We start from the raw sequence: 115,343 nt of genomic DNA, 5'->3' as shown, positions 1-115,343 counted from the left end.
TGGCTCAGCGGACAGCTAGTTGCCCTGGGAGTAGTGAAGCTCGCTGTTGGCCTACCCCCGTTTATTTTGTGCGCGTGGGCCACGTGGGCGTTCTTGAGGGCGTGGAAAACCCCGGCGCAACAGCTCGCCGCCAGCAATGCTGACTCCCCGAGACAGTAACCGCCCCCAGGCCGCTAGCTTTCTTCCGCGGTACTGCTAGCCCTCTTCCGAGGGGATCGCACCGAGCGCTACCTCCACCTCACGCTGCAGGTCGGGCACGGGGGAGTACAGCAAGAGCACAAGTTCATCCCCGGGTTTGAGTTTAATATCAGCGGGTAGATCAACCGGAATATCATCGCGCAGCAACGTCAGCACCCGCGCGTCCCCCGGAAGGTTAAGTTCGTCAACGCGGCGCCCACTTGCCGCACTGTCACTCGGCAGCGTGTACGCAAACAGGGCCGCTCCCGCCTCATTAAATTTAAATAAGCGAACCAACGCACCCACAGACACCGCTTCTTCTACCAGCGCAGTCATCACCCGGGGAGTTGACACGGGCACGTCCACACCCCACGTGTCGTTAAACATCCACTCGTTCTTCGGATTATTCACCCGCGCCACCACGCGCGGAACCCCGAACTCAGATTTTGCGAGCAAAGAAATCACGAGGTTCGACTTGTCATCGCCCGTTGCAGCCACCATCACGTCGCACGAATCCGCATGCGCTTCCGTCAGTGCCTCAGGCGAACACGCGTCCGCCAAAATCCAATCTGCCTGCGCAACACTAGCCACCCGCATCTGGTCTGGAAGGCGGTCAATTAGCGTGACCTCATGATCCTTCGCTAACAGCTCCCGGGCGATGGAACGGCCAACTGAACCCGCGCCAGCAATCACAATCTGCATGTCTACGTCAGCTCCTGAGGGTCGCGGGTAAGCACTTCACGCACCGGAACCGAATCGGTACCCGCCATCGCAAAAACTAGTTCGTCGTGCTCCTGGAGGATGTCTCTCGGATCCGCAACCCGCATACTGCCAAGCCTAGAGAGAAACGCTAACCGGTGGCCAACGAGCTTCTCAATCTGCGCAAAATCCAACCCGTACCACGCCGCTGTGGGCCGGGCCCGCACCAACGACACCTGCCCGTCCGCATTCACCCACTCAACCCACGCGTCCGGCGGCATCATCCACCGCAACACAGCCTCCGTGGTACGCCGCACCGTCGGCACCGTGGGGATCCCCATGCGTTCGTACACCGCAGCCCGCGACGGATCATAAATCCGGGCTACCACCCGGTCGATCCCAAATGTTTCCCGCACCACGCGAGCGGCAATAATATTCGAATTATCCCCATTAGAAACCGCTGCGAACGCGTACGCATCGTCGATCCCCGCCTGGCGTAGCGTGTCGCGGTCAAACCCAACGCCGGTCACCCGCCGGCCGTTGAACGTGGGATCCAGGCGGCGGAACGCATCCGGATTCTGGTCAATAATAGCCACGGAGTGCCCGCGCTCATCCAACAGCGTCGCAAGCGTGGTGCCCACGCGTCCGGCTCCCATAACTACAAAATGCACACCTCTAAAATACCAACTTTGAATCCACACGGGTAAGGGACGCGTGTCTTCCCCCTTCTGAGCGGCTAAACTAGTGGCATCATGGCGAAATCCTCGAGCATCAACACGCTGGCCCGCACGCGCTCCTCCCACACTCGGCCACTGGCAAACGTGGCGCGAGCAAGCGCAACCACCAGCATGCTCCTAATAATTCCGCTCTGGCACGCGAACGCCACCTTGAACGTCCTGCAGCCCCTCGGGTACTTAGCGATCCCCGGGGCGTTGTGGATGACGATTTTTGCAATGCCGTTCGTGATCATCATGGCGTATTCGGCAACCGGAATTTACCGCGCGCGTTCACGCCACACCGGTGACTTCGCATTCACCTCCGACACTCTCGGACACCGGTGGGCAGTGCTGAATGCCGGTGCCCTCCTAGTTGAACACGCAGCCGCGTTCGCTCTAGTCGCGGCCACCGGTGCGCTCGCGGTCGTCACCGCCGTCCCCGCGGCCGCTCCAATGCGAGTGCCCATCGCCCTGTTCATAGCTATCGCGGTAGCTATTACCGCCTCTTTGCGCACCACTCGCAACTACCGGTTAGCCGCCGCGATCGCGATAATCGCGTTCGCCCTCATGGTGTTCTACGGCATGATCGCAATGAACGTGGCTCCCGTGTTCGCCGGGGCGCCGTCCGAATCCCTCGAACGGGTGCGCGCAGCCGTGTCCGCGCAAGACACGGCAACGATCCCACTCGCACTCCTGTCATGCTTCGCTATCTGCCTCTCACCCGCGGTTTTCCTGCGCCACCTAACCAGCGACCTGCGCAGCTTCACCCGCCCCAGAGCCTACAACGCGGGCGTGTTCATCAGCGTGTGCGCAATCGCAATCAGCCTGCTATTAATCGGCGTGGCATTTGGCATCGCAGACGTAGACTCGCACTACCTAGTGCCAGACTCCGGCGCACTCATCGGCGCTCTGCGAGCCATCAGCGTACCCGAATGGCAAATAAGCATATTCGCCTTCGCACTCGCCCTCGCAGCACTCACCGCCGCTCGCAGCCTCGTGGACGGTGCCACTGACCTGGTGGACGAACTCTCCCACGCCCACCTGCTTCCAGAAAACGCTTCGCGCGACATGCGAGACACCGGCCTGATCCCACTGGTATACACCGCCGTCGCCGCAATCATCCTCATTGGTTTTAGCGGACAGGTACACGCCATTGTCCCGCTGGTCGTACTCCCCGGATTCGTCTCATATGCCCTCACGCGGTGGGCATCGGTGAAGCACTGGAAAACAAACCTGCGTCTAGAAGGCCACCCTCACGAGAGGAGAGTTATGAAACGAGCCCGCATAGGAGCGTTCGCCGGGCTACTGACCTCACTGGTAGCACTCGTAGCCACCGTGGTCGCGGACGCGGTCAACGGCGCGTGGATTGCCGTGGGGCTACTCGCAATCGCATACGTGATCCTGTACCTCTTTCGACGCTACGACGTGAACGAACGGGTGCACGCAAGCGAATCCCCAGTGCCGCTGGGGGAACACGCGGGCCGCATCCACGCCCTAATCGCCGCCCCCGACTTCGGACCAGCCACCATCCACGCCGCAAAACTCACCGCCGCAATGCGCCCATACCGCGTGGAATACGTACACGTAGACGAAGGAGGAAGCGACCTGGAAGATACGTACCAAGCGTGGAAACAAGGCCGCAGCGACATCGACCTCACGCTTCTAGCGGCTTCCGGTACCCGCTCCGCACACGCCTTCATCGACCACGTCCGCCGCATCCGCGCGGGCCACCCCGGGCAACTCGTTAACGTCGTCGTCCCCCACGCGCAGCTGCGCACCCGGCTGCGCACCCGCACCTACAACCGACAAAACCGGTACCTCAGGCGAATACTAATGCGCGAACCCGGAGTGGTCGTCAGTACCATCACGTGGAAAACAAACGGTAAGGAATCGTAACCATGACACTACTAACCAACCTAGAAATCCTCCGCCCCGCACACGGCGGCACCTGCATAACGCACACGCCAGACGGGCGAACCGTGTTCGTAAGCGACACGCTCCCAGGCGAAGTAGTAGACGCGGAAGTGACCCAAGAACGCTCAAAAATAGCATTCGCAAGGGCCGTGAACATTCACAAAACGAGCCCGGACCGGCGCCCGCACATCTGGCCCGAAGCCCACGCCGAACACGTCGGTGGCGCCGACCTGGGACACGTCACCGAACCGGCCCAACGGCAATGGAAATCCGCGGTAATCACCGACCAGCTGCAACGCATCGGGGGACCAAAAACCCTCAAGCACATTCAAAACATCCTGCCGAATGGAAAACTCGCCGTGCAAGCGGCAACCGGCGACGAAACCGGGCTCGCACTACACCGCCGAACCCGCGTAGATTTCGACGTGACGCGCGACAAACAACTGGCGATGAGCCGCGAAGGAACCAACGAACTCATCCCAATAGAAACCATGCCGCTCGCGGACGAAGCGCTGCTCGACCTGGGGCTCTTTACGGATCCGAAGTGGCGGGAACGCTACCGCATCAGTAAACGCGTGCGCGCGGTGGCGCCAAACGCGGGTGGTAGACGCGTTGCCATTGGAAAACAGGTGTTCAACGCCCAGGGGCGGCGCGTCCAGCCGGTGGCGACCTGGAAGGTTCAGTACCACGACCACGAAACCTTCTTTGACGTGCACGTGAACGGCTTCTGGCAAGCACACCGAGCAGCGCCCCACGACCTCGTGCACGCCGTAATGGAGGCGGCGAAACCCCAGCCCGGAGAGGTCGTCCTGGAACTGTATTCGGGCGCGGGGCTGCTGAGCTATTTCCTGGCCAACGCCGTGGGGCAATACGGACGGTTCGCCTCTTTGGAAGGTGGGAAGCAAGCGGTCTTGGATGCGCGCTACAACCTGCGGGGGATGGACACGCCCATGGACCTGCGAAGCGGACGGGTAGATGGCCGCAGCGTGCTGCGCGCCTGGTCTGAGTTGGAGCAGCGCCCCGACTTAGTAGTGCTGGATCCGCCGCGCACAGGTGCGGGACGCGAGGTCACCGCCGCACTGGCAAGCATTGCTCCGGCGCGCGTCGTGTTGGTGTCGTGTGATCCAGCGGCGGGTGCGCGCGATATTCACAATCTCATTTCGCGCGGCTACGCGGTGGACCACTTTGAGGCATTGGACCTATTTCCGCAAACGCATCATGTTGAAATTGTTACGAGTTTACGCAAAATCTGACGCATTCTCCCGAGACGCGACTGTTGAGTTAGGGCCGTAAACCGCACGGTTTTGCGGATACTTAGACGCGTGTGTGCTTTTCTGATACGTTAAAAGTATCTTGATGTCGAGATAGTTCGTGTTTGTGAACACATGTGAGGAGAGACTGTGAGCACGCTCGATTCGTTTCATGCCCGCGACAGCATTGAAGTGGGGGATAAGACCTATGGAATCTACCGCCTGGGCGCTGTAGACGGGTTCGATCACCTGCCGTATTCACTGAAGATTTTGGCGGAAAACCTCTTGCGCAACGAGGATGGGAAGAACGTGACGAAAGAGCACGTTCAGGCGTTGTCGCAGTGGGATCCGCAGGCGGAACCGGCCACGGAAATCCAGTTCACGCCCGCCCGCGTAGTGATGCAGGATTTCACGGGGGTTCCCTGTGTTGTCGATTTAGCTACTATGCGTGAGGCTGTGGCTGAGCTCGGTGGGGATCCAGATAAGATCAACCCGTTGAACCCGGCGGAGATGGTGATTGACCACTCGGTTGTGGTAGACGTGTTCGGGCGCGAGGACGCGCTGGAGCGGAACATGGAAATTGAGTACGAACGCAACCGGGAACGCTACCAGTTCTTGCGTTGGGGCCAGGGGGCGTTTGAGAACTTCCGGGTGGTTCCCCCGGGCACCGGGATTGTGCATCAGGTTAATATTGAGCACTTGGCGCGCACCGTATTCGCCACCAAGGATGCCGAGGGAAACCCGATCGCGTACCCGGATACGTGCGTGGGCACGGATTCGCACACCACCATGGTGAACGGTTTAGGCGTGCTCGGCTGGGGCGTGGGCGGGATTGAAGCGGAGGCCGCGATGCTCGGCCAGCCCATTTCCATGCTCATCCCGAAGGTCGTTGGGTTTAAACTATCCGGCCAGATCCCGGCGGGGGCAACCGCTACGGACGTGGTGTTAACGATCACCCAGATGCTGCGTGAACACGGCGTGGTCGGCAAGTTCGTGGAATTTTACGGTGAGGGCGTGGGAGCCGTTCCGCTGGCTAACCGCGCCACGATTGGGAACATGTCGCCGGAGTTCGGCTCTACCGCCTCAATTTTCCCGATCGACGACGTGACGCTGGACTACTTACGACTGACCGGTCGGGATGAAGAATCCATCGCGCTGGTGGAGGCGTACGCCAAAGCGCAGGGGCTGTGGCACGACCCTGCCCACGAGGTGAAGTACTCCGAGTACCTGGAGCTTGACCTATCCACCGTGGTACCTTCAATCGCCGGGCCGAAACGGCCTCAGGATAGAATTAAACTGTCGGAAGCGAAACAGTCTTTTGCGGGTACGTTGCCGGATTACATTTCCGGTAAAGGATTGGAAGAAACGGAACTGGACCGCAACCTGGAGGCATCCATGGAGGCGTCCGACCCGGTTGCACCTGCCGGTTCTGAGGACGAAGTGAAACCCGTGGAGGCAAAGCAGTCGACGAAGCGGCCCCACCACCGGGTAGATGTGACGCTCGACAACGGGACTAAAACACAGTTGGACCACGGGCATGTGGTGATCGCGTCGATTACGTCGTGCACGAACACTTCGAACCCGTCGGTCATGATGGCAGCTGGCCTATTGGCGAAGAACGCGAACGAAAAAGGGTTGAAGTCGAAGCCGTGGGTGAAGACTTCGATGGCTCCCGGCTCCAAGGTAGTTACCGAATACTACGATAAGACGGGCCTGTGGGAGCACTTGGATGCGCTCGGATTCAACCTCGCGGGCTACGGTTGCACCACGTGTATTGGGAACTCCGGTCCGCTGCCAGAAGCGATTTCAAAGGTCGTTAACAGTGAGGACCTGACGGTCGTGTCCGTGCTATCTGGGAACCGTAACTTCGAGGGGCGGATCAACCCGGATGTGAAAATGAACTACTTGGCATCGCCACCACTGGTGATCGCCTATGCTCTGGCCGGGACCATGGATTTCGACTTCGAAACCCAGCCATTGGGGCAAGACCAGCAGGGCAACGACGTGTACTTGAAGGACATTTGGCCCGATCCGGATTTGGTGCAAGAAACCATTGACGCAACACTGAGCGCGGACATGTACAAAGAGAAGTACGCGGACGTGTTCAAGGGTGACGAGCGGTGGCGGTCCCTGCAAACCCCGAAGGGCGCAACCTTCGCGTGGGATGAGGACTCCACTTACATTCGCAAGGCCCCGTTCTTTGAGGGCATGCAGCGCGAACCCGAACCGGTCAAAGATATTGAGGGCGCGCGAGTACTGTTGAAGCTCGGTGACTCCGTTACTACCGACCACATTTCGCCAGCGGGCTCGTTCAAACCGGACACGCCCGCCGGGCAGTACTTGGTGGAAAACGGGGTGAAACGTAAGGACTTCAACTCGTATGGTTCCCGCCGCGGTAACCACGAAGTGATGGTGCGCGGCACGTTTGCGAACATTAGGATCCGCAACGAACTTCTAGACGGGGTAGAAGGCGGTTTCACTCGCGATTTCACGTCTGAGGGAGCGCCCCAAGTGTCGGTTTACGAAGCTGCGCAGCGTTACGCTAAAGCGGGCATTCCCCTCGTGGTACTGGGAGGGAAGGAGTACGGTTCCGGATCCTCACGCGACTGGGCAGCGAAAGGTACTTCTCTGCTCGGGGTCAAAGCGGTGATCACGGAGTCGTTCGAACGCATCCACCGGTCCAACCTGATCGGCATGGGCGTACTGCCACTGCAGTTCCCCGAAGGGGAAGACCGCAACACGCTGGGGCTCGACGGCACGGAAACGTTCGATATCCACGGGATAGAAGCGCTCAACTGCGAAATCCCCGACACGGTGGCGGTAACTGCGCACCGCGAAGATGGTACGGATGTGCAGTTCGACGCCCGCGTGCGGATCGACACGCCCGGTGAGGCGGAGTACTACCGCCACGGTGGGATTTTGCAGTACGTGCTGCGACACCTACTGTAAACCGTTGTCGCGTTGACGCTGGCGCTGGCGGGCCAAACGCCTGCTGCGCCAGCGCGACCCCCAAGACGACGGTTCGTTACGCGCTGCAACGGCGCGGCGCTGCTCCCGATACAGCCGGTCAACCAAGTCTCGGCCACCTATCCACCCCACCAGGTGCCCTTCCGGATGATCTGGCTCACCCGTTGCCACGGGCTGCACCTGCCCTGTGGAATCATCTACTTCGAGCGCGTGGCCGGCCGCAGAAATAACTGCTACGGCACTGACTCCAGACTGCGTAATGGCCTGCAATATTGAGGAAGGCAACGCGGTCGTGGGCACGCTCGAGGGGTGTAGCTCGAGCGCATCTACCCGTGCTTCGGGGGAGTGTCCACTTTGCCGCCAACTCGTCGCATCCAACGCGGTTACTACCCCAAGAAAACGCCCCTCCCCATCGGTCACGGGCAGCGCCTGGACGTGCTCCTCGCGCATCAAAGAAACTGCCCGGGTAATCGTGTCATCGCACTTCAGGACAGCTGGGGGAGCGGTCATAATCTTCGCCGCCGGTTGGACTCCCAGCAGGGTGTGACTCGCTGGGTCGTCCAAAATATCGCCGCGCCGACGCAACTTCTCGGTGTAAATTGTGGCGCGCGTGAAGAACCGCGACGCCCCAGTCGCTATCACAACTGCGAGCATCATGGGCAAAATCAGAGAAAACTGCGAGGTCATCTCCACAATAATCAGCACCGCGGTGAGCGGTGCGCGGGCAGCACCCGCGAACGCCGCGCCCATGCCAATGACCCCAAACATCGCTGGGGAAGTATCGGTATAGGGCGAAACCACCTGTCCGAATGCGGTACCTACCATCGCCCCGATGAACAGCGTGGGGGCGAACACGCCACCGGAACCACCCATTCCGATGGTGTGTGCCGTAAACAGGATCCGCGCGAGGGCGAGCACGAGCAGGAACCAAATCGAATACTGCCCCATTAAACCGCTGAGCTGAATGGGGTAGCCGGAACCGTACATGTACGGGAAAAACACGAGGCCCACACCCAGAGGGAGCGCGAACACGGCGGCGCGCGACCAGCCTGGAAGTGGGACGTAGCGCGTGATGTGGGCCCAGACCCAGTCCAGACCGTCTTCGACCGCGTAGAGGATTTTTGAAAAACTCATGCCCACCAGCCCGGCCACCAACCCGACGACAGCCACGAGCACGAGGTTGATTTGAGACCCCAGGTCCAAGGTGGTCGATAGGTCAATCAGGGGAACCGTGCCGTACACGGAACGCGCCACAATCGAAGCAACCACCGCGGAAATCACGACGTACCCGAAGGTTTCGGCTGTGAACTGCACGAGGATCACCTCGAGTGCAAAAATCGCCCCCGCCAGTGGAGCGTGGAACGTTGCCGCAATCCCAGCAGCAGACCCGCAGGCGGTGAGGATAATGATTCGGTTCGTGGGCAGCTGAGCGAGCCGACCGATGCGTGAGCCCAATGAGGCGCCTACTTGAACGATCGGCCCTTCCCGCCCAGCAGAGCCACCCCCACCTATCGTGAGGGCAGATGAGAGTATCTTGACTATCGCGACGGTGCCGGGGATCCGTCCGCCACGCCGGCGCACTGCCAGCATAACCTCGGGAATCCCATGGCCTTTCGCGGTAGGAGCCCACTTGGCGATCATCGGCCCGTAAATGAGCGCGGAAATCACGGGGACGAAAATGAGGAACCAGCGTCCAATGTGCAGCTGGGCGTGCGGCGCCCACGGGTGCACCGTGTAGTCGAACGCCCCGGTCATGAGGAATGACCAGCCTTCGATACTTAAGTTGAACGCGACAGCCGCCAACCCTACTACGAGGCCTACGAACGCGGTGGCTAACGCAAACGCGCTGCGGTGGCCCGCCACCAGGCCGCGCACCGCACGCGCGAATGCCTTCAAGTTTTCTCTGATGCTCGTTCTCAACTCTGGTGCGGACGTGGGATCCCCCAGGTGCGACGGTAGAAGTCCAGTTCTTTCAGCACCGCGTCGCGCATCGAATCAGCGTACCGGAACCCATGTCCCTCATGCGGATACACGTGCACTTCCACATCCGGATGCGCCTGCGCCATAGCTTCGGCCTGTGAGGCGGGCACGATCGGGTCCTGCGCGCCCTGGATTAGCAGTAGCGGCACTTTGATGGCATCGACGTGGTTCACGGGGGAACGCTCTTCCCACACGGGGTCCGAGAAGTCCGCTGACCCAACGAGCCGCTGGAGGTAGTGGGATTCGAACTTGTGGTTCTCTTCCGCCATCCGTTTCAGATCCGCGATTCCGTACAGGGACACCCCGGCGGAGAACACATCCGTGTTAATCAACGCGCACATCGCGGTGAATCCACCGGTGGCGCTGCCGCGGATCGCCACCCGCTTCGGATCGACGTCACCGCGTTCAATCAGGAACCGCGCCCCATCTGCCGCATCGGACGCGTCCATCACGCCCCAGTGCCCATTCAGGGCGCCGCGGTATTCGCGTCCCAACCCTGTGGAACCGCGGTAGTTCACTTCTAGGAGGGCAAACCCGCGGGAGGTGTAGTACTGCTCGTCTAAACGCAACCCCGGACGTGCCGCAGACGTGGGGCCAGCGTGAACCCACACAAGCAGTGGTGGTTTCTCAAGGTCCTCGCCGGTAAAGTCTCGGTTGCGCGGCGGGTAGTAGTAGCCGTACGCCGTCTGCCCATCCTGGGTGGGGAAGCTCACGGGTTCGGCATTCGACACGATTTGCGGATCCAAGTCGTCGTACATGCAGCTGCGCAGTACCGTAACTTCGGTGCCATTTACCTCAATGATCGTGTCTGGCTGCGTGGGGGAGTCAGCGAGCAGCGCCACCCGCCCGTTCGCAGCGGCCACGTTTCCGATTGGCCACCAGCCGATGTCCCAGCGTTCCAACTGGCCGTTGTCAAGCCGCATGGATCCCAGGTGCCAGTAGCCTTCTTCGCACCAGGAAACCACCAGGTGGTCTTCATCAAGGTTGTCGAAGGTGTGCAACCCAAGCTCCCAGTGAGGGCGTGAAAAAACTTTGTCTGACGGATGCAGGTGCCGGGTGCGCAGCCGGTGCATCCACGCGTCAGATGCTTCGTCCTTGTGCCACTCGAACCCTTCTGTGCGGTATAGGTTTGCCCACCCAGAAGAATCGTCCACGTGAACCAAATCGCCGGTAAGCGTCCACCGGGGTTCGTACACGCACACGTCGGGCTCATCTACGATCGCGACGTAGCCAGATACGTGCCCGTCAAAGTCTAAGGCTCCAACCAGGAGCTGCGACGTGGTCCATGGCATATTCGGATGGTTCCACGTCATCCACGCGAGCTTGGTCCCATCGGGGGACAAAGTGGGGTCCGCAACAAAATCCGTGCCTTCAAAAACCGTGTGGATCTGCTTTGGATCGCGCGCACCACTGCCGTCCAGTGGGATCGACACGAGGTAGTTACGCACCGGACCTTCCCCCGTGTGATCTTCACAAACCGCGTACACGATGTCGCGCACGGGAGCGATCTCAAAATCTCCGTAGCGGTGCTGCGACAAGTCTGTTAGCGGCACAATTCCATCTTGCGACCGCGCGGTGTCGTACAGATACACGCGGTCGTCCTTACCGTGTGAGAACACAATCCGCGTGCCATTGATCGCGTACGCTTTGCCTCCGAACTCGTGAACGCGCGTGCGCACATCAGGGAGGAATTCCCCTTCAATCATGGGCAGGACTTCTTCTACCATCCCAAGCGGGTTGCGTTTAAGCAGAACGTTACGGCCTTCCGCGGGGCGTCCTTCGACCCAAATAGTAGATTGGTCTTCCACGCGTAGTTGGGATAGTTTAACGGTCCGTTCCGTCAGATCCACCACCGTGAGGGGCGAATCCCAGCTACCGTAAGGACGCACCTTTGTCATCACTCAGTCCTCCTGCAAATCATTCCTGGCACTACATATAATTTAGCGTTTTTACTCATAAAATGTAGGGACCTTCGGATTCGCGCCGGCGGGCACACACATTAGGATAGGAGCATGTCGACAAAACCGTTTCCACGCCCAAAATCTTTGTTGCGTTCCATTGAGGGACCAGCTGACCTCAAGAAACTCACATCGGATCAGGTGGAGGAGCTGGCTGAACAGATTCGCGAATACCTCGTGCAAGCAGTGTCTGCTACCGGGGGGCACCTGGGTCCCAACCTGGGGGTCGTGGAACTAACCTTGGCGATGCACCGGGTGTTCGACTCCGGGCGCGATGCATTCGTGTTCGACACCGGCCACCAGGCGTACGTTCACAAGCTGCTGACGGGACGGCAAGATTTTTCTTCTCTGCGGCAAGAAAACGGGCTTTCCGGCTACCCATCCAGGGAGGAGTCGGAACACGATATTGTCGAAAACTCACACGCTTCCACCTCTCTTTCGTGGGCCGATGGGATCGCCCAGGCATTTGAACGCACCCACCGCGACGACCACGTGGTAGCGGTGATTGGCGACGGGGCCCTAACCGGGGGGATGCCGTGGGAAGCGTTGAACAATATTGCCGACCATTACGAAGGCAACATGGTGATAATCGTCAACGACAACGGGCGTTCTTACCAACCCACCATCGGGGGCCTCGCGCATCATCTGGATGCGCTGCGCACCTCCCAGCCTTACGAAAAGGCACTCGCGTGGGGCAAGCGGGCTTTACTTGCCGGAGGGAAACCGGGTGAAGCCGCGTTTGAAGCGTTGCACGGCATTAAGGCGGGCATGAAGGACGTGCTGTTGCCGCAAGCGCTTTTTTCAGATTTGGGGCTTAAGTACATTGGTCCGGTAGATGGCCACGACGAGGTAGCGGTCGAGTTCGCACTCACCCGGGCGAAAGCTGTGAACGAACCGATCCTCGTGCACGTCATAACCGATAAAGGGCACGGGTACGAACCGGCGATAAACGATGTGAACGACAGGTTCCATGCCGTGGGGAAAATCCATCCGGAAACCGGACTGCCAATTGCGCCCTCCAGGTTTGGGTGGACGAAAGTGTTCGCTCGCGAAATTGTGAAACTGGCGGAGCAGGACGCTTCGATAGTTGGGGTAACGGCCGCGATGATGGTGCCCGTGGGCCTCAAGTTACTGCACGACAAATATCCCAAACGCGTGATTGACGTGGGGATTGCCGAACAGCACGCAGTGACCATGTGCGCGGGCATGGCGTACGCGGGGCTGCACCCGGTGTTCGCCGTATACGCCACGTTTTTGAACCGTGCGTTCGACCAAGTGCTCATGGACGTCGCACTGCACCGCGCGGGCGTTACTTTCGTGCTGGATCGGTCTGGGATTACCGGTGACGACGGCCCGTCCCACAACGGCATGTGGGATATAGCTATGCTGTCGATCGTGCCCGGGCTGAAGCTAGCGGCTCCGCGCGATGAACAAACCCTGCAGCGGGCCCTCAAAGAAGCGGTTGCGGTAAAGGATGCGCCCACGGTTGTGCGCTACCCGAAGGGCGCACTACCCGAACCGGTTGAGTCGCGCGGCACGTTCGCGGGCGCGGACGTGCTCCTGCCCTCAGATGGGCGGGTGACCATACTCGCCACGGGCGCGTTCGCAAACCTGGGGATACAAACCGGTGAAAAACTGGGCAATGCTCGAGTTTTGGACCCGCGCTGGCTCCTGCCCGTGGAAGACGAGCTGGTGGACGCCCTAGCGGAATCGAGTGACCTGATTGTCACGCTCGAAGATGGGGTGGAAGACAACGGGTACGGCAGTGCCGTGCGCGCCGCCCTGGCCCGCAGGGGCCACTACACCCCGGTGCTGGCCCGCGGCCTGCCAAAAGAGTTCCTTCAGCACGCGAAACGCCCAGCAATCATGGAGCACCTGGGTTTGACCCCAGACGCACTGCGTGCGCAAATCCTGGAGCACCTACAGGGCCTCAAACAGCGTTAACGATAGCTGCGTGAATCTGCGCTCCCACCTGCTCTACCTGCCACGGGCGGGCCTGCAGCCGCAGCATATACTGCTCGAACTCGGGTTCCGAAAAAGCCACTTCATCCCACGCTAAAGCCCGCTGCACGCGCGGCTCCAGTAGGCGAATGGGATCCACCTGCAGCTGCTTCGCATGCGTATTCACGATTGCCCGCACGCGCTGCAAACGCGCGAACGCTTCGGGGCGGGAACCGCGCCAAGACCCGGCTTTAGGAACGAAGCCGTGCGGGTGCTTCAACCTGCGTGGGGGAAGGTCCGTATCCGACAGGGAACGGGCCCTCATGAGTGCTGACAGCCACTGCGCCGTGTACTTGCGGGTGCGGGGACGGCGCATAGCCTGTATCGAAAGCAATGCCCGCTTGTTGCGCGGCGGCTTCAGCGCGAGCCGCACCAGGGTCGCATTAGAAATCAGCCGAGTGGGGGCAATATCGTGCTCGCGCGCCACGCTTTCGCGCGTATTCCAAAGTTCACGTAAAACCGCTAGGTGGCGCCGCCCCTCCACTTTTCCGGCGCCTTTAAAGGTCCGCCACCGGTTCGGGTCACTCGGTTTAGGGGGCTGGTTCAAAATGTAGTCAAACTCCTGTTCCGCCCATTCCCAACGCCCCTGCTCGTACAGGGCGTTACCCAAGTGGTTTTGCAGTGCGGTGAGCAGCTCCACATCCAGTGCCGCGTACCGCAACCACGCGTGCGGCAAAGGGCGCCTCGACCAGTCTGACCGCTGGTGGTCCTTGTCGAGAGTGACGCCCAACGCGCGTTCACACACCGCCGCTAATCCGATTTGCTCATACCCCAGTAGTTGCGCCGCCACTTCCGTGTCAAACACCGCGGGTACCTGGAGTTTCGCCATCCGCAGGCTCTCCAAATCTTGGTCGGCCGCGTGCAGTACCCACACGGCGTTACCTAGCGCAGGGTTCAGACCGGACAGGTCCGCCAGTGCGTGGCTGTCAATCAAAAACGTGCCAACATCTTCGCGCCGGATTTGCACCAGGTACGCGGTTTCGAAATACCGGTAGCCACTGGCGCGTTCCACATCAACCGCCACCGGCATGTGTGAACGCGCGAGCCGTATGGCTGCTTGCTGCAACTGCTGCGGGGTGTCGGTTATATCCGGGGTGCCTTCGCGCGGGTGAATGATGAGCGTGGGGGTATCAGACATGCGGGACGGGCCTCGGTATATTCAACGTACTTATTGTTTGAGGAGGTTGGGCGGCGGTCGTGAAATCCGTGGGGTCAGCCGGATCAGTGGTGGCAGACATGTGTCCCAGCAAGGTGAGCCACGCGTTCACGTGCGGGGCTAAGTCGATCGCCGCGGGCGTCCACGAGCCCCGCAAATCCACGTGCGCTCGCGAACTGCGCAACTGCAACCCCCCGAACGCGTCCGCGAGCTCTCGTGTGACCGTGCCGTTCATCCTCCGCACGTTGGCTCCACACACGTCTAACGCTTCATGCGTCCAGCTCCACAGGACCTCAGACATCAAAGGATCTTGCGCTAAATCAACGTCGAACTGGGAACGCGCATGGACCACTAGCCGGGTCTTCCCACCCCACCCAGGCTGCGTATCCGGATCGTGTAAAACTACAAAACTGCCACTAGCGAGGGGAACTTCAGATATTTCCTGAGGGACAGACGCATGCAGGGCCGCGCAAAACGGGGCGATTCCTCGCGGGGCTGGCACTTCCTCCAACTGAATCTGCGGTGGGCAAACGGCGTCACGGATAGACAGCAGTGCCGAAAGGAAATCCGGTGGCACCTCGCCTGTGTTCCGCGCGCTCTTATCCACGTATCTAGGCTAGGGGCAAAACCGGGCTGGGCCGCTACGGCGCGCGGATGAAACCGGACTTAGGCTGCTAAAGTAGTCCATTGTGGACGGCGGGCCCAGCACGTGAAAGCTGCGGACACCCCGCGTGCCTGCGAACAGTATTGCCGATAAGCAACAGCAAAGTCGAAGTCACATATGGAACAAGGTACTCAAATCCAGGATAAGTTAGGAACCCGCGGGTTCGTGCCCGTCATTTTGGGTGGGGGAGTGGAAGCATACGCCATGGCCCGCCAGTTCAACGACTTGGGGTGCGAGCGGGTTATCTGCATTTCCTCGGCGCCATCGCAGTTGGTTAAACTAAGCCGGTTTATTGAACTGGAACCTATTGAAAACGGTCTAGACCCCAGCTGCGTGGTTGAAACACTGACGAATCTGAGTGCCCGGTACGCGCCCGCGAAGCTAGCGGTGATCACTAACGGTGACGAGCAGGTGGAGAACCTGATTGGGATCCGCGCCGAGCTACCAAAAACCTGTGAGCTCGCGATTCCCTCCCGGGAAGTATTGGAAGAAGTGTCGAATAAGGCGCGTTTTAAACGCGTGTGTGAGCGCGCGGGGATCGCCACGATTGCTTTTGAGGCGGTGGAACCAGCCGCTTTTTCGGCCACCCAGTTGACGTTCCCGATTGTTGCTAAACCCGCGGTTTCCGCCGAGTTTTCCGCCATCCAGGTACCAGATAAGAAGAAGGTGTACTACCTGCAGACCCCGGCGGAACTTGCGGACCTGATGAAACAGTTGGCGGACGCGGGGTACCCCGGTGAGTTCGTGTTGGAAGAGTACATTCCCGGGGACGACGCGCAGCTGCATTCGATCACCGCTTATATTTCGCGCGGTGGAGCGGTGACGATGCTGGCGCACGCGCAGGTGGCGCTGCAAGACCACCGGCCGTCCCTGGTTGGTAACCCCGTAACCATGGTCACCTCCCCGCAGTACGACCTGTTTGACGCTGCGGAACGGTTCTTCCAGCAGATTGATTACGAGGGGTTCGCAAACTTTGACGTAAAAGTTGATCCGCGCACCGGCACCCCGTATTTTTTGGAACTTAACCCACGGATTGGTCGCAACAGTGGTTACGTCCAAGGTGGGGGCGTGAACGCGATGGGTGTGTTCGTGGACGACGTGATTCACGGGCGCCGCGGCGGCAGGAAAGTGGCGCAGCGGGAGCTGATCTACTCGCTGGTCCCCCTGTCGATTGCGCAAAAGCATCTGCACAACCCACAGTTGCGGGCGCGGTTCAAGCAGCTTCGTCAGCAGCGGAAGGTGTTTAACCCACTGCGTAATCCGCGCGAGAAACTACTTGCGCGCGACGCTTTCTTATTGGCGCGTGACCTGCACCTGCAGAAAGTGTTCCACGACTATCCGCCGGCCGAACTTTAGCTGTCAAACGGGTGGCCGGCGAAGGATTCCGAGCGGTAAACGATGGCGCTCCCGGGGGTGAAGGCGCCGTCCCACTGCGCTAGAACCTCAACTGCATCACTTGGGGTTGGCTGCTTGGTTTGCCCAAAGTTAACGCTCACGCACAGGCCGTTGTCGTGGCTCATGGTCAATACGTCACCGTCCCACTGCACCTGCACGGGCAGGCCGGAGTGAACGTGGGTGGAGCGCAGGGCAATCAGCTTCCGGTACCATTCGAGCATGCGTTTTGCCCGCTCATCGGTGGGAGCGGGCCAGTCCAGTTTGGACTCCAGGAATGTTTGCCGACTCGTCGGGTCCGGCACCTGCACGTCCTTCCCGTATAGTTCCGCCCACCCGTGGGCAGAGAACTCTTTTTGCCGCCCCTGCCGCATCGCCTGCTTCATCTGCTCGTCATCTTCTTGGTCAGAAAAGAACAGGAACGGCCCCTTCGAACCCCATTCTTCGCCTTGGAACAGCATTGGGGTGTAGGAGCTTAGTATCACCAGTGCCGCCTGGGCGGCTAACTGGGCGTCCGACAGGACGCGTGAGGGCCGATCGCCCAACGCCCGGTTCCCCACCTGATCGTGGTTTTGACTAAATGCCACAAACCGGGTGCGGTCCAGGGAATCGTCAACGGGATGGCCCCACACTTGCCCGCGGAAAGACGAGTACGTTCCCGCGTGGAAAAACACGTTCTCAAACGCGCGTTTAACCGCCCCGCGCTGCGCAAAGTCAGAGTAGTACCCCTGCGACTCTCCAGTGAACAAACTGTGCAGGCTGTGGTGCAAGTCGTCGTCCCACTGCCCGTCCATTCCCAAACCACCCCTGTCGGTTGGGGTCACCATCTTCACGTTGTTGAGGTCCGATTCAGCAATCAGCGTGAGCGGGGCGCCTAACTGCTGCTCCAACTGCTTCACCCGGTCGGAAAGCTCCGCGAGGAAGTGCTTTTCCGAATCGTCAACGAGGGCGTGCACCGCGTCAAGACGCAGGCCGTCCACGCCCATTTCCTCAAGCCAATAAACCGCAGTATCCATCAAAAACTGCCGCACGTGAGTGCGATTGCGGCCATCGAGGTCAAACGCGGGTCCCCACGGGGTCTCATGCTTTTGCGAATAGTAATCCGCCAGCTGCGCAATGTAGTTACCGACGTTGCCGAAGTGGTTTAAAACCAAATCCAAACACACCGCCAAGCCGAGTTCGTGGGCGGCGTCAATAAAGCGGCGCATGCCATCCGGGCCTCCGTAGGGCTCGTGCACCGCCATCAGTGACACTCCGTCGTACCCCCACCCGAACTCGCCGGGGAAGGGGGCGACCGGCATCAGTTCCACCACCTGTACGCCCAGTTCGGCCAGGGCGGGCAGTTTCTCAATCGCCGCGTCAAACGTGCCCTCAGGGGTAAACGTCCCCACGTGCAGTTCGTAAAACACTTTTCCCAACAGGGTGAATCCAGCTGGCTTTGGCCGCTGCCCCGGATCCCACTGCTGAGCGGGCCCGTGCACCCCATCGGGCCGGCGCAGTGCCCGCGGATCTGCAACCGGATCCGCCCCATCCACACTGTAGGCGTAGCGCGCGCCCGCGGGCACCGCCCGGTCAGAGAACCACCAGCCGTGCTTGTCCGCATACATGTCGTAGCGGTACCCATCCAGCACTAACTCCACCGTCTTCGCTTTCGGGCAGTAGACGGGGACGCGGCTGCGTTCCAACTTATTGCTCATCGTTAAGATCCTCTCGCACTAGTATGGCAACTGGTTCCCCACCGAGCACATCGCGGATCAGGGTCTGCCCACCTTCGAGCACGGAACCACCCCCGAGCGGCTCCCACCGGCCCGGTGGCAGCAACACGGTGGCGTCCTGCCAGCCGCCCAGCCGTGTGAGGGAAACCTCTAGCCGCTGCGCTAGCAGCAGCACCGCGGGCTCGTCATCCAAACACCGGGCGAACGCGATGCAGTGGCCCGAAGAAGCGGGGAGGGGTTCGTAACCCGCCCGGTCGGACACGAATACTTCCGGCATGCGCGCCCGCAGCCGCACCAGCTGCGTGGTCAGCGCTAACTTACGCGCATCTATCGTGTCGGCGTGCGTATCTAGCGTGCGCAGGGCCTCAAAATCTACTGGCCGCCGGTTGTCGGGGTCCACCAGGGACGTACTCGTGATTTCACTGCCCTGATAAATATCCGCCACCCCAGGTGCCATCAGCTGCACCGCCTTGTTGACGAGAATCAGGTTGTTCACCACGTCGCGCGTCGACTCGAGCCATTCATCCAGCAGGGCTACGGTCTGCTCGTTTTCAATGATTTGCGTGGCAAAGTCCAGGAACTCCTGCTCCCGCTCCTTATTCGCGTTTGTCCAGTCGGTCCATTCTTTTTGCTCTCGAATTGCTTTAATGAGGTACTGGCGCAGTCTCTGCGGGGTGATCCGGTCGGTGTCCGCCCAGGTGCCGACGATGGTTTGCCACATGAGGTTCTCTGCGCGCCCATCCACGCGGGCGGGCCGGAAGTGTGCGGACACGTGCCGCAGCTGGGTCAGCACCGCCACCCACTCGTCTGCTTTTTGCGACAGGACACTGATGCGCGCCCGCACGTCTTCGCTCCGTTTCGTGTCGTGCGTGGAGCCGCACGTCATGGTCGCCGGCCAGTTCGAGGCCACGTGCTGGCAGAACGCGTGGAAGTGGTCTAGGTCCAAGCCGAATACGTCTGGGGCGCCACCTACTTCGTTTAGGCTCAGCAGGTGTGTCCACCGGTAGAACGTGGTGTCTTCCACGCCCTTGGCTTGCACGGCTCCGCACACTTGTTGGAACCGGATAATCACCTCTTTGCGCCGCGGATCCGTGGGGATCAACCCTGCGGATCCCACTTCGTCCCCGAGCACGAGTGCGACGATCACGTCCATCGTGTCACTGAGGTCGTCGTCGAGTTTCTTGCGCGCCACCGCCGCGGTATGCTCCACGACCTCACGGGAAATCTGCGGGGGATTCTGACCGGGCACCACGTACGCGCGGTAGCGGTCCATGTCGATCACCAGTTGCCGCAGGCAGTCCACGAGCCCGCGGAACGTGTGGTCACGCAACCGCACGTCTTCTTGACAGATCCCCCAAATGACCGAGCCGAGGCGGCGGATTTCTGCCGACAGTGACGTGTCGACGATCTGGGATTTCGCGGCCGCCGTCATGGCTTTCAAATCGGATGGGGAATCACCGGCGATCTCACTCATCACCGCCCCCATCGGCATGAGGCCGCGCGGTTCCACGTTCAAAGCGTGAATCCGCCATGCCGTGTCGTAACCGGTGGTTCCGGCCACCGCCCAATCAGCCGGTAGAGTCTCGTCGCCCTCCAAGATTTTTTCCGCAACGACCCACGCGCCCCCGGTCGCGTCCCACAGGCGGTTGAAATATTCCCGAGGGTCCGCGAGCCCATCCGGGTGGTCCACGCGGAACGCGTCTATGAACCCGCGGTTGAACAGGTCGATCAGCAGTGCGTGCGTGGCGTTGAACACTTCTTCGCGTTCCACGCGCAGACCCGCGAGGGTACCCACGTCAAAGAAACGCCGGTAATTCAGCTCTTCGGAACTGACTTTCCAGTGCGCCAACCGGTAGTGCTGGCGTTCCACCAGGACGGCGAGGGGCAGGGACTCCGTGCCTTTCGCGACGGGGAACACGTGGTCGTAGTACTTCAATACCCACTGGGGGCCGTACTGCGGCTCACTGGGAATCACCATTTGGGTGAGTTCCAGTTCTTGATCCGACAGCACCTGGCCGATGCGTTTACCTAGGATCGGCATGAGGATGGGGGAGTCTAACTCCACGTCAAACCAGTGTTTGAACGCGGAATCAGGCCCGTGTTTAAGCACCGACCACATGGGTTTGTTATGCCAAACCGGGGTGGGCACTGCCATGTGGTTGGGCACCACGTCGACCACCAGGTACATGCCGAGTTCGTGCACGCGGTTCGCGAATGCCTCGAACCCTTCACGCCCACCCAACGGAGTAGAAACGTGCGTGTGGTCCACCACGTCGTAGCCGTGAGTGGAACCTGGGGCGGCTTGCAAAATGGGGGAGACGTACACGTCCGTTATCCCCAGTTCAGCCAGGTAGTCTAAGGTCTTAGTGGCGGCGGCGAAATCGAACTCGGGCGTCAGCTGCAGCCGGTAGGTTGTTACCGGGGTGCGCCGCTCAGCGCGGGGTAAATGCGGGTGTTTAGTACTCACTTCTTGTCTCCTTCGCGGCAGCTGCGCAGCACAATCATCGACCGGGCGGTCACATCCACCGACCCTTCAGCCTCGTAGGTCGCCTCGTCAGCGTCGTTTGCGGTGTTTATACACGTGTGCCACTCGTGCCCATACGTCTGGTCTGGGAGCTTGAACTCAATCTCTTCAGGGGCGGCGTTAATGAGCAGGAGGAAATCGTCGTCCACAATGCTCCGACCCTTCTCGTCTGGCTCGTGGATCCCTAAACCGTTGAGGAAAATCATGGTTGAACGCGCCCACGCTTGTTCCCATTCCTCATCCGTCATGTGCTGCGCCCCCGGGGTGAACCATTCGATTTCCCCCAGGTCAGATTCCCCACCGCGCCGGGGAGCACCAGCGAAGAAACGGCGTCTTCGGAACACGGGGTGGTGGGCACGCAACTGCACCACGCGGTCTGCGAACTCCAGGAGTTGTTCCTGTTCCTCAGACAAATTCCAATCTACCCACGCGAGCTCATTATCCTGACAATACGTGTTGTTATTGCCCTGCTGGGTGCGCCCCATTTCGTCCCCATGCGAAATCATTGGCACTCCTTGGGAAACCATGAGGGTAGTTAGGAAGTTCCGGTGCTGACGCAAACGCAGTGCCCGCACCTGCTCGTCATCCGTTGGCCCTTCTACCCCGCAGTTCCAAGACCGGTTATTGTCGTTACCGTCGCGGTTGTCTTCCCCGTTGGCTTCATTGTGCTTCTCGTTGTAAGAAACCAGGTCCCGCATTGTGAACCCGTCGTGAGCGGTGACGAAGTTAATCGACGCGATCGGGGTGCGTCCAGAGTGGGCATACAGGTCCGCGGACCCCGCGATTCTGGAGGCGAACTTAGGCAGGGAAGAGAACTCGCCGCGCCAAAAATCGCGGACCGTATCGCGGTACTCCCCGTTCCACTCGGTCCACAGCGGGGGAAAGCCCCCCACCTGGTAGCCGCCCTCACCAATATCCCACGGTTCCGCAATGAGCTTCACCTGCGAAATAATCGGATCCTGATGGATCAACTCGAAAAACGCGGATAGGCGATCGACCTCATGGAACTGCCGGGCCAAAGTGGAGGCCAAGTCGAAACGGAACCCATCCACGTGCATTTGACTCACCCAGTAGCGCAGCGAATCCATAATTAGCTGCAAAACCGCCGGTGAGCTCATCAGCAAGGAATTCCCCGTGCCAGTCGTGTCAAAATAGTGGGCCTTGTCGTCGTCCACAAGCCGGTAGTACGCGCTGTTATCAATGCCGCGCATCGACAGGGTAGGGCCCATGTGGTTACCTTCCGCGGTGTGGTTGTACACCACGTCCAAGATCACCTCTATGTCCGCGTCGTGCAGGGTCTTAACCATTTGTTTGAACTCCTGCACTTGCTGCCCGTCGTTGCCGTACGCTGCGTACGCGTTGTGGGGTGCAAAGAACCCAATCGTGTTGTACCCCCAGTAGTTCGCCAACCCTTTTTCTTGCAGGTGCGAGTCATTCACAAACTGGTGGCACGGCATCAACTCCACCGCGGTGATCCCTAGTTTCTTCAAGTGTTCAACCACCGCGGGGTGGGCCATTCCAGCGTAGGTGCCACGCAGTTCCTCAGGCACATCCGGATGGTTAATCGTCATGCCTTTCACGTGCGTTTCGTAAATAACGGTGTTGTGGTATTCGTGGGCGGGCGCGCGGTCGCGCCCCCAGTCGAAAAATGGGTTGATAACCACGGACAGCATCGTGTCGGGCGCGGAATCTGCGTCGTTGCGTTCATCCGGGTTGTCGAAGTGGTAAGAATACAGGGATTCGGCGGGTTTAACTTCGCCGTCGATCGCTTTTGCGTACGGGTCGAGTAACAGTTTCGACGGGTCACAGCGGTGCCCGTTTTGCGGGTCGTACGGCCCGTACACGCGGTACCCGTAGCGTTGTCCGGGTTGGATTCCCGGGATGTAGGTGTGCCACACGTCGGCATCTACTTCGGTGAGGGCAATGCGTTGCTCAACGCGGTTTTCATCCAGCAGGCACAGTTCAACTTTTTCTGCTACGGATGAGAATAAAGCGAAGTTCGTACCGGATCCGTCGAAGGTAGCTCCGAGTGGGTAAGGTTCTCCAGGCCATATCTGCATATTTCTACACTGCCAGATTTATTTGGGTTTTACCTGATTATCAGCTTGCGTTTCGGGGAGGCCCCACAGGTGGGTTTCGCACAGTTCCACTTCCACCAGGTCACCGGGCAGCACCCCCTCGTCCCGACCGGTCGCGGCGTACACCACTCCCGCTTCAGTTTCTATGCTCGTGAGGAAGTGGTTGCCTCGATAAGTATTTTTCAGCACTTGCCCCACGTTTCTGTGAAGTCCGTGGCGTGCGCTCGCGTTCGTGCGGTGGATCCTTACTGCGTTCTCGTAGCCGCACACGAGCACGTGATGCGTACCGGTTGGAGCCGCGGCCGTGGGGATCGTGATGCTTTGGCCCAGAAGCGTTCCTCGCGCACTGCATTGTCCCCACGAGTCCGTTTTGATAGTGGCTTGCATCTTGAGGAACGTGCGTGCTCCCATATGGCGGGCAATATTCGCGGTTGCGGGGTAATCGTGAATGTCCTCCGGGTAATCATCTTGTAAGAGTTCACCCGCTTCGAGGTAAATGATGCGTGTGGCTAAGCTCATGGCCTCCCGAATATCGTGGGTGACGTACAGGGTGGCGCAGTTCATGCGGGTATGGACGCGGGCGATTTGGTAGCGCAGAGAGCGGGCGGCCATGGTGTCCACGTGGGCGAGGGGCTCGTCGAACGCCATCACCAGGGGCCTGCGCACGAGGGCCCGAGCGAGCGCTACTTTTTGCCGCTCCCCGGTGGAAAGGTGCCGCGGATACCGGTGCGCCAAATGGTCGATCTCCATGCTGGTGAGCGCCACCGCCACTTGCTCGCGGGGCGTGGGATCGGCGCGTTCGGTGGACACGGCGAACGCGACATTCTGCTCGACCGTCATATGCGGAAACAGCCCCGCATCATCCATCACCAGGGAGGTTTGGCGCTGTTCCGGAGCGCGTTTAGTGACGTCGCGGTCTCCGATTACGATGCGGCCGTTAGACACGCGTTCCAACCCGCAGATAGCGCGCAGTAGCGTGCTTTTCCCAGCGCCCGCAGGGCCGAGCACGGCGACGAACTCACCGGGGTCCACGCGCAGAGACAGGTGCAGCAAGGTGCGGCCACGGCGGTTTACTCGAACGTTCTCCAGGTGCAACAGGCTCATTGTTTCTTTGCAGCTCCTATTCTGGTAACTGCCCACGTGAGTATCACCACGGTTCCCACGGCGAGCAGTACGGTCGCCAGAGAAGTCCCCGCTTGCGCGTAAGCCGAGTGATCCACCATTGCGTACAAGCGCGGAATCAACACGGGTACTTGCGGGGAGGTAACCCAGATGAGTGGCGCAACCATCACCGTGGACAGGGCAACGACGATTGCGGTACCACCCACAGTAAAGAACCGAATGCGCGGGAGCACGCACGCGGCGATTGCCCGCCACTTTGAAGCCCCCAGCACCCGCGCAGTCGTTATTACCCGCGGGTCAATGGTCGCTACTGTGAGCCTCACGAGGGCGTACACGACTGGGATCGATAGGGACGCAAATGCCGCCAAGATAACCAAGGTTGCGCCCACCCGGGAGGTGGGAAACGCCAGTGGGGAACGCGGACCGTAAGCAAACGCGAGCGAGGTGCCGATCGTGGCGCCCGGAACCATGAGCAAACTAGCGAACAGGACATCCACAACGGTTCGAAACCGCTGCTGTGCCAGCAGCCCAATCCACGCTACCAGCGCGGCCACCAGCAAAGCTACTAAGGCCAGTAGCACAGTAGTGATGATCTCACTCACCCGGTGGCCGCCGCCGCGCTGGGCCAAAGCGAGTATCAAACCTATTTCGACCAAACCCACCAGAGCAACCCCGATGGTCGGTACCGCCCGCACACCTTTGGGAGTACCCACCGGTCTAGACGGCACCGCATTCAAAGACCACCGCAACCGGCGCAACCACCGGGCGAACTCCGGTTCCAAATGACGCACCAGCCCCGCAGCCACCAAAAGCACCAGCAGACACGCAAACCCGAGCACTAACGCGAGTAGGGCCGCAGTGCGCTGCGAACCAAACCCCGAGATTTGCAACCACAGCAGCATCCCCACGTGGCTCACATCTGCCCCCACAACCGAAGGGGTGAGCGGATCCGAAATCGTGAACACGAGCGTGAGCAACATAGCAGGGAGGCAACCCAAAAACAGTTGCCGCCCATAGGCGAGCCGCGCCAAGCGGAACCCGCGAACCCCAAGCATACGGGCAGCATCCACCACCCGCTCATCCACCGACCCCAAAGCCAACCGAGCAAAAAAGTAAGCCAGCGGCACGTACGCAAACAGGGACGCAACAATAAATAAAGGCAGGCCCCGCAGCAACGCGTTACTGGGCGACGTGCGCACCCACGCGCCCGCAGGTCCAATAGCCGCGCGGATCAACGCGGCGTGAATAAACGGCGGAAACAAAACCGGCAAAAGGATCAGCGCATCCAAGCAAATGCGCGTCCGATTCGAAACCCACCGGCTCCCCAGGGCAGCGCCCGCACCCAACACTGCCGCACAAACTGCAATCGCAAAACAAACTATAAGCGAAGTGAGCGCGGACCTAAACACCAACCCGGTAGGAAACCGCAGGCCCTCCCGCCCCGGCGCTAAAGCGGTGAACAGCAAAGCGCCAAACGGAACCACGTAAACAAAAGCCAGCGTGGCAGCCACAACCCCCACCGCGCCCGCACGCACCGTGGCCCGGCCCACTCGGACACAACTACTAGCGAATGACACCACCTCGGATCACCCACCCAATCGTTCCAACTCGAACCAGCTGAGCCACCCGTCGCGCTCGCGGCTAGCCCGGTTTGGGGAAATATCGTAAACCCTGTAGTGCGCAGTTTCTAAAACCTTGCTCAAGGAAGCTGGGTACCCTTCCCGCACCGGTGTTTGCCCAGCAGAAATGACGATGCGCTGCCCCTGCTCGGAGGTGAGCCAGCGCAAAAATGCGCGGGCATGCTGCGCATTACGCGCTCCCTCCAGGACGGCCCCACCCCCAACTTCAAACGTGGTTCCCTCAGCCGGGACGCGTTGAAGAAGCGGCTGTTCAGGAGTGCTTGCCTCCCGGCAGTACGGGGAAAACGAAATGGCAACCGCAGCTTCTCCCAGTGCGGCTACGGATGCGGGGGAGGTACCGGAGTTCGTCCACCGCCCGACGTTGTCGTAAATGCGATTCAGGTGCGGCTTTGCCCGGCCCTCAAACGAAGCACTTATAGCCAGCAGCGCGCGATACCCCGTGCCGGACGCCAGTGGGGAAGGGGCCGAGATCCATCCGGCGAACTTCGGGTCCTCCAAATCTACCCACGATGTGGGGGTGGGCAGGTGGTTGCGCGCTAGCACCTGCGGGTTGTAACACACGGTGAGCATAGACGCGTAGATCCCGACCCAGTGCGAGGTTTTGAATCGCGCGGGGATACTCTCAGTGCTGTCCGCGCGGGCGAGGAGATTTTCGTGGGATGCCACTTCGTAGTTCTCTGCCGGGCCTCCAACCCAAATGTCAAACTCGCGCGCACCTCCCACGCGCACTCGTGCAAGCGCTTGCGCTGTCGGTAGGCGCACAAACCGGGTTTGCACCCCAGTTTCCCGTTCGAATGCGCGCACCCACGCTTCGCACACTCCCTCCTCATTAGAACAAAGCACATTCAAAGAAGGGGGGCTGCACGCCGCTAGTGAGCACGTGACCAACATTAGGCTGATCGCGCACAGCAGCTCGAGCAACCGTTTCCAGTGAAGCGGTTTGGGGCTCGCAAGCAAAGTGGTGGAATGGGTGCGCATACTATACAGTTTAGGGCTTGATTCAGGTAGCGTGAATTACTTGAGGCCCGCCGCACCCGGTGGGTGAGAGCAGGCCTCAAAAGGGAATAAACTCTAGCGCTCCTGGGCGGCTTTAACCGCTTGTTGCCGGGCCATGAGTTTCTTTTCAGAACGACCCACGATAGCGAACAATAGGACCGTCAAAATCGAGAACGCGATGAAAATAATGAACGTCACGTTCCAACCGAAGTTGTGAACGATAATCCCCACGCCGGTGGAGGCCAAAGTGGCGCCCAACAGGTAGCCGAACAGGCCGGTGAAGCCCGCGGCGGTGCCCGCCACGTTGCGTGGGGACAAGTCGATTGCTTGCAGCCCAATGAGCATCACTGGGCCGTAAATCAGACCGCCAATTAGACCCACGAACGTGATGAGAATCCACATTGGAGTGCCAACGGGGGAGAGCCAGTACGCGAGAATCGCCAGCGCAGTTGCGACCGTGAAGAATATGCCAGCGCCACTGCGGTAGCCTTTGAAGACTTTGTCGGACATCCACCCGCACACGAGGGTGCCGAGAATTCCGGCGAGTTCGAACGCGGCGAAACCAGCGAGCCCGGAACCGATTTCGGCGTGGTGCTGCTCCGCCAGGTATACGGAAATCCAGTTGAGCACCCCGTAGCGCAGTGCGTAGACGAACACGTTTGCAACCGCGAGCATAACGATCGTGGGGTTGGTGAGCACGTGTTTGAAGATCATTTCTTTTGCCGACAGTTTCTGCGGGTCTTTGATCTCCACTTTTGCGGGGTCGTTGCGGTATTCCTCAATGGTGGGTAGGCCCACTGATTCAGGGGTATCGCGGATAACGAGGAATGCGAATAGGGCGACTACGAGCGCGACGACGGCGGGGAGCCAGAATGCGGCGCGCCAGTTGTTGGAAGTCCAGGACAGGCCGACACCAATGATGAACGGCAGTGCTCCTGCCCCCACGTTGTGTGCCGTGTTCCAAATGGAGGTTTTCTACCCGCGTTCGTTTGTGGAGAACCAGTGGACGAGCACGCGGCCGCACGGGGGCCAGCCCATGCCTTGGAACCAGCCGTTGAGGAACATGGCGGTGGCGAACAAGCCAACGGTCGCGGTGATCCACGGTACGAACGCAACCAGCAGGTTCATTACCGCAGAAAGGGCTAGGCCAATGGGGAGGAAGTATCGGGCGTTCGCGCGGTCCGAAACCATTGCGGAGAAGAATTTTGACAACCCGTAGGCGAAGAGCACGGCGTTTGCGATTATGCCGATACCGATTTTGTCGATCCCAGTATCGTTCATGAGTAGCGGTGCGATCGCAGAAATATTGTTGCGAATCAAGTAGAAACCCGCGTACCCGAAGAAGATTCCCATGAATACTTGGAAACGCAACCGGGGGTAGAGCCGGTTAACTTCTTCTTCTGATTTCCGCGGGGCGGGTTTCGGCGCTGCAAGCCAGCTGAGGGCAGATCCGGACGCCATGCGAACTCCTTTGTGCGAATAATGTGAATGGTTTACATTCACACTCTGGTATACGCGCGCCGCCCAGGTCCGCTGGGACGGTAACAGTTGGTAACAGCCCTGTTACCAAACGTATGCCGCCCTGAATATAGCTTGAGGGGCGGGTGGTGGTTACCGGCCCGGCTCTGTACCCGCTACCAGGGCGTATCCACGGTTACGCACGGCCACGATGTGCGCATCCACGGCTGCGTCGGTGAGTTTTTTGCGCAGGCGGTAAACCGTGGTTTTGACCATGTTCCGACCCCCGTAGTGCGCGGTGGTGTTCCACACTTCGTTGATGAGTTCGCGCACGCTAACCAGTTCGCCACCACGGCGCATGAGGGCTGCGAGGAGGCGGGTTTCAGTTTCGCTTAAAGCCAGGCGGGTGCTGCCCACCCACGCGGTAGACCCGGGGGCTATGCGCAGGTTTCCCATTGTGAGTTCATGTGCCGCAGCTGCCGGATCTTGGTTTCGGGCAAGTAGTTTGCGGGCGCGTAGCGCTAGTTCGCGTGGGGAGAAGGGTTTCACCAGGTAGTCGTCCGCTCCGGCTTCTAGACCGATGATCCGGTCTGTCGATTCCCCCAGGGCGGTCAGCATGAGGATTGGCACGGGGGCTTGTGCCCGCATGCGTTTGCACAGGGTGATTCCTGAAATGTCCGGCAGCATGAGGTCTAGGATCACGAGGTTGAATGCGTGCCTGCGAAACTCAAGCCACGCATTGTGCCCGTCTGTTGCTTCGAGGCTGGTGATGCCTTCGGTGGAGAGGGCGAACGTGACGATTTGCCGGATTTGAATTTCATCGTCCACCACGAGTGCTAGCGGTTCCACCAGCGCCTCCTATTAGAGGGATTGCGGGGGAGAAGTATTTGCATGAGGGTCCCGCGGCCGGTGAGTGTGTCTATGCGCAGCTGCCCGCCGTGGCGTTCAACGATCAACTGGACGATGCTCATACCTAAACCGTAGCCGGCGCGAGTGATGTAGCGCGCGGTCCCCTGCGGGGAAGACGTGAAGGAGCTAGTGGTGCTGGTAGCGCTAGCGTCGGTAACTGGGTCTACGCGCACAAACGGGACGACGATTAGTTCGCGTTCATGCGGGGTCATGCCCGCCCCCTGGTCTGCGACTTCAATGATCGCATGCGTTGGTGACGGGTAAGTGCGCACTGTTACGGGGGCGCCCCCACTGTGGCGGACCGCGTTGTTAAGAAGGTTCCAAACCAGTTGCCGCAAAAGTGCTTTGTCGGCGCGGATTGTGAGTGCCTGCCCGGGGTCCGTCACTTCAATGGGGGTGTCCGTGATTAACCGCAGTTCGTTTGCGCTTGCCCGCACGAGTTGGCGCAAATCCAGTGGCTGGGTTTGGATTTGGAAGTTCTTTGATTGGAGGCGCTGGTTCGTTAGGAAGTCTTCCGCCATGGCGCTGATGCGCGACACGTTGTCGTCAACGGTGTGCCACAACTGCCGTTGTTTTTCGGAGAAGTTAGATGAGTTACTGGCGATTAACTCTAATGATCCTTGGATGAGTGCGAGCGGGGTGCGGATCTCGTGGGTTAGAATCTGTGAATTATCTAACTGTGCAGGGGTGTGGTTGCTGCGGTGGAGGCTACTTGTGCGTCGGCGGTTAGGAGGCAGTGTCGGGCTCGCTATTATCGAAGAAAATAGGCGGTTGACCCCGAGCGTGCACGCGGCTCCGAGAATAAAACCGGTGACCACCAGCAGGACATTAGTTACCATCGTCACTTCCTTTTAGATTGGCACCAACCTCGAGTGTAGCTGCTCAGTTTTGCCAAACGGACTTTTCTCAAGTAAAGTTTTCTACGCGCTGCTAAGCGGCGCGTTTTATTTGCGGATGTGGCTCAGTTGGTAGAGCATCACCTTGCCAAGGTGAGGGTCGCGGGTTCGAGTCCCGTCATCCGCTCGGGCGATTGGCGCAGCGGGAGCGCGCTTCCCTGACACGGAAGAGGTCACTGGTTCGATCCCAGTATCGCCCACCGAATCTGTTGTTACGATAGGTTCTGAAAAATGCATAACGTGCATGTGTTACAGTTGCTTTCGCAGTTACAGTAACGCAAACGCGGATGTGGCTCAGTTGGTAGAGCATCACCTTGCCAAGGTGAGGGTCGCGGGTTCGAGTCCCGTCATCCGCTCCGGTCACCTCCGGGGTGACATAACCTCGGGTGGGTTGGCCGAGAGGCGAGGCAGCGGCCTGCAAAGCCGTATACACCGGTTCGAATCCGGTACCCACCTCGGGCGATTGGCGCAGGGGTAGCGCGCTTCCTTCACACGGAAGAGGTCACTGGTTCGAAACCAGTATCGCCCACCAGAGTGCCCCGTCGGATTAACGTCCGACGGGACTTTTTATTAGGCGCATAGCCGCTTGGGTTTTCTGATTAGAATAATGCTGTTGTTAATTTCTCCTGTGAATGCTCTCCCTTGATGGGAATGCTTGATTCTTTCCTGTGATGGGAACGCTTGATTCTTTCCTGTGATGGGACTGCGGAGTTAGAAGCTCCTGGGGCCTGGCGACTCTTTGGAGTTGGGATTCTTCAGGTTTGGGACTCTTCGGGTTCTAACGGGCTGTGGGGGTACGGAAAGTCGTGAGCGAGGCTCTATTGGAAACTAAGCTAGAACAAATAAGCGGTGAGACGCTGGCTAAAATCGCCCGTGAAGAAGGACTTACACTGCCGATAGAACAAACTGAGCACTGGGACCGATTCGACCGCGTTTATGACCGAGAAAACTTTGGGAAATACGCGTTCTACGTCGATAACCGGTGTGCTGCGCTCATGTCTTTTACCGTTTTTGAACTGCGGGGCGTGCGTTTTTTGTGGGCAAAACGTGGGCCCGTGTGGCTTAGACGGCAATCGCCCGACATCGAACGGACACTGCGAAAAGCCTTGATTGCCGAAACGCGCAAACGCGACAAAACAATCGTATTCATCCGCCTCCACGCCCGATACAGCAGTAAAGACACGTACGACCTAGTCCAATCCGTGCCCTACGACCACACTGTGAAAATGAAAACCATGGGTGGGCAGTGGGACCAAATTATGGGTGAACTCACCGCGTCTGCTCGAAAACGATTCCGCCGCGCAATCCGAAAAATGCGAGCAACCCCAGCTGCGCGAACAGTCGATCTGACTCAATGCACGCAAGCGAAGTTCAAAGAGGTTTACGACGTCCTGGTAGAAACCGCTAACCGCGACGGATTTGGCGTGCACCCACCGCACGTGTACTGGAACATGTTGCGCACCCTAGGGTCGAAGCACGCGCGCCTGTACGGCATAGAAATCGAAGGGCGGGTCGCCGCGTGGACCCTGGTGGTTATGAATGGGGACTGCGCGTGGGCGTACTACGGCGCCCACTCGGCTGCGGCGCGCAAAATTAGTGCGGCAGAATACTTAGATCTGTGGATTGGCCACCAGCTCGGCAAGGAAGGCTACGTAACGTTTGACCTCATGGGAGTCGACTCAATGAGGGTCCCGGAACTGTTCACCGTCGGGCAGTACAAACGCAGGTTCGCACGCCATGAAACGGAAGTGGATGGGGCGTGGGAAGTACCGGTGAACACTCCGGTGTACCTGGCGCTGCGTGCAGCAGCGCGGGCAAAGCGTGCGTTAGTGAGCATCAGAAACTAGGGTGTGTGAGCATCAGAAACTCGCGTTAATGAGCATCGGGAACGAGGGGATGGGAGGATCAAAAACTTGCGTTAGTGAGCATCAGAAACTAGGGCGGGGGTACCATCCGGGGGAGCCGCGTTTTATCCCCGACACGAACCGCGTAAACTAGGATCTGTTTGAGAATGCAGGTACGTTAACACTTAAGGAGATCCAGTGGCGCAAGACACTGCCGTAATAGATGGCGACCCCGTCCAGGTCGAACCCGGCACAACGGGGCTGGACCACTACCAAGGCCGCCGCGACGTAGTGGCGATGCGAGTAGATGGCCAGGCCAAAGACCTCGCGGAAACAATCGCGCCCGGCCAACAGATTGAAGCTATCACCATCGGGTCCGAAGAAGGCCTCGCAATCTTACGACACTCATGCACGCACGTGATGGCGCAGGCAGTGCAGGAACTTAACCCAGAGGTGAACCTCGGAATCGGACCGCCGGTAACCGACGGTTTCTACTACGACTTCGGTAACGTCGAACCCTTCACTCCGCAAGATCTGAAGAGAATTGAAAAGATCATGAAACGCATCGTGAAAGAAGGACAAACGTTTCGTCGCCGCGTAGTCACCGAAGCGCAGGCGCAAGAAGAACTGGCGGACCAGCCCTACAAGCTGCACCTCGTGGGTTCCAAAGGGCAGTCCGAAGAACTAGGGGAAGGCGCGTCCGTTGAAGTGGGCGCCGGGGAACTAACGATGTACGACAACGTGCGCCGAAACGGTGACGTTGCCTGGAGTGACCTGTGCCGCGGCCCTCACGTGCCCACCACGAAGATACTTGGCAACGGCTTTGCTCTCACCAGAACCTCAGCAGCCTACTGGCTTGGCGACCAAGCAAACGACCAACTTCAACGCGTGTACGGCACAGCTTGGCCCAGCAAAGAAGAACTGCGCGCGTACCAAACGCGGATGGAAGAAGCTGCGAAACGCGACCACCGCAAGCTTGGGAACGAACTGGACCTATTCTCGTTCCCCACAGAAATCGGCTCCGGCCTAGCGGTGTTCCATCCCAAAGGTGGGATCGTCCGCATGGAAATGGAAGAGTACTCGCGGCGGCGCCACATCGAAGCCGGATACGACTTCGTGTACACCCCGCACATCACTAAAGCACAGCTGTTTGAAAAGTCTGGGCACCTCAGCTGGTACAAAGACGGTATGTTCCCCGCGATCAGAGTCGATGAGGAACTAGCTGAAGACGGGCACGTGAAACACGCGGGGCAGGACTACTACCTCAAGCCCATGAACTGCCCCATGCACAACCTGATTTTTGCATCCAAAGGGCGGTCATACCGGGAACTACCGCTGCGGCTATTCGAGTTCGGAACGGTTTACCGCTACGAAAAATCCGGGGTCGTGCACGGCTTGGCGCGCGGACGGGGCTTCACTCAAGACGACGCGCACATCTACTGCACGCGCGAGCAGATGAAAGACGAACTCACGTCGCTGCTGCAGTTCGTGCTCGACCTGCTGAAAGACTACGGGCTGAACGACTTCTACCTGGAACTGTCCACGAAGAACCCAGACAAGTTCGTGGGTGGGGACGACGTGTGGGAAGAAGCGACACGCACCCTGCAGGACGTGGCCACTGCCTCGGGGCTAGATCTGGTGGCTGACCCGGGTGGGGCCGCTTTCTACGGGCCGAAAATCTCGGTGCAAGCTAAAGACGCGATCGGGCGCACGTGGCAAATGTCCACGATCCAACTGGACTTTAATCTGCCGGAGCGATTCGAACTAGAGTACACTGCGGCGGATGGTTCCAGGCAGCGGCCCGTCATGATCCACCGCGCCCTCTTCGGCTCGATCGAACGTTTCTTCGCCGTGCTAACTGAACACTACGCGGGGGCGTTCCCCGCATGGCTTGCGCCCGTGCAAGCACGCCTAGTTCCGGTTGCGGACGTATTCACTAACTACGCGCAGAAAGTTGCTGACCGCTTGCGCGCCCAGGGGGTTCGCGTGGAAGTAGACGAGTCCGACGACCGGTTCGGTAAGAAGATCCGCAATGCAACGAAAGAAAAGATTCCATTCACCCTAATCGTGGGTGGAGACGACGAGGAAGCGCAAGCGGTTTCATTCCGTCTGCGGGACGGCTCACAGCAAAACCAAGTGCCGATCGACGAGGCCGTGCAGCGGATCGTGCAGGCAATCCAGACGCGGAGTAACGATCGGTAATGCAAACGGAAAGTTTCGAAGATTTCGCGGGCGTACCCGACTGCTTCCAAAGACTTTGGACCCCGCATCGCGCGGCCTACATTGGGGGAGAAGCGAAACCTGCCTCTAAAGATGCTGCGGACTGCCCGTTCTGTGCGGCTCCGAACCTGGCGGACGAAGAATCCCTGATTGTGTTCCGGGGCGAGCGGGCGTTCGTAATTATGAACTTGTTCCCATACAACGCGGGTCACGTGTTGATCTGCCCCTACCGTCACGTGTCGGACTACACGGATATCACAGGTGAAGAACGCGTCGAAATCGGGGAGTTAACCGCCCAGGCCATGCGGGTACTACGGCGAAGCGCCAACCCCCAGGGATTCAACCTGGGGATGAACCAGGGCAGCGTTGCGGGCGCGGGAATCGCCGCTCACCTGCATCAACACGTGGTTCCCCGGTGGGCTGGTGACGCGAACTTCCTGCCTATTATCGGGCAGACGAAAGCGGTGCCAGAACTACTTGCTGACGCGCGAGCACGCCTGGCGGCCGCTTGGAAAGAGGAAGCCAAATAGATGCTGGGAACACACGGCCGGGGTTTAGCGAAACGAGTTTTCACCGCGCCTGCACGAGCACTCGCCCGCATGGGGGTGCGTGCTAACCACGTCACCATTGCTGGCACAACGTTGACCGTGATCCTATCTGCCGCGCTGCTGGCTCCCGGATACTGGGCGGCCGGAGCGATCGCATTGGGAGTCGTGTTATTCGCCGACTCTCTCGACGGGACGATTGCGCGGCTTACTGGCGAATCCTCACACTTTGGTGCGTACCTGGATGCCACCTTGGACCGCGTGGGGGACGGCGCTGTGTTCGGTGCCCTCGTGTTCTCTTTCACTAACCTGCCGGCCGGGTGGATGCGCACGTGGCTGCTGATTGCAGGGCTCATCACCATGGTGGGGGTCGCAACGGTGCCGTATGCGAAAGCCCGTGCCGAAGCCGAGGGGGCGCACGCGTCCGTGGGGATTGCCGAGCGCACAGACCGGCTCGTAATTGCCCTCGTTGCCGCTGGGCTCACCGGGTTCGGCCTGTCCATGTGGCTCGTTGTGATTGCGATGACGTGGCTGGCGATTGCCACCGCCATAACTGTTTTCCACCGCACCGTAGTGGTCTACCAGCAGCTCCAAGCGCGGTGATGGCGTGGACCTGATACTGAGCCTGTTCCAAGCGGCAGCTCACCTAACGGACGCCACGAGCGAAGCTGTGGGCTACCGCATTGGCCGCGCGGTTGGACAGCTAAACAACGCGTCAAATACGCAGCTGAGCCACAACCTCAAGCGCATTGATCCAACGCTAAATAAGCGGGATATACGAGAGGCCGTGGCGCGCTACCTGTGCATGTTCGCCCAAACCCCGCACCTGCACAAAATGAGCCGGACGCAACTGGGACGGGCCGTAGACATTCCCCGCACGCACGAGTTACGATCGCATGCGCGGCGGGGGCCGGTGATAATCGCGCTCACGCATTCGGGTAACTGGGATATGGCGGGTGCTTACGCGCACCACTACATCGCCCCGGTAGTTACAGTTGCGGAAGAACTTGCGTCGCAGTCTCTATTTGAATACTTCACCCGCACCCGCGCAGACGTGGGGATCGAAATCTTGCCTGCCCGGCACGGCATTTTTAATAGTTTGCTTGAGGCCGTAAAGAACCGGCACGTGCTGGTACCCCTGCTGGCGGACCGGGACATCACGGGACGGGGAGTGCAAGTGCAGTGGTTCGACCGCCCGGCGTTGGTGGCAGCTGGCCCAGCAGCGTTGGCGCACCGCTTGAACGCGCCCCTGTACGCCGGGTACGTTACTGGGCGTTTATACAGGGAGGAGAACCGGCGACGCATGGGCTACCGGGTGCACCTGATTCCCGTGAAGCTCGGTGCGGACGTGGCGCAAACGAGCCAGCGGTGGGTGTCGGCCTTGGAGCCGGTTATGCGGAGTAATCCGCTAGATTGGCACATGATGCAAAAACTATTTGTTGAAGATTTGGATCTGCAGCGCCTGGCGCGAGCTCGCCGAAAAGTTCAGGAGGCGCAGTGAGAATCGGGATTGTCTGCCCCTACAGCTGGGACGTGCCCGGTGGCGTACAGTTCCACGTGCGTGATCTGGCGCAAGAACTAATGCGCCGCGGCCACGAGGTGTCTGTGATCGCGCCTGCTGAGAACGACGTTCCTGAGTTCGTCACTAGCGCCGGTGGTGGGTTTGCCGTCAAGTACAACGGTTCGGTTGCGAAACTGTCGATGAGCCCCATCGCTTACCGCCGCACCGTCAAGTGGTTGCAAGCTGGCGATTTCGATGTCTTGCACGTGCACGAACCCCTGGCACCATCGATTAACTTGATTGCGATTGCGCAGGCAACCTGCCCGGTGGTTGCCACGTGCCACTCGGCAATGGAAAAGTCCCGAGCCATGGCTTGGGCCACGCCGCTGTTCGCCCCCCTGTTGGAACGCATTGACGGGCGGATCGCGGTGTCTGCGGAGGCGCGACGGACCGTGGTGCAACACCAGGGTGGGGACGCGGTGATCATTCCAAACGGCGTGTACACTCAGGCGTTCCGCCAGGCACAACCTGAACCGGCGTGGCAGCAGAGTGCGCAGCGGCCAGTGGTGAGCTTCCTCGGTCGGTTAGACGAGCCGCGCAAAGGCTTGCCCGTTCTGGTGGGGGCGTTCAACCAGGTGCTGGCGCGGCATCCGGGAGCACGGTTTTTGATTGCCGGCAAGGGGTATGCGGAGCAGGCGCGCGCAGCCGCCGCTGAACTGGGCGATAGTGTCGAGTTCCTAGGGCCAATTACCGATGCGCAGAAGGCTTCTTTGTTCAGCGGGTCAACCGTTTATGTGGCGCCGCAAACAGGTGGGGAATCGTTCGGTATCGTCCTGGTGGAAGCGATGGCTTCCGGCACTGGGGTTATAGCTTCTGACATTGAAGCATTCCGCCTGGTGCTTGAGGATGGGAAGCTGGGCACCCTGTTTAGCACGGGTGATAGTCAGGCGCTGGCGAACGCGATTAACGCGGCTCTGGATGACCGGGCGCATACCCAGCGGCTGGCCCAGCTGGGGGAGCGGGCGTGCGCAAAATACGATTGGGATACGGTTACTGACCAGGTGTTGACGGTGTATGACACGGTGATTGGGTCGCGCGATCACGGTGTGCCGTCACCGACGCTGGTTAACCAGGTGCGGAACCTATTTGACCGAAGGAGCAGTATTTGAGCAAGTGGATCGCAGTGGCCGCTCTGGTGGTCGTTGTGCTGATTGGGTTGTTTGTTTCTAAAGCCCGGCGGCTCGACGCGCTACACCGGCGAGGCAATGGTGCGTACGCACTTTTGTGCCAGCGTCTGGAAGAGCGTTGGGAGCTTGCCGGTAAAGTTGCGCGGCTTTATCCACATGCTCCGCAAGTACCTCAGCGTGCTTGCGATTTCCCCACTCAAACTAATGAATCCCAGCTGAGCCGTTGGATTACCGCGGCGCGGCCCCTGCTGGAACAAAACGAGTCGAATCAGGCTCAACCCGCCACAGCCCTCTTGCAAAAACTGGACGATAATGCGCTCGAACTTCAGGTGGCCCGCCGGTTTTACAATAACGAGGTGGCGACAATTAGGCGCCTGCGGCTCAACTGGGCAGTGCGACTATTTCATTTAGCCGGTCGCGCCCCCATGCCGGAATCATTCGACATGGACGACGGTGAGTGACGCCCGCCCGTGAATGCGCGGCAGAGCATTTCACGAAGGCGCGAGCGATCATTCCTGAAAACCGAGTTGACGGGAGGTATTTCTTTTGTTGCAAACAGAAAACGAGTGGCCGATTGCGGCAGATGGTTTACCGACCCGCGACGCTGCGCGCGTGATTGTCATTTCACAAGACCACCACGTATTGTTAGTTAAAGGACACGATTTCTCTGAGCCAAATCGCCAATGGTGGTTTACTATCGGAGGTGGCCGAGAAGAATCTGAGGACGCACGGGAAGGAGCGCGACGTGAACTCTGGGAAGAGACGGGTTACGACGCCTCCACTAGCGATTTCATCGGTCCCGTAATCTACCGCGACAGCATTTTCCGGTTCGCCGATCGCGATCGCCGCCAGCGAGAGCATTTCTTCTTGCTGTATACAAGCCGCTTCGAACCCGCTAACGCCGCTTGGACAGCAGATGAGCAACGCGTGCTAGACGAAATGCGGTGGCTTCCGATTAGTCAACTTGCGCAGCTTAAAACCCCGATTTATCCGGCGCAATTACCATCGTTGTTAAACCGGTGGATGGCGGATGGCTGGGATGGGAAATGCGTTACTATCGCTGTGTGAAGCAAGCATTTTAAACTTTAATGACAGAGAGGAACATTCATGTCAGGACACTCTAAGTGGGCGACTACAAAACACAAGAAAGCGGCGATTGACGCTAAGCGCGGGAAATTGTTCGCTCGGCTTGTGAAAAACATTGAGGTTGCCGCCCGCACCGGTGGGGCAGACCCGGCCGGCAACCCCACTCTTTACGATGCGATTCAGAAGGCAAAGCGTCAGTCGGTGCCGGCGGACAATATTGACCGCGCCGTGAAACGTGGATCTGGTGAGGAAACCGGCGGGGCGAACTGGGAAACCGTGATGTACGAAGGGTACGGCCCAGCTGGGGTGGCGTTCCTAGTGGAATGCCTAACCGACAACCGCAACCGAGCAGCCTCCGCGGTGCGCGTTGGATTCACGCGCAACGGGGGGAACTTAGCTGATCCGGGGTCCGTGTCTTACCTTTTTAACCGCAAGGGCGTCATTGAAGTACCGAAGTCTGAGGGGCTTACCGAGGATGACCTTTTGATGGCAGTGCTCGACGCGGGCGCGGAAGAAGTTGTGTCCGAAGGGGACACGTTCCGGATCATCAGTGAACCTCAAGACCTGGTGCCGATGCGCGAAGCGCTGCAGAAGGAAGGGATTGAATACGATTCTGCTGAATCCTCGTTTGTCCCCACCACGCTAGTGGACTTGGACTTAGAAGGGGTGAAGAAGGTGATGCGGATGGTGGATGCACTGGAGGACTCCGATGACGTGCAGAACATCTACACGAACTTCACCGCGTCCGACGAGGTACGCAAGCAACTGCAGGAAGAAGACGCGTAGGTCTTGCGAATATTAGGGATCGACCCGGGCCTCACGCGGTGCGGAATCGGTGTGGTCGATGTCGATGAAACGCGGCGGGCCACACTGGTTCACGTCGGTGTGGCCCGTTCCGATAAGAACCTTGCCACGCACTTTCGGCTGCGCAGCATCGCGGACGAAATCGATCGGGCCTTGGAACGCTTTGAACCGGAGGTCGTGGCGATAGAACGCGTGTTCGCACAAGAAAACCTCCAGTCCGTGACCACGACCATGCAGGTGATGGGTGCAGCCATGGTGTGCGTGGGGCGAGCGGGGCTTCCCCTTGCGATTCACACGCCCTCGGAAGTAAAAGCGGCGATCACCGGTTCCGGCGTGGCGGGGAAAGCACAGGTGCAGCACATGGTTGCGCGCGTCCTCAAACTAGAAAAGCCCCCTAAACCAGCGGACGCAGCAGATGCATTAGCGATCGCAATCTGCCACGGGTGGCGCGGCAATGGCCTGCAGGGAGCGAGCGCCGACGGGCAGTTTAACGTCACGCTTTCCGGTGGAGTGAGGACGAAGCAGAATCTCACGCCAGCGCAGCAGCAGTGGGCGCAGGCACTGGCGAACTCGCGGCAAAAAGGAGCGGTCGATCCGCGGTTGCGGCGACACTGACCTGCCGGTTGGTATTATGGTTCGCAGTTTACTATGCAGTTGGGAGAGACACACGAATGATCGCGTACGTTAGCGGCGAAGTTTTGTCGGTTGGTGCTGATCACGCGGTTGTGGTGTTGAAAAGCGGGTTTGGCGTGAAAGTCATGGTGACTGCCCGCACCCTCAGCGAACTGCGGATCGGGCAGCATTGCGAACTGCTCACTTCGATGGTGGTGCGGGAAGATGCGATTAGCTTGTTTGGGTTTTTAACTCAAGATGAGCGTGATACGTATGAGGTTCTTCAAACTGTGCGGGGCGTGGGCCCGCGCTTAGCGTTGGCGTGTATGGAGGCGCTCACGCCAGATGAACTGCGGGAGGCGCTTGCTCAGGGCGATGAGAAGAAGCTTCAGAAAATCCCTGGGGTCGGGAAGAAGTCCGCGCAACGCATGATTCTCGACATAGCGGACAAACTTGGCCCTGTAAAGCACACGGCGGCCACGGCTCAGCCGACGCAGGTGAACGAAGACGTGGTGCAGGCCCTCGTGGGCTTGGGGTGGAGCACTTCGGTTGCGCACGCTGCGGTGGAGCAGGTCGCGGAATCGGGGTTGACAACCGAGCAGATGGTGCGGGCCGCATTGGTAAACCTGGGAGGCCATCGTGGATGAGTCACAGTTCGCGGACGCAAATGTAACGGACGCGAGTGCAAGTGAGGTTGAACGCGCTGCAGAAGCGGCGTTGCGGCCAAAGAAGCTCGATGATTTTATTGGCCAGCACACGGTGCGCGCGCAGCTGGATCTGGTGTTGCGGGCAGCGCAGGGCCGTGGGGTGTCGCCCGACCACGTATTGCTCGCAGGTCCTCCGGGCCTGGGGAAAACTACTTTGGCGATGATCATTGCTGCGGAAGTGGGGGCTTCGTTGCGGCTTACTTCTGGTCCGGCGATTCAGCATGCGGGGGATTTAGCGGCGATTTTGTCTTCTCTTCAGGAGGGAGACGTGCTGTTCATTGACGAGATTCACCGCCTGGCCCGCACTGCGGAAGAAATGCTGTACTTAGCGATGGAAGATTTCCGTATCGACATCGTGGTGGGGAAGGGCCCTGGCGCCACTTCCATTCCGTTGACGCTTCCTCCATTTACTGTTGTGGGCGCGACCACGCGCGCCGGTTTGTTGCCCGCCCCGTTGCGGGACCGTTTCGGTTTCACCGCTCATTTGGAGTACTACGCGGCCGATGAGTTGCAGCAAGTGGTGCGCCGGTCCGCTGGCCTGCTGGGCGTGCAGGTCACAAAGGAGGCGCAGGCGGAGCTGGCGCGTCGTTCGCGCGGTACCCCTCGGATTGCTAACCGGCTGTTGCGCCGCGTAGTTGATTACGCGCAGGTGCACGGGGATGGGAATGTGAACTTGGAAGACGCGAACGCGGCGTTGGACCTGTTCGAAGTGGACCGGCTTGGTTTGGACCGGTTGGACCGTTCAGTTCTGGAAACGCTTTGCAAGCGGTTCGCTGGAGGTCCGGTGGGTCTCACTACGCTTGCCGTCACGGTGGGGGAGGAAGCAGAAACGGTGGAAACCGTGGCGGAACCCTACCTGGTGCGAGAGGGCTTCATGATCCGCACTCCACGAGGTCGCGCGGCAACCGAGTTGGCGTGGAAACACCTTGGGTTAACTCCACCGGCCGATAACGCCCTGTTTTCCTGAGGTCCGGCGCGCCAATAGAGCCCAAAGCGGGCATTGCGCCCCCGGCCGGTTGCAGCGTGATACCGATGTGCAATCGGCGCTTCAAACGTCTAGACTCTGCACGGACCCGTTTGTCCGAAAACGAAAGTGAGTAACTCCGTGTCGATAATATTATTCGCCATCGTGGCTATCGGTGTCATGTGGTTCATGTCCTCGCAAGCGCGTAAAAAACAGGCTAAACACATTGAGGAACTGCAGCGCGGTCTTGAGGAAGGGGTGTGGGTACGCACCGGATCGGGATACTACGGTATTGTCTCGGATGTCGATGGCGACGTCGTGATCCTCACCTCACCCGCGGGTGATGAAACGTATTGGGATAAACGAGCCATCGCGATGATAGCGGATCCTCCGTTCGCCGCGGACCTGGATGCGGAGCAAACGGACGTGGCAGATGCCGACTCCGGCGCAGCAACAGAAGCTGATGACGCTACGGAAGCAGGAGCGGACGCCGACGACGTTCCCGCAGCAGAGGTGGACGACCCAGCGGCGGGAAATAAGCCGATCCCGTCCGCAAACCGGCAAATGCCTGAACCCCCGCAGAGTCCTGAAACTTCCGAAACGCATGAACCCCCCAAAGGTCCCGAAACCCTCGAAAGTCCTGAAACCCTCGAAACCCCAGGGGAGCAGGTGCGTGCCGAAGACCTGGACGACGCTCAAACACGGCTTCCGAATGAGGACGCGCAAGGTAAATAAAACGGGAAACACCGTTATCGGTTAGAGGAAGACCACAGTGGCAAAGAAGAAAAAGAGCCCGGTCCGCACACTGGTGGCACTCGCGATAGTGATCGTGATTGCCGCAGGTGCGCTCATCGGCGGGCACGTAGCGGGAAAAACATCGCTGTTTCCCGAGCTGGCACTCGACCTCCAAGGAGGGACGCAGCTAATCCTCACCCCCACGGCGCGGGAAGGGGAAGACCCAGCAAAAGTTAAGATCTCACAAGAAGACCTGCAAGAAGCGATTAACGTCATCCGGCAACGTGTGGACGCCTCCGGGGTTGCGGAAGCGGAAATAACCAGCCAAGGTGGGCGAAATATTCTGGTGGCCCTGCCCGGTCACCCATCCGAAGATACGCTTAATCTCGTGAGGTCCTCGGCCGTCATGCGGTTCCGTCCTCTGCTTGCCGCGGGACAACCTCAAAAACTAGATCCCAACGCGATTGAAAAAGCGAAGGCACAGGCGGAAGAAGAGAAGAAAGCGAAAGAAGAGGGGCGTAAACCAAACCCGGACGTGAAAGCCCCGAAATCGGACCTAACAACGGAGGAAGCGGCGAAGCAGCAAGCGGACCGCAATGGGGATGGAAAGATCTCCGCGGAGCCGGAACAGAAGCCGAAAGATAACTCGGACACCGCGTGGATTAGTGAAAAGGCGGTTTACGATTTCCTCACAACTGACTGCACTGACCCGAAGCAACTGGCTAAAGGTTCCGCAGACGACCCGAAGAAGCCACTAGTGACGTGCGACCACGAGGGGAAAGAGAAGTACATTCTCGGCCCCGTTGACCTGGAAGGGACCATGCTCAAAGCCGCGAACGCGGGGATGGCTACGAACGAGCAGGGGCAGAACACCGGGCAGTGGATGGTGTCACTAGAGTTCAATAAGCAGGGGGCGAAAGCGTTCTCGGACGTATCGAAGCGCCTCGTGGACTTGAAGCAAACCGACCCCGTGCGCAACCAGTTCGCCGTGGTGCTCGACGGTAACGTGATTTCCGCGCCCTCCATGAACTCGCAGATCACAAACGGATCCGCACAGATCACGGGCTCCTTCACTGCGAAAGAAGCGAAAACCCTGGCGAACCAACTGCAGTTCGGTTCCCTACCGCTGAACTTCCAGGTGGAATCCGAACAGCACATTTCTGCAACACTGGGCGCATCGCACCTCGAGAAGGGCCTGTGGGCAGGCCTGATCGGCCTGATCTTAGTGGTGCTCTACTTGGTGTGGCAATACCACGGACTTGCGGTCGTGGCGGCCGGCTCCCTCGTGGTTGCGGCACTCATGTCTTACCTGTCCATCACCCTGTTGTCGTGGCTCATGGGATACCGCTTGTCACTGGCCGGGGTGGCGGGCCTGATGATATCCATCGGGATCACCGCGGACTCGTTCATCGTGTACTTCGAACGCATTCGTGACGAGGTACGTGAAGGTAAAGTGCTTGGCAGTGCCGTGTCCGACGGGTGGCGGCTGGCGCGCCGAACCATCATCGTTTCAGACCTGGTTAACCTACTTGCCGCAGTGATCCTCTACCTGCTGGCTGTGGGCGGGGTGCAGGGCTTCGCGTTCACGCTTGGACTAACGACAATCGTGGACCTCGCGATCATTTTGTTCTTCACCCACCCAATGATGGAAATGCTGATTCGCACCCGGTTCTTCGGCGAAGGCCACCGCTGGTCCGGTCTGGACCCCGAGCACTTAGGCGCGCATTCGCGAGCCATCTACCAGGGCAGAGGGCGGATCGCCGCGCCGAGGAAAGCGAAGAAGAAAGCGGCGGCTGGAGCCGTGGCAGTCGAACCCGGTCGGGTGTCTATCGCTCAGCGCCGGCGGATGGAAGAAGAACGTGAAGAAGCGGTGAATGCAACAATGGATGCGCCTGCCGACGGGGAAGAGGGGGACGCACAATGATGAGCTTAGCGTCGTTTGGTAACGCACTGTATTCAGGCGATAAGTCATTTGGTTTTATTCCCAACCGCCGCCGGTGGATCACGATTGGGCTGACAATCGTGGTGATCGCTATCGCCCTACTGGGCCTACGGGGGCTGAACCCATCCATTGAGTTCGCGGGTGGATCGCAGTTCACCCTCACCGGGGTGGCGGACACCAACCAGGCAAAAGCCGACGAAATCATGCGCGCCCACGGTTACCGCGAAGGCGTGAAGATCTCGAAACTCGGCTCAGGTAACCTGCGGGTCCAAGCCTCCCAAATGGACACTGAAGAATCGACAGAGATCAGCAAAGAGCTTGCGAAAGCCTACGGGGTGGACGAGGCAAACGCAGACGCCACCAACATCGGCCCCACCTGGGGACACGACGTGACCATGAAGGCCCTGCAGTCGCTCGTGATTTTCCTCGTGCTCGTAGGAATCCTCATGGCCGCATACTTCCGCTCATTTGCCATGTCCGTGTCCGCTCTATTCGCACTCATGCACGACCTGTTCGTCGTGACCGGGTTCTTCGCACTAACGCAAGTTGAGGTATCTCCAGCCACGGTAATTGGGTTCCTCACAATCTTGGCGTACTCGCTCTACGACACGGTGGTGGTATTCGACCGGGTGCGGGAGCTAACCGCGAACCTGAGTGCGCAACGCCGCTACACATACGGTGAACTCGTGAACCTCGCGGTGAACCAAACGCTCGTGCGGTCCATTAACACCTCCGTGGTAGCGATCCTGCCCGTAGGCGCAATCCTGTTCCTCGGATCCGTTCTGCTAGGCGCGGGTACCCTCATGGATATTTCCCTCGCGATTTTTGTGGGCACGATTTCGGGGGCGCTTTCCTCGATTTTCATAGCCCCATCCATGTTGGTTGTGCTGCGCAACCGCAACAAAGGCATTGCGAAACACACGAAGGCGGTGCAGCACCAGCGGCAAGCAGACCGGGGGAATGGCGATAATAAAGGCACTTCGCAGACCCGCGGTGAGGGTGACAATGCGCCCGAGGAAGTCGTTGCGCACCCCGTGCGCGCCGGACGACACCTAGGGCAAAGCGCGCAACCAAAACGGAAGAAAAGGAAGAAGAAATAGATGAGCGGCGAGTTTCCGCAAGAGATTGCTCAACTAATTACCGAGAATCTACGCGAGATTCCAGACTTCCCCGAACCGGGTGTTCTGTTTCGCGACATCACCCCACTACTGGCCAACGGCCCGGCATTCTCCCGCCTCATTGAGGTAATGGCGGAACACTACGAAGGTCGAATCGACGCGGTTGCGGGCTTGGAATCGCGCGGATTCATTTTGGCCGCGCCACTGGCTACCAGGCTTGGCATCGGCATGATTACGGTGCGTAAGGCCGGGAAGCTTCCGGGGCCGGTGATCGGCGTGGACTACGCACTTGAGTATGGTAGCGCCCGAATGGAACTGCGGCCAGAAACCGTTAAAGCAGGCCAGCGCGTCCTCATTTTGGATGACGTTCTGGCAACTGGTGGGACCTCCGCAGCAGCGGTGGAACTGGTTCGTCAGTGTGGGGCGGAAGTTGTGTCCGTCGCCGTGCTGCTCGAACTGGCTGCACTCGGAGGGCGGAAGAAACTCGAGGGCCTCACGGTGGAATCCGGGGTTGTTTTCTAAGCGCTAGCGATTGAGCCCCAAAGCCGACGTCAGTTTGGGATAACATAGAAAAATGACGTCTAGCAATTTGGAATCCCACAAGCCCGTGAGTGGCTCCCGCGTACGCGCGGGCCTCATGTGGTTTGGGTCGCGCAAACGCGATACTGCGCCCGAAATTGAGCCGCTTATCCGCGCGGTACGGGCGCATCACCCGAAAGCAGACGTAGCGGATATTGAACGCGCGTACGAAACGGCCCGCAAGTATCACAAAGGGCAAATGCGTAAGTCTGGCGAGCCTTATATTACCCATCCTGTTGCCGTAGCTACGATACTTGCCGAAATTGGGATAACTCCACCCACGCTCGTGGCCGCATTGCTGCACGACACGGTCGAGGACACGGAATACACGGTGGAGCAGCTCACTGAGGACTTCGGCCCTCAAATCGCACTTCTGGTCGATGGCGTTACCAAACTAGACAAAGTTAAATACGGGGCAGCGGCCCAGTCCGAAACCCTGCGCAAAATGATCGTCGCAATGTCGAAAGACATCCGCACCCTGTTGATTAAACTCGCAGACCGGCTACACAATGCCCGCACCTGGCAGTACGTCTCAAGAGAATCTGCCAAACGCAAAGCCAGAGAAACGCTTGAAATCTACGCGCCCCTCGCGCACCGACTGGGGATGAACACAATCAAGTGGGAGCTGGAAGAGCGTTCTTTCATCACCCTTTACCCAGAGATATACGAAGAAATTGACCGGCTTGTAACGGAACGTGCGCCCCAGCGGAAGCAATTCCTCAAGCAAATAGTGCGCGCCCTAGAAGAGGACCTGCGGCGGTCTAAAGTGAAAGGGACCGTTTCGGGCCGGCCAAAAAATCACTATTCGATTTACCAAAAAATGATTGTGCGCGGCAAGGCGTTCGACGATATTTATGACCTGGTGGGGGTGCGGGTGCTCGTCGAAACTGTGCGCGACTGCTACGCGATAATCGGTTCTGTACACGCCCGTTGGAACCCGATTCCCGGCCGATTTAAAGACTACATTGCAACGCCGAAGTTCAACCTCTATCGCTCCTTGCACACCACGGTCATGGGGCTGGGCGGCCGGCCCGTGGAGATCCAAGTGCGGACGTTCGAAATGCACGAACAAGCTGAGTACGGTGTGGCCGCGCACTGGCGGTATAAGCAGGACCCGAACGCGTCTAACAAAGCAGATTCCGACAAGATGAGTCAGCAGGAACAGATGAACTGGCTGCGCGGCCTCATCCAGATGGAACGCGAAACGGATGATCCCGAGGAGTTTTTGGACTCTCTGCGGTTTGAAATCGCGGGCGACGAAGTGTACGTCTTCACTCCGGCGGGGGACGTGAGGGTACTGCCAGCGGAATCCACGCCCGTTGATTTCGCGTACGCCGTGCACACCGAGGTGGGGCACCACACGGTGGGAGCGCGCGTGAACGGTAAACTCGTGGGGTTGGATACGCACCTTGAAAGCGGGGATATCGTCGAGGTATTCACCTCAAAATCCTCCAAAGCTGGGCCGAGTCGAGACTGGTTGAGTTTCGTCGCATCCTCGCGGGCACGGTCGAAGATTAAATCGTGGTTCTCGAAGGAACGGCGCGAAGAATTCGCCGAAGTTGGTAAAGACCGGATTGCACGGGCGATGCGGAAACAGCGCTTGCCGCTGCAGCGGTTGATGACGCACGAGTCTTTGCTGTCACTGGCCACGGACTTTGGTTATAAGGACGTGTCCGCCCTGTACGCCGCAGTGGGGGATAACAACATTTCTGCCCAGCACGTGGTGGAGCGGCTAATGGATTCACTCGGCGGCGATTCGGGAACGGAAGAGACCCTGTCTGAAGCCGTCACCCCGGGGCACAACCGCTCTTCAGTTACCGACCCGTCGGCATCCGTGACCGTGTCGGGAATGAGTGCGAACGACGTGTGGGTCAAGATCGCGCGCTGCTGCACCCCGGTGCCCGGTGACCCGATTGTTGGCTTCGTTACACGCGGCAACGGGGTGAGTGTACATTCGCCAGACTGTTCGAACGCGGTAGAACTGGAAGAACGGCATCCAGAACGCTTTGTGAACGTGGAATGGGAAGCGGACTCAACCGCTACGTTCCTGGTGCAGATTGAAGTTAAAGGGTTAGACCGGCCGTCCCTGCTTTCCGAAGTGACCGCGATTTTAGCGGACAGTCACGTGAACATCATGTCTGGGCAGATGAGGTCGTCCAAAGACCGAGTGGCGGTTTTCCGCTTCACGATTGAGCTGGCTGACCCGGCTCATTTGAAGGCGACACTGGCTGCACTGCGTGGGGTAGAAGGCGTGTTCGATGTTTATCGAGCGCACGGCGACCACCGGGCGGGAGCCCGCAGTCGCGGCAAGAAAGGTGCCTAGTAACGGTATCTAGCTATCCGGCGTGTCCCGAGGTGGTGGCGCATGCAGAGCGCACTGACACAACCCCGGAATCGAGGAGCTCTTCTAACGCTCCCAACTGCGCTAGGTCTACAAATGTTTGACTTCTAGATTGCACGGCGCCAGGCAGGTTCGCATCCACAGTGCCTTCAATACTCCGCTGGTGGGGCACTAACTCGTCGTCAGCGAGGCGACGCTGTGGGCCCGCGACGTGCAGGGGCAGGGCAGACCCCACGTGCCAGTGCACCCACGCGGCTGACCAGTGGCTGATCGCCCACCCGCGGGGCACCAGAACTGCGAGCGTGCGAGCTCGCAGCACCGGGGTTGTTAAGCAGTCTTGCGCAACGATCATTCGGTGCAGCTCCACCGCCGGCCCATCGCGAGCCATATCCCTCAAGAACATGAAACCAACCCGGTCTAGTACGTCAATTTGTCCCGGGACTAAATGCGCGTAATACGCGGCTGGGTTAGTGCTGCACATGCCCCCAGTATGGAGGAAGCGTCACCCACGTGAACAGGGCACCCCCCCCGCCTGTGGATAACGCTACCGCCTACTCGTCTACGGAATCAGAGATCTGTTTGAACCAAGCCTGTTTCGTTTCGAGTGCCTCCCGGATTGAGGCTTCCTTCGCTGCATCTGCGTTAGCCTGCGCCTTTTCCAGATCGGCTTTCAGCTGTGCGATCGAGTCTTCTAGCTGCCCAAGCATGGATCCGGCGCGCGCTTTAGTGCGCGGATCAGTCTGTTTCCACTGCTGATCTTCCGCATCCCGCACCGCCTGCTCTACTTTCCGCAGCCGGCCCTCAACCCGTTTCATATCCGCACGCGGCACGAACCCGATTTCTTCCCACTCGTCTTGAATGTCGCGCAGTTTAGACTTAGTGGCTTCCAAATCCTTTACGGGCAACAGTGCCTCTGCGCGCACCAGCAGTTCTTCTTTTGCCTGGAGGTTCTGGCGATGGTCTTCGTCCACCACCTTGTCTTTGGCGTGGCGGGCATCGAAGAACACTTGCTGGGCTGCACGGAACCGCTCCCAAAGAGCGTCATCTTCCTTCCGGGAGGCCCGGCCCGCTGCCTTCCACCGGTCCATTAAATCGCGGTATGCGGCTGAGGTACGGCCCCAATCGGTGGAGTTCTGCATGGCTTCCGCCTCTGCAATCAACCCCTCTTTAACGCGTTTCACTTCCGCCTGCCGCGCGTCGAGCTTGGCGAAGAACTGGCGCCGCCCACGGTCGAAGTGGGAGCGGGCGGAAGAGAACCGCTTCCACAACGCGTCCTCCGTTGGCCGATCTAAGCGCGGGCCGCGGCGCTGCAAACGCTTCCACTCTTCCAGAAGGTCCCGCAGCCGCTGCCCCGAGTGCTTCCACTGAGTGCGTTCCGGATCCTGCGCCGCCACCGCTTCCGCCTGTTCAACAACCGCGGTGCGTAGCTCCAGGGCCTCCTGCTTCGCGGCGGCTCGTTCTGCTTTCGCCTCTTCTTTCCGTTTGGCTCCCGCCTCCTGCAAGTCTGCAACGCGCTTGCGGAGCCCATCTAAATCACCCACCGCGGCTGGGGCCTCAACGGCTTTCTTCAAACTCGCTAAAGTCGTGTCGATCTCGTGGGCGTTCAACGTCGGTAAGCGCGATTCGAAGAGGTTCACAGTGGCCTCCAGGTCGCGGTAGCGGCGGGTGTAAATGCCGAAAGGATCGTCGGGCACACCGTCGGGATACGATCCGACCTGGCGTTCACCACTGGCTTCACGCACCCACACGTTCCCGTCCTCATCGATGCGACCGAAAGACGCCGGGTCCTCATCCGAAGTGGCGCGCACTACGACCGCCGGGCGGATTTCTTGCACCTGTTCATCAGTGTCAGTGGTGTCTGTTGCTGTTGGATTCTCGTTTTGATCACTCACGGTGTTCCTCTTGGGATACGGTTGGGCGTTCGCCCGGACGAAACTACATTTTTAAGATGCTTGCGCACCCATGTGCCTATACTACGGGGTTTCAATGTGATTTCGCATACTTGTAGTTCGTTTCTTGTTGATCCTCCGATCAATCACGCTAATAAATCGCGCAATTAGTTGTGCAATGATTTGGGAAAAACGAGGTCCTGTAGTTCGCGGTAGGATCGGATCATGAGGATACGAAGGTTTGAGGCTGAACTCTTTGCCGCGAACGCGTACGTCGTGAGCGCACCGAACGAAGAGTCGGCGTTGATTGTTGACCCCGGATTGGGTGTGACCGATCGGATTAAACAGTATTTGCATGAGGAGGGCCTAACTGCTCGTGCGGTGCTGCTAACGCACGGGCACGCGGACCACGTGTGGGAGTGCGCTAACTTTGACGTCCCCGTGTATATAACTAACCCGGACCGGTATCGGCTGGACGATCCGCTGTCCGCACTGCTGCCGCAGATGCGTCCGCAAGGAGTGCAGTGGCGGGCGCCGCAGGATGTGCGTGACCTCACCGCGCGCACGGTCGCGATCGTCCCCGGAGTTAACGTGCTGATGGTGCCCGCCCCTGGCCACACCGAAGGGTCCGCCCTGTTCCTCATGGAAATTACGGCCGGAGAAACACTAGAAACGAACGCGGAACTACCGTCGGAAGGCACCGGGCACGGGCCGGTTAAACAAGCGCAACCGATTGCGTTTACGGGCGACGTGATTTTTGCCGGTTCGGTTGGGCGTGCCGACCTGCCCGGTGGGGACGAACGCCAAATGCGGCACACGTTGCGCACTCTGGGGAACGTGATTGACCCGCGCACCTGGATGCTACCGGGCCACGGGCCGGCCACACACTGGGAGCACGAGCTGGCGACGAACCTGTATGTGCGCCGTGCCCGCAGCATTGGTTAAAAAACACCCGACGATATTTTAGAATGGTCTAATATGGCAGCAAAAACTTCACTCTCGGGTTTTCCCGAATGGCTCCCCGCCGAACGCATTGTAGAACAAAGGGTACTGGACATCTTGCGGCACACGTTTGAACTACACGGTTTCGCTCCACTTGAAACCCGCAGTGTGGAGCCCGTGCGGGAACTGGAACGCAAAGGGGAGACCTCCAAGGAGATTTACCTACTTTCACGGCTACAAGACCGCGGTGGCCACGACGCAAAAGCGGACAAGTCGATCGGCCTGCACTTCGACCTGACGGTCCCGTTCGCGCGGTATATAGGTGAGAACGCGGGCTCCCTGCACTTCCCATTTCGGCGCTACCAAATCCAGAAAGTGTGGCGAGGGGAGCGGCCACAAGAAGGTAGGTTCCGCGAGTTCTACCAGGCAGACATTGATGTCGTTGGCGCGGGAGAGCTGGCGTTCCACCACGAGGTGGAGGTGCCCTTAGTGATGGCCCAGGCCCTGGCAGCACTCCCGATTCCGCCCGTGCAGATGCATGTGAATAACCGCAAGATTGTGCAGGGCATGTGCGAGGCGCTTGGGATTGAACAGGTCGACGACGCGTTGCGGAGCATCGATAAGCTCGACAAGATCGGCCAATCCGGCGTGTTAGAAGAGATGACCCAGCATGGGATTGACAGCGCGCAAGGGGAACAGCTGCTGCAGTTAGCGCAGATCCACGGGGGCCTGGAGGTCCTGGAGCAGGTGCGCGCACTCGGGCTGAGCCACCCGCTGTTAGATGAGGGCCTGGAGGAGCTCGGAGCGCTCTTACGAGCGGCAGAAAAACACGCCTCCGGCGTGGTGATTGCGGATCTGAAGATTACCCGCGGGCTCGATTACTACACGGGTTCGGTGTACGAAACGTTTTTGCGTGGCCACGAAGACCTCGGGTCAATCTGTTCGGGCGGCCGCTACGATTCGCTGGTAACAGTGGGGAAGCGGACCTACCCGGGGGTGGGTATGTCCATTGGCGTTTCCCGGTTGATCTCGCGAATTCTTGGCGCCGACATGGCGCGGGCTAGCCGCGAAGTGCCATCGTGCGTACTGATTGCGGTGACTAACGAGAGTGAACGCGACGATGCCAACGAAGTGGCGTATGCGCTGCGGGAACGGGGAATCCCAACGGAAGTGTCGCCCTCAAGTTCGAAATTCGGCAAACAAATCCGATACGCAGACCGGCGGGGTATCCCGTACGTGTGGTTCACTGACGAGCAAGGTGGTCACTCCGTGAAGGACATCCGCTCGGGTGAACAGGTGGATGCCAACCCGCAGACTTGGCAGCCACCGCAAGCGGATCGGTGGCCAAGCTGGGAGCTGTAAACGTGAACCGGGTAGACGCGTTAGCGCAGCTGCAAGAGCAGCTGCGTGCCCTCACGTTCCCTTTCGAAGTTGAAAACGCGCAGGCGGCGCAGACACTCGCGCGGCGGCGCGCCCAGCAGCTGGAGGACCTCATTATCCCCCGGGCCCAGCAGCTGGATGCGCCCCTGCTGTGTGTAGTCGGTGGGTCCACGGGGGCGGGGAAGTCGACGCTGGTGAACTCCCTGCTCGGTGAGGGTGTGGTGCAGACCTCCGCGATCCGGCCTACCACTCGCACCCCGACGCTGATTTACCGGGCGGAGGATGCCCCGTGGTTCGAATCCACCCGGGTGCTTCCTTCGTTCACGCGGGTGCGCGGTAGTGGTGCGGGCGAGTCAGCCGGGGAGAACGCGTTGCGCCTGCAGGTGAACGATCGGGTTCCGCGCGGGCTCGCGCTGCTAGATGCCCCGGATTTGGATTCGTTCGTTGACCGCAACCGGGCGTTGGCGGTGCAACTATTTGATGCGGCGGACCTGTGGATTTTTGTTACCACTGCCGCGCGTTACGCAGATGCGGTTCCGTGGGAAGTTTTGCGTGAGGCACACGCTCGCTCGGTGGCTCTGTCGATTGTGCTGAATCGGGTACCACCTGGGGCAACGAATGTGGTTCGCGGTGATTTTGCGCGGCTTTTAGCGGACGCGGGGCTTTCTGACGCGCCCCTTATTTGTGTGAACGAGATGCCTTTGCAGCACGACCGCTTAGACCCAGCTTCGGTGCGGACCGTGAAGAACTGGCTGTCCTCCCTTTCCGACACTGCGCACACGCGCGCTCAAGTGGCGAAACGAGCGTTAGAAGGCACGGTTGCGGAACTGTTCACGGACGTCGAGCACCTGTTGCAGGTCTTATCGAGACAGACGCTGGTACGTACCGACGCCGCATCTGTGGTGGATGAAAACCAGCGGGTGGCACTGCGGCGCTTGGAACAGGCAACTCAAAATGGGAAACTTCTGCGTGGCGAAGTGCTGTCCAGGTGGCAGGCCATGCTGGGGGTTGCAGACATTTCCGCGGGGATTGACCGGATTGTTACGCGGGTAAAATCGCGGGTGAGCGGGTTTTTCACCGGGCGGAACGCGCGCGCAGACGAAGTGAAAGAGATTCTCGGCTCTAACTTGAGCACAATAATTTGCGACGAACTGGCGCGCGCAGTGCAGCATGCTCGCACCACTTGGCGTGCAAATCCGGCGATGCGCCCCTTTGAAGCGCAGGTAGTTCCGCTTTCCCAAGAAAAGTTACAGCATGAGGCCCGCGCAGCTGTAAAGAACTGGGAACGCGCGGTTGTGGACTTGATTAAACGCCAGGGGGCGAACAAGAAAACGTCTGCCCGTATGCTCGCATTCGGTGTGAACCTTCTGGGCTTGGCGCTGATTATTGTCCTGTTCGCCTCCACTGGCGGGCTAACCGGTGCTGAAGTTACGGTGGCGGGTGCAACGGGCATAGTTGCTCAACGCGTGCTCGAAGCCGTGTTCGGTGACGCAGCGGTAGCGGCAATGACGCAACGGGCGCACGGAGCATTGAAAACGCAGATGAGCCGCGCACTGGAACGAGCCATGGAACCGCTTACAGATGCGCTTCCAGACCTCGTTTCCTCAAGCGAAATCCAGCAGGCACTGGCGCGGGCACGCCGCGAGTGGACGGAGGGATAATGCGACTGTTTGAACGGTGGGGCGGCACGAATCCCCTCATGAAAACCAAAGTGTTGAACGGGATCGTGGAGGAACTGGACGGTGACCTGCTTGCGGAGGATGAACGGCGCCTACGCCAGCTGAACCGCAACTTGCGGGCACGCGCCGCACTGTCGGCCGATTACGCGGTGGTGGCGTTGCTGGGGGCAACGGGGGTAGGTAAATCCAGTGTGTTCAACCAGATCTTCAAAGCGGATCTGGCGACGGTGGGGTATCAGCGCCCCACCACCACCGCCCCGCTGGCGGCGTGCGCCCCTAAAGAAGAGGCGGGGGAACTGCTCGACTGGATGCAGATCAAAGACCGGGTGTTGGTTCCGGCGGAGCAAACGGTTGCGGAAAACGTGATTGTGGTCGACATGCCGGACATTGATTCGATCGACCGTAAAAACCGCGCGCTCGTGGAGCGGCTGCTGCAACGCGTGGACGTGATGGTGTGGGTGACTAGCCCGCAGAAATACGCCGACGACGTGCTTCACAACCAGTTCATTAAACGGTTTGCCAAACACTCGCGCGACACCGTGGTGATTCTAACGCACGCCGACACCATGACGGCGGAGCAAAGTGAGCAGGTGCGGGCTGATCTGGAGCGGCTAGTAAAAAACGATGGGGTAACGGGAGCGCGCATTGTGTTGACCTCGGCGCGTTCCGGGGAGGGCACGCGCCAGCTGCGCATGCACCTGCACGACGTGGCTCGCCTAGCCGCAAAACGGGGTCAACGGATGCACGCAGATTTGCAAGAAGCCACTGATTTATTGGCCGACCGGCTGGCGGATGAGCAAGAGATTGAACCAGTTGACGCGCAGGCGCTGCCCACGCAGATAACCAAAGCTGCGGGCGAAGCCATGGACGCGCCCGCGTTGAGCCGCCGCGTTGCCGGGGCTTACCGTTACCGGGCCGGTCGGTACTGCCATTGGCTCCCGTTTAGAATCGCCCGCCGATTCACCCACGATCCCCTCAAGGACCTCAAATTAGGGGCAGTGGAGCCAGGGGGAAATCCGGCGGCCCGGGCGCGACTGTCGCAAGCAATGCGGTCGGTACTGGCCACGTACACAGACTTGAGGCCGCGCATCTGGGGAAAAATTGCTCGCCAGCGCTGGCAGTGAAACCGAACTGATTGACCAGATGAGCGAAGTGACCGCGCAGACCGATTACCACCTTCCCAATAGGCGCGGCTGGTGGCGTGCTTTCAACGCCTTGCAGTGGGTGGGATGGATAGTCGCCGCCGTGGGTGGTCTGTGGCTGCTGGGCACTGTCCTTGCCCGCGCCGTTTTGCTAATCGACATTGGGGTACCTAAATACGGGATAGTGCCGATTCCCACGTGGCTGCTACTTAGCGGCCTCGCGTGGACCCTGTTGGTTGCCGCCTGTTCTTATATGTGCATGAGGGTGGCTGCGCGGCGGGCGGGTAAACGCGCTGCCAACCAACTGCGCGAAGAGTTGGAAACCCTCGTGCGGGTGCGCGTGTGGGAACCGCTGCGCACCGAGGAGGAACGCCAGCAGCGGATCGCGTCGGCAATCAGCACGCTACAGCGTTAGCGCCGACCGTTTTTGAACGACCGCCGTTTTGCCCGGTGGGCGTTGCGGTCAAACCCGCGGCCCCCACGGTCAGAAAACGATTTTGACTTCCCGCGGTGCTTCCTGTGAGTAGAATCGTTGGGTTCTGGCCCCGTGTCTTCGCGGATCCGCAGCCGGCGGCCCGCAACGGTGGCGCGGGCAATTTTGCGTAGCGCCGACGCGGGGAGTTCACCGGCGATATCCACGAGCGAGAACGTGGGGAAGATTTCAATGCGCCCCAGATCGTCGCCCGACAACCCGGCTTCACCGGTAATTGCGCCGACAATCGCCCCGGGTTTCACTCCATCTTTGCGGCCAACTTCTACGCGGTAGCGTTTTCCACTGCCGGTTGGTTCCATGCGTGTGCCGGCACGTGATCCGCGGCCTTTGCGTTTTTTCCCACCGGTTTCGAAACTGCCGTTCGCGAAGTCTTCATCCGCGTGTTGCGCCGCGCCGCGGTTCTGTCCGGTGTCACCCACAGCGTTTGCCAGCAGTGCCGCGGCGACCTGCGGGTAATCTAAGCCGAGTTGCTGAGTTACGGTTTCGAGCAGTTCTTCGTACAGGTCGAGGTGGCCGCGTTCCAAGCGCGGCGCCACCTCCGCCAGCAGCTGTTTCCCCGTGTGAGACGCCACGTCCCGCCGGGTTGGGATCCCTGCCTGAGTCATGTGCGTGCCGGTGAGTTTCTCGATTTGCTTGAGGCGGAAGCGTTCTTTCGGGGTGAAGAATGTGAGGGAGCGGCCGGTGCGGCCAGCTCGCCCAGTGCGGCCAATCCGGTGCACGTAGGCTTCTGCTTCACGCGGTACGTCGTAGTTAACGACTAGGCCAATACGTTCCACATCTAGTCCGCGTGCAGCCACGTCGGTTGCGACGAGGACGTCGAGGGATCCGTCGCGCAGCCGAGCGATGATGCGTTCCCGTTCAGCTTGGGACACGTCTCCGGACAGGCCGGAGGCTTTGAAACCGCGCCGTGTCAGGTCGGAAGACACGTCGTCCACGTCCACGCGGGTGCGGACGAACACTATGGCTGCGTCCGTGTCGGCGGTGGAGAGTACGCGTGCTAACGCTTCTTTTTTGTGTCGAAAACCGAGGATAGCGTAGGTCTGTTCCACGGTGTCGACGGTGGAGGACTGCGGGGCGATTTCGACGCGTACCGGCTCAATCAGGTGCTGCTGGGCGACTCGTTGAATCGCCGGTGGCATGGTGGCTGAGAATAGTGCGGTAATGCGCTCTCCGGGTTGCGGCGCGGCAGAAGCGATGGTTTCCACGTCTTCTGCAAATCCCATGCGGAGCATCTCATCGGCCTCATCGAGCACGAGAACCTTCACTTGGTCTAGGTGCAGAACGTCTTTTTCGATCAGGTCGATTATCCGCCCCGGGGTGCCCACCACAATTTGGGCGCCATTTTTGAGGGCGCGGATCTGCGGTGGATAGGGCGCTCCGCCGTATACGGTTACCACCGTAATGTCCGGCAGGTCCGCGGCGAAAGATGCGATCGCGTCGCCGCTTTGCACGGCCAGTTCGCGGGTGGGGGCCAGCACGATGGCTTGGACTCGCGGTTCGCTCGGATCGAGGTGGGCGAGCATGGGCAGGCCAAACGCAGCGGTTTTCCCCGTGCCCGTTTGGGCTACGCCAACGATGTCGCGGCCGTCTAAAAGCGGTGGAATGGCTTCAGCTTGAATGGGGGTTGGGGTTTCGAACCCCAGTTTTTCGATGGCGCTCATGATGGGCGCAGGCAGGTTCAGGTCAGCGAAACGTACGGTATTTTCCAAGATAACTAAAATCCAACTTCTCTTCGGGGCGTTACCCCCACAACACACACGCCGCTACCGACTATCCATGGTCGCTATGTTTGGAATGGACGTTCGTTTAACTGGTAGCTACACACCGGAGGTTCGCCAGTTTTTACGGTAACGGGAAATGCGTTTGATAGCTAGCGTGCCGGCTGTGAATTCGGTGACACCCGCGGATGCGTTTTCGTGGGCGCCGAGTCGCGGTTTAAGATGGTGTTGCGCCCGCCTGTCTCGCGGGGAATGCAACGAAAACTTGGAAGGATATCGATGCTACGAACGCACGACATTGGTACTTTGAACGCGTCAAAATTAGACGAAACGGTGACGATTTGCGGTTGGGTGGATCGGCGTCGAGATCACGGTGGTGTGGTTTTCGTGGATCTGCGGGACGCGTCGGGAATCGCGCAGGTGGTGGTGCGCGACGAGAAGGTAGCGCACCTGCTGCGCAGTGAGTTCGTGTTGCGGGTAACCGGGGCGGTGTCGCGCCGGCCCGAAGGTAACGAGAATCCGAACTTGCCGACCGGGGAGATTGAGGTTCTTGGGGACGACATTGAGATTTTGAATACGGCGGCGCCCCTGCCGTTCCAGGTGTCTAGCCACGCGGATGACGCGGGCAAAGTTGGTGAGGAAACCCGGTTGAAGTACCGGTATCTGGATTTGCGTCGCGCCCCCGCACAGCATGCGCTGCGGTTGCGTTCTAAAGTGTCGCAAGCAACCCGCCGGGTTTTGGATGAGCGCGGATTCGTGGAGATTGAAACTCCGACGCTCACGCGTTCTACCCCTGAGGGGGCGCGGGACTTCCTGGTGCCCGCCCGCCTGGCGCCGGGTTGCTGGTACGCGCTGCCGCAGTCACCGCAGCTATTTAAACAGCTTTTGATGGTCGCGGGGATGGAGAAGTACTACCAGATTGCCCGCTGCTATCGCGACGAGGACTTCCGCGCGGACCGGCAACCGGAGTTCACGCAGCTGGACGTCGAAATGTCTTTCGTTGAACAAGACGATGTGATCGAGGTTGCGGAAGCGGTTTTGCGCGAGATTTGGGCGTTGATTGGCTATGACCTCAAGACCCCGATTCCGCGCATGACTTATAAAGAGGCGATGGAAAAGTACGGTTCCGACAAGCCGGACCTGCGGTTCGGTTTGGAGATTACGGACTTGACGGAGTACTTCAAGGACACGCCGTTCAGAGTGTTCCAGAACCCGTACGTGGGGGCTGTGGTGATGCCCGGGGGTGGGTCACAACCGCGGCGCACGTTCGATAAGTGGCAAGAATGGGCGCGTTCCCGCGGAGCTAAGGGCTTGGCGTACGTAACGGTTGCGGATGATGGTTCCCTTGGGGGGCCGGTTGCGAAGAATATTTCTGAGGCAGAACGCGACGGCTTAGTGGCTGCTACGGGAGCAAATCCGGGGGACTGTATTTTCTTTGCTGCCGGAGGTGTGGATGAGTCCCGCGCGCTGCTGGGCGCGGCGCGCCTCGAGATTGGGCGGCGCACCGGTTTGATAGATGAAGACGCGTGGTCGTTCGTGTGGGTGGTGGATGCACCACTGTTTAAACCCGCGGGGATGGACGATGACGTGTCGGTGGGGCACTCGAAGTGGACGGCGGTGCACCACGCGTTTACGTCACCGAACCCAGATTGGATTGACCGGTTCGAGGAGGATCCGGGCAACGCGCTGGCGTATGCGTACGACATCGTGTGTAACGGTAACGAAATCGGTGGTGGGTCGATCCGTATTCACCGCCGCGACGTGCAAGAGCGTGTGTTTAAAGTGATGGGAATCGGGGAGGAAGAAGCCCAGGAGAAGTTCGGATTCTTGCTGGACGCGTTCAAGTTTGGTGCACCTCCGCACGGCGGGATCGCCTTCGGGTGGGACCGCATCGTTTCGCTACTCACCAAGTCCGATTCGATTCGCGATGTGATTGCCTTCCCCAAGTCGGGCGGCGGTTACGATCCGCTCACGCAGGCGCCGGCTCCGATCACCCCGCAGCAGCGGGAGGAAGCGGGAGTCGACTACGTGCCTGAAGATGACGAGGACGAAGCGCAGGAGCAAGCCTAGTATTTTGGTTTATCCCCGGTAACTCACCGGATAAGTCAGCCGATAAGTCGCCCGGTAATTCACGCGATAAGTCGCTGACTAAGACCGCTAGGTCGCCTACCAATAAGACCTGATCGAGACGTGTTCTTGGACACATTCTCGGTCAGGTCTTGTTAGAATAAGCACATGGCATACGTAGAGATTCACCCCGAGAACCCGCAAACCCGTCTAGTCAAGTCCGTCGTGGACACGCTCCGAAATGGGGGTACCATCGCGTTACCCACCGATTCTGGGTACGCAATTGCCACGGCAATGGCCAATAAAGATGGCATGGACGTGATTCGACAGATTCGGGATCTAGATGAAAAGCACAACTTCTCGTTCCTGTGCCACAACTTCTCCCAACTCGGCTCCCTCGTGATCGTTGACAATAAGGCGTTCCGCACCATTAAGGCATTGACACCCGGGCCGTACACGTTTATTTTGCGTGGCACTAAAGAGATTCCCCGCATGACGTTAAATAAGAAGAAGCACACGGTGGGCGTACGGATTCCTGACCACAAGATTACGCAAGCAATCGTGGAGGAACTGGGCGAGCCCCTCCTGTGCTCCACCCTGATTCTGCCGGGCCACGAAGACGCCATGTGGAACCCGGAAGAGGTTTTCGAAGCGGTCGGAAAACAGGTTGACACCGTGATCGGCGGCCCCGTTGGCCACGAAGGTTCCACGACCGTGGTGGACTTCACCGATGGATCCCCCGTAGTGGTCCGCGAAGGCGCGGGCTCCACTGAGCTGTTCTAAACACACTTTCGAAGCAGGCCGATTTACCCCGTGCAGGCCAGAATCTTATTGTCAGAATGTGCAGGATCGGCTGATTTGTTCTAGACAATTAGAATATGGATATTTTTGAGGCTGCCGGTATTGACGATGCGGGCGTGCCTGTCACGCAAACGAACGCGCCCCTGGCGGTGCGGATGCGTCCGCGCGAACTCGATGAGGTAGTGGGCCAGTCCCACTTATTGGCGGACGGTTCGGTGCTACGCCGGCTACTGGAACCGGCGGATCCGAACCGAGCCGTTTCTTCCGTGATCCTGTGGGGCCCACCTGGCGTGGGGAAGACCACGTTTGCGTACCTGGTGGCCCGGTCTTCAAGGCGGCATTTTGAGGAAGTATCCGCAGTGTCCGCCGGGGTGAAAGAAGTGCGCGCCGTAATCACGGGAGCGCGCCGTCGCCTCACCACGTCTGGGCAAGAAACAGTACTGTTTATTGACGAGGTCCACCGGTTCTCGAAGTCGCAGCAAGATGCCCTGCTGCCCGCGGTTGAAAACGGGTGGGTAACCCTCGTGGCCGCAACCACGGAGAACCCGTCTTTCTCCGTGATATCCCCATTGCTGTCGCGCTCTATCCTGCTGACGCTGCAACCGCTCAGTGAAGACGACATCGCGAACCTCATCGACCGGGCCCTGGCGAGTAAGCGCGGGCTAAATGGGCGCTACACACTGGATTCGAACGCGAAAGAAATGATCGTGCGCCTATCGGGCGGGGATGCACGCCGGTCCCTCACAATCTTGGAGGCTGCAGCCGGGGCAGCGGACGACGGTGGGCTAAACGCGATCACGCCCGAAATCGTGTCCGACGCCGCCTCCACGGCAATGGTGCGCTACGACCAAGACCAGCACTACGACGTTGCATCCGCATTCATTAAGTCCATGCGCGGCTCTGACGTGGATGCGGCCGTGCACTACCTGGCGCGCATGTGCGAAGCGGGGGAGGACCCGCGGTTCATCGCCCGGCGCATCATGATCTGCGCCAGTGAAGACGTGGGGATGGCAGACCCAAGCGCCCTGCAAACCGCGGTTGCGGCGGCGCAGGCGGTGGCGATGGTGGGGATGCCGGAGGCGCGGATAATCCTTTCGCAAGCGGTGATTGCCGTGGCTTGCGCCCCCAAATCCAATGCCGCATACCGGGCGATAGACCGGGCGATAGGCGACATTCGCCACGGTCGCACCGGGGTGGTTCCCCCACACCTGCGGGATGCGCACTACAGTGGTGCCAAGCGCCTCAAACATGGGGAAGGTTACATTTACGCACACGACGAACCCAACGCGATCGCTGCGCAACAATACCTACCCGACGAACTCGAAGGCACGGAGTATTACCACCCAACCCAGAACGGATATGAGGAACGCATCACCAAGCGGTTAGCGAAGGTGAAAAACCGCCTCAAGATGCGTTAAGATGTTCAAGTTGCTCGCCTAAGGCAACCCTGGGGTCTTAGCCCAAGTAGGAAACCCCTACGGAGGTGGCCCCGTAACTGATGCAAAAGTATCAGTGACGATTCGTAACGGAAAGAAGCAGGTATTTTTATGGCAAATCGTTCTCGCCGTCAGGTGCGTCTCTCACGCGCCCTCGGGATTCCACTCACCCCGAAAGCAGCGCGTTACTTTGAGCGCCGCCCATACGGTCCGGGTGAGCACGGCCGCGCCCGCCGCCGGCAAGAGTCCGACTACGCGGTGCGTCTGAAGGAAAAGCAGCGTCTGCGCGCCCAGTACGGTATCCGCGAGGCGCAGATGCGTCGGGCTTTCGACGAAGCGAAGCGGCAAGAGGGACGCACGGGCTCCAACCTGATTGAGCACCTCGAAACCCGCCTGGACGCGCTCGTTTTGCGTTCCGGTTTTGCCCGCACGATCGCGCAGGCACGCCAAGTGGTTGTGCACCGCCACATCCTAGTGGACGGCAAGATTGTGGATCGCCCCTCGTTCCGTGTGAAGCCGGGCCAGACGATTCAGGTGAAGCCGAAGTCGCAGACGACGGTGCCGTTTGAGATCGCCGCATCGGGTGTGCACCGTGATGTGCTGCCCGCAGTCCCCCCGTACCTGGAGGTGGACTTGGAGAAGCTGCGCGCCAAACTGGTTCGTAAACCAGAGCGCGTGGAAGTACCCGTGATCTGTGAAGACCAGCTGGTCGTTGAGTACTACTCACGCTAAGCTTTAACGCCGGTGCGCCCCGGGGAACTGGATGGTTCCACGGGGCGCGCTCGCATAGATGAGCCGCAGTCAGGTCGTGTTTATTCCCGGGCGCTGCGGCGGGTAAACTGTTGCCAGTAGTTAATCCTGTGAAGAAGAGGCTTTGATGCGTACCGCTGAAATTGCTAAGCGGTGGAACGATTACTTCCGCCGCCACGGTCACGAGATCGTTCCATCCGTCCCGCTGGTGTCCCCGGATCCATCTGTACTGTTCACGATCGCGGGGATGGTCCCGTTTATCCCCTACATTGTGGGCACGGAAAAAGCCCCGTGGCCGCGCGCAGCTTCGGTGCAAAAATGCGTGCGCACCAACGACATCGACAACGTCGGGCGCACCACGCGTCATGGCACGTTCTTTCAGATGAACGGTAACTTCTCGTTCGGAGACTACTTCAAAGAAGGCGCGATAGATTTCGCGTGGGAGCTGCTGACCGGGTCCGTCGATGACGGCAATTACGGTTTGGACGGCGACCGCATGTGGGTGACAATCTGGGATGAGGATAAGGAATCTTACGACCTGCTCACCAACAAGATTGGGATGGACCCGAAGCATATTGTTCGCCTGCCGCGAGAAGACATTTTTTGGGACACTGGCCAGCCCGGTCCGGCGGGCCCGTGTGCGGAGTGGCATTACGATCGCGGCCCCGCTTATGGCCCTGAGGCCGTGGGTGGCACCGTGGATCCGGGTGGCGACCGCTACTTGGAACTGTGGAACCTAGTGTTCGATCAGTTCTTGCGAGGCGAGGGAACGGGGAAGGACTACCCGCTGCTCGGTGAGCTCGATGAGAAAGCGATTGATACGGGCGCGGGCCTAGAACGCTTAGCCTTCGTTTTGCAAGACAAGGCGAACATGTTTGAAATCGACCAGGTGCGCCCGGTGATCACGGCAGCAGAGAAGCTTTCTGGCCGCGTTTACGAAGGTGGTGGAGACCCGGAAGATGACGTGCGTATGCGAATTGTGGGTGACCATGTTCGTTCCGCGATGATGCTGATTAATGATGGTGTAATCCCTGGTAACGATGGCCGCGGCTACGTGCTGCGCCGGTTGATTCGCCGCGCTGTTCGTTCCATGCGGCTGCTTGGGGTGGATACCGCAACGCTCCCCACCCTCATGCCGATTTCGCGAGACGCGATGAAAGCAACGTACCCGGAACTTGAAACCAACTGGGACCGCATCGCAGACGTGGCATACGGGGAAGAAGAAGCGTTCCGCCGCACGCTAACAGCGGGCACCACAATATTGGATACGGCCGTGAAATCCGCTAAGAAATCCGGCAGTGGTTTACTCAGCGGAGACGAAGCCTTTACGTTACACGACACGTACGGGTTCCCGATTGACCTCACGTTGGAAATGGCGCGTGAACAGGGCGTGGGAGTGGATGAGGAGCGCTTCCGCGCCCTCATGGCACAGCAGAAACAGCGGGCGCGGGCCGATGCGCTGGCGAAGAAATCGGGGCACGTAGATTCGCGTATCTACCATGACTTCCAGGCCAAGCTCGGGGGTGGATCCCAGTTCCTGGGGTACACCGATTGGAAGACTGAGTCGCGCATCGTGGGGCTCGTCAAAGATGGTGTGCCCGCACCGGTTGTGACCGAACCGGGGAGCGTCGAAGTTATTTTGGATAAAACCCCGTTCTACGCGGAAATGGGTGGGCAACTAGCCGACCATGGCATAATCCGCACCGCGGGCGGGGGCATTTTTGAGGTCGATGACGTGCAAGCACCCGTCAAAGGCCTGAGCGTGCATCGCGGCCGCCTAATCGAGGGAGTGCTCGCCCTAGATGACAAGTGCGTGGCACAGATAGATCAACATCGCCGCCTCGCAATCGCGCGGGCACACACCGCAACCCACATGATCCACAAGGCCCTTCACGAATACGTCGGAGAGGGAGCGACGCAAGCTGGGTCCGAAAACGCGCCCTCCAGATTACGGTTCGACTTCCGTAACCCTGCAGCGGTGCCGGCAGATCAGATGGAGGCAATCGAGTCGCGCGTGAACGATCGGCTGGCTGACAACCTCACGATCTCGGATTCCATCATGGATATTGACGACGCAAAAGCCCTGGGGGCGATGGCGTTGTTTGGCGAAAAATACGGGCGGGAAGTGCGCGTGGTGAACATTGGGGACGGGTGGTCCCTCGAACTGTGCGCCGGCACGCACGTGCCCACCACGGGCCATATTGGCCGCATCGCGGTGCTGGGGGAATCGTCTATCGGGTCGGGCGTGCGGCGGATTGACGCGCTCGTTGGGGATGGTGCGTACGACTTCCAAGCGAAAGAACACGCACTCGTATCTCGCTTATCCGCGCTGATGGGGGGCAAACCAGAGGAACTGCCCACTCGTTTGGAACAAACTCTCAAGCGGCTCAAGGATGCGCAAAAAGAGCTGGCGAAGCTTGGCGAAGCGCAGCTGCTGGCCCGCGCCCCAGAGCTGATTAAGACCGCGCGCCGCCTGGGCGGCTACACCACGGTTGTGAAGAACCTTGGGGAAGTTCCCTCCGCGGATGCGCTGCGCCACCTGGTGCTGGACATGCGCGAGCGGATGGGAGAGAGTGAACCGGCCGTAATCGTTGGGATTGGCGTGGTGAACGACAAACCCCAGGCGGTGGTGGCTACCAACCAGGCGGCTCGGGATGCCGGCGCTAAAGCGGGCGCGCTCGTGCGCATCGCCACCAAAGAACTCGGTGGTGGTGGCGGTGGCCGCGACGACATCGCTCAAGGCGGTGGGCAACGCAAAGACAACATCGACGCCGCCGTAGCCGCGACCCAACGGGCTCTCGAACAGTCGTGACCGCACACTCAATGCGACCAGGGGTGCGCATCGGCGTTGACTACGGCGCGGCGCGCATTGGCGTAGCCGTAACCGATCCACAGGGTCGGTTTGCCCTCCCACACGAAACCGTGGCCCGCAGTAAATGGGGCGAAGACATCGACCAGATCGCGGACCTGGCGGAGCAACTGGCGGCCATTGAAATCGTGGTGGGGCTACCTAAACACCTCAGTGGCGCCAGCGGCGCGTCCGCGAAGTCTGCCCGCAAGTTTGCGCATAAACTGGGCTCAGCCTGTCCGCAGCTAAGAGTGTGTATGGTGGACGAAAGGTTAACGACTTCCACGGCGCACGAGCAGCTGGCAGCCGTTGGAATTGATAATCGCCGACGCAAAGATAAAGTAGACCAAGTTGCAGCCACCGTAATTTTGGAACAGGCTATTGAAATTGAACGCAGAACGGGTAAAGAGCCGGGGGAGACCATCAGCCGCGGCCGACCCGCAGGGAGTTAAAGTACCGTGAACGAGAGCGCAAACAACAACGCGAGGCAAAACCGTGGTCCCAACAGATCACGGAACGCGGAACCGTCACGCTCCCCGTTCCCAACCCGGCGGGAGCGGGCTCGGGCGCGTGCCTCGCAGCAAACCCCACCGGGTGCGCGAAGCACGGACCCGCGTTTTGCTCGCAACGGGGAACATCTAACCACCACAACTGGCTTGCGGTCCAGGCGATTGGAAGCCGAACGGGCGCGCGTGCGCAAACGCCGGCGCAACCGGAAGATCCGCACGGGCCTCATCATTGGGGTTGTGGTAGCGATTTTGGCGGTGTGCTTGTACTTTGCGCTCAATGCCGTGTGGGGCGGTAAAACCCCTCAAGAGTCTACTGATTATGCGGGGCCTGGAACTGGGGAAGTGCAGTTTGTAGTAAACCCGGGGGATTCGGGCACCATTATTGGCGCGAACATGGTGGAAAAGAATATTGTGAAGACCCAGGATGCGTTCTTGAAAGCCTGGAACGATAACGCAGCGGCCGCCACGGTGAAACCGGGAACCTACCAGATGAAGAAGCAGATGCGCGCGGTGGACGCGGTCGCGGCACTACTTGACGATACGAAACGCAGCTCGAACGCTGTCACAGTATCCCCCGGGATGAGTAACGACTTGATCGCGCAGCGGCTCGCGTCGTTTGCGAATTTCGACGAGAAAACAGTTAAAGACGCGATGAGGGACGCGCAGGCACTGGGGCTACCGAAAGTTGCGAACGGAAACTCGGAAGGCTGGCTCAGCCCGGGTTCCTACGAGGTCCATCAGGACGACTCGGTGCAGTCCGTGCTCAAACAGATGGTGGATAAAACGAAAGAGACCCTCAGTAACTACAACGTGCCCGAAGACAAACAGGAAGAACTGTTAATTAAGGCTTCCATTCTGGAGCGGGAAGTAAATATTAAGAAATACTTGCCGCAAGTGGCGCGCGTAATCGACAACCGGTTGGCAGATACCGGGGGGCAGACTGCGGGTCTGTTGCAAATGGACTCCACGGTCAACTACGCGTTGGGCCGGCAAAGTGGGGTGCCTTCGCTCGACGACCTGAAGGTCGATTCCCCATACAACACGTACAAACACAAAGGGCTTCCCCCGGGCCAATTGCGGCGCCCAGCGAGGATGCGATTGAAGCAACGCTGGAACCCGCGAAGGGAAAGTGGTTGTATTTCGTGACCGTTAATCTGGATTCAGGGGAAACGATTTTCACGAACACCAGGGAAGAGCATGAGCAGGCACAGAAGAAGCTGCAAGACTGGTGCTCGGCAAATAAAGGTAAGTGCTAAGTGCCGATGAGGGTAAGAACTAGATGCGTGGGTATGTGATTGGACATCCGGTGGCGCACAGTTTGTCACCGGTTTTGCACCGCGCAGCTTACGCGAGCTTGGGGTTAGACCACGAGTTCGAAGCCGTTGACGTCACTGCTGAACTGTTGCCGCAGTGGGTGCAGTCGCGGCCCAAGAGTTTTCTGGGGTGCGCTGTCACGATGCCGCTTAAACAGGCGATCATTGGGGTTTTGGATGCGGTTGAGCCGCTTGCGGAAGCAGTAGGAGCGGTGAATACCGTGGTGCCATCCGCCGGAGTGCTAGCGGGGTTCAACACGGATGTGCACGGGATCGTGCAGGCAGTTCAGCACGAGCAGGGCCACTACGAAACCGCGGTTATTGTGGGTGGCCGGGCCACCGCGTCTTCCGCGCTCGCCGCGTTAGGGCAGCTGGGAGCACGGGAAATCTGGACGATTGCACGCAGTTTCGGTGGTCTCGGTTCGATTACTTTGGCGGAAAACCGGATGGGAGTGTCGACTGGGCACGTGCCGTGGCGTAATCGCCGTCAAGCCCTTGAGGTTATGGCTCGCGCGGATGTGGTGATTTCGACGGTGCCGAGGTCGGTGGCTAACGAGTGGGCGGATGCTCCGTTCCAACCGGGCGCGACCGTGTTGGATGTGGTGTATGAGGATTGGCCGACTGCATTGGCTACGCAGGCTCACGCGCGGGGCGCTCGGGCGGTGTCGGGCCACGAGATGCTGCTGCATCAGGCGGTTCAGCAAGTTGAGCTTATGACTGGGAAGTCACCGGATATTAGCGCAATGCGGCAGGCGATGGACGCCGCGATAGATCATGTGGGGAGGAACAGTTGAGCGCGCAAATCATTTGGTACGCGTGTGCGTGCGCGTTGGGCTTGGCTGTAGTTATTTGGGCTGGGATGCGCGGGCCGAGGCTGCTGGCGCGTTATTTTGAACCCCACGGATTACCGACTCCGGCGGCGTCACATTTGGTGTACTTGACGGCGCTGGTGGAAGCCGCGGTTTTATTCGCTGGCTTCACTGACCCGTTTTTGACGGTGACTCTGCCGCTCAGCGGTGTACTCGCGATGCACCTGCTGGTGGATGGGACGGTGAAGAAACTACCGAATGCATTGACGGTAATCGGTGCGGGCCTGCTTGCTGTTGGCGCGGTGATCGGCGTGGTCCACGCGTGGCAAGAAGTGCATTTAGCGGAACTGCTGTTCAACGTCGCTGTGGGCGCGCTCGTGTGGTTCCTTCCCCTGTTCGTAGTGCGATCCCTAGGCGGCAGCGTTGGGCGCGGCGATATTAAACTGGCCCCACTGCTCGGTGCTTGGCTTGGATTGTACTCGGCAGGTACCGCGTTCGGAGGTCTGGTCACCGGTTTCGTGATCGGCGGTGTATACGCGTGCGTGCTGCTCGTGGCTCGTAAAGCCCGGTTAACAGACACGGTGGCGTTCGGGCCGGCGATGATTTCAGGGGCCGCGTTGATCTGGCTGATGGGGTCTGGAACGATCGCGTCATTCTAATGCCCCTGAGGCGCGCGAGCTCGCGTGGTACCGAAGTGCCTGAGTTTGCGTGGACCCGGGCGCGTAGATCCGCGTGGACCGGCGCGGACGTGTTGGCGCAATCCGGAGTGTTTGGGCTCGCGTAATCGCGATGTGAAACACTGGGGGCATGATGCGTTGGATAACAGCCGGGGAATCGCATGGTGAAGCTCTGGTGGGGATTATTGACCCCGTGCCCGCGGGTCTAGCAATCACTAGTGCGGATATCGAGGGTGCGTTGGCGCGCCGACGCATCGGTTACGGGCGAGGAGCGCGGCAGAAGTTCGAACAAGACCGGGTGCGTTTGCTCTCTGGGGTGCGTCACGGCCGCACCTTGGGCTCACCGATTGCAATCGAAGTGGCGAACTCGGAATGGCCGAAGTGGCGCACCGTCATGTCCTCGGACCCGGTGGATCCCAAGGACCTCATGATTGACGCAGGGACGGGTGATGAGCGCGAAGTGGCGCGCAATAAGCGGCTTACGCAGCCCCGTCCCGGCCACGCGGACCTGCCTGGCATGTTGAAATATGCGCATGAGGACGCTCGCAATGTGCTGGAGCGCTCAAGCGCGCGCGAAACCGCGATGCGGGTTGCGCTGGGTGAGGTAGCGCGCCAGTTTCTCCGTCAGGTGGCCGGGATTGAGGTTCTGGGCCACGTGGTGCAGGTCGGCCAGGAATCCGCGTCTGCACGGACGCTAACGCTGAGGGACGCGAAGGCAGTTGAGGCCAGTGATGTGCGGTGTGTTGACGCGGCAACGGCGGCGCGGTTCAGAGCGGAAATTGATGGGGCGAAACGCAGTGGTGACACGGTCGGCGGGGTAGTTGAAGTGGTGGCGTTCAACGTGCCCGCGGGGCTGGGCACTTACACGCAGTGGGATCAGCGGTTGGACGGGCAGCTGGCGCAAGCACTCATGTCGATCCAAGCAGCGAAGTCCGTGGAGATCGGCGATGGCCTAACGCAAACGCAGACCCGGGGGTCGCGCGCGCACGACGAAATCTTGGTTGACGAGCGTGCTTACCGCCCGACGAACCACGCCGGTGGTTTAGAAGGGGGAATGAGCAACGGTGAGCCACTAGTGGCGCGTGTTGGGTTCAAACCGATCTCTACCGTTCCCCACGCGTTGCACACCATTGATTTAGAAAACCGCACAGCTACGAAGGCGCTGCATCAGCGGTCGGATACGTGCGCGGTGGTACCGGCTGCGGTGATCGCGGAGGCGATGGTGGCGCTGGTATTGGCCAATGCGGTAACGCAAATGTTTGGCGGCACCACCGTGGACCGTATCCGCATGGCGATGGATTCATACGTGCGCGAAACAAGGGCGCGCCTGCAGCCGTGAGTATTATTCTGATTGGCCTGCCGGGCAGCGGTAAGTCCAGTGTGGGCAAGGCATTGTCGGCGTTGCTGCGCTGGGAGTTTGTAGATTTGGATGAGGAAGTTCAGCGGCGCGCTGGAACGTCGATTGCGCAGATTTTTGCGCGAGGTGAAGACTGTTTCCGCGAAGTTGAAGCGAACTGCTTGCGCGAATGGTTGAGCCGCGGCGACTGCGTGATCGCGACCGGAGGGGGCGTGGTAGAGACGCCCTGTAACCGCCGCGACTTGATGGAAGCCGCTGGGCGGGGCAATGCAGTAGTGTTTTTAGACGTTGAGGTACCCGAGGCGCTGCGCCGCATTGACGGCACTGCCCACCGGCCACTGCTGAGCGATGGGGCGGAACAAAGCTTGCGCTCGATCGCACGCCGGCGCACCCAGTGGTACCGGCAGTGCGCGAATCTGCACCTCAAGGTGGACGATCGGCCAGCGCACGTGCATGCCCAAAGGCTGTTTGCGCGGCTGGTGGCGGAGGCAGACTTTGAACCGCGGGATAATACTGGTGGAGCACACTAGCGCAGAGGGCCGAGCTGGTTGCAGAAGGGCTGGGAGCATGAAGCAGATAAGGGTTCGCGGCGAACGCGACTACTCCGTGTCAGTGGGGAGCGGTACCTTGAGCTGCGTGTCTGATTACGCGCGCGGCGGCCGCGCCCTGGTGATGCACACAAAGTCCACGCGGGCGTACGCGCAGCGAGTTGGGGAGCACCTGGAGCCGAGCATGCGCGTGCACTACCTGGAGGTACCGGACGGGGAGGCCGCGAAAACCACGGCGGTACTTGCACAAGCCTGGGACCGAGCGGCGGACGTGCAGTTAGGTCGGGAGGACTTGATCGTATCGGTCGGCGGCGGCGCCGTTACCGACCTGGCAGGTTTCGTGGCTGCCACGTGGCTGCGCGGTATCGATGTCCTGCACGTGCCCACTTCGCTGCTGGCCATGGTGGATGCTGCGGTAGGGGGTAAGACGGGCGTTAACACCAGTCGGGGCAAGAACCTGGCGGGCGCGTTCCACAGCCCGATTGGCGTGGTGGCGGACACGGATTTGCTGACTACCCTGCCGCGGCGCTATTGGGTTGAAGGCATGGGGGAAGTGCTTAAATGCGGCTTTATTTCCGATCCGTCTATTTTGGATGATGCAGCGGAGATTATTAGCCCGAAGCATTCCCATTTGGAATCGTTGATTGCCAAATCTGTTTCGGTAAAAGCCCGGGTAGTTGGCGCGGACCCAAAGGAAGCGGGGGAGCGCGAGATTTTGAACTATGGACACACCCTGGCGCACGCGATTGAAGTACTAGAGCACTTTACGATCGCCCACGGGGAAGCCGTGTCCATTGGTTGCGTTTACGCGGCCCACGTGGCCCAAGAAATGGGGTTGGGTTCTGCGCAGTGGCTTGAGGTTCAGCGCGAATCCTTACGCAACCAGGGCCTACCAACGGGTTGGAAAACAACGAACTTTGACGCGGTTTTGGAACTGATGCAGCGGGATAAGAAAGTGCGGTCGGAGCACATTCGGATGGTACTGTTGGCCGGGCCTGCGCAGCCAACGGTAGTGCCTGTTGAGAAGGCGGTGTTAGTGCGCGCAGCGAAGAACATGGAGGTAATCGATGAGTGACACGGCAAAGTCGAATCAGCCCCGCGCGGTCCTACTGGGCGTGGCGGGTGCAGGAGTGGTGGAGGTGGCACGCGAACTGGCGCGAACCCACCCGGACCTATCCATCGTGTCGGTTGAAAAGCGCGCCAGTGACGCCGCCGGAACCGCGGTGTCCGACGTGCTCATTGACCGGGGAGAAGCCCGGTACGAGCAGCTCATCAGGCAGGCGTCACTGCAGGCACTGGCGGAGCCCAGCGTGGTTGCGCTGCCCCCTCAGGCACCATTGAATTCGGAAGTAGCGGCGCGGTTAGAGGAAATTAAATCTCGCGGCGGAGTGATCATAGGTTTCACAGCGCAGCTGGAGGAGCTAATTCGGCGCACTGGTTTGAATGCTCCGCGGGCAGCTGGATTGGGACCCACCCGACGCATGTTCGCGAACTTAATGAAAAAGTACGAAACTGCGTACGAACCGCTGGTGACACACAAAATGGATACCACGGGGCTGAGCGTAACGCGCGTATCCGAGCGAGTATTCGCGCTAATACCAGGGCGCGCGGTATCCTAAAATCAACAATAATTTTCATTTCAATGGAAGGGAAAACGCGTGGCAACCACAAACGACCTCAAAAACGGCATGGTGTTGAAGATTGATAACCAACTCTGGTCCGTGGTGGAGTTCCAACACGTTAAACCCGGTAAAGGCCCGGCTTTTGTGCGCACGAAGATTAAGAACGTGCTGTCGGGAAAGACGATCGATAAAACGTTCAATGCGGGCGTGAAGGTAGAAACCGCAACCGTCGACCGGCGCGACATGACCTACCTGTACCAAGACGGTGACGACTACGTGTTCATGGACGCAGCTACTTACGATCAGATCCTCGTGACCGGCGACACGGTGGGTGATTTGAAGAACTACATGGTAGAGAACCAGTCGGCAATCGTTTCGATGTACGAAGGCTCCGTGCTGTACATTGAACTGCCCCCGACGGTGGAGCTGACAATTTCATACACGGAACCGGGCTTGCAGGGGGATCGTTCCAACGCGGGAACGAAACCGGCCACACTTGAAACCGGGTACGAAATCCAGGTGCCTTTGTTCTTGGATGAGGGTGCGCGCATCAAGGTTGACACCCGCACGGGTGAGTACGCGGGACGTGTAAACGCCTAGTATGTCTTCGAAAACTAAATCACGGTTCACGTCTCGCACGCGGGCGCGCAAACGCGCAGTTGACACGCTATTTGAAGCCGAGCAGCGGGACTTGGGCACGCCCGGTGCGATTCGTGACCTATTGCAGCAGCGCCAGCGCCTCACCGCAGCGCAGAGTCCACTACCCGAGTACGCGATTGAAATTGTTGAGGGGGTCGCTGACCACCTCGGGACGATTGAGGATCTGTTAGCGCAGTACTCTACTTCGCGTCCGTTCGACCGCCTACCGAGTGTGGACCGGGCGGTCCTGCGCGTGGGCGCGTGGGAAATCTTGTGGAATGATGAGGTGCCGGATGTCACTGCGATTGACGAAGCGGTGACGATCGTTAAAGAGGTGTCGACGGAGGAATCACCGAGTGTGGTTAACGCCATGCTGGATGCGATTCGGAAGAATGCAGCCGAGGCGTTGCAGGCGGATGCTGCGCTAGCGGCGGCCTTTGATGCGCCGAGCGAAGCCTCATATTCGAATGAGGAAGAACCTGTTTGTGGTGGGGAAGATGCTGTGACTGCCGAGGATGAGCCCGCGCTTGCTGGGGAAGCGGATGCTAGTGGCGGGGAAGGTCCTGTGCAGGGTGACACCGCGGATTTTCGCGAAGACCCCGAGTCGGATGGAGAATCTTCAGGGTCCGAGTGGCACTGGTAGTTAACGCCGTCAACGGTTGTCCGGCACTATCGTAGAAGTAGCCGCCGTTTTATCTCCCAAGAGTTCCCAGGTTGACATATAGTTTTCACTATAGGGGGAATATCACCATCTAGGGAGGCAAGAAGATGGCACTTCCGAAACTAACTGACGAGCAGCGCCGAGCCGCTCTTCAGAAGGCTACGGTAGCGCGGCGGCGACGCGCTGAAGTTAAGGCCGCTTTGAAAGCGAGAACCATGACTTTAGCAGAAGTGTTCGAGCTCGCTGAAACCGATGAGGCAGTTGCGAAAATGAAAGTGACTGCCCTATTAGAGGCCATGCCGCGCGTGGGAGCGATCACCGCTGAGAATATTTTGGACAGCATTGGTATCGCGCGTTCCCGGCGCGTGCGCGGGCTCGGAGCGCTGCAACGCAACGCCCTCATCGAAAGGTTCCACTAAATAATCTGAACGCCCCGGTGACGGGCGTTATAAACCGCTGGGATACGGACGTGCCGGGTGGACATACACCCGGCACGTGACACAATTGCGCTATGACTGAAGCATCAACACAAAACACAACTGGGCGCAAAGGGAAACGCCCCGCACTAACAGTCGTAGCTGGGCCCACCGCTGTGGGCAAAGGAACGGTAGTTAAGTACCTGGTTGAGCACTACCCGCAGGTGTATTTATCGATTTCCGCCACCACCCGCAGCCCGCGCGTAGGTGAAGTAGACGGACGGTCATACCACTTCATCACCCGCGACGATTTTGACCGCCGGATTGAGCGGGGGGATTTTCTAGAGTGGGCGACGGTGCACCGCAAGCACAAATACGGTACGCTCCGCGGCCCAATTGAGCGGGCCTTGCGGCAGGGTCGGCCCGCCTTGCTTGAAATTGACTTGGAGGGTGCGCGCCAGGTGCGCACGCAGATGCCGGGCGCGCAGTTCGTGTTCATTGCCCCGCCTTCGTGGGATGAACTGGTGGCGCGTTTGCGTGGCCGCGGCTCAGAATCGGAAGAGCAGATGCGCACGCGCTTAGAAACCGCGCGCATTGAAATGGCAGCGAAAGATGAGTTCGACCACGTTTTAGTTAATGACGAGGTTGAAGACACAGCGCAGGCCTTGGCGAGCGTCATGGGTCTGACGTAGTATTGGCGTGTTTGTACGTTTAAGTCGAAATCTGTACGTTTAGGTTGAAAGAGGACTAATGTCGGGAATTGTTGCCCACCCAGAAGGAATCACGAACCCTCCTATTGATGACTTGATGGAGAAAGTTGATTCAAAATACGCGCTCGTAGTGTTCGCGGCGCGTCGTGCACGGCAGATCAACTCCTATAACCTGCAGCTGGAATCTAATATGGTTCAGTTTGTTGGCCCGGTGGTTCCGGTGGAGCAAGATGAAAAGCCTCTCTCGATTGCACTGCGCGAAATCTCGCAGGACATGCTCATGCTCGAACAGAATCCAGAGAATGTCGAGACCAAGTAGCGCAGAAAACACGCGGCCGTGAATATTGTTGTCGGGGTTGGCGCTGGGATCGCAGCTTACAAGATCACTGCGCTAGTACGGGCCTTTACGCAAGCGGGCCACGAAGTGCACGTGGTGCCAACGCCCGCGAGTTTAGAGTTCGTGGGCGCCGCAACGTGGCGCGCGCTGTCTGGAAGTTCGGTCCACACTGGCGTTTTTGAAGCGGAGGCGGGCGTTGGCCACGTTGAACTGGCCCGGTGGGCTGACGTGATAGTGGTAGCCCCGGCGACCGCGGATCTATTGGCGAAGTTCCGGATGGGAACAGCGGACGATCTTCTCACCGCTACTGTGCTCGCCGCCGATGTGCGAGTGGTGTTAGCTCCGGCGATGCACACTAATATGTGGCGCAATGCTGCAACTCAGGAAAATGTTGCGGTGCTGCGTGGCCGCGGAGTGGAAGTTATTGATCCAGACGACGGGCCGTTGAGCTCTGGGGACTCGGGCGCGGGGCGCCTGCCCGACCCGCAGCGAATCGCAGCCCACGTGCTTTCTAGCCAGACTGCTGCGCGGCCACAGAGCCTGAGTGGAATGCGGGCACTCGTTACTGCCGGGGGGACGCGTGAGCCAATCGATCCGGTGCGTTATATTGGTAATCACTCTTCTGGGAAACAGGGAATTGCGATTGCCAGAGAGCTCCGCCGCCGCGGTGCCCACGTAACGCTGCTCTGCGCGAATATTGAAAAACACTTGCTTCCCACCGGTGTGGACGTGGTAGAAACCCCCACCGCGCAGTTAATGTACGCGCAAGCGCTCAAACGGGCAGAGACGAGTGACATAGCGTTTTTTGTCGCAGCAGTTGCGGACTACCGCGTGGCGAACGCCAGTGAACAGAAACTGAAAAAGCACGCGGGTGACGGACTGACGCTAAACCTGCAGCAAAACCCCGATATTTTAGCTACGGTCACGCAAGGGTTCCCACATCTGCTGACCGTCGGGTTCGCAGCTGAGACGGGGGATCCAGAAACCGTCTTGAACTTTGGGAAAGAAAAGGCGCGCCGCAAGGGAGCGTCGCTGCTAGCTATTAACCCGGTGGGGCACGGTCGCGCGTTCGGCCGCAGTGACAATGACGTGACTGTGGTGGATCATGACGGCAAACTGGTTGGCAGCAAGCGGGGTAGTAAAGAAGAGATTGCCGCGTTCATAATTGACGCGGTAGAGGATCTAAGAGGACGGAAGCATACCGAGTGAATACTCAAAGTGGACACCTATTCACCTCAGAATCGGTAACTGCGGGGCACCCCGATAAGGTGTGCGATCAGATTTCAGATGCGGTTTTAGATGAGGCCTTGCGCCTAGATCCGAATGCCCGCGTTGCGGTGGAGGCACTGGCGACGCGCGATCGCGTGGTGCTGGCCGGGGAGGTTACCTGCGCGGGTACGCTCGACTACCCGCAGATTGTGCGGCGGACACTGCATCGCATTGGCTACACGGACCCGGCGTTGGGGTTTGCTGCGGAAACTGTCGACGTGGACGTGCAGGTGGGGGAGCAGTCTGCGGACATCGCCCAATCCGTGGAGACGTCCCTGGAGGCCCGCGAAGGTGGCGTGCAGGACGCATTGTCGCAGCAGGGGGCTGGTGACCAGGGGATAATGTTTGGCTACGCGTGTGCGGACACGCCCGCGTTAATGCCGGTTCCGATTGCGTTGGCGCACCGGTTGGCCCACGAGTTAGAGGCCGCGCGTGCGCAAGTACCGCAGTTACGTCCCGATGGGAAGACCCAGGTAAGTGTGCAGTTTGAGGGCGGCAACCCGGTTGCGTTAGACACCGTGGTGGTGTCCACGCAGCACGATGAGTCAATGTCTCTCACACAGGTGCGGGACGCGGTGCGGACCCTGGTCGTTGACCCGATCGTGCGCCGCTGTTCCAACCTTTTAGACGTGTCGGGAACCAGATTGCTGATTAACCCTTCCGGTCGGTTTGTTGCGGGCGGGCCAGCGGCAGACACAGGGCTGACGGGGCGGAAAATAATTGTCGACACGTACGGTGGTTTCGCCCGCCACGGCGGTGGCGCTTTTTCTGGTAAAGACGCGTCGAAGGTGGATCGTTCCGCCTCTTATGCCATGCGGTGGATCGCGAAAACCGTGGTTGCGGCTGGTTTAGCCAAGCGCTGTGAGCTCCAGGTGTCATATGCGATTGGGCGGGCTGAACCCGTGGGCTTGTGGATAGACACGTTTGGCACCGCAGCAGTGCCCGAAGCGAAGATCACCGCCGCCATCTTAGAGGTTTTCGACTTGCGTCCAGCGGCGATAACTACCGCCCTCGCGTTATCGAAACCCGTGTTCGCACCCACCGCGGCGTACGGGCATTTTGGTCGCGATGGTTTCAGTTGGGAGACCACGGAGCGAGCGGATGCTTTGCGCGAGGCAATTAGGTAGTTTGCGAAGAAAAGCTGGGTGCCACGTGATTTCATATGAGTATGGAGGCAACTGAGGGGTTATTTGAGGTCGACGATTCACGTCACGTCGCACGCGTGCTCGTGGAAACCTCTGTGCCGCATCTGGATCGCCCGTTTGATTATGAGGTTCCCGCTGGGCTCACTGTTGAAGTGGGCATGAGGGTGCGGGTGCGGTTTGCAGGCAGTTGGCGTGAAGGCTGGGTCGTGGAAACAGCTGATACCTCAGACTTTTCTGGAAAACTGCAAGCCGTCAACAAAGTGGTGTCTCCCCTGCAGTTGCTCACGCCCACTATGTACGCGTTCGCGCAAACAGTTGCCCGCCGGGGCTGTGCGAACACAACGCGGATCATTCAATCAATCGTGCCTAAACGCAGTGGTCCGGCGGAAAAAGATTGGATGCGTACCCACGAGTCGCAAGCGGCTGCACTGACTCCATCGAGTGGTAGGGAACAAGTGGAGTCGCTCCAGCCTCAAGCGGAAAAAACGAGGCCGGAAAAAACGATGCGCAAAGAAACCCGGGCGATTAGTAGCGCAACGCAGCTGCCGCAGGGGAGTGCGTGGCGGGAATATCCGGGTGGGGCGGCGCTATTGAACCGGATTCGCAACGGGCAGTCACCGAACGCAAACTGGGTGTTTACCGCCGGGGTTTTCCCACCTGCACCACGAGGGCCAGAGCCAACTGATTCGCAGCCATCTGCTTCTACGCAGGCTAATTCTAGAGCGGAAACTCGGGTGCCGAGCGCGTCAAAGGAGGAAACGGTAAAACCGAATGCGACACAGCGGGCCAGGGCGGCGGATGAGGAGGCGCCTGCGCACCCGATTGTGGAGCTTCTACAGGCGGTGAAGGAATCGGGACGGAACTCAATTGTGGTCGCCCCAACGCAGCGGGAAGTGCGGATGATGCAAGAGCTTTTGCACGGCACTGAACTGTCGTGCATGGTGCAAACTGCGCAGGATTCACAGCGAGTTAAGTACACGCAGTTCTTAAACGTGCGAGCGGGAAACGTGGATGTGGTGTGTGGGACGCGCTCGAGTGTGTATGCACCGCTTGCGAACTTGGGGTTAATTCTTGTGGTGGATGCCGGTGACGACCGGATGACGGACCCGCAAAACCCGTACATGAACGCGTTGGACCTGGCGATTTTCCGTGCCGAACACGAGGCCGTGTCCGTAGTTAGCGCGGGCATGACCATGTCGGTGGCGGCAATGCGGTGGGCGCGGGCGGGGAATGCACCGATACTGTCGACCAGCCCGCAGCGGCGACGCAGCGAATCCGCAACTGTTGAGGTACCGGACCAGTTTGACCGCGAGCGGGAGGGAGCTGCGGGTTACTCTCAGATTCCGCCTCTGGTGCAGCGACGCGTGCGGGAAGCAATTAGCGATGGTCCGGTGCTGATTCACGTGCCTCGCCGCGGGTGGTCTTCGGTGATTGCCTGCAGTCGCTGTGGGGCGGGCGCGCAGTGCGGTGTGTGCCACGGCCCGTTGCGCGCTGGTGCGCGGGCAGACCTGTACTGTAACTGGTGCTCCCGGCCTCAGGTGAATTGGCGGTGCCATGAATGCAAAGGGCGGGCGTGGAAGACCGTGCGGTTGGGTTCGTCTCGAACCGCAGCGGATCTTGGGCGGGCATTCCAGGGGATCGCGGTTCGGGCGTCGGATGCGGATCATGAAATCGAAGGGCGGGTGAGTGGCTCCACGCTCGTGGTCGCCACGCCGGGGAAGGAACCGCTAGCGGAAGATGGGTACGCAGCCGCCGTGGTACTGGATGCGAACGCGGTGGTGGGACGGCCGGAACTGTGGGCACCAGAAGAGGCGATGCGCCGGTGGATGAATGTACTGGCGCTAGTGCGGCCAACGGGACGGATGCTCGTGGTGGGGGTGGATGACACGCGGCTGGCGCAGGCACTTATCCGTCGCGACCCGGTTGGGTACGCAGCGCTCCTGTTGGATGAGCGTGAGGCCCTCGAGTTCTACCCGGCGCGCTGTATCGTGGCGGTGGACGGGCCATCGCAGGCAGTTGACGAAGTAGTTGCCGCGGTTGAACTGCCAGCCCGATGTGAATATCTGGGTACCGCGAGGCTCACGGGCCGGGGCACCCCGAAAGCGTATGGTACCCAGCCGGCGCGGGCTCTGCTGCGCGCCCACTGGGATGGGGCACAGGAACTGATTGATGTGCTTCGCGCTCAACTGGTGGCGCGCTCTACTCGTGGAGCCAGTGTTGTGAACGTCCATGTGAACCCCGCGCAACTGTTCTAATAGTGTTCGCCGCGAGCCGGCGGGGCGATTCCACGCTGCGCGCTGGCCCGAAGAAGGCCGGTAGTGCACCGGTGAGCCCGCGTTTGCGCGGGTAGTATGGGGCCGGGTTGGAAGACGTTAGACTTGGGACGTGAAAGTTTTATTTGCTGGTACCCCCGAAGCCGCCGTGCCCACTTTGCGGGCACTCCACGAATCCTCCCACGAGGTCGTTGGCGTACTCACGCGCCCATCCGCTCGGCGGGGGCGGGGCCGCACCCTGCATCCCTCACCAGTGGCTGTTTTCGCACGCGAACATGAGCTGCCCCTCATTGAAGCTAACTCGGTGAAATCCGAACCGGTGCAACGTGAAATCCAAGAAGCGGGCGCACAGTTAGGGGTGGTGGTAGCGTACGGGGCAATAATCCCACAAACCCTGCTGGACGCATTAGAGCACGGGTGGATTAATGCCCACTTTTCTAAACTGCCGCGGTGGCGCGGCGCGGCACCGGTGCAACGCGCAATTGAAGCGGGCGACACCCACACCGCGGTGGACGTATTTGAACTGGAAGCGAGCCTGGACACGGGCGACATTTACCGCAGTGAACCGGTAGCGATAAGCAATGACGTCACGGGCCAAGACTTGCTGGCACACATGAGTGAAGTGGCCGCTCCACTGGTAACTGACGTGGTGGATGCGATCGCGGCAGGTACCGCGCAGCCAACCGGGCAGCCGAATTCCGGCGCCACGTACGCGCACATGGTGGACACGAAACAACTGGCCCTGGACTTCACTGCCACCGCCCAGCAGGTGCACAACAAAGTCCGCGCCTGGGCACCCACACCGGGCACGTACACCACGCTTCCAGACGGGGCACGAATGAAAGTGCTAAGTACCCGCATCCCAGGTGGAGCCACGCTGCGCCCGGGGGAACTCCAAGTAAGCAAACACGCCGTACTGGTGGGTACCGGTAGTGGCGACTTGGAACTGCTCACAGTTGCGCCGGCAGGTAAGAAACCAATGCGGGCTGCCGACTGGGCGCGTGGCGCTCGCCTGGGGGAACACGCGATTTTGGGGGTTAACCAATGAGCGGTCAACACCTGCAAAACGAACCTTATGTAGTGCCAAAACGAGTGGAGGCATCGCGAAAAGTAGCGTTCGATGCCCTCATGGCGGTAGAAACGCAAGACGCGTACGCGAACCTCGCCCTCCCGCCGCTAATTTCGCGCGCCCACCTGGGCCGCCGCGACGCCGCGTTCGCAACCGAACTGACGTATGGCACGCTGCGGAAACAGCGGCGGATCGACTGGGTGGTGTCACAGAACCTCAAGCGATCACTAGCAGACCTAGACGCGCCCGTGCGGGTTATTCTGCGCTTGTGCGCGCATCAGATTCTGCACTTGCGGGTCCCCGACCACGCGGCGGTATCCGAAGGGGTTGAACTTGCCAAGCACGAGTGCGACCGGGGTGCTGAGAAGTTCGTTAACGGGGTGCTGCGCTCCATAGTGGACCATTCAGTGGGGGAATGGGACCGGCGGATAAGCGCTATTAAAGACAACGCTCAGCGGGTGTCTGTGGAATACTCCCATCCGGAGTGGATGGTCCGCCAGTTTGCCACCGCATTGGCTGCTCACGGGCGTGACCCACGGGAGTTAACCGAGCTGTTGGAAGTCAATAACGCGAACCCGTGGGTTACCCTGTGCGCGCGCCCCGGTATGATCTTGCCCGGTGACTTAGCGGACATCGCGGTTCAGGCACTGCGCTGCGAAGTGCGGCCCGGGGATTACTCCGAGTGGTCCGTAGTGCTTTCCGCCGGTGATCCGGGCCGGTTGGAACCGGTGCGCGAAGGCATTGCTGCGGTTCAAGATGAGGGGTCGCAGTTGGTCGCGACCGCGTTCGCTGAAACCCCGGTACCGGACGGGGGCTCAGATTTTGCGTGGCTCGATCAATGCGCCGGCCCGGGTGGTAAGGCCGGGCTGTTGGCAGCGTTTGCTCGCGAGAGCGGCGCGCATCTGGTTGCGAACGAAGTGGCGGCTCACCGCGCACGTCTAGTGGAGAATACGCTTCGCCCGTTCAGTAACGTAGACGTGGTGGTAGGTGACGGCCGGGAGGTCAGTGCACGCGGTCAGTTTGACCGTATCCTCCTGGACGCGCCCTGCACGGGTTTAGGTTCGCTACGGCGGCGCCCAGAGTCGCGTTGGCGCCGGCAAGTGAGCGACCTGGAGTCGTTGGTGCAGTTGCAAGCCCAGTTGATAGACGAGGCGCTGCGAGCCCTGCGCCCCGGGGGGATCCTAGGGTACGTCACCTGTTCCCCAGTGAAACAGGAGACAACAGATCAGATCCGGCGCGTGGCGAAGCAACCTGGAGTGCGCGTTTTAAACGCGGCCGCAGCCGTACGGGAGGTGTCAATGTCTGACATCGAGCTCACACCTGTCCAAATTGGGGATGGAAACGTGATTCAACTGTGGCCGCACGTGCATGACACGGACGCAATGTTCCTCGCGATTTTAACAAAAGAATAGGTTTTTCAACTAGAAAGCATGAGGTCAGTAAATGAACCCCACGATTAGCCCATCGATTCTGAACTGCGACATCGCGGATCTAAAAGGAGAGCTGCATAAGATCCGCAACGCCGACTTCGCGCACGTGGATATTATGGATAACCATTTTGTTCCGAACTTGACGTGGGGATTGCCCGTGGTGGAAGCCGTGGTGGCGCAAGACGTGGTACCGGTTGACTGCCATTTGATGATTGAGGATCCGGACCGGTGGGCCCCCGGCTATGCGGAGGCAGGTGCGCAGTCAGTTACGTTCCACGCGGAAGCGGCGGCCGCCCCGATCCGCTTGGCGAACGAGTTGCACCGGCTCGGAGCGAAAGCGGGGTTGGCGCTGAAACCAACCACGGATATTGCCGACTACGTGGACGTGCTTGGGAGCTTCGACATGATCCTGGTGATGACGGTTGAACCGGGATTTGGGGGGCAACCGTTTTTGGATTCGCAGATGGCGAAAGTGCGGCGGGTACGCCAGGCAGCGCAGGCACAGCACTTGGATTTAGCAATTCAGGTGGATGGCGGGGTAACGCAAGAGACGATAACGCGCGCAGCAGAAGCGGGAGCGGACGTGTTCGTGGCCGGGTCTGCAGTGTATAAGGCCGACGATGCATATGCGCAAGTCGAGGCCCTGCGGCGCATCGCAGCGGAAACTATGCATGCCCATGCTTAAACGCAACCGTGTATACTAGGGATGTGCTTCGGGGTCGGTGAAAGTCCGAACCGGCGGTTAAAGTCCGCGACTCACCTATTCTTGGGTGACTGAGCTGGTGGAATTCCAGTGCCGACGGTTAAAGTCCGGAAGGGAGAAGCATGTTGCAAACACGCACGCGTGTTTGTGTTGCACCCCGAACGCGGAATTAATTGTTCGGAGGGTGTAGTTGTCCAGTCAAAAGCGGGTCAAAGCAATTAAACACGGCCCGGTCGTGTCTTTCTTAGCACCTGTAGTGTTTGGGTTGATACTGTTTTTAGGCTGGTTTTTTACGGCTAATGCCCCCGGGGTTAAAACCTGGGTGCTGCCCAGCCCTTCGGCATTTATTCAGCGTTTCAGTACCGAAATCAAAAACCCCGTGCTGTGGCACGCGGTTTGGACGACGGCGCAGGAAGCACTTTTAGGTTGCCTAGTGGGAGCGATTGTGGCTCTGCCGCTGGCGTACCTCATTTATCGTTCTCAAACTCTAGCTGCCGCAGTGGAACCGTTTTTGGGGGCCACTCAGGCAATCCCCGCGATCGCGTTGGCCCCCCTGCTCATGCTGTGGGTGGGGTATGGCACCCTCCCGATTGTGGTGTTGTGCGCGTTGATGGTGTTTTTCCCGATTCTAGTTTCCGCAACTTTAGGGTTTCGACATTTGGATTCTGAGGTGTTGGATGCCGCTCGGTTAGATGGGGCGGACGGGTGGAAAATGCTCGTGTACATGGAGGCACCGTTGGCGTTGTACGCGATTTTGGCGGGGCTGCGTAACGGGTTCACCCTGTCGGTGACGGGCGCTGTGGTCGGCGAGATGGTGATGGGGGGCCACGGTTTAGGCCTGGTTCTGACTAGTCAGCGAAATAGTGTGGACACGGTGGGTATGTTCGTCACCATTTCGCTTTTGTGCGTGATGGCGATGACGGCGTACTCCGTTTTGTACGCGATTGAACGCAGGTTCAGGCGCGGTTAGGGGAGTTTTCAATGGGTTTCTTGAGGCGGAAAACGGTTGCTGCACTGGTAGCGGGGTTTTCTTTGTTAATTGCGGGGTGTACGGCTTCGACAGGTGGTGAGCCCGCGTCGAAGCCTGCGGATAAAGCCGGTGGGGGCAGCCCCGTGACGGTGGGGATGACGTATATTCCGAATGTGCAGTTCGCGCCCGCTTACGTGGCGGATAAAGAGGGTTTATTTACCGCTGAGGGCGTGGCGGCGAAGCTGCGCCACCACGGAACCGATGAGGGACTATTCACGGCTTTGCTGGCCGGTGAGGAGGATGTGGTGATCGCGTCTGCGGACGAGATGCTGCAGGCGCGGGCGCAGGGAATGGACCTCATTTCAGTGGGGCAGTACTACCAGAAGTATCCGACGAAGATTATGGTGAAGGACGATTCCGCGATCCGGTCGGTAGCGGATCTGAAGGGGAAGAAGGTGGGGTTGCCCGGTGAGTTCGGGTCGAACTGGTTTGGCCTGCTTGCGGCCCTGAAGGATTCGGGGATGACGCGCGCCGACATTGACGTGCAATCCATTGGCTTTACCCAACTGGCCGCGTTGAAGAGTGACAAGGTGGACGCGGTTGTTGGGTTCAGTAACAATGATGGGGTCCAGTTTGAACTGGCGGACGTGCCGGTGCGCGAGATTGATTTGGCGAAAACCGGGGAGCCACCGCTGGTGGGGATGAATATTGTGACAAGTTCCCAGTTTGCGAAGAACCACGCGGACGCGTTGAAGCACACGCTGCAGGCGCTCAGTAAGGGCATGCAGGTGTGTGTGGATGATCCGGCGCGGGCCGTGGATATCACTAAGAGTTATGACCAGAATTTGACGTCCGATGAGGCACTGGCTTCCGCTAAAGCCACGCTGGAGGCGACGAATAAATTGTTCGCCCCCGCGGGGAAAGTGGATTTCACGCAGGATGTGGATCAGTGGAAACGGATGAACGATTTTCTTTCTCAGATTGAGGGCGTGTTGGGGTCGAAAGTAGATGTGACCGAAGCGGTTACAAACGACTATCTGGAGCAGTAGGCGCTGCGCCGTGGGCCGCAGTGAACGTGGCGCTGCTGTTGCACCTGCGGGCACGGTTTCAGTTACTTGGCGGTAGCGGGTTTGCTTTCGGTGGCATAGATTCCCGCTGCGGCGGCGGGGAGGAATGCGGGGGGATCCTGCCGCCAGGTGCGCCCCATAGACCGCAGGGGATGCACACAGTGGGTGAGCGCGGTTTCGCACCGAGAGGCATCCACCTCATGAATATTATGCTGCGCAGCCAAATCCGCTAAGTCATGCTGATATTGCTCGAGGGCACTGGGAGGCTGTAAGGCGGAACTGGTTCGCGGCGTAGTTGAAGTGGTTCGCGTGGGATGGTTTTGCGCCCGGTTTTGGGGCCAGTCTTGGGGCCAGTCTTGGGGGCGGACCGTCATGGTTGGGATCGTGAGGGGAACGAGCACGAGCTGGCGCAACACGCATAGGCAGTGGTGCGATACCCCGCGGTGTTCAAAGCGCGGGTCCACGCCGGAGCAGCGCAGCACGGGAATCGGTACGCCGCCCAGGGCGTGGGCAACGTGCAGTGATTGTGCGGCAGCGGTCCCAGAGAACCCCCAGGGAGTTTGGGTTCCCAAATTCCCTGGGGCCGGCGTAACCACCGCGAAGTCCGCGTGGGCCACGTGCCGGGCGGCGAGCAGTGCGGAGGGCATTGATGCGGCCTCCAGGTCACCGCCAAAAGACTGTCCGGACGTAATGGTGGTAACCAAGTCACCGGCCTGGCGCATGGCGGCGCACAACTGGGAAAATCGAAGGGGGAGGGCCGCGGTGTCATCACACACGTACGCGATCCGCGCCTGCGGTTGTACGGACCGGATCCCTGCCACCACGGCCGGCAGTGAGGAATGCAGGTCAGCAACAATCACCGGCATGCCCTCCAGCGAGCGGGCCGCGCGCATAACCTGATGGTGCACAGAATCAGGTTCCTCAACGGATTGGACAACCACTTGGTGCGGCGTGTAACGCGCCTTCACAATATGGCCGTTTACAGGCAGCGAATCTGCCGGCACAGTAGCGGTCGCGAGCGTGGTGGCAAACCCGCCGGTACCGAGGTGCTTCGCCAGCCCTGAACAATCAATCCGCACGCGTTCGCCAACGGCGATCGCCCCCACGAGGTCCGTATACGCTAACGCCCGCACTGTTTCTCCACCCTCAAAGCCGCTGGCCCCGGCCGGGGCGTGCGTTATCGTGCATTCAAAACTGACACACGTCGACCACTGGCTCAAAATCTTGCGGACCACCGCGTTTCGTTGCATCACCCATCTAGAATACAGACTGGCTTTGAGCGCGTGCCCACCAGTCCAACCGCCGCATGCCTTAGGATAGGTATCGAAACAGTCTAGCTTTGCCCCAACGGCTTTTGGGTTGGGACGGCACATTGCGGTTCACATTTGAAGGAGATAGACGTGAGGCCTTGGCATTGGGTAGTGGTAATCATCGTGCTCGTGGTGGTGTTTGGTGCTTCCAAACTCCCCGACATCGCAAAGAACGTAGGTAAGTCCGCGAAAGTCCTCAAGAAAGAAATGCAGGAACTCACCGAAGATAGCGATACGGACAGCAACGCAAAATCGACCGGCCCGAAAGACAGTGGTCAATAAACACTAATGGCATCAAAGCAACGGGATCCACAGGGGCGGATGCCACTGCTGGAACACCTGCGGGAACTGCGTAAACGACTGCTCATAGCCCTCGTGGGCATCTTGGTGGGCACAATCGTGGCGTGGTTCTTCTACGAACCCATTTTCAACTACATGGCGGCGCCCCTGGCGCAACTGCGTGCAGAAGGTCAGCAGGCGGAACTTAACTTCGAAACCGTTTCCGCAGCATTCGACCTGAAACTACGGATCTCAATGTTCGCAGGTTTCCTCGCAACCACCCCGTGGTGGATGTACCAAATCTGGGCTTACCTGGCGCCCGCGCTGCGCAAGAGTGAAAAAATCTACATCCTCAGTTTCACATTCGCCGGCATCATATTGTTCGTTGCCGGTGGGGCAACGGGCGTGTGGATTATGCCGCACGCGGTGCATATTTTGACGTCGTTCGCGCCCTCATCATCGGTATTACTGATGAAATCTAGCGTGTACTTCACTTTTTACATGCGCCTGGTGGTGGTGTTCGGATTGTCGTTCACCGTGCCACTAGTGATGGTGGGCCTCAACTTTCTTGGTGTCGTGAGGGCCCGCACGCTATTGAAAGCCTGGCGGTGGGCAGTGGTTATCGCATTCGTTTTCGCTGCAATCGCGAACCCGCTGCCAGACCCGTGGACCATGACATTCCAAGCTTTGATGCTGTGTGGCCTTTATTTCCTTGCGGTCGGGATCGCGTTCTTGAGGGACCGTTCGGTTGACAAAAAACGAGCGAAAGAAGATGCGGAGCTGAACCAGGCACTGAGCCGAACTGGGAGGAAGGAACCGAGTGATGGCGAAGCGTAAACGCAGGCGAAACCGCAACGCGGAGCCGAAGCAAAACACGGAGGTGGCCCCCACCCCGGCACAGCGCTACCGGGCGGCGATGGACCGTAATGCGTACGCAAAAACGCAGCGCGCGGCGTTCGCCAGCCAACTCGATTTTGAGTTAGATCCGTTTCAAGCCGGCGCGCTCGAATCAATCGAGGCTGGCCGCAGCGTACTCGTTGCCGCACCCACCGGGGCGGGCAAAACAATTGTGGGGGAGTTTGCCCTCTACCTCGCACTGAAGGAGGGGAGGCGAGCTTTCTACACCACGCCAATCAAAGCCCTATCGAACCAAAAATACCGCGAACTCGTGGCCCGCTACGGCGATGGACAAGTGGGGTTGCTGACGGGCGACACGTCAATTAATGGAGATGCGAACCTCGTGGTAATGACCACGGAGGTGGCGCGGAATATGATCTACCAGGGGCGTGACCTATCGGATCTGGCGTTCATAGTGCTCGACGAAGTGCACTACCTTGCGGACCGGTTCCGCGGCCCGGTGTGGGAGGAAGTACTGATTCAAACCCCCGCGCACGTGAACATGGTGGCTTTATCAGCAACCGTTTCGAACGCGGAAGAATTCGGGCAGTGGATTGAGCAGGTGCGTGGTGACTGCGACATCATCGTGTCCGAAACCCGCCCGGTACCCCTATACCAGCACATGATGGTGGGGCGGAAGATATACGACCTGTACTCGCCGGTAGAAAAACTGCGCACACCACACGGCAAAAACGCGGGCAAGTGGGGCGAGAACGCGGGCAGTTCCAGTAAACATGGGGATCATGCTCCAGCGCGCGTGCAAAAGCCGCTGTCAAAACGCAAACTGAATCCCGACCTACGGGCCGCGGTGGCACGGGCAACGGGGATTCAATCGCGGTCAGTGGGGGAGCGACGCCGCGGTCTCGCCGGTGGGCGTCGTATCCGCACGCCTAAACGAGTTCGCCGCCCCTCCCGTGCAGAGGTCGCGATCTCGTTAGAACACGCGCACCTCCTGCCCGCCATTTACTTCATATTTTCACGCGCCGGCTGCGATGATGCCGTCGACCACCTGGTCACCGCCGGAATCACCCTCACAAATCGGACGGAACGCGAACAAATCCGCGCGATAGTCGAAGAAGCTACGGCGACTCTACCGGCGGCAGACATGGCTGTGGTGGGCGTGGACCGGTGGATCATGGGCTTAGAAGCGGGGGTCGCCGCCCACCACGCAGGCCTGCTGCCAATCATGAAACAGACCGTTGAAACCCTTTTCTCACGCGGGCTAATAAAAATCGTTTTCGCTACTGAAACACTCGCATTGGGAATCAACATGCCCGCTCGAACCGTCGTGTTAGAAGCGTTGCGCAAGTGGAATGGGATGGCGCACGTCCCGTTGTCACCCGGTGAGTACACGCAGCTCACGGGCCGTGCTGGGCGTCGGGGGATTGACACGGAAGGGCACAGCGTGGTGGTTTACACCTCGGAAAACGAACCTGAACTGGTTGCATCTCTTGCTTCTAAACGCACCTACCCCCTCGTATCCGCATTCCGCCCTACCTACAACATGGTTGCGAACCTAACCGCCACCGGGTCGATGGCGCAGGCGCGCGAGGTGATGGACCGCTCGTTCGCGCAGTTCCAAGCGGACCGCAAAGTTGTGGCAATTGCGCACGACTCGAAGGCGGCTGAGAACCTCATGCAACAGGCCGACCACGGGCTCGAATGCTCCCACGGGAACGTCAAAGAATATCTGGTTGCCCGCGACGAACTTACGCGACTGCAAAAAGAAGGGGCGAAAGCACGGGCCCGGTTCCAGTCCGTCCATCCCCTGGAAGTACTTGATTTACAGGTCGGTGAGGTAGTGTCTTTCCCGGTCGGAAAACGGATGCTGGATGCGGTGGTTACCCGCCGGGCCCGCAGGGGCGGACGCAATCCGATGGTACAAATCGTTACGCAGGACGGTCACCTGCGCACCGCCATCGCGCAGGACTTCACAGCCGGCCTAACTGTTTTAGGGCACATGCGGTTGCGCAAAGACGTGTTGCGGTCAGTGCGGCGCTGTTCCCACCGGATTGGCCGCGACCTCACAAACATGCGCAAGGCCGGTAAACTCATGTATCCCAAACGGGCGCGTCCACCCATGCCAAAGCACATTGCCAAGCAGATTGATCAGCTGGAACACGCTGTGCGCACCCACCCCGTGCACCACTGTCCGCATCGGGATCAGCACGCCCGCACCGGCCGCGAATGGCTCCACGCGCGCCGCGAATACTTGCGGTTAAGCCGCAAGGTGGACCAGCAGACCTCGTCGATTACCAAAAAATTTGATGCGATTGTCCGCGTGCTGCAAGAAGAAGACTGTCTGGACGGAGAGCGTCTAACCGCCGCCGGGCAGATTTTGCGGGGTATTTACAGTGACCGAGACCTCGTGGTGTCTTTGTGTTTGCACGAGGGGGTGTGGGAGGGCCTCACGCCCGCGCAGTTAGCCGCGGTGGCGTCCACGTGCGTGTTTGAGCCTCGGAAGAATCACGATCCCGACATGGATATTCCCGGTGGGCCAAAGGGGCGTTTGTCGAAGGCACTAACTGCCACTCAACGCATCATGACACGCGTTAATAAAGCTGAGTCCCAAGCGCATGCGCCCACAACTATGCCACTGGAGTATGGGCTTGTGAACGCCATGTACTGGTGGGTTAATGGGGATCCGCTGGCAACCGCGGTGCAAGCCGCAGACCTGGAACCGGGAGACTGGGTGCGGTGGTGCCGCCAGGTGATTGACCTGTTGGGGCAAGTTAAATCGCAGTCCAGCTCCGAGTTGGCGCGCACGTGTGATGTGTGTGTCGACTCTATCCGCCGGTCCGTTGTGGCGCTTGCCGAAGAGGCATAAGAAATGCGGGCGATGCAACGAGCGGGTGCGCGGTGACTAACACGCGGCCAACCAACCAAGCAGCGCGCCGAAGATTGCGTTGGTTCACGTGGGGGCGGGGCCGGCGCTGGTGGGACTACCCGCTGTTAGCAGTTAGCATGGCCTTATTTTGGGCGTCTTTTCCACCACTTGCCATGGGGTACCTGGCGGTGCCGGCACTGGCCATACTGTTCGCCGTGCTGAACGCAGTGCGGGTGGGGCGCAGCACCTGGTACGGATTCTTGTTCGGCCTGGGTTTTTTTCTGCCGCATATTTGGTGGGCCACGATCTCGGTGGGGGGATACCTCCCGTGGTTCGCGTTGTGCCTGGTGCAAGCCTTATTCTTAGCCGGTTTTGGGTTTTCCGCAGGCGTGGTGCGCTACCTAGCTAAAGGCGCGGTCGGTAACTCGGTCTTACTCGCGCTGGCGTGGGTTGGAGTAGAACAGTTGCGCGCGTGCGTACCGTTTGGGGGTTTCTCGTGGGCACTACTGGCGTACAGTCAAGTCGATCTGCCCGTGCGCACACTCGCTCCGTGGGGGTCCGAAGTGACGATCGGGTTTGTGTGTGCACTGACCGCCAGTTTGGTGATGCGTGTTTTAGTGAGGCCGCGCTGGCTGCGTCCCGGGTTCGGGTTCTTCTCAAGAACCACAGCACTCGTGCTGGCCGCGCTCTTGTGCGCCGGCCCGTGGATGCTGCGGTTGCCGCTTGCGCAAGAATCCGGTTCGGTGCGGGTGGGAGCGGTGCAGGGGAACGTGCAGTGGCCCGCGGAGCAAACTTTCGCTCAGCATTTGAAAGTGACTGATAATCACGTTAAGCAAACGCTTAAAACAGTGCGTGCGGGCCAGCGGGCGGACTTTTTAGTGTGGGGCGAAAACTCGGCGGACACGGATCCGCGCGAGGATGCTCAGGCGTACGACCTCATTTACCACGCGTTGGAGGCCGCGGGAGTGCCCATCCTGGTCGGTTCCGTCAAGTACACGCCCACTGCGCGTTACAACGACATGCTGGTTTACTCGCCAGATGGGCAGATTGTAGACCAGTACCGCAAACAACTGCCCGTCCCGTTCGGTGAATACGTGCCGATGCGCAAGTACCTATCTGTTTTGTCCAAAGATGTGGCGCGCGTGTCGGTCGACATGCTGCCCGGTTCAGAACCGGGGTTCGTAAAAATCCCCCTGAATGGGCAAAGACAGTTACCCGCGGCGATTGGGATTTGCTTTGAGGCTGCCTACGAGGAGGTTCTGGCTGGCGGTGTGCTGGCAGGTGGTCAGCTGCTGCTTATGCCCACTAATAACTCTTCGTTTGGTAACTCAGCAGAATCGGGACAGCTGCTACAGATGACGCGACTGCGGGCGATGTCGCTGTCGCGCTCCGCAGTGCACGTGTCCACTAACGGCCAGTCTGCCCTCATTTGGCCCGACGGATCGGTGCGTAAACAGACACACTTGTTTGAATCTGCCACGCTGATTGACGATGTCCCGTTGCGCACTTCAATCACTTTTTCTGCCCGTCACCTACCGCAGTTACGCACCGGCGTTATCGCCGGGTGGGGCGGGGCGCTGTGCGTTGGTGTGTTCTTGGCAATGTTCAGAAGGAGGCCCCGTGGATAAGGCACGTGAAGGAGATACGGCAAATAAGTCTGCGGAGGGTGGGCGCGCACTCGTGGTTATCCCCACTTACAATGAGCGGTTAACCCTGCCGCGGACCCTAGCGAATCTGCGCAGTCACCTGGCGGGCGTGGATGTGCTGATTGTGGACGACTCCAGTCCGGATGGTACTGCGCGCTGGGTACGTGAACAGCGTGATTTAGACTGCGTCTTCTTGCTTTCGCGCCCTGCAAAATCAGGTTTGGCTAGTGCGTACCTAGACGGTTTCGCGTGGGGGATGGCGCGCGGCTATGAGTATTTGTGCCAGATGGACGCGGATGGATCCCACCGCGCAGAAGACTTGGCCCGGATGCTGGGTGCAGCAGTGCAGCGGGGCGGTGAACTTGTGATTGGTTCGCGCTGGATCCCGGGGGGTGCAACACCCGGGTGGTCGGCGAAACGCGTGGCCCTGTCACGGCTGGGGAACCTGTACATTCGCCTCATGCTGGGGCTGGGGATAAAGGATGCGACCGCGGGAATCCGGGTGTACCAAGCGGGCTTGCTTCGCCGCATGCCCCTGAGTGCGCTGCAGCAGCGCGGATATGGGTTCCAAGTGGAAATGACCCGCATGGCAGCCCGCGTGGGGGCGCGCATACTGGAGGTGCCGATCGTGTTCCTTGAGCGGCGGGCGGGCAAGTCAAAGATGGACACCCGCATTGTGCTAGAAGAGTTCCGTCACGTCACCCAGTGGGGGCTCCAGCGGGCCTGGAAGCACTTTCGCGGTTGAGCGCGGTTGGAATCATCCGCGCGGCTAGCGGGCCGCCGGCAATCGCATGCGCACCTAAGCGCGGGTTACTGTACTTTCGTGCCTTCGCGAATCACGGTTTGCGGTGCGTATTCTTCGTTCCACGAAATTAAGTTCGCGCGCTGCCCTGGTTTGAACTCAGTGGTCACTCCCGGGGCGTCCCAAACGGAACCACCGCGGATGGGCGTGCCGATGGTGGCGCGGATAATTGCTTCCAGTGGAATCCGCCCTCGGCTTGCGATCAGTTGGAATTGGTCTGCCAGCAACGACGCGCCTCCAGCTAAACTGTCTTTGTGGACGAGCCAGCAGGCCCCGTCTTTCACTTCGACTTCTAATCCCCCTAGGGTGTAGCGTCCCTCACCCATTCCGGCTGCGCCTATTGCGTCGGTGACGAATAGGGCACCGGCCCGGCGTGGGTCGTCTAAATATTCGACGAGGTCCTCTACCAGTTCTAAGTTCAAATGCTGGCCGTCAGCGATCATTTCACACACTGTGGTGCCCACGCGGGCTGCTTGCACGAACTCGCGGACAGGGCCGGGAGCTCGGTGTGTAACAGCGGTCATCCCGTTGAATAAGTGAGTTACGGTTTGCGCGGGGTCACCCGCTCGCATGGCACTTCGGTGGGGTATGTCCGGCGCGTCTTGCGCGGTTTCAGCCGTCCCTTGCCCGGGAGCGGCCTCACCCCACGCCTGCCCGTGCGCATCATACGCTTGCACGGTCGCCTCCAGCGCGGCCGCGGCCTGCGGTCCAGTTCCACTCGTGTGTCCCCACGATGGTTTAGCACCGTATGCAGCGAGCACCGGGAGTGCGTCGAGCGCTCCCTCGGCCTCAGGGGCGATCGTAATCGTCTTAATGTAGCCGCCTGCGGCCTTAAGCCAGTGCTCCAGTTCCCCGCGGTCTACCGCGCGGATAACATCGGGGTTTTGCGCTCCACATTTCGCTTTCGACACGTATGGTCCCTCAAGGTGAATACCCGCTAAATCACCACTTTCACAAAACGGGAGCAGCGCCTCAATCTGCGGCATCGGGTCCGCCAGGGACACGAGGGACGCAAACATCGCGGTGGTCCCGCGTTTGCGGTGGGTCAAAATGGCGGTTTCAATTTGTTCGGGCGCGTAATTATCGGGAAACGCGTAGCCGCCGCCGCCGTGGCAATGCAGGTCTACCAGGCCGGGCGTAATGAACGCAGCAGTTTCCGCGTCTTCGCTCGCCTCCTGCCGGCGGATCTGGTCTGCGTCCTGCTTCGTCAGCAGGCGGGTTACTTTACCTTCCTCAACTTGAATGCCTTGCGCCTGAATTTCCCCATTGGCGTTAAATACTTTCCCGAGGTAGTACATTTATGCGAGCTCCCAACGTCGTTTGTAAAAATCGGTTAGTTCTAGGTTGCTGGCGGCCGCGTCGTCGAGCAGCACGGTCACTTCCGGGTGGGTTTGCAAGATCGTCACGGGCCAGCGGGCACTGACGGGGCCTTCAATTAGCTGGTGCACCGCTTCGGCTTTCTGCTTTCCGAACGCGAGTAGTACCAGCGCTTTTGCATCCATGATGGTCCCCAGCCCCTGGGTGATACATTTCTTCGGAACCGCCGTTTCGTCACCGTTGAAGAAACGCGCGTTGTCACGGATCGTATCGGGCGCGAGGACTTCCGCGTGGGTGCGGGAAACCAGTGAGTCCCCAGGCTCGTTAAACCCAATGTGTCCATCCGCCCCCAGCCCGAGGATCTGCAGGTCCACTCCGGTGGCTTCGATCGCGGCGTCGTACTGATCTGCCGTTACCGTGGGATCGTCCGCAGGTGCCGCCAGGCCGGGGGTGAACAAGTAGTCTTCGCGCAGCCCGGTTTTGTCATTTCCCACCAGTTCGCGTCGCAGTACATTGCGGTAGGTTTGAGGGTGGTCGTCGGGCAGTCCCACGTATTCGTCGAGGGCAAATGCTTTGGCGCGTTCTAGGCTGAGGGTGCCGGCCGCGTGCGCTTGCCGCAAGTAGTCGTACAGGTACTCGGGGGTGGAACCGGTGGCCACTCCCAGGGTGGCGTCTGGGTTTTCGCGGTACAGTTCGAGCACCATGTCGGCGGCAACTTTGGACGCCTGCGGTGCGGTGGGGAAAATACCAATTCGCATGTGCAATCTACCTAACTAATACCTGGGGTGCGCACAATGGTTATTCTACCAAGTTAGTTCCCGGCACTGTTGGGCCCAAGTGCGTGCCCCGCACGGTTTAGATTCGAGATAGTTAGGCTCAAATAAATGCGGTGCAAGGCGTGGGATCGGGACAGTTAGGAGCAAAAAGAGAGGGGGTTACGACTAAGCGGTCGCAACCCCCTCGTGAAAACTCGTTCCCCCTCTAGCTTCCTGCATCTAGCCGGGCAGCTAGTGGGATGGAAACAAAGCTATTTGCCTAACACCTCGTGGGCTGCCCGGAGCACGTGGTCCGTGGTGATGTCGAAGTGCTCGAACAGTTCGTCAGCGGGCCCAACTCCGCCGAAGGTGTGCATTGAAACTGCCTTGCCCGCGTCACCGATGTACTTGATCCACGGGGTGTCCAAACCTGCCTCGACGGACACGCGAGCTTTCACATCCGCGGGCAGTACTGATTCGCGGTATTCCTCATCTTGAGCGTCGAACCATTCCATGCACGGCATCGACACGACGCGGACCTTCACCCCTTCTTCGGTCAGTTTCTCCCGCGCCTCGAGCGCTAACTGCACTTCTGATCCGGAGCCCATCAAGATGATGTCTGGAGTGCCCTCACAGTCTGCGAGCACGTAACCACCTTTAGCCAGGCCTTCGGCAGAAGCCAAGCCTGTGTCTGCACCACGCGCAGGGTTGGGCAGGCCCTGACGAGTCAAAACCAAGCCAACGGGGCCGCGCTGTTCCAAAATGGCCTTCCACGCCTGCGCGGTTTCTGCCGCGTCTGCGGGCCGCACAATGGACAGGTTCGGAATCGCCCGGTACGCCGTCAAGTGCTCAACCGGCTGGTGGGTGGGCCCGTCCTCACCCACACCGATCGAATCGTGGGTCCACACGTAGGTTACGGGCAGGTTCATAATTGAAGCCAACCGAACTGCTCCGCGCATGTAGTCGGCGAAGACGAGGAACGTACCGCCATACACTCGGGTGAGGCCGTTGAGGGCAATGCCGTTCAAAATCCCGCCCATCCCGTGTTCACGCACCCCGAAGTGGAGGTTTCGGCCGTACGGGTTGCCAGAGAACATCTTCGACTGGCGCTCTTCCGGTAGGAACGAGGGATAGTTTTTCATCAACGTGTTGTTCGAACCCGCGAGGTCGGCGGACCCGCCCCACAGTTCGGGAAGCACATCAGCGATCGCGTTCAGCACAGTGCCAGAAGCCGCGCGTGTAGCTAAGGACTTGCCTTCTTCGAAGGTTGGCAGCGCCTTCTCCCAGCCTTCCGGCAGTTCATGCGCGACCAGGCGGTCTAAGAGTTTCGCGTTCTCGGGGTTAGCGTCTCGCCACGCCTCGTACTTCTTGTCCCATTCAGCACGCGCCTGCTGCCCCCGCTGAGCCACATTTTCGCGCGAGTGCTGCACTGCTTCTTCGTCCACGTCGAACATCTTGTCCGGGTTTGCTCCCAGAGCTTCTTTGAGTCCGCGTAGCGCTTCATCTCCAAGCGCGGAACCGTGGATAGAGCCGGTGTTCTGCTTACCCGGGGTGGGCCAGCCGATAATGGTGCGCAGCGCAATGATGGACGGCTTATCCGTCTGCTCTTCCGCACGGGTCAGGGCCTCGTCGAGCGCGTTCACGTCCTCGTGGTATTCGCCCCCGTTATTGGTCCAGTCCACAGTCTGCGTGTGCCAGCCGTATGCCTCGTAGCGTTTCAACACGTCCTCGCTGAAGGAAATGTTGGTGTCGTCTTCAATGGAAATCTGGTTGTCATCCCAAATCAGAATTAGATTCCCGAGGTTCTGGGTGCCCGCCAGCGAGCAGGCTTCGGAGGAGATGCCTTCTTGCAAGCACCCGTCGCCTGCGATTACGTAAACCTTGTGGTCGAACGGGGATTCCCCTTCTGGTGCATCCGGGTCCATCATGCCGCGCACGCGCCGCTGCGCCATCGCCATGCCCACGGAGGCGGCGAGGCCGGAGCCGAGCGGGCCGGTGGTGATTTCCACGAAGTCCGTGTGGCTGTACTCGGGGTGGCCCGGGGTGCGGGAGCCGAACGTGCGGAACTTCTTCAGATCTTCAAGTTCCAGCCCCATGCCCCCTAGGTACAGGCTGATGTATTGCGTCAGGGAGGCGTGGCCGGCGGACAGGACGAACCGGTCGCGTCCGAGCCAGTCTTTATCTTTCGGGTCCAGCTTCATGTGCCGCTGGAACAGTAGGTAGGCGAGGGGCGCGAGGGAGATGGCGGTACCGGGGTGGCCCGATCCAGCTTGTTCCACTGCGTCGCCCGCGAGCGTTTTTGCTGTAATTACCGCGCGAGAATCTAGGTCGGTCCATTCGAGGGACATGTGTAACAACCTCTCTTGTCGTAGGTGTCTCAATGGTCGGTAACCATTGGGTTGGGTTTAATCTCTAGTGTTAGTCGCTGCGCCATCCGCGTCATCAATGTTTAGCGAAGGCACTCACACCCATTTAATTAACATCATTACTGTTAAACATAACATTAGTTGTGATTATCTAGTAGGGCGTGAGTCACGTGTAGTCTCGTTTCCATCCTCTTCAACTAGGAAATGCGTTCTACACTACATTCTAAGCGTCCGTAAAGGTGGGAGTGCGAATTGGACCGGTACGTCAAAGACTTTTTGGATTATCTAACCGTCGACAAGGGCCGCTCACCGAATACGGTTGCTGCCTACGGACGGGACTTGCGCGCGTTCTTGAACTGGCTGCCCATCACTGTGCAAAGCCCGGAAGCAATCACCACGGATCAGCTGACGCAGTTCTTCACGCAGCTCGCTAGTGGAGAGGTGACAGGTAGGCCCATGGCAGCCGCGACGATTAATCGGTATCGCGCATCCGTCCGCGCGTGGCTGCAGTACCTGATTCGCGTGGACGTACTAACTGAGGATCCGAGTGCAGACCTGGAGCCGCGCAAACAAGTGCGTTCACTACCTAAGGCCCTCACGATCGATCAAGTGGGGGAGCTGCTAGCGGCCGCCGCTTCCACGCCGGGTGCGATAGGTCTGCGCGACCGCGCACTACTGGAACTGCTTTACGGAACGGGGGCGCGCATCAGTGAACTCGTTGCGCTGAGCGCGGACGATTTTGACCTTGAGGGCGAGTTCCCGCACGTGCGCCTGTGGGGCAAAGGTTCCAAAGAGCGGTTGGTTCCCCTGGGTAAGTACGCGCGTGAGGCCCTGGTGAACTATCTGCATGCCCGCGGCGAGTTAGCTGCTCGGGCAAAGCAGCAGCCGGTGAGCCACGCGCTTTTTTTGAACAAGCGCGGGCAGCGGTTGTCGCGCCAGAGTGCGTGGGAAGTGGTGCGTAAATGTGCGGATCAAGCCCACGTTGAGGGCGTGTCGCCCCACACGTTGCGACACTCGTTTGCCACGCACTTGCTCGAAGGTGGCGCCTCAATCCGCGACGTACAGGAACTACTTGGCCACGCGTCGGTAACCACCACGCAGATCTACACTAAAGTCTCGATCTCCACCCTGCAGGAGGTTCACGCGACCACGCACCCGCGAGCGCGGTGACCCATGGTTTTTACTTATGCCTTAAACTAGATGTGTGAGCGACGTTCAAACACCTTTAGTGCCAGTTCCCCCTCAAGAGGGTAGTGACCCGGATTTTCCCGTGCCCGAACCTTTAAATGAACACGGGCCGGCGCGAATTATTGCCATGTGTAACCAAAAAGGTGGGGTCGGGAAAACCACAACCACCATTAATTTGGCGGCGGCATTGGCGGAGTACGGGCGTCGCGTTTTAATAGTTGACTTTGACCCGCAGGGTGCGGCGAGTGCTGGTTTGGGGGTAAACGCCCCGGACATGGACCTGACGATTTACAACTTGCTGATGGATTCCAAGGCGCGGATTGAGGACGCGATTGTGGGAACCAAGGTGGATAACCTCGACGTGGTACCCGCGAATATTGACCTGTCGGCCGCAGAAGTTCAGCTGGTTAACGAGGTGGCGCGCGAACAGGCGCTGGCGCGTGCACTGCGTCCGATTACGGATGAGTACGATGTGATTCTTGTCGATTGCCAACCGTCGCTTGGGTTGCTTACCGTGAACGCGCTCACGGCTGCGCACGGCGTGATGATCCCGTTGGAAACAGAGTTTTTCGCGCTCCGTGGGGTGGCGCTCCTGGTGGACACTATTGAGATGGTGCACGACCGGTTGAACCCGCATCTCAAGATCGATGGCGTGCTCGCAACCATGGTTGACACCCGCACGTTGCATGCCCGGGAAGTGCTGGAGCGTTTGGAACAGGCGTTTGGTGACAAAGTGTACGACACGGAAATTCGCCGCACCGTGAAATTCCCCGACGCCTCAGTGGCTACGGAACCGATCACCACGTACGCTCCCACGCACGCGGGTGCGCACGCCTACCGGCGTTTAGCACGGGAAGTTATTGCTCGCGGTGACGCAGCCTAAACAGCCGGCTAACCACACCCAACCTAAACCGCCGGCGGATCCGCTTCAACCTAAGCAACCGGCTGCTCAAACCCAACCTAAGCAACCGGCTGCTCAAACCCAACCTAAGCAACCGGCGTTCGCCGTGGACCTGGAAGTGTTTTCGGGTCCGTTCGACCTGCTGCTGGGGCTGATTTCGAAGCGCGAACTGGATATCACCCAGGTGGCGTTAGCGCAGGTGACCGACGAGTTCTTAGCGTACATGCGGGCATTTCCAAACCTGTCTGCCACGAGTGACTTCCTGGTGGTTGCCGCCACCCTCTTGGACATGAAGGCTCGCTCACTACTGCCCGACGAGCCGACCGGGGAGGAAGAAGAAGATCTGGAGTTCCTCGCGGCACGCGATCTCCTGTTTGCTCGCCTTCTCGAATACCGCGCGTACAAAGAGGTAGCACAGATCCAAGGGGCACTGTTAGAACGCGGCGCCCGATATCACGCGCGGAGCGTTCCCCTCGAACCAAAATTCGCGCAGCTTTTACCGCAACTGAGGTGGGAAGTGAACGGGCCGGAGCTCGCAGTGATCGCCGCGGAGGTACTCACGCGCCAACCCGAACGCGTGACTCTCACGCACCTGCATGACCCGCTGGTGCCCGTTGGCCCTCAAGCGCAAATAATTGTAGAAAAACTTGCCGCAGAGCCACAGCAAACCTTCACGCAACTGTGCGCGGACGCTCCCGATTTAAACACGGTGGTATCGCGATTTTTGGCGCTTTTGAACCTGTATCGCGAACGCGTCGTCTGGTTCGAACAAGCGGCGGCCCTCGAACCCCTACACGTACACTTGTCCTCAGGTCGGGCTGACAAGGAAACCACCTGGCTGCGGGGCATGGATGAATTCGGGTGAGGTACCAGACTCGTCAAACCTAGTTCGGGTGAGGAGCCACGCTCGTCAAACGCAGCTTGGGCCGCTACACTAGAAACGGAGTTATTGGCGGGAGGTCAACACTAGATGCAACAAGCCAACACGCTGCGATCCCTGTCGGGCAACGAGCTCGCAGGTGCCCTCGAAGCAATTTTAATGGTCGTAGATCAACCGGTTTCACAAACCGATCTTGCGCGCGCACTCGAGGTAGACGTGGAAACCGTGCAGCAGTGCCTGCAAGGCCTCGCACGCGAATACGAAACTCAAAGCCGCGGGTTTGAACTGCGCAACATCGCCAACGGGTGGCGAATCTACTCAGCGCCCCGATTCGACCCCCTAGTATCCCAGTTCATCGTGGGAACAGGAACGCAAAAACTCTCGCGCGCAGCCTTAGAAACGCTGGCGATAATCGCTTACAAACAACCAATCACCCGCGCGCGCATTCGCGAGATCCGCGGGGTGAACGTTGATTCTGTGGTGCGCAACCTGCAGGCCCGCGGGCTCGTTACGGAAGATGGGCAAACCCTCACGGGCGCCAGCCTGTACCGCACCACAAACGAGTTCATGGAACGCATGGGGATTGCGTCCCTTGACGAACTCGCTCCGCTGGCACCCCACTTGCCCAAACGCGACGAACTGTCAGAAATATCAAAAACTTTGGAGGAAAAGTGAGAAAAGATCCACACGTGAAAAACGGTGTGCGGCTACAGAAGGTTATTTCCCAAGCCGGTATCGCTTCTCGGCGGCATGCGGAAACAATGATCACGTCGGGGCGCGTCACGGTTGACGGACAAGTTGTTCGCAAACTTGGAACCCGCGTCGACCCGACGAAACAGGTGATCCACGTGGACGGAGACCGGCTCATGCTAGACGAGGACACGCTCACGATCGCGTTGAATAAGCCAATGGGAGTTGTCTCCACCATGGATGATCCGCAGGGCCGCGAATGCCTGTCGGACTACACCACTGAGTACTCCCAGCGCCTGTTCCACGTGGGCCGGTTGGATACAGATACGGCGGGCCTGATCCTGCTCACTAATGATGGGGAACTGTCACACCGCCTAATGCACCCCTCCTACGAGGTTCAAAAGAAATACGTAGCCACCGTGTCGGGGGACGTCCCGCGCGGGCTGGGGAAACGCCTGAAACGCGGCGTCGAGCTGGAAGATGGGCCCGTAACAGTGCACGATTTCCAGATTACAGACCACTACGGCGACCTCACTTTGGTCGAGCTTACGCTGCATGAAGGCCGCAACCACATCGTGCGCCGCCTCATGGAAGAAATGGGATTTCCGGTGATTGAACTGGTGCGCACAGAGTTTGGGCCCGTGAAAATCGGGCGGCTACACCCGGGCGTTACCCGGAAGGTGGAAGGGGACGTGCTGCAAGAACTGTACCGGTGCGTGGGGCTATAACAGCAACCGTGCACGCCGCGGTTGTGGAATTGTCGGTGCGTGGATGGCGGATTGTCACGGAGGGATAAGACTGTGAAAGATGAAGTTACGATTGATGCGATGGCGCATGAGGCCCACGCGTTGGGTTTGGTTGTGGCGATCGACGGGCCCTCTGGCAGTGGGAAGTCGACGATTGCCCGTAAGCTGGCTACGCTGCTTGACGGCGAGTACCTGGATACGGGCGCGATGTACCGGGCGTTGGCGTGGTATTGCATGGAGAACGACTTGATTGGTGACGCCGAGGCGGTAGCCGGGGCAGCAGATTCGTTTCCGCTCGCGATTTCGACCGATCCTAATGAGTTTCGCGTGCTCGTTGGGGCTACGGATGTGACCGATGAGATCAGGTCGCAGGCCGTTACCGAGAACGTGTCTACCGTGTCCACAAACGTGTCTGCGCGCGAGCGGTTAGTTCGGCGCCAGCAGGAGATTATTGCCACCAGTGAGGCGTCGGGCGTTCCCATTGTCGTTGAGGGCCGCGACATCACTACGGTGGTAGCACCGCAGGCACCGGTGCGGCTGCTGTTGACGGCTTCCCAGAAAGCGCGTTTGAATCGGCGTACTAAACAGTTGCACGACGGTGAATCTGATGAGGCGCTTGAGGCGCAGACACGCGCACAGGTGGTGGATCGGGATGCGAAGGATTCTACGGTAGTTAATTTCACGTCGGCCGCTGAGGGAGTAGCGACGCTGGATTCGTCGGCACTGAGTGTGGACGAAACTATGGATAGTGTGCTGGACCTGGTGATTGAGAGGATCCAGGAACTGCAGGCTAAGCGCGTTGCGGAAGATAACCGGGCCCGAGCTATGCGCGCGAGCCTGGATGCGTACGAGTTAAGTGATAATGACGCCGCGGTTTTGGATGGGCAGGCGCCAGCTGATGGGCAGGAGCAATCGCATGCGGGCGCACCTGTCTTGGCGGTGATTGGCCGGCCGAACGTGGGTAAGTCCACGCTGGTGAACCGCATTTTGGGGCGGCGCGCTGCCGTGGTGCAAGACCAGCCTGGAGTTACTCGTGACCGGGTTTCGTATCCGGCGAACTGGGCGGGTAAGGATTTCACATTGGTCGATACCGGTGGTTGGGATGCGACCGTGAAAGGTTTAGATAAGGAGGTGGCGCTGCAGGCCGAACTGGCGATTGAGATGGCGGACGCGGTGCTGTTCGTGGTGGACGCTTCGGTTGGGGTGGCGGATTCGGATGAGCGTCTAATCCGTTTGTTGCGCCGCAGTGGTAAACCAGTGGTGCTGGCGGCTAACAAGATTGATTCTGAAGCCCAAGAGGCGGATGCCGCGATGTTGTGGTCGCTTGGTTTGGGCGAGCCGATTGCGGTGTCAGCCCTGCATGGGCGGGGCAGCGGGGACCTGCTGGACCGTGTGGTGGATGTTTTACCGAAGGAATCTGCGGTGGCACCCGCCCTTCCTGAAGGTGGGCCGCGGCGGATAGCGCTGATAGGCCGGCCGAACGTGGGGAAGTCGAGTTTGTTGAACCAGTTAGCGGGTGCGCAACGCGTGGTGGTGCACGATATGGCGGGAACCACCCGCGACCCGGTCGATGAGCTGATTGAGGTAGATGGGCGGCCCTGGTGGTTTGTCGATACCGCGGGGGTGCGGCGGCGGCTACACCGCTCGACGGGCGCGGACTACTACGCGGCTTTGCGTACGCAAGCGGCCCTGGAAAAAGCAGAGGTGGCGCTGGTGCTCCTGGATGCGTCGGTGGAGTTAACAGAGCAGGACGTGCGGATCGTGCAGCAGGCCGTGGATGCGGGTCGCGCACTCGTTTTGGTTAACAACAAGTGGGATAAGGTGGATGTCGATCGGCAGGCGCAGTTTAAACGCGAAGTTGCGCGGGATCTTCATCAGGTGAGTTGGGCACCGCGCGTAAACATTTCTGCGGCTACGGGGTGGCACACTAACCGGCTGGTGCGCGCAATTGACCAGTCGCTACTTGGGTGGCAAACGCGAATCTCGACAGGAAAGCTGAACTCGTTCCTCGGTGAACTGGTAGCAGCTAATCCGCACCCGGTGCGGGGTGGTAAACAGCCGCGAATCTTGTTTGGCACACAGGTATCGAGCCGTCCCCCGCGGTTCGTGCTGTTCACTACCGGATTTTTGGATCCGGGGTACCGGCGGTTTATCGAACGGAAGTTACGGGAACTGTGGGGCTTCCCGGGCACGCCCATTCAGATAAGTGTGCGTGTGAGAGAGAAGCGGCGTAAGTAAACCGAGCGATCGGAAAACGTTGGATTCCAGACGATGTAGATGTAGATGAGTTGTGAGGCTTGCAAGGGTTGGACGCAGGCGAAGCACATTTGGATTTGGTATAGCGTAGGCGGGCTATCGGGCGACGGGTGAGTTCGCCTTGCCCGTCCCATGGTGTGCACCCGTTGCGCCGAAGGGTATCCGAACCGTGCGAGGAACCGTGCGAAGCAAAACTGCCTCGGAGCCTGTCATGATGTAAGCTGTTGAAAAATAGGAGTAGCCCTAGGGGATCGTAAAAAACGGTCTCCGAGGGCTTCGCCGCGTCGGGGAAAGAAGTTTGCTGCCGATGAGGGTGGGACAACGGTTAGCGATCAACCACCGGCAAGTAGAATAGGATGAACTGGTTAAATGACTGCCCCGTTGTGAGGAAGATTCATGAAGACTTTAAAGAACGGTCTGATCGCTATAGGACTTTCTTTGACCTTGCTGATCAGTAGCGTAGGTTTTACTTCCACTGCAGTTGCGGATGAGGTTAGTCCTAATGCCGAAATAACGCTAGAAGCACAGCAGCCGGTAAGTTCTTCCGATAAATCGGCTCAAGACCCACTCGTGGAAGAGCGCGGGGCAAGAACTTGGGTCCTTAAGCACGCGCTGAAAGGTATCGCTGGAATGATACGTTCTGGCGGTAGCCAGTTCGTAAATCTAGGAGCAAAATTCGATGGAATCTGCGGACTACCTAAAACGGATTGATTCTCTAGAGAATGAGGTGGCAAGTCTCAAGGATGTGCTGTTGACTCTAGTTGGTTGTGTGCAATATAGCGCGGATAAGCCTTATGATGCTTACCTGTGCAGGATGTTTCTTAGCAACACGGAACGTGTCAATCTGACACTCATCCTCGGTGGTATCACGACACGTTTGAAAGGTGAGAAGCACAGTGCGAAACCAAAAGCTCCCCTCGCCGACAACGCTTCCTTAATGGCAGCATATGATGACGAACCGATGTCAGTCCCGGAAGCTATTGATCTGCTTTCCCAGGTTGTGGGATCCGCTAACGCGGCGGGTGTTTTGACCGCATTCAATCAGCAGTACCAAAACGGGCTTGAGTTTGGCTGACACGAAAACTGCTTTAGCGTTAGCGAGTATCCGAACCGTGCGAGGCAAAGCCGCCTCGGAGCCTGTCATGATGTAGGTGGTTGAAAAATAGGAGTAGCCCCAAGGAACCCACTCACCGGGAACCTTTGGGCTTCGCCGCGTCGGGGAAAGGGACGCGCGCTGATGCCGAAGCGACCTGCGCGTCCCTGCTCCCCAAACCTCACCCACAACCGCTTCTGCGAGCAGCACGCCGAAGCTGAGGACGAACGCTACCGGCGCTTCCAACGTGACCCGAAGATCAACCGCAGATACGGCGCCAGCTGGCGGAAGATCCGCGCCTACATCACCGCCCCGCCCTCTGTGTGAGGTTGGGGGCTCTCCATCTCTCGGGTTTTCGGCTGATCAGCAGGCAGGGCCCACCGCGCACAAAGTTTCCGAATCAAACGGGGGATTACCCCTCATGCTGATTATTTGCGGACCTTGCGTCGTTTCTTTTTCTTATTTTCTTGTTGGCCAATCACAACAAAACAGGCAAATCCTGCGAACCACAGAGGCACAGTGAGTAGCAGGTTTCTCGCGTAGTTGTCGGTGAAAATAATCAAAACGTCCGCAATGGAGGCTATGCCCAACAATCCGATGCCCAGCCATGTCAATAAGTCGCCGTGTGATGTCTTCTTTCTCTTGCCCACAAGGCAGTATCCTACCTGAGGAGACATCCATATGGTGAAAGATGGTACGAATCGTGATGGCCTGCGGGTGCGGGCTGGTGCGAAATCGGATGCGTTGAATGAGAAGCTCGCCAAGGGGCGCCCTGCCACACGCCTGGAAGACCCGACAATTGACCCGCTCGATTTCCAAGGTGGCAATATTGGCGAGGGCGCCGCGCTGGACGGTACGGAGATGCCGGAGCCTTCCGAATACCTGTCTGAGGTTCAGCGTGATGGTAAGCCGCTGGATTTGCTGGCATATCCAATCAGGAATTCGATGCAGGCTGGCATTAGTTGCGTGCGCGGTGGGAAACAGTTTGCGTTCCTGGATTTGGTGAAACAAGTCGAACGGGAACGCTCATGATGTTGACGTTGGGTTCGTTGTTTGACGGCTCAGGAGGATTCCCACTCGCCGCACTCTACGTGGGCATCGAGCCAATATGGGTCTCAAAGATTGAGCTCCTGCCCATCTTGGTCACCACGAAGCGCCTACCGAAGGTGCAGCACCTGGGTGACGTGAACGCGATCTACGGCGCGGATGTTGAGCCGGTGGACGTGATTACTTTCGGCAGTCGGTGCCAAAATCTCTCCGTCGCTGGAAAACACTTCCAAGCCGTCCTCACCTCGCTTGTCCAGGTCGCAGAGCCGGAGGCGCCCACTGTACCTATCCCTAGAAAAGACTGGCCGACAGCGGGAGTGCTTGTGGTTGGTGGATTCTCGGTTGCGTGGCGGGTGTTGGATGGTCAACACTTCGGAGTGCCCCAACGTCGCCGCCGCATCTTCCTTACCGCAGATTTTGTAGGCCAACGTTGCCCCCGAGGTTCTTTTTGAGCCCCAGAGCAGCATCAGGGATACTCACGCGGGCTGCTGGTGCTGTAAGCGGTAGCCATTCCCGGGGATTTCGGGGGTGAGATTCGGGGATGAAACCTTTTGACACGGGCGCAGCTGAATGTGTCTAATTAAACCACCAGCTTTTAGGTAGCCAAGGTGTTGCATAAATGATGGTTCCCTGCAGCAAGCACCAACGCGCGCTGCGGAACAGAGGCTTCCAGCATCTGAGCTGGCAGTGAGACACACAAAGAGGAAGAATCACGAGTATCAAAAAGGACGCTATCGTTCTGGTTTCCAGTTGCGTTCTGGTTTTTCAAGGCGCAACGTTTGCTGTAGCGGACGAGATTGCTGAACCTGTCCAGTCAAGTTCAGCGAGTTATCAGCAGTCTGCGGGAACGCTTACGTATATTGATGCGCGTTCAATGCTCTTCACCCCAGCAGACGGTGTTGACATTGATCTGACGAACCTGACCGTTTCACAGAACGGAATGACTGAGCAGTTACCTGTGACTGCTGTTGATGTTACTGGTGCTCCTGTCCACGTGAAATACGCCAAGATTGAGAACGGTCTTCTCATCTCAGTTTCCGAACTGTATCAAACGCGAAGTGTGGGTAAGTGCCTCGCCGGGATAGGTGGTGGAACTGTGACGGGTGCAGGAACTCTTGGGCTTGGCGGAGCTGCGGTTGGAACTGTTACCGTGCCAGTTATTGGAACTGTTTCAGGCGGACTTCTAGGCAGTATCGTTGGCGGTATTGGAGGTGGGTTAACCGGTGTGGCAACGTTCTGCTGGTAAGCGACGGATCGTGTGTTACCTGTGCGGATCCATCGGTTTCGCGCTCGCTTCAGTGGTTGTTTTTATGCTGTTGGGAAGAACCGTGTTTAAGGCAACAGTACTCAATCCGATTCTTCTTTTCGGAGTCGGCTTAACGTTTGTTGTTTCCCTGACACAACTGCGAGGACAACAGAAAGAATGACCATTAGTTAGCGGCGCGCTAACGCGAACTGAGGGACTTCGATGAGTAATCGGAGTGGCCTTGCTCCTAGATGGGCACCTGCGTGTATGTGTAGGTGCCCATCTTCATGTCTGTTCTTTTAGGGGATGAAGATGGGTTTTCTTGATTGGCTGCGTGGCGAATCGAAACGTCCTACCAAGGATCAAAAGGATAAAAAAATGGATTTGGCAAACAATGCAACAGGAAGAGCTGTTGGTAAATGATCTAAAGTCTATGACAATGCAGCGAATACCTGTAAAGTGAAGGCCGACACAGGAAAGCTCGTTACCTTGAAGTAGAGTTTGCTTTTGCATTGAGTGTGAAGGCGAGAAACAGCATGAAAACTCTAGCAAGAACTGCGGCGATCATAAGTTTAGCCTTACTTGTATTGATTGCTCTTAGCGCTCACGCTGCAACAATTGCGGGTGTTACTTTAGTGACCACTACTTTGCCGATGGTTGCCCATCTTCTCGCTTTCCCTCTCATTGTTTGTCTGGGGCTAATATTCCTGTGTTTGGCGGCTCTTGCAGTAGTGGCGTTGCGCAGAGGTCTGACGGGTAGTGTCAGCAGATTCTGGATTGTTTTTTGGCTGGGCGTTTGTGCTACAGCCTTGTTGTATGGCTCATTGTTATTTTATGGATCCGGCAGTAAGACTTCATCTTTGACAAATCAAAATAACGTCACAGTTCTGGAATGGAACGCACTTAATAGCGGGGATCCAGAGCAGTTTAGTGACATGATCAACCAATTTGATCCGGATGTTTTCGTTTTACCTGAACTGGGCGATTACGCCACGCCGAGCGGGACTAGATTGACTGACCTGCTGCGTCAGTCAGGCAACGCCCCGGAAAACTATTCTCTTTTCACTTCACACTCTCATGGTGAGATAGCCCCTGTGACGGTCATTGTGAAGAAATCTTTGGGTGAATATACGGCCAAAGAGGGGGATCTGGCCACGTTCGGCTCCATCGTCCTGACCCCGCGCTATGCCAAGTCTGATTTGCCAGTGATCATCGGTATTCACACAGCGCCTCCACTTCCCGGGCTAATGCAGACATGGCGAAATGACCTGCAACGGATACAGCAATATGCTTCTGAGCGTTCAGGAGATCGTGTCATCATCGCGGGAGATTTTAATGCACAGATCTATCATGGTTCTTTAGCCGAGCTTTCTGGCTACACCGACAGCAAACCCAGCATTTTTGGCGGCACTTGGCCTAAAAGCGCCCCGAGTGTGTTGAGAGCCCACATTGATCACATCCTGGTGTCAGAAATCTGCAAAGTCAAAGCGTCGCAGTACTATGAAGTCCAAACATCAGACCACATAGCCTTAGTCAGTTTTATCTCCTGTCGAACCACAACATAGAACAGACAATCTTCATAATGCCTGACACTTTTGGCACATATGTTTCTATAACTCTGATTCTTTTAGGGGATGAAGATGGGTTTTCTTGCTTGGCTGCGTGGCGAATCGAAACGGGAAGCGTCCGATCATTTGATTGGGCCTGGCTATTCGTTCTTTTACGGGACGACCTCGTCGTGGCGTGCGGTTACGGAACGCAGCGCGATGCAGATGACGGCGGTGTATACGTGCGTGCGCATCCTTGCGGAGGCGATTGCTGGGCTACCACTATACGTCTACCAGCAGAGCGCTGATGGTGCGAAGGTGAAGGCTACGACAGATGGCTCCGATTTTGCTAGCGCACCGACCACGTGTGTCAGAAATCGAACTCATTTCCCTGCTCAAGTAATTGGCCACCAGCGTGTTCATCCCGGTACCCGGGACCCCACTTGACGCGACACTCAACTAAACACTGCCTCTGCTCAATAGTCCAAGGCAGGCAGCCATCCCTACACAAGACCCCCAACGAGCGCATCAACCGCGAGATCAGGCGCAGTGCCGACGCCGCCGGCGTCTTTCCTCCGCCGACAAGCCCTTATCCACCCAGTAGGCGCGTCCTAGCCGAGCAGAACGACGAGTGGATCGAAGAGCGCCGCGATTTCGGCCTGGACATCCTCGCCCAATGCCACAACACCGCCACCAGCATCATCAACGGAGACACCATTGACGCAGGGAAGGAGACCGGGTCCAACCGCCTCGAGATCACCGACGGATACACCACTACAGGTATTGACAAACGGGTCAGGTGTCGCTTTGAATAGTTCTTGTGTGAATTGAATCATAAAATCCTAGTATTTCACCCAATTCACACTTCGCACATTCGGATGGAGATTATTGTGAACTCGACGATCATTGCTGAGGAGAAGCATTTCGCGGACTTGTCAGCTGTGGCTCCGGGTGGCTGGTCCTGCTCGTGCCGCTGCTGGTGCTGGGTCAACATTTTCAATCTTTAATGCTGGCCGGATGCTGGTGCACGATTTCGCGCACCAGCATCCGCACAACTTAATACAGCGCTCGCATTGCATGAGAGCTATAGAAGGTATAAAGAATATGACCCGCGAAGAAAGAATAGCATTTGCTGACAAAATAATTGCATCTTTGGTAGATGTCAAAAAAACTTATAATTCTACCGATGTCGTTGACGGGGTCTCCTTTGATTTATTCGGGGGAAAGACTACTGTCCTTGTTGGGCCAAATGGATCCGGCAAGACGACCACCATGGAAATGCTTGTAGGACTTCGGTCGATGAGCGAAGGATTGGCAACTATTGCGGATATTCCAGTGGTTCCTGGCGGCGAGCATCGATTCTATACGGGCATACAGCTCCAAAGCTCCGGCCTACCTTCGAGGATTAAGACAAAGGAAGTAATCCGGGCGGTCGAGTGTCTCTACGCCGATCCTAGTGACTGGGAACCCATGGCCGCCGACCTCGGTGTCGACAGCTACCTCGACGCCTTTGTTGATAACCTGTCCGGCGGAGAGCGCCGACGCCTCGACATTCTTTGCGCTGCTATTGGCCGGCCATATCTTTTGGTGCTTGACGAGCCTACCTCTGGTGTCGACCCAGAGGGGCGTGCCATCGTTTGGGACTTCGTACATTCACTGAGCGCCAAGGGGTGCGCGATTCTTGCATCTACTCACGATATGGCGGAAGCCGAGGCATTTGCGGACGACTTACTCGTGATGGCTCATGGAAAGATCCGACTCAGGGGTAGCGTTGACGAGGTTCTTGCCAGCCTTGGTGGCAACCGCCGATTACGCCTCACGCAAATAAACAGGCGCGTTCAAGAGCTTGTCGAGCAATCTGGTCTTAAGCACGGTCGAACCGGATCGGCTGTAGTCGTGATTGGCGAGGCTGAGGAGATTTCAGAACTATCCAGGCGCATCACCGAGGAAGACACGGGCGCAGACGTTCTTGCGGGACCTGTCCGCCTGGAAGACGTCTTTGCAGTAGTCGCAGGAATGGACGCAACGGCAGGAGGTGAGCTTCAATGACACGCCACGATAGAGCTGGTTCTCATCTCGCGATTCTCAAGGTGTGGTACCGCCAAGAACTGGTGCTTCTGTTTAGGGAGCCTGTAGCCGTGTTTTTTTCTCTTGCGTTCCCCTTAGTTATTTATCTTTTCATCGGCGTACCTTACGCAGAAGAATTAATTCCCGATACCCGGATTAAGTTTATTGACATGATGTTTCCATCTCTGATCGGAACGGTGGCCGCAAATCTCCTTCTGATGGGGCTTCCGATCTATGTGGCTGAGCTTCGAGCGAGGCAAGTCGATAAACGGTATCGGGCGTTGCCCTTATCCGGTCTACATGTTGGGGCAGCTATTATTTTGGCGATGCTCACATTGACGATAGTGGCCGCGGCCTTCATCGTCGCCATCGTCGGGCTCCGGCACGGATTGCGCCCGGAGGTGGCTTCACCCCTATTCATTTTGCTTAACCTTGGATTTATTGCGTTCCTGTGCGGCGTGGGATTCTATCTTGGTACACTGCCGTTCGGCACTCGGACTATCAATGCGTTGACAGCAGCTGTTTTCTTCATTACGTTTTTCGGTTCTGGTGCGGCCGCACCCCTCGACGCTTTGCCCAAAATGGTCCAGAACATTCTCGAATGGAACCCTCTGAAAATTTGGTTTGACGCTCTCGTAGCTGTATATACCAATTCTCCTTTCCCTAAAGGTGGAGCATGGAAGATTACAATCACCCTAGTCGTATCACTCGTTTTAGTCTTGATCGGCCTCAAAAATTGGCGCAGAACGGAGTAACCATGCCCGCAACATCTCCCCTAAAGATGAAGGAATCTTCGCGGCTAACAATTAAGGAATATAACAGGGATATTCCCTGGCTCGGCGTTTCGCATACGAACCAAGAATGGCGTTCCATTATGGATATGCTGGACGCATATAGTCCATTTGGTGAGGTGAGGACGGTCTTAAGTTCGCTTCGCCCAGGAATCGGTTTCTACGGCTATCAGGGCTCAGCAACAGCGATGTCACTCGATCACGTGTTGCAATGCATTATTGGGCTACCTGCGCTACCATCCGGGTTGGATAGAGATATTTACGGCGGTGGGAAGGGCCTAACAATCGAGGATTCAGTTCTGTTGTCCCTCGGGGAGGCTATTGAGAGTATGATCGGGGCGTTTTCGTCGATCACGTCGCAAACAGACGCGATTGAAAGATGGGCGTCGGCGGACGAAATCGAACGCGCAGGAGAGAAGTTCATCGGTCCCGGCGATATTCGGCTCTTCGCTCCTGAACAGTTCGAGGATAGAAACTTCCTCTGCGAAGAATGGCGTAATGACGCCAAACTCCTGTGGATACGTGGAACGAACCTCCTGACGGACGAGCAAATATACGTTCCGTCACAGCTTGTACACCTATTCTATATTCGTCAGTCTGGTGAGGCGCGGATTGGCGTATCGAGTTCTGGTGGCCTTGCCACTACCCCCCTCGAAGAAATCGTCGCTGAAATCGCCGATAAACAAGGCATGCACGCTGCCATGCATCGCTACCTCAACGAACTCAACAACACCAGCAAGAGGATGATCTATTAGAGTTCAGCCCGCGCATCTGGCACGTCCTCATCGACCACGCCACCATCGAAGCCGACGGGGCGATCAGCTTCACGTTCAAAGACGGCACCACGATCGACGTATGACACCGGCTTCCGCCAGGACACCCTCGACGCACAGTAGCGTTGAGGGTATGGCTCTTCCCGAACTCGATCTCGCCCGCATCCGCCGTTGGTGCGGTGCCCGCGTACCCAAACACCTGTGGAACCAACTCAAGGTCGAAGCCGACGTTACTGACTGGCATGTCACCATCGTCGAAGTGCGCCCATCATGGGATGGGCAAGGCGAACCCACTCGCTTCCCGATAGCTCGTTTGCGTTACACCAAATCCACGAAACTCTGGTGCCTGTATTGGCGAGACCGCCACTTGAAATTCCACGCCTACGACATCGAGCTCTCGCCGCTCGTTGATGACCTGCTGGACTATATCGAGAACTGCGGCGACCCCATCTTTTTCGGGTAAAACTCCAGGTCACACAGTGTTGCCCCCAGTCCAAATCTAAATGCACCCACCTGGCACCCACCAAAGGGCAGCGTAAGAACGTATCAACAACCGCATCGTAGGGAATCCGCTGTTTACACATAACCTACAAATTCACAGCAGTCTTGTTAGACTCAACACGACTGATGTTAATTGGTGTGCCGAGGAGGGTTCATTACCATGTCTGAGAATCTGAAGCGACTGTCAGAGCTAGGCGTATCCATATGGCTGGACGATCTATCTCGTAAACGTTTACGAACTGGGGATTTGCAAGAGCGCATAGATAAGGATTACGTAGTAGGGGTTACCACTAATCCCGCTATCTTTTCTAAGGCAATTGGGAAAGGGGAAGACTACACTGAGCAGGTGCGCGAGCTTGCTGCGGCAGATGCGACGGTAGAGGATGCTATCTTCGCAATGATCATCGACGATGTGCGAAAAGCTGCAGACGTGTTAACGCCAATTTGGGAACGTACCGGCGGGCAGGATGGCCGAGTGTCTATTGAGGTTGACCCGCGTTTTGCTGCGAAGACTACCGAGACAATCGAGCAGGCGCAGTTGCTATGGGATCGGGTTGACCGTCCGAACACGATGATTAAGATTCCTGCCACCGAGGCCTCGCTGCCGGCAGTTACCGAGGCTACTGCCCGGGGAATCAGCGTGAACGTGACGCTCATTTTTTCCGTACCACAGTACCGCAAGGTAATTGACGCGTACATGCAGGGTCTGGAAACCGCGCTTGAGCGGGGTGTTGAGATTACGCAAATCCACTCCGTGGCGTCGTTTTTCGTTTCCCGCGTCGACACACTGGTTGACGCAAAGCTCGACGCATTAGGAACGCCTCAGGCCGCAAATCTACGTTCGCGCCTCGGAGTGGCTAACGCTCGGTTGGCCTACGAGGAATACGAGAACTCGCTGACCTCAGACCGGTGGAAGGCACTCACCGCGGCGGGCGCTAATCGGCAGCGGCCGCTGTGGGCTTCGACAGGGGTAAAAGACCCGAAGCTGCCAGACACGCTCTATGTGGATGAGTTAGCGGTTCAAGATACCGTAAACACAATGCCAGAAGCCACCTTGCGTGCTGCAGCGGAACAATCGCAAGTTCACGCGGATGCGGTCACTATGCATTACCAGCAATCGCACCAGTATTTCGAGATGCTCGCTGAACTCGGGATTGACTTCGACGCGGTTGCAGCGCAGCTGCTCGATGAGGGAGTCAAGAAATTCGAGGTCGCTTGGAATGAACTGCTGGAGAACGTCCAGGCGGCTCTGACACAAGCAAAATAACTATGGTTAGACGTACTGGCCACAGAACCTGTGCTCGCATGCCTGGAACTTTGGGCAGATTATTTGCATGTAACTAAAGTCGCTTTCGCACGTGGGAAATGGATTGGCATTACGCCTACTGGGTGGGCTAAACTAAAACCCGTTGCGAAAGCAACTTCGGGCTGTGGCGCAGCTTGGTAGCGCACTTGACTGGGGGTCAAGGGGTCGCAGGTTCAAATCCTGTCAGCCCGACTCAATTTTGGATGCAGATCGTGTCAAATAGACGAACAGTTCCTCGGTGCTGAGTGATTTACTTATTTACCGTGACTTATTTGATTGCTTTTCGAACAAGCCTTCTTACCGAAATAGGCTTAAAATAGTGTGCGTATCAGAGTCGATCAGATAGGGAAGTAACTAGTTTCGCGGTTGTTAACCCTACGAAAGGCATTAGTTATGCGAAAAAGAGCCTGGCGGTATTTGTGCACAGCAATCGCGTGTGTAGCACTCGCGCTGCCACTGTCGGCATGCTCGGATAGTGGGCACACGCGTTTGAATTTTGTTTTTAGTAAACGCGAAGCGATTCCGTTTATGCACCAAGTGGTAGCGGACTACAACAATGCCCACAAGTACGTGACTGTTGTGATGGACACGTCCGGGGTAGACCCAATGTCAGCCAGTTTTGTGCGAGGAAACCCGCCCGATGTTGCACTTGCTAACTACAACATGGAAACAGCGCGGTTCGTGGAGCGGTGCACCCTTTCAGACTTGTCCGATTTCGCGCCCACCGCCAAGATTAACCCAGACCTCACGCCCCTCATGAAGCAGTACGGCGAGTGCGAAGGGCGGGTGAGTGCACTTCCGTACTCAATCATGGCGTCGGCAGTAATCTACAACAAAGACACGTTCGCAAAATACAATCTGCAGATTCCAAAGACGTGGGATGAACTGATTGAGGTGTCGCAGAAGCTTAAAGATAATGGTGTCACCCCGTTTTACGGTACGTTTAGCGCGGCAGAAGGGTGGACTATTGGCCAAGGGTGGTTTGATTATTCTGTAGGCGGCTCCCTTGACGTTTTACAGTTCTTTGATGCCCTCAAGGCTGAGGG

At 58.9% G+C, this 115,343-nt stretch carries 100 protein-coding genes, 6 tRNA genes, 4 pseudogenes and 1 riboswitch (2 of these 111 running past the window's edge); of the genes and pseudogenes, 85 read left to right on the top strand and 25 right to left on the bottom strand.

Features of this window, described 5'->3' with window-relative positions; all coding sequences use genetic code 11:
• Positions 1 to 159, top strand: partial view of a DUF3159 domain-containing protein gene (locus CJ187_RS03630; RefSeq protein ID WP_233187271.1) — the end only. It extends 528 nt beyond the left edge of the window; only the last 159 of its 687 coding nucleotides appear in the window; the start codon falls outside the window, past its left edge; it ends in the stop codon at positions 157 to 159.
• Positions 160 to 195: 36 nt separating this feature from the next.
• Here the strand turns inward: CJ187_RS03630 and CJ187_RS03625 are convergent, their stop codons facing one another.
• Positions 196 to 879 carry a potassium channel family protein gene (locus CJ187_RS03625; protein ID WP_102215713.1) on the bottom strand — a complete coding sequence of 228 codons (684 nt, stop codon included), beginning with the start codon at positions 877 to 879 and terminating at the stop codon, positions 196 to 198.
• A 2-nt stretch (positions 880 to 881) separates the two neighbouring features.
• Positions 882 to 1,532: a potassium channel family protein gene (locus CJ187_RS03620; RefSeq protein WP_102215714.1), complete on the bottom strand. Its 651-nt coding sequence runs from the start codon at positions 1,530 to 1,532 to the stop codon at positions 882 to 884.
• 96 nt (positions 1,533 to 1,628) lie between these two features.
• Here CJ187_RS03620 and CJ187_RS03615 point away from each other — a divergent pair, with 96 nt between their 5' ends.
• The 3 genes from CJ187_RS03615 to acnA all read left to right on the top strand — a co-directional run bounded on the left by CJ187_RS03615 (position 1,629) and on the right by acnA (position 7,705).
• Positions 1,629 to 3,488, top strand: coding sequence for an amino acid permease (locus CJ187_RS03615; RefSeq protein ID WP_146003035.1), 1,860 nt, complete (start codon positions 1,629 to 1,631; stop codon positions 3,486 to 3,488).
• Positions 3,489 to 3,490: 2 nt separating this feature from the next.
• Positions 3,491 to 4,759, top strand: coding sequence for a class I SAM-dependent RNA methyltransferase (locus CJ187_RS03610; protein WP_102215716.1), 1,269 nt, complete (start codon positions 3,491 to 3,493; stop codon positions 4,757 to 4,759).
• A 147-nt stretch (positions 4,760 to 4,906) separates the two neighbouring features.
• Positions 4,907 to 7,705 (top strand): aconitate hydratase AcnA, encoded by a 2,799-nt coding sequence (gene acnA / locus CJ187_RS03605; RefSeq protein ID WP_102215717.1) that lies wholly within the window; start codon positions 4,907 to 4,909, stop codon positions 7,703 to 7,705.
• Here acnA and CJ187_RS03600 read toward each other — a convergent pair.
• Positions 7,697 to 9,619, bottom strand: a complete 1,923-nt coding sequence (locus tag CJ187_RS03600) for a chloride channel protein (protein WP_233187272.1) — start codon at positions 9,617 to 9,619, stop codon at positions 7,697 to 7,699. The two genes, acnA and CJ187_RS03600, sit on opposite strands and share 9 nt — an antisense overlap.
• 20 nt (positions 9,620 to 9,639) lie before the next feature.
• Positions 9,640 to 11,601 carry an alpha/beta hydrolase family protein gene (locus CJ187_RS03595; RefSeq protein WP_233187273.1) on the bottom strand — a complete coding sequence of 654 codons (1,962 nt, stop codon included), beginning with the start codon at positions 11,599 to 11,601 and terminating at the stop codon, positions 9,640 to 9,642.
• Between the two features lie 114 nt (positions 11,602 to 11,715).
• Between CJ187_RS03595 and dxs the strand changes: the two genes are divergently transcribed.
• The gene (gene dxs / locus CJ187_RS03590; protein WP_102215719.1) at positions 11,716 to 13,605 is read left to right on the top strand and encodes a 1-deoxy-D-xylulose-5-phosphate synthase; all 1,890 of its coding nucleotides are present in this window, start codon (positions 11,716 to 11,718) and stop codon (positions 13,603 to 13,605) included.
• Here dxs and CJ187_RS03585 read toward each other — a convergent pair.
• Together CJ187_RS03585 and CJ187_RS03580 are read right to left on the bottom strand one after the other, a co-directional pair.
• Positions 13,592 to 14,800: a ribonuclease D gene (locus CJ187_RS03585; RefSeq protein ID WP_102215720.1), complete on the bottom strand. Its 1,209-nt coding sequence runs from the start codon at positions 14,798 to 14,800 to the stop codon at positions 13,592 to 13,594. The genes dxs and CJ187_RS03585 overlap by 14 nt on opposite strands.
• Positions 14,793 to 15,425, bottom strand: coding sequence for a DUF3000 family protein (locus CJ187_RS03580; RefSeq protein WP_102215721.1), 633 nt, complete (start codon positions 15,423 to 15,425; stop codon positions 14,793 to 14,795). Before CJ187_RS03580 ends, CJ187_RS03585 begins: the two co-directional genes overlap by 8 nt.
• 174 nt (positions 15,426 to 15,599) lie before the next feature.
• Between CJ187_RS03580 and CJ187_RS03575 the strand changes: the two genes are divergently transcribed.
• Entirely contained in the window at positions 15,600 to 16,838 is a 1,239-nt protein-coding gene (locus CJ187_RS03575; RefSeq protein ID WP_102215722.1) for a hypothetical protein, read from the top strand.
• Here the strand turns inward: CJ187_RS03575 and treZ are convergent.
• The 9 genes and pseudogenes from treZ to CJ187_RS03530 all read right to left on the bottom strand — a co-directional run bounded on the left by treZ (position 16,835) and on the right by CJ187_RS03530 (position 30,155).
• Positions 16,835 to 18,571, bottom strand: a complete 1,737-nt coding sequence (treZ, locus tag CJ187_RS03570; protein ID WP_102215723.1) for a malto-oligosyltrehalose trehalohydrolase — start codon at positions 18,569 to 18,571, stop codon at positions 16,835 to 16,837. The genes CJ187_RS03575 and treZ overlap by 4 nt on opposite strands.
• A complete protein-coding gene (gene treY, locus CJ187_RS03565) occupies positions 18,561 to 21,056 on the bottom strand; it encodes a malto-oligosyltrehalose synthase (protein WP_102215724.1) in 2,496 nt (831 codons plus the stop codon). The genes treZ and treY overlap by 11 nt, the downstream gene beginning before the upstream one ends.
• Entirely contained in the window at positions 21,053 to 23,173 is a 2,121-nt protein-coding gene (gene glgX / locus CJ187_RS03560) for a glycogen debranching protein GlgX (protein WP_102215725.1), read from the bottom strand. The genes treY and glgX overlap by 4 nt, the downstream gene beginning before the upstream one ends.
• An 18-nt stretch (positions 23,174 to 23,191) precedes the next feature.
• Positions 23,192 to 24,295: an ABC transporter ATP-binding protein gene (locus tag CJ187_RS03555; RefSeq protein WP_102215726.1), complete on the bottom strand. Its 1,104-nt coding sequence runs from the start codon at positions 24,293 to 24,295 to the stop codon at positions 23,192 to 23,194.
• A complete protein-coding gene (locus tag CJ187_RS03550; protein WP_284667935.1) occupies positions 24,292 to 25,890 on the bottom strand; it encodes an ABC transporter permease subunit in 1,599 nt (532 codons plus the stop codon). Before CJ187_RS03550 ends, CJ187_RS03555 begins: the two co-directional genes overlap by 4 nt.
• A 9-nt stretch (positions 25,891 to 25,899) precedes the next feature.
• A complete protein-coding gene (locus tag CJ187_RS03545) occupies positions 25,900 to 26,844 on the bottom strand; it encodes an extracellular solute-binding protein (protein WP_269843579.1) in 945 nt (314 codons plus the stop codon).
• A 180-nt stretch (positions 26,845 to 27,024) separates the two neighbouring features.
• Positions 27,025 to 28,302, bottom strand: a pseudogene (locus CJ187_RS03540) (MFS transporter).
• Between the two features lie 258 nt (positions 28,303 to 28,560).
• Positions 28,561 to 29,256: a response regulator transcription factor gene (locus CJ187_RS03535; protein ID WP_102215729.1), complete on the bottom strand. Its 696-nt coding sequence runs from the start codon at positions 29,254 to 29,256 to the stop codon at positions 28,561 to 28,563.
• Positions 29,244 to 30,155: a sensor histidine kinase gene (locus CJ187_RS03530; RefSeq protein ID WP_102215730.1), complete on the bottom strand. Its 912-nt coding sequence runs from the start codon at positions 30,153 to 30,155 to the stop codon at positions 29,244 to 29,246. Before CJ187_RS03530 ends, CJ187_RS03535 begins: the two co-directional genes overlap by 13 nt.
• 111 nt (positions 30,156 to 30,266) lie before the next feature.
• On the opposite strand from CJ187_RS03530, the gene CJ187_RS03525 reads away from it, so the two are divergent.
• The 22 genes from CJ187_RS03525 to CJ187_RS03420 all read left to right on the top strand — a co-directional run bounded on the left by CJ187_RS03525 (position 30,267) and on the right by CJ187_RS03420 (position 48,379).
• Positions 30,267 to 30,339 (top strand) — tRNA-Gly (locus CJ187_RS03525).
• Between the two features lies 1 nt (position 30,340).
• Positions 30,341 to 30,412, top strand: a tRNA-Val gene (locus CJ187_RS03520).
• An 83-nt stretch (positions 30,413 to 30,495) separates the two neighbouring features.
• Positions 30,496 to 30,568: transfer RNA gene (locus CJ187_RS03515), tRNA-Gly, on the top strand.
• A 29-nt stretch (positions 30,569 to 30,597) separates the two neighbouring features.
• A tRNA-Cys gene (locus CJ187_RS03510) sits at positions 30,598 to 30,668 on the top strand.
• Between the two features lies 1 nt (position 30,669).
• Positions 30,670 to 30,744: transfer RNA gene (locus CJ187_RS03505), tRNA-Val, on the top strand.
• A 274-nt stretch (positions 30,745 to 31,018) separates the two neighbouring features.
• Positions 31,019 to 32,059: a lipid II:glycine glycyltransferase FemX gene (locus CJ187_RS03500; protein WP_102215731.1), complete on the top strand. Its 1,041-nt coding sequence runs from the start codon at positions 31,019 to 31,021 to the stop codon at positions 32,057 to 32,059.
• A 195-nt stretch (positions 32,060 to 32,254) separates the two neighbouring features.
• Complete coding sequence (gene thrS / locus CJ187_RS03495) at positions 32,255 to 34,258, top strand: threonine--tRNA ligase (RefSeq protein ID WP_102215732.1); 2,004 nt, start codon at positions 32,255 to 32,257, stop codon at positions 34,256 to 34,258.
• On the top strand, positions 34,258 to 34,806 hold the full coding sequence (locus CJ187_RS03490) for an HIT family protein (protein ID WP_102215733.1): 549 nt from the start codon (positions 34,258 to 34,260) through the stop codon (positions 34,804 to 34,806). Before thrS ends, CJ187_RS03490 begins: the two co-directional genes overlap by 1 nt.
• Complete coding sequence (gene pgsA / locus CJ187_RS03485; protein WP_102215734.1) at positions 34,807 to 35,424, top strand: phosphatidylinositol phosphate synthase; 618 nt, start codon at positions 34,807 to 34,809, stop codon at positions 35,422 to 35,424.
• A gap of 4 nt (positions 35,425 to 35,428) precedes the next feature.
• Entirely contained in the window at positions 35,429 to 36,322 is an 894-nt protein-coding gene (locus CJ187_RS03480) for a phosphatidylinositol mannoside acyltransferase (protein WP_102215735.1), read from the top strand.
• The gene (locus CJ187_RS03475) at positions 36,319 to 37,491 is read left to right on the top strand and encodes a glycosyltransferase family 4 protein (RefSeq protein ID WP_102215736.1); all 1,173 of its coding nucleotides are present in this window, start codon (positions 36,319 to 36,321) and stop codon (positions 37,489 to 37,491) included. The genes CJ187_RS03480 and CJ187_RS03475 overlap by 4 nt, the downstream gene beginning before the upstream one ends.
• Complete coding sequence (locus CJ187_RS03470; protein ID WP_102215737.1) at positions 37,488 to 37,970, top strand: hypothetical protein; 483 nt, start codon at positions 37,488 to 37,490, stop codon at positions 37,968 to 37,970. The genes CJ187_RS03475 and CJ187_RS03470 overlap by 4 nt, the downstream gene beginning before the upstream one ends.
• A gap of 85 nt (positions 37,971 to 38,055) precedes the next feature.
• Positions 38,056 to 38,577 carry an NUDIX hydrolase gene (locus CJ187_RS03465; protein WP_102215738.1) on the top strand — a complete coding sequence of 174 codons (522 nt, stop codon included), beginning with the start codon at positions 38,056 to 38,058 and terminating at the stop codon, positions 38,575 to 38,577.
• A 39-nt stretch (positions 38,578 to 38,616) separates the two neighbouring features.
• Positions 38,617 to 39,381 carry a YebC/PmpR family DNA-binding transcriptional regulator gene (locus tag CJ187_RS03460; RefSeq protein ID WP_102215739.1) on the top strand — a complete coding sequence of 255 codons (765 nt, stop codon included), beginning with the start codon at positions 38,617 to 38,619 and terminating at the stop codon, positions 39,379 to 39,381.
• A 3-nt stretch (positions 39,382 to 39,384) separates the two neighbouring features.
• Positions 39,385 to 40,014 (top strand): crossover junction endodeoxyribonuclease RuvC, encoded by a 630-nt coding sequence (gene ruvC / locus CJ187_RS03455; RefSeq protein WP_102215740.1) that lies wholly within the window; start codon positions 39,385 to 39,387, stop codon positions 40,012 to 40,014.
• A 56-nt stretch (positions 40,015 to 40,070) separates the two neighbouring features.
• Positions 40,071 to 40,658 (top strand): Holliday junction branch migration protein RuvA, encoded by a 588-nt coding sequence (gene ruvA / locus CJ187_RS03450; RefSeq protein ID WP_102215741.1) that lies wholly within the window; start codon positions 40,071 to 40,073, stop codon positions 40,656 to 40,658.
• On the top strand, positions 40,651 to 41,685 hold the full coding sequence (gene ruvB, locus CJ187_RS03445) for a Holliday junction branch migration DNA helicase RuvB (RefSeq protein ID WP_199171045.1): 1,035 nt from the start codon (positions 40,651 to 40,653) through the stop codon (positions 41,683 to 41,685). Before ruvA ends, ruvB begins: the two co-directional genes overlap by 8 nt.
• Before the next feature lie 138 nt (positions 41,686 to 41,823).
• Positions 41,824 to 42,417 carry a preprotein translocase subunit YajC gene (locus tag CJ187_RS03440; RefSeq protein WP_233187275.1) on the top strand — a complete coding sequence of 198 codons (594 nt, stop codon included), beginning with the start codon at positions 41,824 to 41,826 and terminating at the stop codon, positions 42,415 to 42,417.
• Between the two features lie 37 nt (positions 42,418 to 42,454).
• Entirely contained in the window at positions 42,455 to 44,341 is a 1,887-nt protein-coding gene (gene secD / locus CJ187_RS03435) for a protein translocase subunit SecD (RefSeq protein ID WP_102215744.1), read from the top strand.
• The gene (secF, locus tag CJ187_RS03430; RefSeq protein ID WP_102215745.1) at positions 44,338 to 45,459 is read left to right on the top strand and encodes a protein translocase subunit SecF; all 1,122 of its coding nucleotides are present in this window, start codon (positions 44,338 to 44,340) and stop codon (positions 45,457 to 45,459) included. Before secD ends, secF begins: the two co-directional genes overlap by 4 nt.
• Positions 45,460 to 45,999 (top strand): adenine phosphoribosyltransferase, encoded by a 540-nt coding sequence (locus CJ187_RS03425; RefSeq protein ID WP_102215746.1) that lies wholly within the window; start codon positions 45,460 to 45,462, stop codon positions 45,997 to 45,999.
• Positions 46,000 to 46,051: 52 nt separating this feature from the next.
• The gene (locus CJ187_RS03420; RefSeq protein ID WP_102215747.1) at positions 46,052 to 48,379 is read left to right on the top strand and encodes a RelA/SpoT family protein; all 2,328 of its coding nucleotides are present in this window, start codon (positions 46,052 to 46,054) and stop codon (positions 48,377 to 48,379) included.
• Positions 48,380 to 48,392: 13 nt separating this feature from the next.
• Here the strand turns inward: CJ187_RS03420 and CJ187_RS03415 are convergent, their stop codons facing one another.
• Both CJ187_RS03415 and CJ187_RS03410 read right to left on the bottom strand, forming a co-directional pair.
• A complete protein-coding gene (locus CJ187_RS03415) occupies positions 48,393 to 48,878 on the bottom strand; it encodes a hypothetical protein (protein ID WP_146003037.1) in 486 nt (161 codons plus the stop codon).
• 70 nt (positions 48,879 to 48,948) lie between these two features.
• Positions 48,949 to 50,289: a DUF349 domain-containing protein gene (locus CJ187_RS03410; protein ID WP_434737341.1), complete on the bottom strand. Its 1,341-nt coding sequence runs from the start codon at positions 50,287 to 50,289 to the stop codon at positions 48,949 to 48,951.
• Positions 50,290 to 50,511: 222 nt separating this feature from the next.
• Here CJ187_RS03410 and CJ187_RS03405 point away from each other — a divergent pair, with 222 nt between their 5' ends.
• From CJ187_RS03405 to CJ187_RS03385, 5 genes are read left to right on the top strand one after another with little or no spacing between them, the layout of a single operon-like run.
• Positions 50,512 to 51,231, top strand: coding sequence for an MBL fold metallo-hydrolase (locus CJ187_RS03405; protein WP_102215749.1), 720 nt, complete (start codon positions 50,512 to 50,514; stop codon positions 51,229 to 51,231).
• A 33-nt stretch (positions 51,232 to 51,264) separates the two neighbouring features.
• A complete protein-coding gene (gene hisS / locus CJ187_RS03400) occupies positions 51,265 to 52,590 on the top strand; it encodes a histidine--tRNA ligase (protein ID WP_102215750.1) in 1,326 nt (441 codons plus the stop codon).
• On the top strand, positions 52,569 to 54,269 hold the full coding sequence (locus tag CJ187_RS03395) for a dynamin family protein (RefSeq protein WP_158237695.1): 1,701 nt from the start codon (positions 52,569 to 52,571) through the stop codon (positions 54,267 to 54,269). Before hisS ends, CJ187_RS03395 begins: the two co-directional genes overlap by 22 nt.
• The gene (locus tag CJ187_RS03390; protein ID WP_284667924.1) at positions 54,269 to 55,411 is read left to right on the top strand and encodes a GTPase; all 1,143 of its coding nucleotides are present in this window, start codon (positions 54,269 to 54,271) and stop codon (positions 55,409 to 55,411) included. The genes CJ187_RS03395 and CJ187_RS03390 overlap by 1 nt, the downstream gene beginning before the upstream one ends.
• The gene (locus CJ187_RS03385; protein ID WP_284667922.1) at positions 55,389 to 55,844 is read left to right on the top strand and encodes a hypothetical protein; all 456 of its coding nucleotides are present in this window, start codon (positions 55,389 to 55,391) and stop codon (positions 55,842 to 55,844) included. The genes CJ187_RS03390 and CJ187_RS03385 overlap by 23 nt, the downstream gene beginning before the upstream one ends.
• Here the strand turns inward: CJ187_RS03385 and CJ187_RS03380 are convergent.
• A complete protein-coding gene (locus CJ187_RS03380; RefSeq protein ID WP_434737340.1) occupies positions 55,841 to 57,631 on the bottom strand; it encodes a DEAD/DEAH box helicase in 1,791 nt (596 codons plus the stop codon). The genes CJ187_RS03385 and CJ187_RS03380 overlap by 4 nt on opposite strands.
• Positions 57,632 to 57,919: 288 nt before the next feature.
• Here CJ187_RS03380 and aspS point away from each other — a divergent pair, with 288 nt between their 5' ends.
• The 26 genes and pseudogenes from aspS (at position 57,920) to CJ187_RS03245 (ending at position 85,048) form a co-directional block, all read left to right on the top strand.
• Positions 57,920 to 59,710 carry an aspartate--tRNA ligase gene (gene aspS, locus CJ187_RS03375; protein WP_102215753.1) on the top strand — a complete coding sequence of 597 codons (1,791 nt, stop codon included), beginning with the start codon at positions 57,920 to 57,922 and terminating at the stop codon, positions 59,708 to 59,710.
• 165 nt (positions 59,711 to 59,875) lie between these two features.
• Entirely contained in the window at positions 59,876 to 60,490 is a 615-nt protein-coding gene (locus tag CJ187_RS03370) for an L-threonylcarbamoyladenylate synthase (RefSeq protein WP_102215754.1), read from the top strand.
• A 95-nt stretch (positions 60,491 to 60,585) separates the two neighbouring features.
• Positions 60,586 to 61,926, top strand: a complete 1,341-nt coding sequence (locus CJ187_RS03365; protein WP_102215755.1) for a replication-associated recombination protein A — start codon at positions 60,586 to 60,588, stop codon at positions 61,924 to 61,926.
• 129 nt (positions 61,927 to 62,055) lie between these two features.
• On the top strand, positions 62,056 to 62,676 hold the full coding sequence (gene rpsD / locus CJ187_RS03360; protein WP_102215756.1) for a 30S ribosomal protein S4: 621 nt from the start codon (positions 62,056 to 62,058) through the stop codon (positions 62,674 to 62,676).
• 145 nt (positions 62,677 to 62,821) lie between these two features.
• Positions 62,822 to 65,506 carry an alanine--tRNA ligase gene (gene alaS, locus CJ187_RS03355; protein WP_102215757.1) on the top strand — a complete coding sequence of 895 codons (2,685 nt, stop codon included), beginning with the start codon at positions 62,822 to 62,824 and terminating at the stop codon, positions 65,504 to 65,506.
• The gene (gene ruvX / locus CJ187_RS03350) at positions 65,503 to 65,994 is read left to right on the top strand and encodes a Holliday junction resolvase RuvX (protein ID WP_233187276.1); all 492 of its coding nucleotides are present in this window, start codon (positions 65,503 to 65,505) and stop codon (positions 65,992 to 65,994) included. The genes alaS and ruvX overlap by 4 nt, the downstream gene beginning before the upstream one ends.
• A 450-nt stretch (positions 65,995 to 66,444) precedes the next feature.
• A pseudogene (gene mltG, locus CJ187_RS09400) lies at positions 66,445 to 67,307 on the top strand (endolytic transglycosylase MltG).
• 23 nt (positions 67,308 to 67,330) lie between these two features.
• The gene (locus CJ187_RS03335; protein ID WP_102215760.1) at positions 67,331 to 68,158 is read left to right on the top strand and encodes a shikimate dehydrogenase; all 828 of its coding nucleotides are present in this window, start codon (positions 67,331 to 67,333) and stop codon (positions 68,156 to 68,158) included.
• Complete coding sequence (locus CJ187_RS03330) at positions 68,155 to 68,832, top strand: prepilin peptidase (protein WP_102215761.1); 678 nt, start codon at positions 68,155 to 68,157, stop codon at positions 68,830 to 68,832. Before CJ187_RS03335 ends, CJ187_RS03330 begins: the two co-directional genes overlap by 4 nt.
• Before the next feature lie 148 nt (positions 68,833 to 68,980).
• A complete protein-coding gene (aroC, locus tag CJ187_RS03325; RefSeq protein WP_102215762.1) occupies positions 68,981 to 70,189 on the top strand; it encodes a chorismate synthase in 1,209 nt (402 codons plus the stop codon).
• Positions 70,186 to 70,737, top strand: a complete 552-nt coding sequence (locus CJ187_RS03320; RefSeq protein WP_158237696.1) for a shikimate kinase — start codon at positions 70,186 to 70,188, stop codon at positions 70,735 to 70,737. Before aroC ends, CJ187_RS03320 begins: the two co-directional genes overlap by 4 nt.
• Positions 70,738 to 70,774: 37 nt before the next feature.
• Positions 70,775 to 71,830 carry a 3-dehydroquinate synthase gene (gene aroB, locus CJ187_RS03315; RefSeq protein ID WP_158237697.1) on the top strand — a complete coding sequence of 352 codons (1,056 nt, stop codon included), beginning with the start codon at positions 70,775 to 70,777 and terminating at the stop codon, positions 71,828 to 71,830.
• Entirely contained in the window at positions 71,823 to 72,374 is a 552-nt protein-coding gene (locus CJ187_RS03310) for a shikimate kinase (protein WP_102215765.1), read from the top strand. The genes aroB and CJ187_RS03310 overlap by 8 nt, the downstream gene beginning before the upstream one ends.
• Positions 72,375 to 72,413: 39 nt before the next feature.
• Positions 72,414 to 72,977, top strand: coding sequence for an elongation factor P (gene efp / locus CJ187_RS03305; RefSeq protein WP_102215766.1), 564 nt, complete (start codon positions 72,414 to 72,416; stop codon positions 72,975 to 72,977).
• A 1-nt stretch (position 72,978) separates the two neighbouring features.
• Positions 72,979 to 73,659 carry a transcription antitermination factor NusB gene (nusB, locus tag CJ187_RS03300; RefSeq protein WP_102215767.1) on the top strand — a complete coding sequence of 227 codons (681 nt, stop codon included), beginning with the start codon at positions 72,979 to 72,981 and terminating at the stop codon, positions 73,657 to 73,659.
• Between the two features lie 125 nt (positions 73,660 to 73,784).
• Positions 73,785 to 74,096, top strand: coding sequence for an integration host factor, actinobacterial type (gene mihF / locus CJ187_RS03295; protein WP_102215768.1), 312 nt, complete (start codon positions 73,785 to 73,787; stop codon positions 74,094 to 74,096).
• A 92-nt stretch (positions 74,097 to 74,188) separates the two neighbouring features.
• Positions 74,189 to 74,785, top strand: coding sequence for a guanylate kinase (gene gmk, locus CJ187_RS03290; protein ID WP_102215769.1), 597 nt, complete (start codon positions 74,189 to 74,191; stop codon positions 74,783 to 74,785).
• Positions 74,786 to 74,843: 58 nt separating this feature from the next.
• Positions 74,844 to 75,122, top strand: coding sequence for a DNA-directed RNA polymerase subunit omega (rpoZ, locus tag CJ187_RS03285; RefSeq protein ID WP_102215770.1), 279 nt, complete (start codon positions 74,844 to 74,846; stop codon positions 75,120 to 75,122).
• Positions 75,123 to 75,140: 18 nt separating this feature from the next.
• Positions 75,141 to 76,349, top strand: a complete 1,209-nt coding sequence (gene coaBC / locus CJ187_RS03280; protein ID WP_102215771.1) for a bifunctional phosphopantothenoylcysteine decarboxylase/phosphopantothenate--cysteine ligase CoaBC — start codon at positions 75,141 to 75,143, stop codon at positions 76,347 to 76,349.
• Positions 76,346 to 77,536, top strand: coding sequence for a methionine adenosyltransferase (gene metK, locus CJ187_RS03275; protein ID WP_102215772.1), 1,191 nt, complete (start codon positions 76,346 to 76,348; stop codon positions 77,534 to 77,536). Before coaBC ends, metK begins: the two co-directional genes overlap by 4 nt.
• Before the next feature lie 41 nt (positions 77,537 to 77,577).
• Positions 77,578 to 79,809 carry a hypothetical protein gene (locus CJ187_RS03270; protein WP_102215773.1) on the top strand — a complete coding sequence of 744 codons (2,232 nt, stop codon included), beginning with the start codon at positions 77,578 to 77,580 and terminating at the stop codon, positions 79,807 to 79,809.
• A 130-nt stretch (positions 79,810 to 79,939) separates the two neighbouring features.
• Positions 79,940 to 80,875 carry a methionyl-tRNA formyltransferase gene (gene fmt / locus CJ187_RS03265; protein WP_102215774.1) on the top strand — a complete coding sequence of 312 codons (936 nt, stop codon included), beginning with the start codon at positions 79,940 to 79,942 and terminating at the stop codon, positions 80,873 to 80,875.
• On the top strand, positions 80,872 to 82,308 hold the full coding sequence (locus CJ187_RS03260; RefSeq protein ID WP_102215775.1) for an RsmB/NOP family class I SAM-dependent RNA methyltransferase: 1,437 nt from the start codon (positions 80,872 to 80,874) through the stop codon (positions 82,306 to 82,308). The genes fmt and CJ187_RS03260 overlap by 4 nt, the downstream gene beginning before the upstream one ends.
• 31 nt (positions 82,309 to 82,339) lie before the next feature.
• Positions 82,340 to 83,011: a ribulose-phosphate 3-epimerase gene (gene rpe / locus CJ187_RS03255; RefSeq protein WP_102215776.1), complete on the top strand. Its 672-nt coding sequence runs from the start codon at positions 82,340 to 82,342 to the stop codon at positions 83,009 to 83,011.
• Between the two features lie 20 nt (positions 83,012 to 83,031).
• Positions 83,032 to 83,156: riboswitch (FMN riboswitch) on the top strand.
• A gap of 63 nt (positions 83,157 to 83,219) precedes the next feature.
• Positions 83,220 to 83,999 carry an ABC transporter permease gene (locus CJ187_RS03250; RefSeq protein WP_233187278.1) on the top strand — a complete coding sequence of 260 codons (780 nt, stop codon included), beginning with the start codon at positions 83,220 to 83,222 and terminating at the stop codon, positions 83,997 to 83,999.
• A gap of 11 nt (positions 84,000 to 84,010) precedes the next feature.
• Complete coding sequence (locus tag CJ187_RS03245; protein WP_102215777.1) at positions 84,011 to 85,048, top strand: ABC transporter substrate-binding protein; 1,038 nt, start codon at positions 84,011 to 84,013, stop codon at positions 85,046 to 85,048.
• Between the two features lie 62 nt (positions 85,049 to 85,110).
• Here CJ187_RS03245 and CJ187_RS03240 read toward each other — a convergent pair whose 3' ends face one another.
• A complete protein-coding gene (locus CJ187_RS03240; protein WP_102216528.1) occupies positions 85,111 to 86,316 on the bottom strand; it encodes a DUF3866 family protein in 1,206 nt (401 codons plus the stop codon).
• A 150-nt stretch (positions 86,317 to 86,466) separates the two neighbouring features.
• Between CJ187_RS03240 and tatA the strand changes: the two genes are divergently transcribed.
• Genes tatA through CJ187_RS03215 form a run of 5 tightly spaced genes read left to right on the top strand, consistent with a single transcriptional unit; the run spans position 86,467 to position 92,770 of the window.
• A complete protein-coding gene (gene tatA / locus CJ187_RS03235) occupies positions 86,467 to 86,658 on the top strand; it encodes a twin-arginine translocase TatA/TatE family subunit (protein ID WP_102215778.1) in 192 nt (63 codons plus the stop codon).
• 6 nt (positions 86,659 to 86,664) lie between these two features.
• Positions 86,665 to 87,492, top strand: a complete 828-nt coding sequence (gene tatC, locus CJ187_RS03230) for a twin-arginine translocase subunit TatC (protein WP_233187279.1) — start codon at positions 86,665 to 86,667, stop codon at positions 87,490 to 87,492.
• Complete coding sequence (locus tag CJ187_RS03225) at positions 87,479 to 90,379, top strand: DEAD/DEAH box helicase (protein WP_102215779.1); 2,901 nt, start codon at positions 87,479 to 87,481, stop codon at positions 90,377 to 90,379. The genes tatC and CJ187_RS03225 overlap by 14 nt, the downstream gene beginning before the upstream one ends.
• A 32-nt stretch (positions 90,380 to 90,411) precedes the next feature.
• Complete coding sequence (lnt, locus tag CJ187_RS03220; RefSeq protein ID WP_102215780.1) at positions 90,412 to 92,007, top strand: apolipoprotein N-acyltransferase; 1,596 nt, start codon at positions 90,412 to 90,414, stop codon at positions 92,005 to 92,007.
• Positions 92,000 to 92,770: a polyprenol monophosphomannose synthase gene (locus CJ187_RS03215; RefSeq protein ID WP_233187280.1), complete on the top strand. Its 771-nt coding sequence runs from the start codon at positions 92,000 to 92,002 to the stop codon at positions 92,768 to 92,770. Before lnt ends, CJ187_RS03215 begins: the two co-directional genes overlap by 8 nt.
• A gap of 65 nt (positions 92,771 to 92,835) precedes the next feature.
• Here CJ187_RS03215 and CJ187_RS03210 read toward each other — a convergent pair whose 3' ends face one another.
• The 3 genes from CJ187_RS03210 to tkt form a co-directional block, all read right to left on the bottom strand.
• Positions 92,836 to 94,125 (bottom strand): N-acetylglucosamine-6-phosphate deacetylase, encoded by a 1,290-nt coding sequence (locus tag CJ187_RS03210; protein WP_102215782.1) that lies wholly within the window; start codon positions 94,123 to 94,125, stop codon positions 92,836 to 92,838.
• Entirely contained in the window at positions 94,126 to 94,902 is a 777-nt protein-coding gene (locus tag CJ187_RS03205) for a glucosamine-6-phosphate deaminase (protein ID WP_102215783.1), read from the bottom strand.
• Between the two features lie 269 nt (positions 94,903 to 95,171).
• Entirely contained in the window at positions 95,172 to 97,247 is a 2,076-nt protein-coding gene (gene tkt, locus CJ187_RS03200; protein ID WP_102215784.1) for a transketolase, read from the bottom strand.
• Between the two features lie 270 nt (positions 97,248 to 97,517).
• Between tkt and CJ187_RS03195 the strand changes: the two genes are divergently transcribed.
• The 9 genes and pseudogenes from CJ187_RS03195 to CJ187_RS03155 form a co-directional block, all read left to right on the top strand.
• The gene (locus CJ187_RS03195; RefSeq protein ID WP_102215785.1) at positions 97,518 to 98,435 is read left to right on the top strand and encodes a site-specific tyrosine recombinase XerD; all 918 of its coding nucleotides are present in this window, start codon (positions 97,518 to 97,520) and stop codon (positions 98,433 to 98,435) included.
• 34 nt (positions 98,436 to 98,469) lie between these two features.
• Positions 98,470 to 99,336 carry a ParA family protein gene (locus CJ187_RS03190; protein ID WP_102215786.1) on the top strand — a complete coding sequence of 289 codons (867 nt, stop codon included), beginning with the start codon at positions 98,470 to 98,472 and terminating at the stop codon, positions 99,334 to 99,336.
• Entirely contained in the window at positions 99,323 to 100,219 is an 897-nt protein-coding gene (locus CJ187_RS03185; RefSeq protein ID WP_233187281.1) for a segregation/condensation protein A, read from the top strand. Before CJ187_RS03190 ends, CJ187_RS03185 begins: the two co-directional genes overlap by 14 nt.
• Before the next feature lie 105 nt (positions 100,220 to 100,324).
• Positions 100,325 to 100,909, top strand: a complete 585-nt coding sequence (gene scpB, locus CJ187_RS03180; protein WP_102215787.1) for an SMC-Scp complex subunit ScpB — start codon at positions 100,325 to 100,327, stop codon at positions 100,907 to 100,909.
• On the top strand, positions 100,906 to 101,652 hold the full coding sequence (locus CJ187_RS03175) for a pseudouridine synthase (protein ID WP_102215788.1): 747 nt from the start codon (positions 100,906 to 100,908) through the stop codon (positions 101,650 to 101,652). The genes scpB and CJ187_RS03175 overlap by 4 nt, the downstream gene beginning before the upstream one ends.
• A gap of 99 nt (positions 101,653 to 101,751) precedes the next feature.
• Positions 101,752 to 103,908, top strand: coding sequence for a ribosome biogenesis GTPase Der (der, locus tag CJ187_RS03170; RefSeq protein WP_233187347.1), 2,157 nt, complete (start codon positions 101,752 to 101,754; stop codon positions 103,906 to 103,908).
• Between the two features lie 414 nt (positions 103,909 to 104,322).
• Positions 104,323 to 104,637, top strand: a complete 315-nt coding sequence (locus CJ187_RS03165) for a hypothetical protein (protein ID WP_146003040.1) — start codon at positions 104,323 to 104,325, stop codon at positions 104,635 to 104,637.
• The gene (locus CJ187_RS03160) at positions 104,606 to 105,001 is read left to right on the top strand and encodes a competence protein ComFB (RefSeq protein ID WP_102215789.1); all 396 of its coding nucleotides are present in this window, start codon (positions 104,606 to 104,608) and stop codon (positions 104,999 to 105,001) included. The genes CJ187_RS03165 and CJ187_RS03160 overlap by 32 nt, the downstream gene beginning before the upstream one ends.
• Before the next feature lie 162 nt (positions 105,002 to 105,163).
• A pseudogene (locus tag CJ187_RS03155) lies at positions 105,164 to 105,337 on the top strand (HNH endonuclease); the annotation flags it as partial.
• 110 nt (positions 105,338 to 105,447) lie between these two features.
• Here the strand turns inward: CJ187_RS03155 and CJ187_RS03150 are convergent.
• Positions 105,448 to 105,669, bottom strand: coding sequence for a hypothetical protein (locus tag CJ187_RS03150; protein ID WP_102215790.1), 222 nt, complete (start codon positions 105,667 to 105,669; stop codon positions 105,448 to 105,450).
• Between the two features lie 31 nt (positions 105,670 to 105,700).
• Here CJ187_RS03150 and CJ187_RS03145 point away from each other — a divergent pair.
• From CJ187_RS03145 to CJ187_RS03125, 5 genes and pseudogenes are all read left to right on the top strand, one after another.
• Positions 105,701 to 105,934: pseudogene (locus CJ187_RS03145) on the top strand (terminase); the annotation flags it as partial.
• A gap of 113 nt (positions 105,935 to 106,047) precedes the next feature.
• A complete protein-coding gene (locus CJ187_RS03140; RefSeq protein ID WP_233187282.1) occupies positions 106,048 to 106,518 on the top strand; it encodes a DNA cytosine methyltransferase in 471 nt (156 codons plus the stop codon).
• 422 nt (positions 106,519 to 106,940) lie between these two features.
• Complete coding sequence (locus CJ187_RS03135) at positions 106,941 to 107,312, top strand: hypothetical protein (protein WP_102215791.1); 372 nt, start codon at positions 106,941 to 106,943, stop codon at positions 107,310 to 107,312.
• A gap of 536 nt (positions 107,313 to 107,848) precedes the next feature.
• Positions 107,849 to 108,877, top strand: a complete 1,029-nt coding sequence (locus tag CJ187_RS03130) for an endonuclease/exonuclease/phosphatase family protein (RefSeq protein WP_102215792.1) — start codon at positions 107,849 to 107,851, stop codon at positions 108,875 to 108,877.
• A 75-nt stretch (positions 108,878 to 108,952) separates the two neighbouring features.
• Positions 108,953 to 109,306: a hypothetical protein gene (locus CJ187_RS03125; protein ID WP_284667885.1), complete on the top strand. Its 354-nt coding sequence runs from the start codon at positions 108,953 to 108,955 to the stop codon at positions 109,304 to 109,306.
• A gap of 164 nt (positions 109,307 to 109,470) precedes the next feature.
• On the opposite strand, the gene CJ187_RS03120 is transcribed toward CJ187_RS03125, so the two are convergent.
• Both CJ187_RS03120 and CJ187_RS03115 read right to left on the bottom strand, forming a co-directional pair.
• Positions 109,471 to 109,695, bottom strand: a complete 225-nt coding sequence (locus CJ187_RS03120; protein WP_102215793.1) for a hypothetical protein — start codon at positions 109,693 to 109,695, stop codon at positions 109,471 to 109,473.
• Between the two features lie 23 nt (positions 109,696 to 109,718).
• The gene (locus CJ187_RS03115) at positions 109,719 to 109,853 is read right to left on the bottom strand and encodes a hypothetical protein (protein WP_269843560.1); all 135 of its coding nucleotides are present in this window, start codon (positions 109,851 to 109,853) and stop codon (positions 109,719 to 109,721) included.
• A gap of 83 nt (positions 109,854 to 109,936) precedes the next feature.
• Here CJ187_RS03115 and CJ187_RS03110 point away from each other — a divergent pair, with 83 nt between their 5' ends.
• The 7 genes from CJ187_RS03110 to CJ187_RS03080 form a co-directional block, all read left to right on the top strand.
• Positions 109,937 to 110,908 (top strand): ABC transporter ATP-binding protein, encoded by a 972-nt coding sequence (locus CJ187_RS03110; RefSeq protein WP_233187283.1) that lies wholly within the window; start codon positions 109,937 to 109,939, stop codon positions 110,906 to 110,908.
• Positions 110,905 to 111,681: an ABC transporter permease gene (locus CJ187_RS03105; RefSeq protein WP_102215794.1), complete on the top strand. Its 777-nt coding sequence runs from the start codon at positions 110,905 to 110,907 to the stop codon at positions 111,679 to 111,681. Before CJ187_RS03110 ends, CJ187_RS03105 begins: the two co-directional genes overlap by 4 nt.
• Complete coding sequence (locus CJ187_RS03100) at positions 111,603 to 112,472, top strand: YcaO-like family protein (RefSeq protein ID WP_102215795.1); 870 nt, start codon at positions 111,603 to 111,605, stop codon at positions 112,470 to 112,472. Before CJ187_RS03105 ends, CJ187_RS03100 begins: the two co-directional genes overlap by 79 nt.
• A gap of 151 nt (positions 112,473 to 112,623) precedes the next feature.
• Entirely contained in the window at positions 112,624 to 112,953 is a 330-nt protein-coding gene (locus tag CJ187_RS03095) for a DUF3024 domain-containing protein (protein WP_102215796.1), read from the top strand.
• Positions 112,954 to 113,151: 198 nt separating this feature from the next.
• On the top strand, positions 113,152 to 114,258 hold the full coding sequence (tal, locus tag CJ187_RS03090; protein ID WP_102215797.1) for a transaldolase: 1,107 nt from the start codon (positions 113,152 to 113,154) through the stop codon (positions 114,256 to 114,258).
• Positions 114,259 to 114,415: 157 nt separating this feature from the next.
• Positions 114,416 to 114,489: transfer RNA gene (locus CJ187_RS03085), tRNA-Pro, on the top strand.
• 201 nt (positions 114,490 to 114,690) lie between these two features.
• On the top strand, positions 114,691 to 115,343 hold the 5' portion of the coding sequence (locus CJ187_RS03080) for an ABC transporter substrate-binding protein (RefSeq protein WP_102215798.1). The gene runs 613 nt beyond the window's last position; the window shows 653 of its 1,266 coding nt (coding positions 1-653); its start codon is at positions 114,691 to 114,693; the stop codon falls past the right edge of the window.

The sequence above is a fragment of the Gleimia hominis genome, assembly GCF_002871945.2.
Classification (GTDB): Bacteria; Actinomycetota; Actinomycetes; order Actinomycetales; family Actinomycetaceae; genus Gleimia; species Gleimia hominis_A.
The sequence above is the reverse complement of the archived record's forward strand: the minus strand, read 5'-3'. Positions and strand labels throughout refer to the sequence as shown.

Excerpts from the sequence above, each read along its gene's own strand:
- CJ187_RS03625 (WP_102215713.1), bottom strand. The coding sequence starts at position 879 with ATGCAGATTGTGATTGCTGGCGCGGGTTCAGTTGGCCGTTCCATCGCC.
- CJ187_RS03620 (WP_102215714.1), bottom strand. The coding sequence starts at position 1,532 with ATGGGAGCCGGACGCGTGGGCACCACGCTTGCGACGCTGTTGGATGAG.
- CJ187_RS03615 (WP_146003035.1), top strand. The coding sequence starts at position 1,629 with ATGGCGAAATCCTCGAGCATCAACACGCTGGCCCGCACGCGCTCCTCC.
- CJ187_RS03610 (WP_102215716.1), top strand. The coding sequence starts at position 3,491 with ATGACACTACTAACCAACCTAGAAATCCTCCGCCCCGCACACGGCGGC.
- CJ187_RS03595 (WP_233187273.1), bottom strand. The coding sequence starts at position 11,601 with ATGACAAAGGTGCGTCCTTACGGTAGCTGGGATTCGCCCCTCACGGTG.
- dxs (WP_102215719.1), top strand. The coding sequence starts at position 11,716 with ATGTCGACAAAACCGTTTCCACGCCCAAAATCTTTGTTGCGTTCCATT.
- CJ187_RS03585 (WP_102215720.1), bottom strand. The coding sequence starts at position 14,800 with ATGTCTGATACCCCCACGCTCATCATTCACCCGCGCGAAGGCACCCCG.
- CJ187_RS03575 (WP_102215722.1), top strand. The coding sequence starts at position 15,600 with ATGGAACAAGGTACTCAAATCCAGGATAAGTTAGGAACCCGCGGGTTC.
- treZ (WP_102215723.1), bottom strand. The coding sequence starts at position 18,571 with ATGAGCAATAAGTTGGAACGCAGCCGCGTCCCCGTCTACTGCCCGAAA.
- glgX (WP_102215725.1), bottom strand. The coding sequence starts at position 23,173 with ATGCAGATATGGCCTGGAGAACCTTACCCACTCGGAGCTACCTTCGAC.
- CJ187_RS03555 (WP_102215726.1), bottom strand. The coding sequence starts at position 24,295 with ATGAGCCTGTTGCACCTGGAGAACGTTCGAGTAAACCGCCGTGGCCGC.
- CJ187_RS03545 (WP_269843579.1), bottom strand. The coding sequence starts at position 26,844 with ATGTTGGTCACGTGCTCACTAGCGGCGTGCAGCCCCCCTTCTTTGAAT.
- CJ187_RS03530 (WP_102215730.1), bottom strand. The coding sequence starts at position 30,155 with ATGGTAACTAATGTCCTGCTGGTGGTCACCGGTTTTATTCTCGGAGCC.
- CJ187_RS03490 (WP_102215733.1), top strand. The coding sequence starts at position 34,258 with ATGCAAACGGAAAGTTTCGAAGATTTCGCGGGCGTACCCGACTGCTTC.
- pgsA (WP_102215734.1), top strand. The coding sequence starts at position 34,807 with ATGCTGGGAACACACGGCCGGGGTTTAGCGAAACGAGTTTTCACCGCG.
- CJ187_RS03460 (WP_102215739.1), top strand. The coding sequence starts at position 38,617 with ATGTCAGGACACTCTAAGTGGGCGACTACAAAACACAAGAAAGCGGCG.
- ruvA (WP_102215741.1), top strand. The coding sequence starts at position 40,071 with ATGATCGCGTACGTTAGCGGCGAAGTTTTGTCGGTTGGTGCTGATCAC.
- secF (WP_102215745.1), top strand. The coding sequence starts at position 44,338 with ATGATGAGCTTAGCGTCGTTTGGTAACGCACTGTATTCAGGCGATAAG.
- CJ187_RS03425 (WP_102215746.1), top strand. The coding sequence starts at position 45,460 with ATGAGCGGCGAGTTTCCGCAAGAGATTGCTCAACTAATTACCGAGAAT.
- CJ187_RS03420 (WP_102215747.1), top strand. The coding sequence starts at position 46,052 with ATGACGTCTAGCAATTTGGAATCCCACAAGCCCGTGAGTGGCTCCCGC.
- CJ187_RS03415 (WP_146003037.1), bottom strand. The coding sequence starts at position 48,878 with ATGTGCAGCACTAACCCAGCCGCGTATTACGCGCATTTAGTCCCGGGA.
- CJ187_RS03405 (WP_102215749.1), top strand. The coding sequence starts at position 50,512 with ATGAGGATACGAAGGTTTGAGGCTGAACTCTTTGCCGCGAACGCGTAC.
- hisS (WP_102215750.1), top strand. The coding sequence starts at position 51,265 with ATGGCAGCAAAAACTTCACTCTCGGGTTTTCCCGAATGGCTCCCCGCC.
- CJ187_RS03390 (WP_284667924.1), top strand. The coding sequence starts at position 54,269 with ATGCGACTGTTTGAACGGTGGGGCGGCACGAATCCCCTCATGAAAACC.
- aspS (WP_102215753.1), top strand. The coding sequence starts at position 57,920 with ATGCTACGAACGCACGACATTGGTACTTTGAACGCGTCAAAATTAGAC.
- CJ187_RS03370 (WP_102215754.1), top strand. The coding sequence starts at position 59,876 with ATGGCATACGTAGAGATTCACCCCGAGAACCCGCAAACCCGTCTAGTC.
- CJ187_RS03365 (WP_102215755.1), top strand. The coding sequence starts at position 60,586 with ATGGATATTTTTGAGGCTGCCGGTATTGACGATGCGGGCGTGCCTGTC.
- rpsD (WP_102215756.1), top strand. The coding sequence starts at position 62,056 with ATGGCAAATCGTTCTCGCCGTCAGGTGCGTCTCTCACGCGCCCTCGGG.
- alaS (WP_102215757.1), top strand. The coding sequence starts at position 62,822 with ATGCGTACCGCTGAAATTGCTAAGCGGTGGAACGATTACTTCCGCCGC.
- CJ187_RS03335 (WP_102215760.1), top strand. The coding sequence starts at position 67,331 with ATGCGTGGGTATGTGATTGGACATCCGGTGGCGCACAGTTTGTCACCG.
- aroC (WP_102215762.1), top strand. The coding sequence starts at position 68,981 with ATGATGCGTTGGATAACAGCCGGGGAATCGCATGGTGAAGCTCTGGTG.
- aroB (WP_158237697.1), top strand. The coding sequence starts at position 70,775 with ATGAAGCAGATAAGGGTTCGCGGCGAACGCGACTACTCCGTGTCAGTG.
- CJ187_RS03310 (WP_102215765.1), top strand. The coding sequence starts at position 71,823 with ATGAGTGACACGGCAAAGTCGAATCAGCCCCGCGCGGTCCTACTGGGC.
- nusB (WP_102215767.1), top strand. The coding sequence starts at position 72,979 with ATGTCTTCGAAAACTAAATCACGGTTCACGTCTCGCACGCGGGCGCGC.
- mihF (WP_102215768.1), top strand. The coding sequence starts at position 73,785 with ATGGCACTTCCGAAACTAACTGACGAGCAGCGCCGAGCCGCTCTTCAG.
- gmk (WP_102215769.1), top strand. The coding sequence starts at position 74,189 with ATGACTGAAGCATCAACACAAAACACAACTGGGCGCAAAGGGAAACGC.
- rpoZ (WP_102215770.1), top strand. The coding sequence starts at position 74,844 with ATGTCGGGAATTGTTGCCCACCCAGAAGGAATCACGAACCCTCCTATT.
- CJ187_RS03270 (WP_102215773.1), top strand. The coding sequence starts at position 77,578 with ATGGAGGCAACTGAGGGGTTATTTGAGGTCGACGATTCACGTCACGTC.
- CJ187_RS03260 (WP_102215775.1), top strand. The coding sequence starts at position 80,872 with ATGAGCGGTCAACACCTGCAAAACGAACCTTATGTAGTGCCAAAACGA.
- rpe (WP_102215776.1), top strand. The coding sequence starts at position 82,340 with ATGAACCCCACGATTAGCCCATCGATTCTGAACTGCGACATCGCGGAT.
- CJ187_RS03245 (WP_102215777.1), top strand. The coding sequence starts at position 84,011 with ATGGGTTTCTTGAGGCGGAAAACGGTTGCTGCACTGGTAGCGGGGTTT.
- CJ187_RS03240 (WP_102216528.1), bottom strand. The coding sequence starts at position 86,316 with ATGCAACGAAACGCGGTGGTCCGCAAGATTTTGAGCCAGTGGTCGACG.
- tatC (WP_233187279.1), top strand. The coding sequence starts at position 86,665 with ATGGCATCAAAGCAACGGGATCCACAGGGGCGGATGCCACTGCTGGAA.
- CJ187_RS03225 (WP_102215779.1), top strand. The coding sequence starts at position 87,479 with ATGGCGAAGCGTAAACGCAGGCGAAACCGCAACGCGGAGCCGAAGCAA.
- CJ187_RS03210 (WP_102215782.1), bottom strand. The coding sequence starts at position 94,125 with ATGTACTACCTCGGGAAAGTATTTAACGCCAATGGGGAAATTCAGGCG.
- CJ187_RS03205 (WP_102215783.1), bottom strand. The coding sequence starts at position 94,902 with ATGCGAATTGGTATTTTCCCCACCGCACCGCAGGCGTCCAAAGTTGCC.
- tkt (WP_102215784.1), bottom strand. The coding sequence starts at position 97,247 with ATGTCCCTCGAATGGACCGACCTAGATTCTCGCGCGGTAATTACAGCA.
- scpB (WP_102215787.1), top strand. The coding sequence starts at position 100,325 with ATGCAACAAGCCAACACGCTGCGATCCCTGTCGGGCAACGAGCTCGCA.
- der (WP_233187347.1), top strand. The coding sequence starts at position 101,752 with ATGGCGCATGAGGCCCACGCGTTGGGTTTGGTTGTGGCGATCGACGGG.
- CJ187_RS03165 (WP_146003040.1), top strand. The coding sequence starts at position 104,323 with ATGAAGACTTTAAAGAACGGTCTGATCGCTATAGGACTTTCTTTGACC.
- CJ187_RS03160 (WP_102215789.1), top strand. The coding sequence starts at position 104,606 with ATGGAATCTGCGGACTACCTAAAACGGATTGATTCTCTAGAGAATGAG.
- CJ187_RS03140 (WP_233187282.1), top strand. The coding sequence starts at position 106,048 with ATGATGTTGACGTTGGGTTCGTTGTTTGACGGCTCAGGAGGATTCCCA.
- CJ187_RS03135 (WP_102215791.1), top strand. The coding sequence starts at position 106,941 with ATGCTCTTCACCCCAGCAGACGGTGTTGACATTGATCTGACGAACCTG.
- CJ187_RS03130 (WP_102215792.1), top strand. The coding sequence starts at position 107,849 with ATGAAAACTCTAGCAAGAACTGCGGCGATCATAAGTTTAGCCTTACTT.
- CJ187_RS03125 (WP_284667885.1), top strand. The coding sequence starts at position 108,953 with ATGGGTTTTCTTGCTTGGCTGCGTGGCGAATCGAAACGGGAAGCGTCC.
- CJ187_RS03120 (WP_102215793.1), bottom strand. The coding sequence starts at position 109,695 with ATGATTCAATTCACACAAGAACTATTCAAAGCGACACCTGACCCGTTT.
- CJ187_RS03115 (WP_269843560.1), bottom strand. The coding sequence starts at position 109,853 with ATGTTGACCCAGCACCAGCAGCGGCACGAGCAGGACCAGCCACCCGGA.
- CJ187_RS03110 (WP_233187283.1), top strand. The coding sequence starts at position 109,937 with ATGAGAGCTATAGAAGGTATAAAGAATATGACCCGCGAAGAAAGAATA.
- CJ187_RS03105 (WP_102215794.1), top strand. The coding sequence starts at position 110,905 with ATGACACGCCACGATAGAGCTGGTTCTCATCTCGCGATTCTCAAGGTG.
- CJ187_RS03100 (WP_102215795.1), top strand. The coding sequence starts at position 111,603 with ATGGAAGATTACAATCACCCTAGTCGTATCACTCGTTTTAGTCTTGAT.
- CJ187_RS03095 (WP_102215796.1), top strand. The coding sequence starts at position 112,624 with ATGGCTCTTCCCGAACTCGATCTCGCCCGCATCCGCCGTTGGTGCGGT.
- tal (WP_102215797.1), top strand. The coding sequence starts at position 113,152 with ATGTCTGAGAATCTGAAGCGACTGTCAGAGCTAGGCGTATCCATATGG.